This window comes from Pseudomonas zeae, assembly GCF_014268485.2.
GTDB classification, from domain to species: Bacteria; Pseudomonadota; Gammaproteobacteria; order Pseudomonadales; family Pseudomonadaceae; genus Aquipseudomonas; species Aquipseudomonas neuropathica.
Map to the genome: position 1 here is coordinate 4,397,729 of NZ_CP077090.1, position 115,343 is coordinate 4,513,071.

Annotated in this window: 100 protein-coding genes, 10 tRNA genes and 3 pseudogenes (1 of these 113 cut by a window edge); 27 read left to right on the forward strand and 86 right to left on the reverse strand. The window is 59.1% G+C overall.

Annotated elements, in window-relative coordinates:
* On the reverse strand, positions 1-672 hold the 5' portion of the coding sequence (locus tag HU754_RS19265; protein WP_186624919.1) for a nucleotidyltransferase domain-containing protein. The gene continues 117 nt to the left of window position 1, outside the view; 672 of the gene's 789 nt are visible here — the first part of the coding sequence; it begins with the start codon at positions 670-672; its stop codon lies beyond the left edge, outside the window.
* A 14-nt stretch (positions 673-686) separates the two neighbouring features.
* On the reverse strand, positions 687-1,913 hold the full coding sequence (locus HU754_RS19270) for an RtcB family protein (protein WP_186624920.1): 1,227 nt from the start codon (positions 1,911-1,913) through the stop codon (positions 687-689).
* Positions 1,914-2,159: 246 nt separating this feature from the next.
* Here HU754_RS19270 and rtcR point away from each other — a divergent pair, with 246 nt between their 5' ends.
* The 3 genes from rtcR to HU754_RS19285 all read left to right on the forward strand — a co-directional run bounded on the left by rtcR (position 2,160) and on the right by HU754_RS19285 (position 4,593).
* Entirely contained in the window at positions 2,160-3,758 is a 1,599-nt protein-coding gene (gene rtcR / locus HU754_RS19275) for an RNA repair transcriptional activator RtcR (RefSeq protein ID WP_186624921.1), read from the forward strand.
* Between the two features lie 121 nt (positions 3,759-3,879).
* Positions 3,880-4,149 carry a hypothetical protein gene (locus HU754_RS19280; RefSeq protein WP_186624922.1) on the forward strand — a complete coding sequence of 90 codons (270 nt, stop codon included), beginning with the start codon at positions 3,880-3,882 and terminating at the stop codon, positions 4,147-4,149.
* A gap of 84 nt (positions 4,150-4,233) precedes the next feature.
* On the forward strand, positions 4,234-4,593 hold the full coding sequence (locus tag HU754_RS19285) for a hypothetical protein (RefSeq protein ID WP_186624935.1): 360 nt from the start codon (positions 4,234-4,236) through the stop codon (positions 4,591-4,593).
* 86 nt (positions 4,594-4,679) lie between these two features.
* On the opposite strand, the gene HU754_RS19290 is transcribed toward HU754_RS19285, so the two are convergent.
* From HU754_RS19290 to thrS, 9 genes are all read right to left on the reverse strand, one after another.
* Positions 4,680-4,756, reverse strand: a tRNA-Pro gene (locus HU754_RS19290).
* Between the two features lie 88 nt (positions 4,757-4,844).
* On the reverse strand, positions 4,845-5,201 hold the full coding sequence (locus HU754_RS19295; protein WP_003179985.1) for a MerR family transcriptional regulator: 357 nt from the start codon (positions 5,199-5,201) through the stop codon (positions 4,845-4,847).
* Positions 5,182-5,484, reverse strand: coding sequence for an integration host factor subunit alpha (ihfA, locus tag HU754_RS19300; RefSeq protein ID WP_002553164.1), 303 nt, complete (start codon positions 5,482-5,484; stop codon positions 5,182-5,184). The genes HU754_RS19295 and ihfA overlap by 20 nt, the downstream gene beginning before the upstream one ends.
* A 3-nt stretch (positions 5,485-5,487) precedes the next feature.
* Positions 5,488-7,866, reverse strand: a complete 2,379-nt coding sequence (gene pheT, locus HU754_RS19305) for a phenylalanine--tRNA ligase subunit beta (protein ID WP_186624923.1) — start codon at positions 7,864-7,866, stop codon at positions 5,488-5,490.
* 26 nt (positions 7,867-7,892) lie between these two features.
* The gene (pheS, locus tag HU754_RS19310; protein ID WP_003226365.1) at positions 7,893-8,909 is read right to left on the reverse strand and encodes a phenylalanine--tRNA ligase subunit alpha; all 1,017 of its coding nucleotides are present in this window, start codon (positions 8,907-8,909) and stop codon (positions 7,893-7,895) included.
* Positions 8,910-9,018: 109 nt separating this feature from the next.
* On the reverse strand, positions 9,019-9,375 hold the full coding sequence (gene rplT / locus HU754_RS19315) for a 50S ribosomal protein L20 (RefSeq protein WP_007913489.1): 357 nt from the start codon (positions 9,373-9,375) through the stop codon (positions 9,019-9,021).
* 27 nt (positions 9,376-9,402) lie between these two features.
* Positions 9,403-9,597 (reverse strand): 50S ribosomal protein L35, encoded by a 195-nt coding sequence (gene rpmI, locus HU754_RS19320; protein ID WP_002553160.1) that lies wholly within the window; start codon positions 9,595-9,597, stop codon positions 9,403-9,405.
* Between the two features lie 60 nt (positions 9,598-9,657).
* Positions 9,658-10,209 (reverse strand): translation initiation factor IF-3, encoded by a 552-nt coding sequence (gene infC / locus HU754_RS19325; RefSeq protein ID WP_171057393.1) that lies wholly within the window; start codon positions 10,207-10,209, stop codon positions 9,658-9,660.
* Positions 10,209-12,131: a threonine--tRNA ligase gene (thrS, locus tag HU754_RS19330; RefSeq protein WP_007913488.1), complete on the reverse strand. Its 1,923-nt coding sequence runs from the start codon at positions 12,129-12,131 to the stop codon at positions 10,209-10,211. The genes infC and thrS overlap by 1 nt, the downstream gene beginning before the upstream one ends.
* 372 nt (positions 12,132-12,503) lie before the next feature.
* Here thrS and HU754_RS19335 point away from each other — a divergent pair, with 372 nt between their 5' ends.
* Both HU754_RS19335 and HU754_RS19340 read left to right on the forward strand, forming a co-directional pair.
* Positions 12,504-12,806 carry a hypothetical protein gene (locus HU754_RS19335; protein WP_186624924.1) on the forward strand — a complete coding sequence of 101 codons (303 nt, stop codon included), beginning with the start codon at positions 12,504-12,506 and terminating at the stop codon, positions 12,804-12,806.
* Positions 12,807-13,094: 288 nt separating this feature from the next.
* On the forward strand, positions 13,095-13,307 hold the full coding sequence (locus HU754_RS19340) for a cold-shock protein (RefSeq protein WP_003179963.1): 213 nt from the start codon (positions 13,095-13,097) through the stop codon (positions 13,305-13,307).
* Positions 13,308-13,379: 72 nt separating this feature from the next.
* Here HU754_RS19340 and HU754_RS19345 read toward each other — a convergent pair whose 3' ends face one another.
* Positions 13,380-13,697 carry an I78 family peptidase inhibitor gene (locus tag HU754_RS19345; protein ID WP_186624925.1) on the reverse strand — a complete coding sequence of 106 codons (318 nt, stop codon included), beginning with the start codon at positions 13,695-13,697 and terminating at the stop codon, positions 13,380-13,382.
* Positions 13,698-13,872: 175 nt separating this feature from the next.
* The gene (locus HU754_RS19350) at positions 13,873-14,178 is read right to left on the reverse strand and encodes a hypothetical protein (RefSeq protein WP_186624926.1); all 306 of its coding nucleotides are present in this window, start codon (positions 14,176-14,178) and stop codon (positions 13,873-13,875) included.
* A gap of 130 nt (positions 14,179-14,308) precedes the next feature.
* Between HU754_RS19350 and HU754_RS19355 the strand changes: the two genes are divergently transcribed.
* Complete coding sequence (locus HU754_RS19355; RefSeq protein WP_093432151.1) at positions 14,309-14,521, forward strand: hypothetical protein; 213 nt, start codon at positions 14,309-14,311, stop codon at positions 14,519-14,521.
* Between the two features lie 31 nt (positions 14,522-14,552).
* On the opposite strand, the gene HU754_RS19360 is transcribed toward HU754_RS19355, so the two are convergent.
* The 8 genes from HU754_RS19360 to HU754_RS19395 form a co-directional block, all read right to left on the reverse strand.
* Positions 14,553-15,581: a nucleoside hydrolase gene (locus HU754_RS19360; protein WP_093432149.1), complete on the reverse strand. Its 1,029-nt coding sequence runs from the start codon at positions 15,579-15,581 to the stop codon at positions 14,553-14,555.
* A gap of 31 nt (positions 15,582-15,612) precedes the next feature.
* Positions 15,613-16,017, reverse strand: a complete 405-nt coding sequence (gene rbsD, locus HU754_RS19365; protein WP_093432146.1) for a D-ribose pyranase — start codon at positions 16,015-16,017, stop codon at positions 15,613-15,615.
* Complete coding sequence (gene rbsK, locus HU754_RS19370) at positions 16,014-16,931, reverse strand: ribokinase (RefSeq protein WP_186624927.1); 918 nt, start codon at positions 16,929-16,931, stop codon at positions 16,014-16,016. Before rbsK ends, rbsD begins: the two co-directional genes overlap by 4 nt.
* A gap of 24 nt (positions 16,932-16,955) precedes the next feature.
* A complete protein-coding gene (locus HU754_RS19375) occupies positions 16,956-17,975 on the reverse strand; it encodes a LacI family DNA-binding transcriptional regulator (RefSeq protein WP_186624928.1) in 1,020 nt (339 codons plus the stop codon).
* 3 nt (positions 17,976-17,978) lie between these two features.
* Positions 17,979-18,956, reverse strand: coding sequence for an ABC transporter permease (locus tag HU754_RS19380; protein WP_093432140.1), 978 nt, complete (start codon positions 18,954-18,956; stop codon positions 17,979-17,981).
* A complete protein-coding gene (locus tag HU754_RS19385) occupies positions 18,953-20,506 on the reverse strand; it encodes a sugar ABC transporter ATP-binding protein (protein ID WP_186624929.1) in 1,554 nt (517 codons plus the stop codon). The genes HU754_RS19380 and HU754_RS19385 overlap by 4 nt, the downstream gene beginning before the upstream one ends.
* 56 nt (positions 20,507-20,562) lie before the next feature.
* A complete protein-coding gene (locus HU754_RS19390) occupies positions 20,563-21,519 on the reverse strand; it encodes a sugar ABC transporter substrate-binding protein (RefSeq protein ID WP_016984936.1) in 957 nt (318 codons plus the stop codon).
* A 200-nt stretch (positions 21,520-21,719) separates the two neighbouring features.
* Positions 21,720-22,175, reverse strand: a complete 456-nt coding sequence (locus HU754_RS19395; protein ID WP_093432134.1) for a hypothetical protein — start codon at positions 22,173-22,175, stop codon at positions 21,720-21,722.
* A gap of 349 nt (positions 22,176-22,524) precedes the next feature.
* Here HU754_RS19395 and HU754_RS19400 point away from each other — a divergent pair, with 349 nt between their 5' ends.
* The 3 genes from HU754_RS19400 to HU754_RS19410 all read left to right on the forward strand — a co-directional run bounded on the left by HU754_RS19400 (position 22,525) and on the right by HU754_RS19410 (position 24,773).
* Positions 22,525-23,613 carry an asparaginase gene (locus HU754_RS19400; protein ID WP_034152752.1) on the forward strand — a complete coding sequence of 363 codons (1,089 nt, stop codon included), beginning with the start codon at positions 22,525-22,527 and terminating at the stop codon, positions 23,611-23,613.
* A 196-nt stretch (positions 23,614-23,809) separates the two neighbouring features.
* The gene (locus HU754_RS19405; protein WP_371748305.1) at positions 23,810-24,079 is read left to right on the forward strand and encodes a DUF1654 domain-containing protein; all 270 of its coding nucleotides are present in this window, start codon (positions 23,810-23,812) and stop codon (positions 24,077-24,079) included.
* 4 nt (positions 24,080-24,083) lie between these two features.
* Positions 24,084-24,773 (forward strand): endonuclease, encoded by a 690-nt coding sequence (locus tag HU754_RS19410; protein ID WP_093432123.1) that lies wholly within the window; start codon positions 24,084-24,086, stop codon positions 24,771-24,773.
* 61 nt (positions 24,774-24,834) lie between these two features.
* Here HU754_RS19410 and HU754_RS19415 read toward each other — a convergent pair whose 3' ends face one another.
* Together HU754_RS19415 and HU754_RS19420 are read right to left on the reverse strand one after the other, a co-directional pair.
* Positions 24,835-25,071: a hypothetical protein gene (locus HU754_RS19415; protein WP_367617434.1), complete on the reverse strand. Its 237-nt coding sequence runs from the start codon at positions 25,069-25,071 to the stop codon at positions 24,835-24,837.
* A gap of 11 nt (positions 25,072-25,082) precedes the next feature.
* Positions 25,083-25,451 carry an SPOR domain-containing protein gene (locus HU754_RS19420; protein ID WP_186624930.1) on the reverse strand — a complete coding sequence of 123 codons (369 nt, stop codon included), beginning with the start codon at positions 25,449-25,451 and terminating at the stop codon, positions 25,083-25,085.
* Between the two features lie 249 nt (positions 25,452-25,700).
* On the opposite strand from HU754_RS19420, the gene csrA reads away from it, so the two are divergent.
* Positions 25,701-25,895 carry a carbon storage regulator CsrA gene (gene csrA, locus HU754_RS19425; protein ID WP_003179932.1) on the forward strand — a complete coding sequence of 65 codons (195 nt, stop codon included), beginning with the start codon at positions 25,701-25,703 and terminating at the stop codon, positions 25,893-25,895.
* Positions 25,896-26,120: 225 nt separating this feature from the next.
* On the opposite strand, the gene HU754_RS19430 is transcribed toward csrA, so the two are convergent.
* Both HU754_RS19430 and HU754_RS19435 read right to left on the reverse strand, forming a co-directional pair.
* Complete coding sequence (locus HU754_RS19430) at positions 26,121-26,576, reverse strand: DUF2214 family protein (RefSeq protein WP_186624931.1); 456 nt, start codon at positions 26,574-26,576, stop codon at positions 26,121-26,123.
* 605 nt (positions 26,577-27,181) lie between these two features.
* A tRNA-Val gene (locus HU754_RS19435) sits at positions 27,182-27,258 on the reverse strand.
* Between the two features lie 183 nt (positions 27,259-27,441).
* Between HU754_RS19435 and HU754_RS19440 the strand changes: the two genes are divergently transcribed.
* The gene (locus HU754_RS19440) at positions 27,442-28,725 is read left to right on the forward strand and encodes an NAD(P)/FAD-dependent oxidoreductase (protein WP_093432114.1); all 1,284 of its coding nucleotides are present in this window, start codon (positions 27,442-27,444) and stop codon (positions 28,723-28,725) included.
* Positions 28,726-28,772: 47 nt separating this feature from the next.
* Here the strand turns inward: HU754_RS19440 and HU754_RS19445 are convergent, their stop codons facing one another.
* The 23 genes from HU754_RS19445 to leuC form a co-directional block, all read right to left on the reverse strand.
* Complete coding sequence (locus HU754_RS19445) at positions 28,773-29,744, reverse strand: XdhC family protein (protein WP_186624932.1); 972 nt, start codon at positions 29,742-29,744, stop codon at positions 28,773-28,775.
* A 1-nt stretch (position 29,745) separates the two neighbouring features.
* Positions 29,746-30,981: a c-type cytochrome gene (locus tag HU754_RS19450; protein WP_186624933.1), complete on the reverse strand. Its 1,236-nt coding sequence runs from the start codon at positions 30,979-30,981 to the stop codon at positions 29,746-29,748.
* Positions 30,982-30,983: 2 nt separating this feature from the next.
* Positions 30,984-31,523, reverse strand: coding sequence for a (2Fe-2S)-binding protein (locus HU754_RS19455; protein ID WP_038369461.1), 540 nt, complete (start codon positions 31,521-31,523; stop codon positions 30,984-30,986).
* Complete coding sequence (locus HU754_RS19460) at positions 31,516-34,347, reverse strand: xanthine dehydrogenase family protein molybdopterin-binding subunit (RefSeq protein WP_186624934.1); 2,832 nt, start codon at positions 34,345-34,347, stop codon at positions 31,516-31,518. The genes HU754_RS19455 and HU754_RS19460 overlap by 8 nt, the downstream gene beginning before the upstream one ends.
* Positions 34,348-34,844: 497 nt before the next feature.
* Positions 34,845-34,921: transfer RNA gene (locus tag HU754_RS19465), tRNA-Asp, on the reverse strand.
* A gap of 93 nt (positions 34,922-35,014) precedes the next feature.
* Positions 35,015-35,091: transfer RNA gene (locus HU754_RS19470), tRNA-Asp, on the reverse strand.
* A 56-nt stretch (positions 35,092-35,147) separates the two neighbouring features.
* A tRNA-Val gene (locus HU754_RS19475) sits at positions 35,148-35,223 on the reverse strand.
* Between the two features lie 216 nt (positions 35,224-35,439).
* Positions 35,440-36,216, reverse strand: a complete 777-nt coding sequence (locus HU754_RS19480) for an SDR family oxidoreductase (protein ID WP_093432102.1) — start codon at positions 36,214-36,216, stop codon at positions 35,440-35,442.
* Positions 36,213-37,424, reverse strand: coding sequence for an O-succinylhomoserine sulfhydrylase (locus HU754_RS19485; RefSeq protein ID WP_093432099.1), 1,212 nt, complete (start codon positions 37,422-37,424; stop codon positions 36,213-36,215). Before HU754_RS19485 ends, HU754_RS19480 begins: the two co-directional genes overlap by 4 nt.
* Before the next feature lie 73 nt (positions 37,425-37,497).
* Positions 37,498-39,003 carry an amidophosphoribosyltransferase gene (gene purF / locus HU754_RS19490; protein WP_016984539.1) on the reverse strand — a complete coding sequence of 502 codons (1,506 nt, stop codon included), beginning with the start codon at positions 39,001-39,003 and terminating at the stop codon, positions 37,498-37,500.
* 41 nt (positions 39,004-39,044) lie between these two features.
* Complete coding sequence (locus tag HU754_RS19495) at positions 39,045-39,605, reverse strand: CvpA family protein (protein WP_007913461.1); 561 nt, start codon at positions 39,603-39,605, stop codon at positions 39,045-39,047.
* Between the two features lie 98 nt (positions 39,606-39,703).
* Positions 39,704-40,354 (reverse strand): SPOR domain-containing protein, encoded by a 651-nt coding sequence (locus tag HU754_RS19500; protein WP_093432096.1) that lies wholly within the window; start codon positions 40,352-40,354, stop codon positions 39,704-39,706.
* A complete protein-coding gene (gene folC, locus HU754_RS19505; RefSeq protein ID WP_186624652.1) occupies positions 40,338-41,645 on the reverse strand; it encodes a bifunctional tetrahydrofolate synthase/dihydrofolate synthase in 1,308 nt (435 codons plus the stop codon). The genes HU754_RS19500 and folC overlap by 17 nt, the downstream gene beginning before the upstream one ends.
* On the reverse strand, positions 41,642-42,562 hold the full coding sequence (gene accD, locus HU754_RS19510) for an acetyl-CoA carboxylase, carboxyltransferase subunit beta (RefSeq protein WP_007913458.1): 921 nt from the start codon (positions 42,560-42,562) through the stop codon (positions 41,642-41,644). Before accD ends, folC begins: the two co-directional genes overlap by 4 nt.
* A 203-nt stretch (positions 42,563-42,765) precedes the next feature.
* Positions 42,766-43,392: a phosphoribosylanthranilate isomerase gene (locus HU754_RS19515; RefSeq protein WP_186624653.1), complete on the reverse strand. Its 627-nt coding sequence runs from the start codon at positions 43,390-43,392 to the stop codon at positions 42,766-42,768.
* A 65-nt stretch (positions 43,393-43,457) separates the two neighbouring features.
* Positions 43,458-44,282 (reverse strand): tRNA pseudouridine(38-40) synthase TruA, encoded by an 825-nt coding sequence (truA, locus tag HU754_RS19520; protein WP_034152768.1) that lies wholly within the window; start codon positions 44,280-44,282, stop codon positions 43,458-43,460.
* A gap of 269 nt (positions 44,283-44,551) precedes the next feature.
* Positions 44,552-47,191, reverse strand: coding sequence for a motility hub landmark protein FimV (locus HU754_RS19525; RefSeq protein WP_186624654.1), 2,640 nt, complete (start codon positions 47,189-47,191; stop codon positions 44,552-44,554).
* Between the two features lie 208 nt (positions 47,192-47,399).
* On the reverse strand, positions 47,400-48,410 hold the full coding sequence (locus HU754_RS19530) for an aspartate-semialdehyde dehydrogenase (protein ID WP_186624655.1): 1,011 nt from the start codon (positions 48,408-48,410) through the stop codon (positions 47,400-47,402).
* 249 nt (positions 48,411-48,659) lie between these two features.
* Positions 48,660-49,772, reverse strand: a complete 1,113-nt coding sequence (gene asd / locus HU754_RS19535; protein WP_007913448.1) for an aspartate-semialdehyde dehydrogenase — start codon at positions 49,770-49,772, stop codon at positions 48,660-48,662.
* A gap of 66 nt (positions 49,773-49,838) precedes the next feature.
* Positions 49,839-50,921: a 3-isopropylmalate dehydrogenase gene (leuB, locus tag HU754_RS19540; protein ID WP_038363640.1), complete on the reverse strand. Its 1,083-nt coding sequence runs from the start codon at positions 50,919-50,921 to the stop codon at positions 49,839-49,841.
* Between the two features lie 54 nt (positions 50,922-50,975).
* The gene (locus HU754_RS19545) at positions 50,976-51,743 is read right to left on the reverse strand and encodes a class I SAM-dependent methyltransferase (RefSeq protein ID WP_180698909.1); all 768 of its coding nucleotides are present in this window, start codon (positions 51,741-51,743) and stop codon (positions 50,976-50,978) included.
* 147 nt (positions 51,744-51,890) lie between these two features.
* On the reverse strand, positions 51,891-52,535 hold the full coding sequence (gene leuD / locus HU754_RS19550; protein ID WP_007913445.1) for a 3-isopropylmalate dehydratase small subunit: 645 nt from the start codon (positions 52,533-52,535) through the stop codon (positions 51,891-51,893).
* Positions 52,536-52,546: 11 nt separating this feature from the next.
* The gene (gene leuC / locus HU754_RS19555) at positions 52,547-53,965 is read right to left on the reverse strand and encodes a 3-isopropylmalate dehydratase large subunit (RefSeq protein ID WP_186624656.1); all 1,419 of its coding nucleotides are present in this window, start codon (positions 53,963-53,965) and stop codon (positions 52,547-52,549) included.
* A 140-nt stretch (positions 53,966-54,105) separates the two neighbouring features.
* Between leuC and HU754_RS19560 the strand changes: the two genes are divergently transcribed.
* The 3 genes from HU754_RS19560 (at position 54,106) to HU754_RS19570 (ending at position 60,121) form a co-directional block, all read left to right on the forward strand.
* Positions 54,106-54,990: a LysR family transcriptional regulator gene (locus HU754_RS19560; RefSeq protein ID WP_093432075.1), complete on the forward strand. Its 885-nt coding sequence runs from the start codon at positions 54,106-54,108 to the stop codon at positions 54,988-54,990.
* 74 nt (positions 54,991-55,064) lie between these two features.
* Positions 55,065-58,343 carry a sensor domain-containing protein gene (locus HU754_RS19565; RefSeq protein WP_186624657.1) on the forward strand — a complete coding sequence of 1,093 codons (3,279 nt, stop codon included), beginning with the start codon at positions 55,065-55,067 and terminating at the stop codon, positions 58,341-58,343.
* Between the two features lie 86 nt (positions 58,344-58,429).
* Positions 58,430-60,121 (forward strand): molecular chaperone HscC, encoded by a 1,692-nt coding sequence (locus HU754_RS19570; protein ID WP_186624658.1) that lies wholly within the window; start codon positions 58,430-58,432, stop codon positions 60,119-60,121.
* Here HU754_RS19570 and HU754_RS19575 read toward each other — a convergent pair.
* The 12 genes from HU754_RS19575 to gltX form a co-directional block, all read right to left on the reverse strand.
* Positions 60,118-62,820, reverse strand: a complete 2,703-nt coding sequence (locus HU754_RS19575; protein ID WP_186624659.1) for a J domain-containing protein — start codon at positions 62,818-62,820, stop codon at positions 60,118-60,120. The genes HU754_RS19570 and HU754_RS19575 overlap by 4 nt on opposite strands.
* A complete protein-coding gene (locus tag HU754_RS19580; protein WP_186624660.1) occupies positions 62,817-63,512 on the reverse strand; it encodes a DUF1266 domain-containing protein in 696 nt (231 codons plus the stop codon). Before HU754_RS19580 ends, HU754_RS19575 begins: the two co-directional genes overlap by 4 nt.
* Before the next feature lie 188 nt (positions 63,513-63,700).
* Complete coding sequence (locus tag HU754_RS19585; RefSeq protein ID WP_093432063.1) at positions 63,701-64,147, reverse strand: Hsp20 family protein; 447 nt, start codon at positions 64,145-64,147, stop codon at positions 63,701-63,703.
* A 121-nt stretch (positions 64,148-64,268) separates the two neighbouring features.
* The gene (locus tag HU754_RS19590; protein ID WP_186624661.1) at positions 64,269-65,228 is read right to left on the reverse strand and encodes a tRNA dihydrouridine synthase; all 960 of its coding nucleotides are present in this window, start codon (positions 65,226-65,228) and stop codon (positions 64,269-64,271) included.
* A gap of 158 nt (positions 65,229-65,386) precedes the next feature.
* Positions 65,387-65,836, reverse strand: coding sequence for an acyl-CoA thioesterase (locus HU754_RS19595; RefSeq protein WP_099758527.1), 450 nt, complete (start codon positions 65,834-65,836; stop codon positions 65,387-65,389).
* Between the two features lie 46 nt (positions 65,837-65,882).
* On the reverse strand, positions 65,883-66,716 hold the full coding sequence (locus HU754_RS19600; protein ID WP_095124827.1) for an alpha/beta fold hydrolase: 834 nt from the start codon (positions 66,714-66,716) through the stop codon (positions 65,883-65,885).
* Positions 66,717-66,746: 30 nt separating this feature from the next.
* Positions 66,747-67,286, reverse strand: coding sequence for a TetR/AcrR family transcriptional regulator (locus tag HU754_RS19605; RefSeq protein ID WP_007913421.1), 540 nt, complete (start codon positions 67,284-67,286; stop codon positions 66,747-66,749).
* A gap of 182 nt (positions 67,287-67,468) precedes the next feature.
* A tRNA-Glu gene (locus HU754_RS19610) sits at positions 67,469-67,544 on the reverse strand.
* Between the two features lie 78 nt (positions 67,545-67,622).
* Positions 67,623-67,698, reverse strand: a tRNA-Ala gene (locus HU754_RS19615).
* A gap of 53 nt (positions 67,699-67,751) precedes the next feature.
* A tRNA-Glu gene (locus HU754_RS19620) sits at positions 67,752-67,827 on the reverse strand.
* A gap of 79 nt (positions 67,828-67,906) precedes the next feature.
* Positions 67,907-67,982, reverse strand: a tRNA-Ala gene (locus HU754_RS19625).
* 202 nt (positions 67,983-68,184) lie between these two features.
* A complete protein-coding gene (gene gltX, locus HU754_RS19630; protein ID WP_099758525.1) occupies positions 68,185-69,666 on the reverse strand; it encodes a glutamate--tRNA ligase in 1,482 nt (493 codons plus the stop codon).
* A gap of 228 nt (positions 69,667-69,894) precedes the next feature.
* Between gltX and HU754_RS19635 the strand changes: the two genes are divergently transcribed.
* Together HU754_RS19635 and HU754_RS19640 are read left to right on the forward strand one after the other, a co-directional pair.
* Positions 69,895-70,944, forward strand: a complete 1,050-nt coding sequence (locus HU754_RS19635) for an HlyD family secretion protein (protein ID WP_186624662.1) — start codon at positions 69,895-69,897, stop codon at positions 70,942-70,944.
* Positions 70,934-72,484, forward strand: a complete 1,551-nt coding sequence (locus tag HU754_RS19640; RefSeq protein WP_099758524.1) for an MDR family MFS transporter — start codon at positions 70,934-70,936, stop codon at positions 72,482-72,484. Before HU754_RS19635 ends, HU754_RS19640 begins: the two co-directional genes overlap by 11 nt.
* Positions 72,485-72,598: 114 nt before the next feature.
* Here the strand turns inward: HU754_RS19640 and uvrB are convergent, their stop codons facing one another.
* Entirely contained in the window at positions 72,599-74,614 is a 2,016-nt protein-coding gene (gene uvrB, locus HU754_RS19645; RefSeq protein ID WP_007913411.1) for an excinuclease ABC subunit UvrB, read from the reverse strand.
* 337 nt (positions 74,615-74,951) lie between these two features.
* Between uvrB and HU754_RS19650 the strand changes: the two genes are divergently transcribed.
* Positions 74,952-76,148: an amino acid aminotransferase gene (locus HU754_RS19650; protein WP_186624663.1), complete on the forward strand. Its 1,197-nt coding sequence runs from the start codon at positions 74,952-74,954 to the stop codon at positions 76,146-76,148.
* Positions 76,149-76,373: 225 nt separating this feature from the next.
* Positions 76,374-76,574 carry a hypothetical protein gene (locus HU754_RS19655; protein WP_095047664.1) on the forward strand — a complete coding sequence of 67 codons (201 nt, stop codon included), beginning with the start codon at positions 76,374-76,376 and terminating at the stop codon, positions 76,572-76,574.
* Here the strand turns inward: HU754_RS19655 and HU754_RS19660 are convergent.
* Entirely contained in the window at positions 76,571-76,801 is a 231-nt protein-coding gene (locus tag HU754_RS19660) for a hypothetical protein (RefSeq protein ID WP_186624664.1), read from the reverse strand. The two genes, HU754_RS19655 and HU754_RS19660, sit on opposite strands and share 4 nt — an antisense overlap.
* Before the next feature lie 220 nt (positions 76,802-77,021).
* On the opposite strand from HU754_RS19660, the gene HU754_RS19665 reads away from it, so the two are divergent.
* A tRNA-Asn gene (locus tag HU754_RS19665) sits at positions 77,022-77,097 on the forward strand.
* A gap of 131 nt (positions 77,098-77,228) precedes the next feature.
* Here the strand turns inward: HU754_RS19665 and HU754_RS19670 are convergent.
* Positions 77,229-78,752: a nucleobase:cation symporter-2 family protein gene (locus HU754_RS19670; protein ID WP_034152785.1), complete on the reverse strand. Its 1,524-nt coding sequence runs from the start codon at positions 78,750-78,752 to the stop codon at positions 77,229-77,231.
* Positions 78,753-79,006: 254 nt separating this feature from the next.
* Between HU754_RS19670 and HU754_RS19675 the strand changes: the two genes are divergently transcribed.
* Both HU754_RS19675 and HU754_RS19680 read left to right on the forward strand, forming a co-directional pair.
* Positions 79,007-79,291: a BrnT family toxin gene (locus HU754_RS19675; protein ID WP_093432038.1), complete on the forward strand. Its 285-nt coding sequence runs from the start codon at positions 79,007-79,009 to the stop codon at positions 79,289-79,291.
* A gap of 3 nt (positions 79,292-79,294) precedes the next feature.
* Positions 79,295-79,621, forward strand: coding sequence for a BrnA antitoxin family protein (locus HU754_RS19680; RefSeq protein ID WP_186624665.1), 327 nt, complete (start codon positions 79,295-79,297; stop codon positions 79,619-79,621).
* Here HU754_RS19680 and HU754_RS19685 read toward each other — a convergent pair.
* Both HU754_RS19685 and xth read right to left on the reverse strand, forming a co-directional pair.
* On the reverse strand, positions 79,618-80,451 hold the full coding sequence (locus HU754_RS19685; protein ID WP_099758518.1) for an arylamine N-acetyltransferase family protein: 834 nt from the start codon (positions 80,449-80,451) through the stop codon (positions 79,618-79,620). The genes HU754_RS19680 and HU754_RS19685 overlap by 4 nt on opposite strands.
* 101 nt (positions 80,452-80,552) lie before the next feature.
* A complete protein-coding gene (xth, locus tag HU754_RS19690; RefSeq protein ID WP_186624666.1) occupies positions 80,553-81,347 on the reverse strand; it encodes an exodeoxyribonuclease III in 795 nt (264 codons plus the stop codon).
* Positions 81,348-81,476: 129 nt separating this feature from the next.
* Here xth and HU754_RS19695 point away from each other — a divergent pair, with 129 nt between their 5' ends.
* Positions 81,477-82,052 carry a GNAT family N-acetyltransferase gene (locus tag HU754_RS19695; RefSeq protein ID WP_186624667.1) on the forward strand — a complete coding sequence of 192 codons (576 nt, stop codon included), beginning with the start codon at positions 81,477-81,479 and terminating at the stop codon, positions 82,050-82,052.
* A gap of 4 nt (positions 82,053-82,056) precedes the next feature.
* On the opposite strand, the gene HU754_RS19700 is transcribed toward HU754_RS19695, so the two are convergent.
* The 3 genes and pseudogenes from HU754_RS19700 to HU754_RS19710 all read right to left on the reverse strand — a co-directional run bounded on the left by HU754_RS19700 (position 82,057) and on the right by HU754_RS19710 (position 85,058).
* On the reverse strand, positions 82,057-83,499 hold the full coding sequence (locus tag HU754_RS19700; protein WP_093432023.1) for a mechanosensitive ion channel family protein: 1,443 nt from the start codon (positions 83,497-83,499) through the stop codon (positions 82,057-82,059).
* 217 nt (positions 83,500-83,716) lie between these two features.
* A pseudogene (locus HU754_RS19705) lies at positions 83,717-84,097 on the reverse strand (isochorismatase family protein); the annotation flags it as partial.
* 94 nt (positions 84,098-84,191) lie between these two features.
* Entirely contained in the window at positions 84,192-85,058 is an 867-nt protein-coding gene (locus HU754_RS19710) for a pirin family protein (RefSeq protein ID WP_186624668.1), read from the reverse strand.
* Between the two features lie 105 nt (positions 85,059-85,163).
* Between HU754_RS19710 and HU754_RS19715 the strand changes: the two are divergent.
* Together HU754_RS19715 and dkgB are read left to right on the forward strand one after the other, a co-directional pair.
* A pseudogene (locus tag HU754_RS19715) lies at positions 85,164-86,071 on the forward strand (LysR substrate-binding domain-containing protein).
* A gap of 227 nt (positions 86,072-86,298) precedes the next feature.
* The gene (dkgB, locus tag HU754_RS19720) at positions 86,299-87,102 is read left to right on the forward strand and encodes a 2,5-didehydrogluconate reductase DkgB (protein WP_186624670.1); all 804 of its coding nucleotides are present in this window, start codon (positions 86,299-86,301) and stop codon (positions 87,100-87,102) included.
* Positions 87,103-87,113: 11 nt separating this feature from the next.
* Here dkgB and HU754_RS19725 read toward each other — a convergent pair whose 3' ends face one another.
* From HU754_RS19725 to mgtA, 17 genes are all read right to left on the reverse strand, one after another.
* A complete protein-coding gene (locus HU754_RS19725) occupies positions 87,114-90,332 on the reverse strand; it encodes a transporter substrate-binding domain-containing protein (protein ID WP_186624671.1) in 3,219 nt (1,072 codons plus the stop codon).
* A 10-nt stretch (positions 90,333-90,342) separates the two neighbouring features.
* Positions 90,343-90,969 carry a response regulator transcription factor gene (locus HU754_RS19730; protein ID WP_186624672.1) on the reverse strand — a complete coding sequence of 209 codons (627 nt, stop codon included), beginning with the start codon at positions 90,967-90,969 and terminating at the stop codon, positions 90,343-90,345.
* A 135-nt stretch (positions 90,970-91,104) separates the two neighbouring features.
* Positions 91,105-91,548 carry a chemotaxis protein CheY gene (locus tag HU754_RS19735; RefSeq protein WP_093432006.1) on the reverse strand — a complete coding sequence of 148 codons (444 nt, stop codon included), beginning with the start codon at positions 91,546-91,548 and terminating at the stop codon, positions 91,105-91,107.
* An 89-nt stretch (positions 91,549-91,637) separates the two neighbouring features.
* The gene (locus HU754_RS19740) at positions 91,638-92,948 is read right to left on the reverse strand and encodes an EAL domain-containing response regulator (RefSeq protein ID WP_189661578.1); all 1,311 of its coding nucleotides are present in this window, start codon (positions 92,946-92,948) and stop codon (positions 91,638-91,640) included.
* The gene (locus HU754_RS19745) at positions 92,920-93,330 is read right to left on the reverse strand and encodes a hypothetical protein (protein WP_093432000.1); all 411 of its coding nucleotides are present in this window, start codon (positions 93,328-93,330) and stop codon (positions 92,920-92,922) included. Before HU754_RS19745 ends, HU754_RS19740 begins: the two co-directional genes overlap by 29 nt.
* Before the next feature lie 166 nt (positions 93,331-93,496).
* Positions 93,497-95,671: an autotransporter outer membrane beta-barrel domain-containing protein gene (locus HU754_RS19750; protein ID WP_186624673.1), complete on the reverse strand. Its 2,175-nt coding sequence runs from the start codon at positions 95,669-95,671 to the stop codon at positions 93,497-93,499.
* Positions 95,672-95,901: 230 nt separating this feature from the next.
* On the reverse strand, positions 95,902-96,675 hold the full coding sequence (locus tag HU754_RS19755) for an OmpA family protein (RefSeq protein WP_186624674.1): 774 nt from the start codon (positions 96,673-96,675) through the stop codon (positions 95,902-95,904).
* A gap of 10 nt (positions 96,676-96,685) precedes the next feature.
* The gene (locus HU754_RS19760; protein WP_225919925.1) at positions 96,686-97,099 is read right to left on the reverse strand and encodes a DUF4398 domain-containing protein; all 414 of its coding nucleotides are present in this window, start codon (positions 97,097-97,099) and stop codon (positions 96,686-96,688) included.
* Between the two features lie 130 nt (positions 97,100-97,229).
* Positions 97,230-100,865: a transporter substrate-binding domain-containing protein gene (locus tag HU754_RS19765; RefSeq protein WP_225919926.1), complete on the reverse strand. Its 3,636-nt coding sequence runs from the start codon at positions 100,863-100,865 to the stop codon at positions 97,230-97,232.
* On the reverse strand, positions 100,866-101,492 hold the full coding sequence (locus tag HU754_RS19770) for a response regulator transcription factor (RefSeq protein ID WP_093431991.1): 627 nt from the start codon (positions 101,490-101,492) through the stop codon (positions 100,866-100,868). It lies immediately after the preceding gene.
* 150 nt (positions 101,493-101,642) lie between these two features.
* On the reverse strand, positions 101,643-102,830 hold the full coding sequence (locus tag HU754_RS19775; RefSeq protein WP_093431988.1) for an EAL domain-containing response regulator: 1,188 nt from the start codon (positions 102,828-102,830) through the stop codon (positions 101,643-101,645).
* 115 nt (positions 102,831-102,945) lie between these two features.
* Entirely contained in the window at positions 102,946-103,968 is a 1,023-nt protein-coding gene (locus HU754_RS19780) for a fimbrial protein (RefSeq protein ID WP_225919927.1), read from the reverse strand.
* On the reverse strand, positions 103,965-104,699 hold the full coding sequence (locus tag HU754_RS19785) for a fimbrial biogenesis chaperone (RefSeq protein ID WP_093431982.1): 735 nt from the start codon (positions 104,697-104,699) through the stop codon (positions 103,965-103,967). Before HU754_RS19785 ends, HU754_RS19780 begins: the two co-directional genes overlap by 4 nt.
* A 29-nt stretch (positions 104,700-104,728) precedes the next feature.
* Positions 104,729-107,110 carry a fimbria/pilus outer membrane usher protein gene (locus tag HU754_RS19790; protein ID WP_225919928.1) on the reverse strand — a complete coding sequence of 794 codons (2,382 nt, stop codon included), beginning with the start codon at positions 107,108-107,110 and terminating at the stop codon, positions 104,729-104,731.
* A gap of 147 nt (positions 107,111-107,257) precedes the next feature.
* Complete coding sequence (locus tag HU754_RS19795; protein WP_186624675.1) at positions 107,258-107,791, reverse strand: fimbrial protein; 534 nt, start codon at positions 107,789-107,791, stop codon at positions 107,258-107,260.
* Positions 107,792-108,103: 312 nt separating this feature from the next.
* Positions 108,104-108,820 carry an MgtC/SapB family protein gene (locus tag HU754_RS19800; RefSeq protein ID WP_007913384.1) on the reverse strand — a complete coding sequence of 239 codons (717 nt, stop codon included), beginning with the start codon at positions 108,818-108,820 and terminating at the stop codon, positions 108,104-108,106.
* Between the two features lie 142 nt (positions 108,821-108,962).
* Positions 108,963-111,662, reverse strand: a complete 2,700-nt coding sequence (gene mgtA / locus HU754_RS19805; protein WP_186624676.1) for a magnesium-translocating P-type ATPase — start codon at positions 111,660-111,662, stop codon at positions 108,963-108,965.
* A 703-nt stretch (positions 111,663-112,365) separates the two neighbouring features.
* Between mgtA and HU754_RS19810 the strand changes: the two are divergent.
* Positions 112,366-113,306 (forward strand): annotated as a pseudogene (locus HU754_RS19810) (IS110 family transposase).
* 128 nt (positions 113,307-113,434) lie between these two features.
* Here the strand turns inward: HU754_RS19810 and HU754_RS19815 are convergent.
* Positions 113,435-114,253: a shikimate 5-dehydrogenase gene (locus HU754_RS19815; RefSeq protein WP_186624145.1), complete on the reverse strand. Its 819-nt coding sequence runs from the start codon at positions 114,251-114,253 to the stop codon at positions 113,435-113,437.
* 256 nt (positions 114,254-114,509) lie between these two features.
* Between HU754_RS19815 and HU754_RS19820 the strand changes: the two genes are divergently transcribed.
* Positions 114,510-114,860, forward strand: coding sequence for a hypothetical protein (locus tag HU754_RS19820; protein ID WP_093434008.1), 351 nt, complete (start codon positions 114,510-114,512; stop codon positions 114,858-114,860).
* A 230-nt stretch (positions 114,861-115,090) separates the two neighbouring features.
* Positions 115,091-115,285 carry a hypothetical protein gene (locus HU754_RS19825; protein ID WP_016984641.1) on the forward strand — a complete coding sequence of 65 codons (195 nt, stop codon included), beginning with the start codon at positions 115,091-115,093 and terminating at the stop codon, positions 115,283-115,285.
* Positions 115,286-115,343: the final 58 nt, after the last annotated feature.

The following is a 115,343-nucleotide window of genomic DNA, read 5'->3' on the forward strand; positions in this document are numbered from 1 at the left end:
CGCCGGTCGACGCGGCCCATAGGCGCTCTCATCGGCATTGCGTTTAAGGGCGAGCAATTCGTCGACTTCATCGAGCAACGCGCGGTCGTCGACGGTGGTCAGGAGGTCGGCAAACGTCATCGGTGGCCGGCCTCGTCCCTGATCGATCCAGCGCACGGCCAATAATGGTCGCAGCACGTAGAAGTACTTTTTGAAACGCACGGTTTCACCTTGCAGGTAACCGCGAAAGTTCTTCTTTGCCATCGACAGATAGTGATTGCGCGCTGCTGGCGGGCTGTAGAACGCTTCGGCGAGTTCGCGCAGCTGTGCCACCTGCGCGGTTTCACTGCGATAAACCAGCGGCGAGTCGAGCCACTCCAGCAAGGTCGGATTGGATTTGCGCAATAACCCGAGGGTCTTGCGCAGCTCCCAACCACTGACGTCGAGTTCATCGTCCAGCGGACGCTCGATCACATCACGCGGCGCATCGACCTGAACGAACCACTCGGGCTTCTCCACGTAGACAAACCGCACGTCGTAATCGCTGTCGGTCGAGGCAAAACCCCAGGCCCGACTGCCGGATTCACAGGCGTACAGCACCGTGACATTGCGCTCGCGTTCTATCCGCGCCAGCTCTTCCAGAACCCGCGCGCGCATGGTGGTGCACAGCGGGTGACGTTCTTCCAGTTCCATGACTTGCTTTCCTTTTATCCTTTGACGCACACCACCTGACGCAAGGTGTGCAGCACTTCCACCAGCTCACGCTGGGCGTGCATGACCTTGTCGATGTCCTTGTAGGCCATCGGAATCTCGTCGATCACCGCCTCGTCCTTGCGGCACTCCACATGGGCCGTGGCGCGAATCTGATCCTCGACAGTGAACGTATTCTTGGCCTTGGTCCGACTCATGGTGCGGCCGGCGCCGTGGCTGCAGGAACTGAAGGATTCTTCGTTACCCAGGCCGCGGACAATGAAACTCTTGGCGCCCATCGAGCCTGGAATAATCCCCAGTTCGCCCTTCTTCGCCGACACCGCACCTTTGCGCGTGACCAGTACCTCTTCACCGAAATGCCGCTCTTTCTGCACGTAGTTGTGGTGGCAGTTGACCGCTTCCAGCACCACTTCGAACGGCTTGCGGATAATCTGCCGTGTCGCTTGAATCACCGCGCGCATCATCAGCTCGCGGTTCTGTTTGGCGAAGTCCTGCGCCCAACCCACCGCTTCCACGTAATCATCAAAGTGCTGACTGCCCTCTTCGAAGTAGGCCAGATCACGATCCGGCAGGTTGGCGATGTGCTGACGCATATCAGCCTGAGCCATCTGGATGAACAGGTTGCCGATGGCATTGCCGACGCCACGCGAGCCGCTGTGCAACATGAACCAGACCCGGTTGGCTTCATCCAGGCAGACTTCGATGAAGTGGTTGCCGCTGCCGAGCGTACCGAGGTGCCCGCGGTTGTTGGTGTTGGCCAGTTTCGGGTACTTGTCAGTGATCAATTTGAACCGTGGCTGCAGCCCCGCCCAGGCCTGATCGGCTTGCTGCGGGATTTCATCCCAGGCGCCCTTGTCACGTCGCGAACGGGTCGAACTGCGGCCATGCGGAACCGCTTGCTCGATAGCGCTGCGCAGCCCGTGCAGGTTGTCCGGCAGATCGGCAGCAGTCAGTGACGTGCGCGCGGCGATCATGCCGCAGCCGATGTCTACGCCAACCGCTGCCGGAATGATCGCGCCGACTGTCGGGATCACGCTGCCGATGGTCGAGCCCTTGCCCAAGTGCACATCCGGCATGACCGCCAGATGTTTGAAGATGAACGGCATTTTTGCGGTGTTCATCAACTGCTCGCGGGCCTCGTTTTCCACCGGAACGCCTTCGGTCCAGAGTTTGATCGGTTTGCCGTTGGCGACTTCGAGCAATTGGTAAGTGTGATCTTTCATGTCTTTATTCGACTGCGTATTAAAGAAATTTGAGTTGGCCATCATGGCGTCTCGCTGGGTTTTGCTGTTCGTTGCGATAGACATAGCAGCGGCCGTGCCAGGTTTTCAATCCCCCTGAAAAAACTTCATAACTCTCTGTTTTAAATGACCTTTATTATCTATCGACTTTTTGAGTGTTTGAATTGACGACAAACCCTGCGTAGAAAAATTATCATTAGATATCGTTTTTTATCTTTTGAGATAAGCATGCAAAATAGACGTACCGTCGCCATCGGTTTTATCGGAGCCACCCTTGATCGCGTCGGTAAAGGCGCCAATCGCTGGAGCCATTGGCGCCCGAGCGTGGGCCTCTGCCAGCAGGCGGATGTGCTGATCAATCGGCTTGAGCTGATTCACGGCATCGACGCCCGCGACGTCAGTCTCGCCGAGCGGGTGCGCGCCGACATTCAGCAGGTGTCACCGGAAACCGAAGTGCGCCTGCACTCGATGGCGTTGCGCAATCCGTGGGATTTTGAAGAGGTCTACGGCGCGCTGCACGATTTCACCACTGCCTACGCGTTCGACACCGAACACGAGGACTACCTCGTCCACATCACCACCGGCACCCACGTCGCGCAGATCTGCTGGTTTCTGTTGACCGAGGCGCGCTACTTGCCCGCTCGCCTGATCCAGACCTCCCCCGCCAAGCGCAAGAGCGAAGACGAACACGCCTGCGGCACCCACGCCCTGATCGACCTCGACCTGTCGCGATACGATCGCATCGCCTCACGCTTCGCCAATAAACGCCTGGAAGGTCTGGCATTTCTGAAGTCCGGCATCGCCACACGCAATGCCGCGTTCAATCGCTCCATCGAGCAGATCGAACGCGTTGCGGTACGCTCGAAAGCCCCCATGTTGCTGATCGGCCCGACCGGTGCCGGCAAATCCTTTCTGGCTCGACGCATCTACGAACTCAAACGCAACCGCCATCAGATGCAGGGGCGCTTTGTTGAAGTCAACTGCGCCACCCTGCGTGGCGACGGTGCGATGTCGACCTTGTTCGGCCACAGCAAAGGCGCCTTCACCGGCGCACAGAACGCCCGCGACGGTCTGCTGCGTGCGGCCGATGGCGGCATGCTGTTCCTCGATGAAATCGGCGAACTGGGCGCCGACGAGCAGGCGATGCTACTCAAAGCGATTGAAGAAAAACGCTTCTTTCCACTGGGTTCTGACAAGGAGGTGGAGAGCGACTTCCTGATCATCGCCGGCACCCATCGCGACCTGCGCAGCCGGGTCGCTGAAGGCCTGTTTCGCGAAGACTTGTACGCACGCATCAACCTCTGGACGTTCGACCTTCCCGGCCTCGCCGGCCGCCGCGAGGATATCGAGCCGAATATTGATTTCGAGTTGCAGCGACATGCCCGTGAGCATGGGCAATTGGTGCGCTTCAACCTTGAAGCACGCCGCCGCTATCTGGCCTTCGCCAGCTCTAGCGAAGCGGCGTGGCTGGGCAATTTCCGCGAACTGTCTGCGTCGATCACGCGCATGGCGACATTGGCGGATAGCGGGAGAATTGATGAGGCGCAGGTGCAGGAAGAGATTGAGCGGTTGCGTTATGCCTGGGGCCTGACCCAAGCGGGAAGCAACTCAGAAGATTTGCCAGGGAATGAAGAGAGCATGGATCTGTTTGACCGCTTGCAGTTGCGGGCAGTGCTCGAGGTCTGCCGGCAAGCAGACAGCCTGTCAGATGCCGGTCGCCGCTTGTTTGGCATCTCGCGCCTGGCCAAGGCGCAGCCTAATGATGCGGACCGCTTGCGCAAGTACCTGGCCCGGTTCGGGATTGAATGGAGCCAGTTGTCGCCGTAGATCTCTGAGACGTATAACGCCTGGCCACCTTACTTGACCGGATGCCGCTGGTCTGATGTACCGCACCTTCGCCCTGTGAGTTCTTCCAATGCAGTACATCCCCGACCTGGAAGACAACCTCATGAACAAGCGAATGATTGCTATCGGATTGGCAAGCCTGCTTTCACTGTGCCCACTGTTTTCCCTTGCGGCTGAAAAAACAGGCGGCTCCTCAGTTCCAGCCACTGCGATTCCCGGCGTAAACCAAGGCGGAACCGAGTCAAAAGAAGACAAAGCTGACAAGAAAGGTGAGGAAGCATCCGGATCAAATTCCGGTGCCGAGGCACACGAAACACAGAAGGATGCCAACACCTCGAGCGATTCCTCAGATATCAAAAAACCCAGCCAGTGAACCGCTGCTCTTGGCCGATGAACAGATGGTAGCGCCGAGCCATGAATGCTAACGTTCCCGGCCAACATTCAGGGATGGCGTGCCATGTTCAATCGGTTTCTGGCGACAACGGCAATACTGCTCACTTTCAGCTTTGCAGCACACAGCGCACCCTTGCCCAGCGAATATCTGGAAGAGTGCCAGCGAGTCGAAAATTCGGCCAAAGCCATCATGAAAGCCAGGCAAGGAGGCGTGCCCCTCTCCTCCGTCCTGGAACTGGCCGACAACGCAGGAAAGGAGAGCGAGTATGTGGGCAGTTTGTACAAAGCGCTGATCGGGCAGGCCTACGACATGCCTAGGGAGTCGGACGCGAGGAAGCAGGAGAAGGTGGTGGCTGACTTTCAGAAAACCTTTTATTCGCTTTGCATCGATTCGGCGCAGAAAACGGCGAGTGAAAGAGGCTGACGGGGAATGCTCTTCTATAGAGAGCAAAAATCACTGCGCATGAAAAAGCCCAATCTTTCCAGATTGGGCTAAGTCATTGAATTATATGGTCGGGACGGAGTGATTCGAACACTCGACCCCTAGCACCCCATGCTAGTGCGCTACCGGACTGCGCTACGCCCCGACTGGTTTTGCAACTGTTCTTCACCTCGAAGAACGCTCAAGAATATAGCGCAAGCGTTTGAAAACTGGAAGTATTCAAACGCTGCTTTTTATTTCTTGAGAACCACCAGCACATCTTCCAATTCGGCAATCATCTGCCGAATCATCTGCTTGTATTGGGTCGTGTCGTCTTTGGCTTCATCGCCGGACAGGCGCAAGCGTGCGCCGCCGATGGTGAAACCCTGATCGTAAAGGAGCGCGCGGATCTGCCGGATCATCAGCACGTCCTGGCGCTGATAATACCGGCGGTTTCCGCGGCGTTTGACGGGGTTGAGTTGAGGAAACTCCTGCTCCCAGTAGCGCAGCACGTGTGGCTTTACGGCACACAGCTCGCTGACTTCACCAATGGTGAAGTAGCGTTTGCCCGGGATGACAGGTAGTTCGTCGTTATGACTTGGTTCCAGCATAAGCCTCAACTCGGGCCTTCAACTTCTGCCCTGGACGAAAGGTGACCACACGGCGAGCCGTGATCGGGATTTCTTCCCCCGTTTTCGGGTTGCGGCCAGGCCGCTGGCGTTTGTCCCGAAGGTCGAAATTGCCGAAACCGGACAATTTGACCTGCTCGTTGTCTTCAAGAGCGTGCCTGATTTCCTCGAAAAACAGTTCGACCAATTCCTTGGCTTCCCGCTTGTTCAGGCCCAGCTCTTCATACAGACGTTCCGCCATCTCAGCTTTCGTCAAAGCCCCCATACGTCACTTCCTTAACGTGGCGTTCAACCTTTGTTCGAGCGAGGTGAGGATATTTTGCGTCGTCGAATTCACCTCATCGTCATTAAGAGTGCGCGATGGATGCTGCCAGGTCAAGCCAACTGCAAGGCTTTTTCTATCAGGATCAATGCCTTTACCCTGATACACGTCAAACAGCCTGAGATCCGTGAGCCATTCGCCTGCATTTTCACGGATTACGTCCAGTACGGCCGCGGACGCGACGTCTTTGTGCGCAATCAGTGCAAGGTCACGACGCACTTCAGGAAAGCGCGACAACTCGTGGAATTTCGGCATTTTACCGAGTGCCACTTCAGCCAGAACCAGCTCGAAAACGAAGACCGGACGGTCCAGACCCAAAGCTTTCGACAATTCCGGGTGAATGGCGCCGATGAAACCGACTTCACGCCCTTCGCGCTCGATGCGCGCGGTTTGACCCGGGTGCAACGCAGGGTGTTTGCCCGGAGCGAAGGTGAACGAATCCAGTGCACCGGCGAAGCCCAGCACCGCTTCCACGTCAGCCTTGACGTCGAAGAAATCAACCGTGTCGCGACCTTGCGCCCAACCTTCCGGCAGGCGGCTACCGCAAACCACGCCGGACAGCATCGGCTCTTGCTTCAGGCCTTCGAGCTGACCGACGAAGCGCAGACCGCTTTCGAACAGACGCACGCGATCTTGCTGACGGTTGAGGTTGTGCTGCAGCGCCTTGACCAGACCCGGCCACAGCGACGAGCGCATGGCAGCCATGTCATTAGAGATCGGATTGGCCAGCAACAGCGGCTCAACGCCCGGGTTGAACAGTTCGAACTGACGCGGATCGATGAAGCTGTAAGTGATCGCTTCCTGATAACCACGCGCTACCAGCAGGCGGCGCAGTTCCGGCAGATCGCTACGCGCCTCGGCTTTGGCTTGCGGCGCCAGACGCGCTTGCGGGTAACGAACCGGCAGACGGTTGTAGCCGTACAGACGCGCCAGTTCTTCGATCAGATCGACTTCCAGACTGATGTCGAAGCGATGGCTTGGCACTTCTACGCGCCACTGGCCTTCGCCATCGGCAGTAATACCTAGTCCCAGGCCGCCGAGCAAACGCTCGACCTGGGCGGAATCCATTTCCATACCCAGCATCTGGGTGATGCGCTGGGAGCGCAGAGTGATCGGTGCGATCGACGGCAGATGTTGCTCGCTGACGGTCTCGATGATCGGGCCGGCTTCGCCGCCAGTGATGTCCAGCAGCAAGCCAGTGGCGCGCTCCATGGCTTCCCGGGCCAGTTGCCAGTCGACGCCACGCTCGTAACGGTGCGAAGCATCGGTGTGCAGGCCGTAGGAGCGAGCCTTGCCAGCGACCGCGATCTGGTCGAAGAATGCACTTTCGAGGAATACGTCGCGAGTGGTAGCAGACACACCGCTGTGCTCGCCGCCCATGACACCGGCAATCGCCAGTGCACGAGTGTGGTCGGCAATGACCAGCGTATCGCTACGCAGGCTGACTTCCTGACCGTCGAGCAGTACGAGCTTCTCGCCCTCTTCCGCCATGCGCACACGAATGCCGCCGTTGATTTCAGCGAGATCGAAGGCGTGCAGCGGCTGACCCAGCTCGAGCATCACGTAGTTGGTGATGTCGACAGCAGCGTCGATGCTGCGCACGTCGGCGCGACGCAGACGTTCCACCATCCACAGCGGCGTTGGCTTGGACAGGTCAACGTTACGGATAACGCGGCCCAGGTAACGCGGGCACGCGGCTGGGGCCAGCACTTCTACCGAACGCACTTCGTCGTGCGCGGCAGGAATGGCCATGACCACCGGACGGGTGACCGGCGCGGCATACAGTGCGCCGACTTCACGGGCCAGACCGGCCAGGGACAGGCAGTCGCCACGGTTCGGGGTCAGGTCGACCTCGATGCTGGCGTCTTCCAGATCCAGGTACACACGGAAGTCTTCGCCCACCGGTGCATCGACCGGCAGTTCCATCAGACCGTCGTTGCCTTCACCGATCTGCAGCTCGGCTTGTGAGCACAGCATGCCGTTCGACTCGACGCCGCGCAGCTTGGCCTTCTTGATCTTGAAGTCGCCCGGCAGCTCAGCGCCGATCATGGCGAACGGAATCTTCAGGCCCGGACGCACGTTTGGCGCACCGCACACGACCTGGAAAGTTTCCGCGCCGTTGCTGACCTGGCACACACGCAGCTTGTCGGCATCAGGGTGTTGCTCGGTGCTCAGCACCTCACCCACCACCACACCACTGAAAACACCGGCGGCCGGGGTCACGCTATCGACCTCAAGGCCCGCCATCGACAGACGAGCAACCAGCTCGTCGCGATTTACCTGCGGGCTAACCCAGCCACGCAGCCATTGTTCACTGAATTTCATCCTGCTCTCCTAAGAATTCGTTACGACTAGCGAAATTGCGCGAGGAACCGCAAGTCGTTGTCGAAGAACAGACGCAAGTCGTTCACGCCGTAACGGAGCATGGCCAGACGCTCGACACCCATGCCGAAAGCAAAACCGGAGAACTCTTCCGGATCAATGCCGGACATGCGCAACACGTTCGGGTGAACCATGCCGCAGCCCATCACTTCCAGCCAGCCAGTTTGCTTGCAGACACGGCAGCCTTTACCGCTGCACATCACGCATTCCATATCGACTTCAGCGGACGGCTCGGTGAACGGGAAGTACGAAGGACGGAAACGTACGGCCAGCTCTTTTTCGAAGAACACCCGCAGGAATTCTTCGATGGTGCCTTTGAGATCGGCAAAATTGATGTCGCGATCAACCAGCAGGCCTTCGACCTGGTGGAACATCGGCGAGTGGGTGATATCGGAGTCGCTGCGATACACGCGGCCTGGGCAGACGATGCGAATCGGCGGCTGTTTCGATTCCATGGTGCGGACCTGTACCGGCGAGGTATGGGTGCGCAGCAGCATGTTGGCGTTGAAATAGAAGGTGTCATGCATCGACCGGGCCGGGTGATGGCCTGGGATGTTGAGCGCTTCAAAGTTGTGATAGTCGTCTTCGACCTCAGGGCCTTCGGCGATGCCGTAGCCGATGCGGGTGAAGAACTGTTCAACACGTTCCAGAGTCCGGGTCACCGGATGCAGACCACCAGAGGTCTGGCCACGGCCCGGCAACGTCACGTCAATGGATTCGGCGGACAGTTTGGCAGCCAGTTCGGCTTCTTCAAACAGAGCCATGCGCGCATTGAGTACGCCTGTGACACGTTCCTTGGCAACGTTGATCAGGGCGCCGACTTGCGGACGCTCTTCTGCCGGCAAATTCCCCAGGGTCTTCATCACCTGAGTCAATTCGCCCTTTTTGCCAAGGTATTGAACCCGGATTTGCTCCAGGGCATTGATATCTTCAGCGCTTTGCACAGCCTCTAGTGCTTGAGAGACCAGCGCATCCAGGTTTTCCATGTACAGACTCCAGATACAAAATAGGGGAAGAGCTTGAAGGCTCTTCCCCTATTTAAGACGTTTACCACCTGGCCCCACGGAAGTGAGGCCGGGTGATTGTCGGGGGTACTTAAGCCAAGGTGGCTTTAGCTTTCTCGACAATCGCAGCAAACACCGCTTTTTCGTTCACTGCCAGATCAGCCAGAACCTTACGGTCGATCTCGATGGACGCTTTTTTCAGGCCAGCGATGAAACGGCTGTAGGACAGACCGTTAACACGAGCACCAGCGTTGATACGAGCGATCCACAGAGCGCGGAACTGACGTTTTTTCTGACGACGGTCACGGTAGGCGTATTGGCCTGCCTTGATTACCGCTTGCTTGGCAACACGGAATACGCGGGAGCGTGCGCCGTAGTAGCCTTTAGCAAGTTTCAGAATTTTTTTGTGACGCTTACGGGCAATGACGCCACGCTTTACACGAGCCATGAGTTACTTCCTCTATTCTTGACTAAATTAACGAAGGCGCAGCATGCGCTCGACTTTTGCCACGTCAGACGGATGCAGCAAGCTGCTACCGCGCAGTTGACGCTTACGCTTGGTCGACATTTTAGTCAGGATGTGGCTCTTGAAAGCGTGCTTGTGCTTGATACCGTTAGCAGTTTTCAGAAACCGCTTAGCAGCACCACTTTTGGTTTTCATTTTTGGCATGTTCGGATACTCCGCATTCAGTTGATAAACATAATCAGAAGGCCTGCCGTGCCCTGTTGATTACTTCTTCTTTTTCGGGGCGATGACCATGATCAGCTGGCGTCCTTCCATCTTAGGATGCTGTTCGACCGAACCGTACTCGAGCAGGTCAGCTTCAACCCGCTTGAGGAGTTCCATCCCCAGCTCCTGGTGGGCCATCTCACGGCCGCGGAATCGCAAGGATACCTTGGCCCTGTCCCCATCACTCAGGAAACGTACCAGGTTGCGCAGTTTTACCTGGTAATCCCCTTCCTCCGTCCCTGGACGAAACTTGATTTCTTTTACCTGAATTTGCTTCTGGTTCTTCTTCGCCGCGGCAACCTGCTTCTTCTTTTCGAAGATCGATTTGCCGTAATCCATCACACGGCAAACCGGTGGGATTGCGTCTGCGGAGATTTCCACCAGATCAAGCTTTGCTTCTTCAGCAATACGAAGCGCTTCATCAATCGAGACGATGCCAATCTGCTCGCCATCAGCGCCAATTAACCGAACCTCGCGTGCCGAGATATTCTCGTTGATCGGGGCTTTCGGTGCAGCTCGTTTATCTTGTCTCATTTCACGCTTAATAATAATTACTCCGAATCTGGGCGACCACGCCGGGAAACCGCTTGCGCGAGAAACTCAGCGAACTGGGCGACGGGCATCGAGCCCAGGTCAGCACCTTCACGAGTACGCACAGCGACAGTCTGCATCTCGACTTCCTTATCTCCGATAACCAAAAGATAGGGAACCTTGAGCAAAGTATGCTCGCGGATTTTAAAGCCGATCTTTTCATTTCTCAAGTCGGACTTGGCACGAAATCCGCTTTCGTTGAGAGTTTTTTCAACTTCTGCAACAAAATCTGCCTGTTTATCAGTGATATTCATGATCACCGCCTGGGTTGGCGCGAGCCACGCAGGGAACGCACCTTCGTAGTGCTCGATCAGAATCCCGACGAAACGCTCGAAGGAACCGAGGATCGCACGGTGCAACATCACAGGGTGTTTGCGGCTGTTGTCTTCAGAGACGTATTCAGCGCCCAAACGGACAGGCAGGTTAAAATCGAGCTGCAGAGTACCACATTGCCAGACCCGACCAAGGCAGTCTTTCAGCGAGAACTCGATCTTCGGACCGTAGAACGCACCCTCACCCGGCTGCAGATCGTACGGCAGGCCCGCAGAATCAAGGGCTGCAGCCAAAGCAGCTTCAGCGCGGTCCCACAGTTCGTCGGAACCGACACGTTTTTCCGGACGAGTGGACAGTTTCATCTCGACATCGGTAAAGCCGAAGTCACGATAAACGTCCATGGTCAGCTTGATGAACGCGGCGGACTCAGCCTGCATCTGCTCTTCGGTGCAGAAGATGTGGGCGTCGTCCTGAGTGAACGCACGTACGCGCATGATGCCGTGCAATGCACCCGACGGCTCGTTACGGTGGCAGGCACCGAACTCGGCCAGACGCATCGGCAGCTCGCGGTAGCTCTTCAGGCCCTGATTGAACACCTGCACGTGGCACGGGCAGTTCATCGGCTTGATCGCGTAGTCGCGGTTTTCCGACTGCGTGGTGAACATGTTGTCGGCGTAGTTGGCCCAGTGCCCGGATTTCTCCCACAGGCTGCGGTCAACGACTTGAGGGGTCTTGATCTCAAGGTAGCCGTTGTCGCGCTGGATCTTGCGCATGTACTGCTCGAGCACCTGGTACAGAGTCCAGCCGTTCGGGTGCCAGAACACCATGCCCGGGGATTCTTCCTGGGTGTGGAACAGGCCCAGACGCTTGCCGATCTTGCGGTGATCGCGCTTCTCAGCTTCTTCGATGCGCTGGATATAAGCCGCCAGCTGCTTTTTGTCTGCCCAGGCGGTGCCGTAAACGCGCTGCAATTGCTCGTTCTTGGCGTCGCCACGCCAGTAGGCGCCCGACAGCTTGGTCAGCTTGAAGGATTTCAGGAAACGCGTGTTCGGCACGTGCGGACCGCGGCACATGTCGACGTATTCTTCGTGATAGTACAGACCCATGGCCTGTTCGTTCGGCATGTCCTCGACCAGGCGCAACTTGTAGTCTTCGCCACGAGCCTTGAACACTTCGATCACTTCGGCGCGCGGAGTGACTTTCTTGATGACGTCGTAATCTTTTTCGATCAGCTGTTGCATGCGCTGTTCGATAGCGGCCATGTCGTCCGGAGTAAAAGGACGTTCGAAGGCGATGTCGTAATAGAAGCCTTCGTCGATGACCGGCCCGATGACCATTTTCGCAGTCGGGTACAGCTGCTTGACCGCGTGGCCAACCAGGTGCGCGCAAGAGTGGCGAATGATCTCCAGCCCCTCTTCATCCTTAGGCGTGATGATTTGCAGGGTCGCGTCGCTGCTGATGATGTCGCTGGCGTCGACCAGTTGGCCATTGACCTTGCCGGCCAGTGTGGCTTTGGCCAGACCTGCACCAATGGATGCGGCGACCTCGGCTACGGAAACCGGGTGATCGAATGAACGTTGACTGCCGTCGGGAAGAGTAATAGTTGGCATGGCGCCTCCTCTCCTAGTGGTGACCCCTACCAAAGGTCACGTGGGTTGGGATGAGCCAGTACAAGATCCGATCCAGGCCATTCAATGACGAACGCCTGCCTTACAGCGGCAGGAGCCTTGCGGCCAACCGGAAAACCGAACCAGAGTGACTGGGATTCAAATCGAAAATATTCGCACGTTGACCGCTGCCGGGACTGAAGGTCATCCGGCGCCAGAGAACGCTTGAGCCCGGCATGCTAGCACAGATGAGCGGTCACTTATGCTTCTGTTTGATCAGAAGGCAAATCGTCTGTTTTTATGCCAGAGTGCTGAACTTGATAGGCCTTTCAGCCCTCAGATAACAAGACATTGACCCACAAGGAGCATCCTCGCATGCGTCTGAATACCCTGTTCGCCGTAGTCGCCCCTATCGTTATGCTGCTGCCACTGAGCGCCCACGCCGACTGGCCGAAGGGCGAGCGTGACAAGTACATGGCGCAATGCACCCAGGCGGCGACCCCACAGATCGGCGCTGCGGCAGCCAAATCTCATTGTGCCTGTGGCGCTGACGCCATCAAGTCCTATCCTGCCGCCGACATTCAGGCGCTGATGGACAACAAGGCCACCCCTGAACTGCAGCAGAAAGCGCTGGGCCAAATCGCCAAATGCAAGGCGAATACTCCGGCGAAAAAGTGAGAAAAAAAGCGTCCTGACTCGGCCCAGCGCCCTTGAAAAGGGCTGAATTTGCGTCTTTTCAGACGTTTTATGCAGGTTTTACAGGTTTTTTTATCGTCTTTACCTTCCGCTAAAAGCCTTGTAAACCGGGGCTTTCAGCCGATAAAGGCAGTAAAGAAAACACGACTGATTGGCAAACAGCACGTCCGGGGGGCTACCAAAGCGAACATTTCGACTATGATACCCGGGTGTGCCCAGTTGGCCTGAGCAGCACAGTACTGAAAAATATATGTTTCTTGGAGATACACCATGTCTAATCGCCAAACCGGCACCGTTAAGTGGTTCAACGATGAAAAAGGCTTCGGCTTCATCACTCCTCAAGGTGGCGGTGACGACCTGTTCGTACACTTCAAAGCTATCGAATCCGACGGTTTCAAAAGCCTGAAAGAAGGCCAGACCGTCTCCTTCGTGGCTGAGAAAGGCCAAAAGGGTATGCAAGCTGCACAGGTTCGCCCAGAGTAATTTCTGCGCGCACTAAAAAAACCCCGTCCATGTGACGGGGTTTTTTATGCCTGCAACAAAAGTGGCGCGTGATCAGCCGCAGTTGACGCGAGTGATCACCAGATTGTTGTCGGTGTTCAGGTTCAAGCGATCGGAGCGGTACTCGAGCGTGATCATGTCGTTCGGCTTGAGGAAGCGGGCATTTTGCGCCCCGGCTTTGTTGCGCGCCTGCTCCAGCAACTCTGGCGAAGCTTTCTTGCCAATGGCGAATTCCGCCGCCGATGCTTCACAGCGGCTGTGACCAGCTTCGGTCGCCGCAGATTCCTTTGCCGACTCGCTGGAGGTCGTGCTGCAACCGGCCAGCATGGCAGCGGCCATAAGTGCACCCAGTGTCGCGAACTTCAAAGGCATGAAGCCTCCTTGTTTTCAAAATGGTTAAGCTGAGATCGTGCGACCGCCATTCAAGCGATTGGTTTCACAGCCAAGGCCATCACCATCACCCTGCCCCACGATCGGAAAAACGCCGAGTGTGCCTGAGGGGCATGCGTCACTTCATCAATCAATCGTGACTGAATATTAACGGCGCTCAATAGACGTCGATGTAGTCATACGGCGGATTCGGCCAGTTGTCCTTCAACGCATTGAAAATCTGCATCACCCACACCTCGTCACTGGCCGCGACATTGCCCACGTAGCCCGAGCCCTTGGCCCAGGTTTCCAGGCGAAACAGCAAGCCGTCGATATCCTGCCCTCCGGTGATGCTCGAAGAAATATAAGCGATACCGCCCTTGGTCACGCGCACCTGCGTGTGCTCATCATCACTGGCCGAAGCGAGCAATTGACGCACGGCTTCGAGTGTGAGGCCGTCAGGGGTGTTCAAATCGATCTGCACAGCACAATCCTTGGAAACCTCAAAAGACGAAGTGTCGCATAGCGCTCCGCTCATGCCTAAGTCGCAGTGCCAAATGCCCGACAAAATGGTTAACTCAAACCCAAGATCTTCCGACTATTCGAGCGCTCTCATGACCACCATCAGCATCGACGCCGCCATTAATGCCAAATGGGCAGACGGACACAGCTCTTACAGCCCGGGAACCACCGAGGAGCTTGCGCTGATTGGTATCGATTTATTAGTCAAAGAGTTGGGCACAGAAGCGGCCAAGCAATTCATCAAGCAGATTTTCGAGCGCTACCCGACCGAACAGGTCGAACACGAACACGCAGAGAAAGGGTAAACCCGCAGGCTGGCACCTGCGGGCGAGTGGCTTACTTCAGACGCTTCAGGCGTTCGGTCAGCAAGTCAAAGAAGCCTTGCGCGTCGCCATTTTCCACCCAGAAGGCGTTTTTCGGCGCCTTCAGGCCGTCGTACCAATCGACGATGGTCTGACCAAAAGTCGGCCCTTCACGACTATCCACCACAACATTCACCGAACGACCGGTGAACAGTTCCGGCTTGAGCAGATAAGCCACAACGGTCGCGTCATGCACCGGGCCACCCGGAATACCGTAGTGCTCCATATCGCCTTTGATGTACTCGTTGAGAATGTCGCCGACAATCTTGCTCGCGTTGTTGTTCAGCGCAGCGATCTGTTTCAGGCGCGCATCACTGGTGAGAATCTTGTGGGTCACGTCCAGCGGCAGGTAGGTCAGTTTCACGCCGCTTTTCAGAACCACTTCAGCAGCTTGCGGGTCAGCGAACAGGTTGAATTCGGCCACAGGAGTGATATTGCCACCGTTGAAGTGCGCCCCACCCATGATCACCACTTCCTTGATGCCCTGAACAATTTCAGGTTCCTGGATCAGCGCCAGTGCCAGGTTGGTCTGTGGACCGAGCATGGCGATCGTGATGCTGTGCGGCTTGGCTTTTTTCAGGGTGTCGATCAGATAGTTGACCGCATTGCCCTCAGCCAGCCCCTTTTTCGGTTCGTGCACGGTGACACCCGACAGGCCTTCCTTGCCATGGATGTTCTCGGCGTAGATCGGTGTGCGCATCAGCGGCTTCGGCGCGCCAGCATAAACCGGTACGTCCTCGCGCCCTGCCCACTCGCGCGCCAGTCGTGCGTTACGCGAAGTCTTGTCGAGGCGCACGTTGCCGGCCACGGTGGTCAGCGCGCGAATGTTAAGTTCGTCCGGCGAGGCCAGGGCGAACAGCAAGGCGACCACATCGTCGGCACCCGGGTCGGTGTCGATGATCAGGTCGATTTTTTCCGCCGCCTGGGCGCCGGTGGCAGTTATTACGGACAAAAGCAGCAGGCTCCGGATGAATTGATGCAGTTTCTGAGCATAGCGTTGCATGGCGCATTCCTTGTGCTTGTGAAATCAAAAGTTAAAAGGTAACTCCAGCGACCAGCACGATGTTGCAGTACGGCTGGCATTCCCCTGTACGAACAATCGCCCGAGCCTGTCGGCTGAGAACCTTGAATTGCTCGTGACTGAGCAGATCACGACGGCCCAGAGCGCCCTCTTCACTCAACTGCTCCAGGGTATTCAGCGCGGTAGGCTGCTTGTCGAAGATTTCTTTGGCCAGTGCATGGCTTTCCACCTGCATCTCGCTGAGCACGACCTTCAGGGTGCTGACGAAATCCGGGATACCGTGAGTCAGCGCCAGATCAATCAGCTCGACACCCGGCGGCACTGGCAGCCCGGCATCACCAATGACCACCATGTCGCCATGGCCCAGGGACGCGATCAGCCGCGACAATGCGACGTTGAGCAGAGGAGTCTTTTTCATGCGGGCTTAAAGGCCTGTACGTCGGATAGGGTTGGAATGGACGGCTGTGCGCCGGCGCGGGTTACCGATAACGCGGCGGCGATCTGCCCGAAACGAATCGCCTCGGCCTCGGACTTGCCATTGGCCAGCGCAGCTGCGAAACCACCCACGAACGTGTCGCCTGCGGCCGTGGTGTCGACAGCCTTCACTTTGGGCGCCGGGAAATGCTCAAAGCTTTGGCCATTGGCGAACAGCGAGCCTTGCGCACCAAGGGTAATAATGACTTTGCCCGCACCCATGGCGATCAACTGACTGGCTGCACTTTCTGCCGTTTCCTGCGAGTCCACCGGCAACCCGCTCAACACGGTCGCTTCGCTCTCATTGGGGATCAGGTAGTCGATCGCCGCAAACCAGTCCGCCGGCAGTGGACGACTGGCCGGCGCCGGATTGAGGATGACAATTTTACCCAGCGCGCGCGCGCGCTTGAGCGCATGCCCCACCGCGGCATCCGGAATTTCGAGCTGGCAGATGATCACGTCTGCGGCTTGCAGCACCGCATCAAACCGGTCGATCACTGCGGGCGTCATGGCGCCATTGGCGCCGGCGACGATGACAATGGCGTTCTGACTGTTGTCATCGACCACGATCAACGCCACGCCACTGGAGTCATCGACGGTGCTCACTGCCTGGCAATCGATCTGTTCGGCCAACAAGGCGTTGCGTAGTTGCACGCCATAATCGTCGCTGCCAACACAGCCAACCATCGCCACCTGCGCGCCCAAACGCGCTGCGGCCACCGCCTGATTGGCGCCCTTGCCGCCGGAAACCGTGGCAAACGAATGACCGATCAACGTTTCGCCGCCGACCGGCAGCCGTGGCGCCCGGGTCACCAGATCCATGTTCAGGCTGCCTATTACCACTACATTTGCTGGCATACATCATTACTCGTCAATTCGGTTTCAGCGGTATTCGGTGAACACGCCGGACAACGGTGCAGTGGATTCGCGCAAGACAATACTCGGAGTCACGATCCGTTGATCAGTGCCCAGGCTCGGCGTGGCAATCCTGCGCAGCAGCACTTCGGCCGCCATCTCGCCCAGTTGCAGGATTGATTGCCCCACCGTGGTGAGTGCCGGATAGACGTAACGACTCATCTGGATATCGTCGAAACCAATCACCGACAGCTCGCTCGGCACGCGCACATTGCGCTCCGCCGCCGCTCGCAGCACACCAATGCCGATCATGTCGTTACCGGCAAAGATTGCGCTCGGCGGATTGCGCTCGAGCAGAATCGCCGCTGCGTTGTACCCGCCAGTACTGGTGAAATCGCTTTCCAGCATGCGCTCCTGACGGACGTCAACGCCCGCCTCTTTCAGCGCTCGGCAATAGCCGGCCAGACGCATCTGCGCAACGCTGGTGCTGGCCGGGCCGCCGATGGTGGCGATGTCGCGGTGCCCCAACTCAAGCAAGTGCCGGGTCGCGAGGTAAGCGCCGTATTCGTGGTCGATACGCACCAGATCGGCATCGACGCCATCCAGACCTCGGTCGACGATGACCATCGGCGTTTTCACCCCGGCCAACCCCTGCGCCAGACCGCTGTCACCGCCAGCGGAAGCAACGATCAAACCGTCGATGCGTTTCTCCAGCAACACGCGCAAATAGCTGCGCTGCTTGTCGGGATTGTCGTCGGAGTTGCAGAGGATCACGCAATAGCCGTTACGCTCGCAATAATCCTCGATGCCCCGCGCCAACTCGGCGAAATACGGGTTGAGACTGTTGGGCACCAGCAGGCCGATGGTTGCAGTGGTCTTGGCTTTGAGCGAGCGCGCCACCGCACTCGGCACATAGTCGAGGCTCTTGATCGCCGCCTCGACTTTCAACCGCACCTCCCGACTCACCGGCCGGGTGTTGTTCACCACATGCGACACCGTCGTGTAGGAAATCCCCGCGAGGGCTGCCACATCCTTGATCGTTGCCATCTCTTAGCCCCGGCGACTGGCGCGCTGACTGCGATAAGTGTCGAGCACCACCGCGATCACGATGACGGCGCCGGTGATGATTCGTTTGGTCGGCTCAGTCGCACCGATCTGCGCCAGACCTGCCGCCAGGACCGAAATGATCAACACGCCAAAGAATGTGCTGATCACCGAACCACGCCCGCCCATCAGGCTGGTACCACCGATAACCACAGCTGCGATTACCTGCAACTCCAGACCGGAACCGGCATTCGGGTCAGCGGCTTCCAGACGGGAAATCTGAAACAGCGCAGCGATACCGGCCAGCAGCCCCATCAGGCTGAAGACCAGAATCTTGTAGGGTTTCGGATTGATCCCCGCGAGGCGCACCGCCTCTTCGTTGGTGCCAATGCCGATCAGGTAGCGACCGAATACGGTACGGGTCAACACGGCCTGAGCGATGATAATCACCAGCAAAGCAATGATAAACGATGGCGAGATGCCGAACGCGATCGGGTTCGACAGCCAGGCAAACGAATCACCGATGTACGCGGTGCGCGATCCCGTCATCTGATAAGCCAGACCCCGAGCCATTTCCAGCACGCCCAGGGAGACGATGAACGATGGAATCCGCCACGCCACCGTGATTGAACCGGTCACGGTGCCAGCCAGCGCCGCCACTGCCATGCCGAGCAACGCCGACGGCAATACGCTCCAGCCCCAACCGAGAATGGCGACGCTGACCGTTGAAGCGGCAAGCGCCAGCACCGACCCCACCGAGAGGTCGATGCCGCCGATGATCAACACGAAGGTCATGCCGACCGCCAGCACCATCAGATCAGGGATCTGGTTGGCCAGCGTACTGAAGGTGTTATAGGACAGAAAGTGGCTGCTCAAGACCGAGAACAGCGCAATCATCGCCAGCAAGGCGCCGGCCAGGCCCAGATAAGTGCCCAGACCGTAGAAGTTGCCACTACGTTTGCCGGCAGGAGATGCAGTTTTCATGGGAGATCCCTAGGCGCCGCTTCATTGAGCAACGCATCACGTTTTTGGTAGCCGGCGAACGCGGCGGCAAGCAAGTCATCCTGGGTCCAGCTGTCGCGCTCGAAGGTGTCGATCAACCGGCCGGCCGACAACACGCCGATGCGGTCACAGATCAGCATCAACTCACGCAGATCACTGGACACCACCACCAGCGCTTTGCCCTGGCGCGTCAATTCGCCGAGCAAGGCATAAATGTCGAACTTGGCGCCGACGTCGATTCCACGGGTCGGCTCGTCGAACAGCAGCACCGAACAGTCGCGCTCCAGCCAGCGGCCGATCACAACCTTCTGCTGGTTGCCACCGGACAACTCTGAAACCAGTTGTGTCGGACTCGAACTACGAATGCGCATGGCGTCGATCTGACGCTGCGCCAAAGCGATCTCGTCGCCATTGTTGACGACACCGCCACTGGAGATTTCCGGCATGTTGCCCAGTGCGATGTTGGCGCTGATCGATTGACTCAGCAGCAGGCCTTCACCTTTGCGGTCTTCGGTAATCAATGCGATACCGTTGCGCACCGCATCGACCGGCGAGCGCACACTGACCACTTTGGCCGGGGAGCCGAGCGCGATGGTGCCGCTGTCGGCAACGTCCGCACCAAAAATCAGTCGCAGCAGTTCTGTGCGCCCTGCCCCGATCAATCCGGAAATCCCGAAGATCTCGCCGGCACGGACTTCGAATGAAACATCGCGCACTTTGTCAGAGCGATTCAAACCCGTGACAGTCAGCGCCGGGGCGCCGATATTGCGCGGGCCCATGTCGATGTGTTCGCCCAGTTCACGACCGACCATCAGCGTAACCAGTTGCTCGCTGTTGTAATTGGCCATCGGCTCGACACAGACCAGATTGCCGTCGCGCAGCACGGCAATGCGCTGTGCGACACGGGCCAGCTCTTCGAGACGGTGGGAAATGTAAATGATCGAAACGCCGCGCGCCTGCAACCGGGTGATCTGCTCGAACAGCATTTCGACTTCACGTGCGGTCAGCATCGCGGTCGGCTCATCGAGAATCAGCACATGGCAATCGCCAATCAGGTTACGGGCGATTTCAACCATCTGCTGATGGCCGATCCCCAGCTCGCCGACCAGCGTATCCGGATCAATCGCGTCGAGACCGACTTGCGCCATGGCTTCGATCGCTGCTTTGCGCAGTTGTTTTCGGCTGATCCAGCCGCCGTTGCTTGGCAGGTTGTCGAGAAACAGGTTTTCCGCGACCGACAATGTCGGCAACAGATTGAGCTCTTGCATAACCATACGCACGCCGAGTTCTTCAGCCTGTGTACGACTGCCCGGACGGTAGTCCTTGCCGTGGAATTGCATCTGGCCGGTGGTCGGCGTGACCAGTCCGCCAATGATTTTCGACAGGGTACTTTTGCCGGCACCATTCTCGCCGGTCAGCGCCAGCACTTCACCGCGCATCAGCGTCAGATCGATGCCGGTGAGCACCGGTTGCGCATAGGTCTTACCGATACCGCTGACCGAGAGGACAGCGTTCGGGGCGGAAACTGACATAAAAACTCTCCATGCGCTCGCCCGGACGGACGAGCGCCGTTGTGTCGTCAGAAGACTTACTTGGTGACCAGCTCGACCGGTGTTTCGATCACGCCGTTGGCACCACTGTCGACTTTTTCGCCCTTGATGATTTTCAGCGCGGTTTCGATGCCGAACACTGCCTGCTTCGCAGCGAACTGGTCAGCCGTGGCCAACACGCGACCATCCTTCAACATTGGCTTGATGGCGTTGATGTTGTCGTAACCGACCACCTGAACCTGACCGGCCTTGCCAGCGGCACGTACTGCCGAAACGGCGCCGACGGCCATGCTGTCGTTACCGGCCAGCAGTGCTTTGACGTCCGGGTATTCGCTGAGGATCGAAGCGGCAACCTTGTTGCCCTTGTCGATCTCCCAGTCACCGGATTGCAGGGAAACGATCTTGATCTGCGCAGCGTCCATCGCATCCTTGAAGCCAGCGGTACGTTGCTGAGCGTTGGTCGTGGTGGACACACCTTCAATGATGCCGACTTCGTCACCGGCCTTGAGCTGCTTGGCCAAGTACTCACCGACCAGACGCGCGCCTTTGCGATTGTCCGGGCCTACGAAGGGCACGCTGATGTTTTTGCTTTTGACGATGGCCGGATCGAGTTGATTGTCGATGTTGATCACGGTAATGCCGGCATCGACGGCTTTCTTGATCACCGGCACCATGGCCTTGGAATCGGAAGGCGCGATCACCAGTGCATTGACCTTGGCCAGGATCATTTGCTCGACGATGCGGGTCTGGCCAGCAGTATCGGTTTCATCCTTGATGCCATTGGAGATCAGGTCGAAATCGGCGGAGTGTTCTTTCTGATAGGCCTTGGCGCCATCTTCCATGGTCAGGAAGAATTCGTTGGCCAGAGACTTCATGACCAGCGCGACTTTGGGTTTTTCGGCGGATTCGGCGAATGCCGAGGAGACAGGTAGTGCGGCGGCTGTGGCAGCCAGCATAGCGACAGCAAGAAGACGTCCAGCGAATGGCAGCTTCATGGGTTCACTCCGATCTTATGATTATTGTGAGCAACGCTTGCGCTGGCGTAAGCTACTTGGCTATCTGCAGGGCCATAGTGCCCCGAGAGCGCCGCGCAAACGTTTGCGTAGACCGAACTATGCGAATCCCGCCGACATTTGTCAACAATCAGAAATCGGTATTGATTAAAGGACGAATCCGTTGCTTCGTCCCTTGATGCTCAGGCCGTGGTATTGACCACGTTGCCGCTGGTGGAGCCTTGGGACATTTCCTTGAGCAACGCCGCCGCGACCTCCATGAGTGCGCCGCTGGTCTGCGCGATCTGACCCTGAATGGACATCACCGCCTGCGACTTGGCCTCAGGTGTCGGATAGCTCGCAGCCTGAGCCGCCGCCAGTTGCTGTTGCTGCTCCTGCAGTTGCTTCTGCAACTCTTTCATCCGCTTGAGCAGCATTTTCACGGTGACATTCAGACTGTCGCCGCTGTCCGCGCTATCGGCCTGACTGGCTTCTTGCGCAGGGCCGCCGGTCCTGACCTGGTTGCTCGGCTCTTTTTCAACGCCCAGCGCCTCGTCAGAAGCGTCCGCTTCTGCCTGGTTCATCGCATTGATCGTCGCTGCGGTTTTACCGCCGATGGTGACTGTACCCGGGTTTGAAAAACCGATCGTCAGTGACATGTGAACTCCCTAAAAAAGCGTTTCCCAGAACAACCATCGGCCTCAAGGCCGGTTTCTTTAGTAAAGAATCCGGAGCCGGCAACCGGTTTCATTCGACAAAAGCCGCAATCCCTTTCGGTGAACCGAACGCGAAAGCCACCAATGTTCGGAAACCCGGATAAACGCTTTGCCCCACCATTTGCAAATTCATAAAATCTTGATGTAAATCATCAAGTTAAACATTTCTCTAAAGCAAAGTAGGGCTGGTACAGATCCTGCTCCCTAGCCTGCACCCCGAGCATTCAGATCGGCTCGGGGCGCATCTAGATGAACCTGCATCAGCACCGTCTCACTACTAGAGAGAAAAATAATGAAATCTGCTTTCAACACTTTGGTCCCGGGTGCTTTGGCCCTTCTCCTGCTCCTGCCCACCGCCCTTCAGGCGAAAGAAGTCGAAACCCAGACCAAGCTCGCCAATGTCGTGGTACTTGCCACCGGCGGCACCATTGCCGGCGCCGGCGCGAGCGCCGCTAACAGCGCCACCTATCAAGCGGCGAAGGTTGGCGTCGAACAATTGATCGCCGGCATTCCCGAGCTGAGCAAACTGGCGAACGTGCGTGGCGAACAAGTCATGCAGATTGCCTCGGAAAGCATCACCAACGAAAACCTGCTGCAACTGGGTCGTCGCGTGGCCGAACTGGCCGATAGCAAAGACGTCGATGGCATTGTCATCACCCACGGCACCGATACCCTGGAAGAAACCGCTTACTTCCTCAACCTGGTAGAAAAAACCGACAAGCCAATCATCGTCGTCGGCTCAATGCGTCCGGGCACCGCGATGTCCGCCGATGGCATGCTCAACCTGTACAACGCCGTGGCCGTGGCCAGCAGCAAAGAAGCGCACGGCAAAGGCGTACTGGTGACCATGAACGATGAAATCCAGTCCGGTCGTGACGTCAGCAAGATGATCAACATCAAGACCGAAGCGTTCAAAAGCGCCTGGGGCCCACTGGGCATGGTGGTTGAAGGCAAATCCTACTGGTTCCGCTTGCCAGCCAAGCGTCACACCATGGATTCGGAATTCGATATCAAAAATATCAAGAGCCTGCCTGACGTAGAAATCGCTTATTCCTACGGCAACGTCAGCGATACTGCCTACAAGGCTCTCGCACAATCCGGTGCCAAGGCGATCATCCATGCCGGCACCGGTAACGGCTCGGTCTCCTCCCGCGTTGTTCCAGCCCTGCAAGCGCTGCGCAAGGATGGCGTGCAAATCATTCGCTCGTCCCACGTCAACGCTGGCGGCTTCGTTCTGCGTAACGCCGAACAACCAGACGACAAATACGACTGGGTTGTCGCTCACGACCTGAACCCGCAGAAAGCCCGCATCCTGGCAATGGTCGCCCTGACCAAAACCAATGACAGCAAAGAGCTGCAACGGATGTTCTGGGAATACTGATGGACTTTCGCCCGGTCAATTCTTGATTGGGCACCCTGCACCACTCGCCTGACGGGCGGGTGGTGCAACGCTCACAAAGCTCTCGCACTTTTCCTACAAAAAACTCGGCACGACCTACACCAAAATCCGAAAACCGCTGTCAGAGGATTTTCTTGAATTTTAAGCAGTTGCGAAAATGCTTACAGTTAAATACTGTATGCACGTACAGCTTAATAAGGATAACCTCGTGGCCACCTCCCCTGATGCTCCTGACGCTTACGAACGCATAGGCATGCGCGTTCAGAAAATCATCAATTCCCCCACCGCACAAAAAGCCAAAGCCGCACTGATCTTTCGTCTTCCGGACGAGCCGATGGACGAGTGGGAGCGCCTGCTTGAGGAAATCGACGAGAACGACAACGTCACCCTCGCCTATCGCGACGACGGTGGCGTGCAGATTTTTTGGGTTGTGCCGAAGGAAGATTGATTCAATGAGTGTCCGCTGTTTTGCTTTGCTGTTGTTGTTTTTCGCCATGGGTGCCCAGGCTGGCGCACCCCGCACATTCACCGAAGCCAAGAAGGTCGCCTGGAAACTGTATGCGCCGCAGTCCACAGAGTTTTATTGCGGGTGCAAGTACACTGGCAACAAAGTTGATCTGAAGGCTTGCGGTTACGTACCGCGCAAGAATGCCAAGCGCGCATCACGCATCGAGTGGGAACACATTGTGCCGGCCTGGCAGTTCGGCCATCAGCGCCAATGCTGGCAGGAAGGCGGACGCAAGAACTGCACCCGTTACGACCCGACCTATCAAAAGGCCGAAGCCGATTTGCATAACCTGGTGCCAAGCATTGGCGAGGTCAATGGCGATCGCAGCAACTTCAGCTACGGCTGGTTGCCCGTGCAGTCCGGGCAATACGGTTCGTGCCTGACCCAGGTCGACTTCAAGGCGAAGAAGGTCATGCCCCGCCCGTCGATTCGCGGCATGATCGCCCGCACGTACTTCTACATGAGCAAGCAATACGGCTTGCGCCTGTCGAAGCAGGATCGCCAATTGTATGAAGCGTGGGACAAGACTTACCCGGTGCAGGACTGGGAGCGTCAGCGTAATCAGAGCGTGGCATGCGTGATGGGACGCGGTAATGAGTTTGTCGGCCCAGTGAACATGAAAGCCTGCGGCTGATTGCAGCTCAGACAAAAAAGGCCTCGAACGTGATGTTCGAGGCCTTTTCATTTGCACCTGATTAGCGGCTTTGTTGTGTCGCCAGCAGCCCATCAAACTCAGTGACTCGCGAGGTATGCCACGCTCTTTGATCAGGCATCTGCGCAATCTTCATGACGGCTGCCGACTCTCCGGCAATCCAGCCGTAACAGCCGTCAGTGGCGGTGCCGGCGATTTCCCGGAGAATGTTCTTTTCCATGTCGACGTCAGCCAACTCAATCGCTTGCCCCGCTGCTGCCATATCAACTGGCAGAGTCACCGCCCGCTCGTTTACGGCGTGAGCGGATGCTCGACCAGCACCGACTCAACGTTCTGTTTCTTGGCCTTCACCAACGCTGCATCCACTTGCACCTTACGTGCTTCAGCTTCAGCCTGAGAGTTGAACGGACCAATCAGAATTCGCGTTTTGCCGCTGCTGTCCTTGATCACCGTAGGCACGAAGGCGTGCTCGATCAGCCAGCCACTCAGGTCGCTGACAGCCTGTGGCGTTTCACCGCGCACTTCGAGATCCCATTGTGGTGCAGCGGCCGCCGCCGGCGCGGTTACTGCAGCCGATTGTGGTTTTGGCGCCTCTACATTCTTGCCTTCACCACACCCTGCCAATACCAGTGCCGCGACTACCCAAACCAATTTGCGCACAACGCTTTCCTCGAAATTCTCAAAGCCGCGATCTTATCATTCATAAATACTTCGCGAGCCCCGCAAAATGGGCACAAAACAACGAGATTGATGCTTGCAGCCTCTGTATAGTTACGCCCTGGGAATTAATGCCGCTTCTGCGCGTCAGAAAGAGGCACCCAAACCGTGAGACTTCGCACTAATCTATACGTACACCGACCTCTGCACTGTCTGAATCAGGTGCCCTACAAAGCAATCAAGGAGAAGACCATGCTGATACTCACCCGCAAAGTCGGTGAAAGCATAAACATTGGTGATGACATTACGATCACCATTCTGGGCGTAAGCGGCCAACAGGTCCGCATTGGTATCAACGCTCCGAAAAACGTTGCCGTGCACCGTGAAGAGATTTACCAGCGCATTCAGGCTGGCCTGACCGCCCCGGACAAGCCACAAACTCCCTGAGCCAGATCGCAGTCAGTAGCCAGTCTGTTTACCTTGTGGAATGACTGGCTAGAGATTCACGCGCCGTATTGCCATCCGCTCCCCACTCTGTTGGGCACGGCGCCTGACACGCAAAACCCGACTCCCCTTCCTACCTCTCCCCGCATGCTCTTGCTGCCCGATACTACCTGCCATCCCCGAGGCTGGCTGTCGGACATTTCCGATAGAGCGCAGAGAATTCGCCCTCTAACCGAATGTCACACCACGCGCCATGCCTGTGGCCGCAATCACCATCAGCACCAGCAACAACGCCTCGACATGACTGATTCGCGCGTACAGCTTCGCGCGCCCGGTATCGATTGCTGCGCCGCGTGCGGAAGCGATCCGCCACTTGACCAACGTGATCATCGGGGCGAGCTCTACAATCAGGATCAGCACAAACAGCGTCATCTTCAGATGAAACAGTGGCTGATGAAGATAATAGTCAGTGCCCTTTTCAAAGCCTCCAAAAGCCCGCATCCCGCCTGTCACCAGCAGAATCAATGCAGAGATGCCCCATAGGTTATCGGCCTGTAAAACGCGCCGGGGCTCGCCTGAACCGACAGCAAGGCGATTAAACGCCGTGCCACGCGTCAGTACCGCCCAGAATCCCAAGGCAAATGCCAGAAGATGAACAGTCGCAAGAAACCAATGAACCAGCATCGATACCCCCTCATCGCAGAGTTGAAAATCGGCCAGTCAGTAGTAGTTGAAAAAACCAGGATGTGCCTGCGGAGTGTCGCCAGGCTTTCAGGAGAGATCGAAAGGAGAAATTTCAGCCAGTTGAGGCAAATCGCAGGCAAAAAAAATCCCAAGCAGCTGATGGAAGCTTGGGATTTAAAAATGCATAAACCGTGGTGGTGAACGCGGGACGAATGTTACTTAATCCCACGAACAGTAACAACATTTTTTTGATAACTGGCTGGTTAGTAACACTCGTAACCTGTTCAATATCCACACTTTTTCAAAGGGCGCTGGCGACGAACGGTGAATCGTCAACCAACCGCCTGACCCGACGACGCAGAAATTCGATCAGAGGTGGGAGGCACGACGAAGACTTGCGCACGCCATTCAGCAAGGACCGCTAAACGGTGAAGCACGACTCGCAGTGGATCAACAGGCCTCGCATGGAATTTCGAATGCCCTGAGATCGACTAAACGCGAAGTCCAGCTGGCGCCCTGAGGAGGGTTTTGCAAATCGCAGACAACAAAAAAGGGCCCACCTTTCGGTGAGCCCTTCTAGACCGCCCAGCAGAGCGGATTTTGTTTGGTAGGCGCGATTGGACTCGAACCAACGACCCCCACCATGTCAAGGTGGTGCTCTAACCAACTGAGCTACGTGCCTGCTGTGAGGCGGCATTCTACGGAATTCCGGAGGGGTGTCAACACCTTTTTTTCACCTAACCCTATGAATATGCAAAATATTTAATTTCGGCTCGCCGACGCAGATTTTCCGGTGGCTGGCGGAGGTTTTTCAACTCGGGTAGGATCGACGCACTCGTAAAATATATTAAACAGAGGCTGCAGGATGGCGAACACCCCTTACCCAGAGTCTTATTACGCTGCGTCGGCCAATGCCGTACCGCCCCGCCCTGCCTTGCAGGATGATGTGGAGACGGACGTCTGTGTGATCGGCGCCGGGTATACCGGATTGTCCTCAGCGCTGTTTCTGTTGGAGAACGGTTTTCGCGTCACCGTGCTGGAGGCGGCCAAGGTCGGGTTCGGCGCCTCCGGGCGTAATGGCGGGCAGATCGTTAACAGTTATAGCCGTGACATTGATGTGATCGAACGCAGCGTCGGACCGAAGCAGGCGCAACTGCTCGGGCAGATGGCATTCGAAGGCGGCCGGATCATTCGCGAGCGCGTGGCCAAGTACAACATCCAGTGCGACCTGAAGGACGGCGGCGTGTTCGCGGCGCTGACGGCCAAGCAGATGGGCCACCTGGAATCGCAGAAGCGCCTCTGGGAGCGCTTCGGTCATACGCAACTGGAACTGCTCGATCAGCGCCGCATTCGCGAAGTGGTTGCGTGCGATCAGTACGTCGGCGGCATGCTCGACATGAGCGGTGGGCACATCCACCCGCTGAACCTTGCGCTGGGCGAAGCGGCGGCGGTCGAGTCTCTCGGTGGCACGATCCATGAACAGTCACCCGCCGTGCGCATCGAGCGCGGCGCCAACCCGGTGGTGCACACGCCGCAGGGCAAGGTCAGGGCCAAGTTTATCATCGTCGCGGGCAATGCCTACCTCGGTAATCTGGTGCCGGAGCTTGCGGCCAAATCGATGCCGTGCGGCACGCAAGTCATCACCACCGAGCCACTGGGTGACGAACTGGCGAAAGCGCTGCTGCCGCAGGACTACTGCGTTGAAGACTGCAATTACCTGCTCGACTACTACCGCCTCACGGGCGACAAGCGCCTGATCTTCGGCGGCGGTGTGGTGTATGGCGCGCGCGACCCGGCGAACATCGAAGCGATCATCCGCCCGAAAATGCTCAAGGCCTTCCCGCAGCTCAAGGATGTGAAGATTGACTACGCCTGGACCGGAAATTTCCTGCTGACCCTGTCGCGCTTGCCACAGGTCGGGCGCCTGGGCGACAACATCTATTATTCGCAGGGTTGCAGCGGCCATGGCGTGACCTACACGCATCTTGCAGGCAAAGTGCTGGCCGAAGCGCTACGCGGTCAGGCCGAGCGCTTTGATGCGTTTGCCGATTTGCCACACTACCCGTTCCCCGGCGGGCAGTTGCTGCGTACACCATTTGCGGCGTTGGGCGCTTGGTATTACGGCTTGCGCGACAAATTCGGGATGTAAAAAAGGGCCGCTGAACAGCGGCCCTTCTTATTCAACATAGAACGGTTTCAGAGTTGGTCTCGGGCAATCCCGCTACGGATTCGCAGGATATCCGCCAGCACCGCCAAGGCAATTTCCGCTGGCGTCTTGCTGCCGAGGTTAAGACCGATCGGCGCATGAATCCGCGCCAACTCCGCCTCGCCCACGCCGCCAATTCGACGCAAACGCTCGAAGCGCTTCTGTGACGTCTGCAGCGAGCCCATCACGCCAATGTAGAACGCTTCGGTGCGCACCGCTTCCATCATCGCCAGGTCATCGATACGCGGATCGTGAGTGAGCGCTACGACTGCGGTATCACGATGACAGCCACCGTCAGCAATAAACACCGACGGCAACTGCCGACGAATCTCCACGCCATCCAGCACCACGCCTTCAAGCACCTCGTCGCGCGGATCGCAGAGAATCACCTCAAAACCCAATCCAACGGCAAACTCGGCACACGCCTGCGCCACACTGGAATACCCGGCGAGCAACAAACGCTGCGCCGCGCCGACACGAACGCGCACCCGATCAATCTCACGCTCGATCCGCGCGCCCTGCTCGCGATCAGCGAACAGACTGCGTGCACCGCTGGCCAGATCGACCTCGCGAATCAAGCGGCGCTGACCGAGCAGCGCCGACTCCAATTCACGCAGATGCGCCTGTACCTCGCAGTCGGCGTCAAATTTCTCTACCAGCACATCGAGAATTCCGCCACAAGGCAGGCTGACCCGCGAGCGCGGATCATCACCCTCGCCATAACGCACGACGTTGACCGCATCGAGAAACGCCCCTTCGGCGACGCGCTCAAGGAAATCTTCCTCGACGCAACCGCCGGACAGCGAGCCGATCCACTGTCCGCCATCGTTCACCGCCAGCAGCGAACCCGGCGCACGTGGTGCCGAACCATAAGTCGTCAGCACGGTGCAGAGCCAGATGCGCTGCCCCACCACCGACCACTCCAGCGCCCGGCGCACCACTTGTAGATCAAGATGCTGCATGTCAGTGCGCCTTATGCTCGATGGACGGTGCGTCGGCTTGCAGCTTCTGCACTTCACTCACCGCCAACTCCGTGGACTGACCACCCCAACCTTGACGCAGGTAGTTGAGCAGGTCGGTCAGTTGCGCAGGACTGAGCTTGCCAGCGAAGCCCGGCATCGGCTGCATGTGCTCGAAACCGGAGAACTTCTGCTCACCGATACCGTCCTCGATCACGCGCAACAGGTTGCGTGGGTCTTCCAGGCGCAACGTGGTATTACCGCGCATGGCCACCGCGATATGCGGCTTGCCTTCGCCACCGACCGCATGGCAACCGGCGCAGACGTTCAGGTATTCCTGCTGGCCGCGCTGGGCGCTGGCGCTGAGTTTCTCGACTGGCACTTCAACGAGGGCTTTGGCTGCCGGCGGTTTGTCGCCGAGCAGGAACGTCGCCATCGCCGCCAGATCGGCATCGCTCAGGCCTTGAGTGCTGTTGTGGAACACCGGGAACATCTCGTTGAACATCGTCCCTTGCGCGCTCATGCCGTGCTTGAGGAACGTGCCCAGATCCTGCTCGTTCCAGCCGCGCGCGGCCAGATCAGTGGCCAGCAGGCTCGGCGCCAGATAACCATTGAGGATGCCGCCAGTCAGACGCTTGTCCAGCTGCATTGCGCCCGGGAGGCCACGCGGCGTGTGGCATTCGCCGCAGTGACCGAGCACTTCGACCATGTACTGGCCGCGCTTCCAGGCTTCGCTTTTGCCTTCGGCCGGCTCCAGTTTCAGGGCTTTGCCGTACATCATGTTCCAGCCGATCAGGCCCGGACGCACGTTAAACGGGAAGCTCAGACTGGTGACCGGGGCTGCGCGCTCGATCGGCTCGATGGTTTTCAGATACGCATGGATCGCATCCGAGTCTTCGCGCGGCATCAGGTGATACGAGGTATACGGCATCGCCGGATACAAATTCGCGCCATCGCGACGCTTGCCTTCAGTCAGCGCCGCGAAGAACTCGTCATCGTTGTACAAACCGATGCCGTGCTCTTTGCTCGGGGTAATGTTGGTGCCGTAGATCGTGCCGAACGGCGACACAATCGGCAGGCCACCAGCGAACGGCGCACCACCGGGTGCAGTGTGGCAAGCCATGCAGTCAGCGGCGCGGGCGAGGTATTCGCCGCGCTTGACCTGATCATCGGCGTGGGCAAACAACACCGGCGCAGCGAGGCCGACCGCCAGGGTCAGGCGAGTCAGAAAAAGCTTCATGCTTAACCCTCCTTGACCAGGCCGAGATCGGTCAGCACGTTGCGGGTAGCGTTGTAGTAACGCACGTACCCGGTGCAACGGCAGACGTGATGGCCGAGGCTGTCCTCGATGACTTGTTCGAGCTTGCTTTGCACGGTCGGCTGGCGCTGCAGCTTCTCGACCAGCACGGTCGCGGCGTTGACGAAACCTGGTGCGCAGTAGCTGCACTGGAAGGCGAACTCGTCGACGAAGCGTTGCTGGATCGGATTCAGCTCGGTGACCTGGCCGCTCTCGTCACGCTTGGCGTGAGACTCGATGGTGCGGACTTTCTTGCCTTCGAAATAGTGCGCGCCGGTGATGCAAGTGCGCACTTCTTCGCTGGTACCGTCCGGGTTATCGACGATCACCACGCAGGCGTGGCAGATGCCCTGGCCGCAGCCCAGGCGCGAACCGGTGAGGTTCTTGTATTCGTGCAGGTAGTCGATCATCGGCAGGTCATCAGGGATGTCCACCGGGCCGACGGATTGACCATTGAGGGTCAGTTGAAGCGGACGGTTAGCCATTGAGGGCCTCCTTGATGCGCGCAGCAGTGATTGGCAGGTCGCGAACACGTTTACCGATGGCGTGCGCCACGGCGTTACCGATGGCACCGACGATCGGGATCATCACCACTTCGGCGATGCCTTTGGACGGATCACTTGGCGACAGAGCCGGCAGAATCTCCGACGTCTGTTTCCATACGGCAACGTGACGCGCCATCGGCAAACGGTAACGGTTGAAGTTCCAGTCACCCTCCCCCGGCCCGCCTTCGTACAGCGGCATTTCTTCCATCAAGGCGTGGCCGATGCCCATGGCGATACCACCTTCGAGCTGGCCCTTGACCAGTTCTTCGACCAGCACCCGACCGCACTCGACCCACGAATGGTGGTTGAGCACTTCGACTTCCGCCGAGCCTTTGTTGACCTTCAGTTCGACCAGTGTCGCGACCGGGCTGTAGTAAGTCACGGCAGCGTTGTTCAACTGGACAACCGGGTAATTGATGTTCTGGCGATCCAACAGGTGGAAACCAGCGGTGCTCATCAGCGCCTTCTTCGCCTTCGGCGCGCCATCGCCATATTTCACCGCCAGACCGTCGAGCGGCAGCCGCTCGCGCACGCCGTCGATGCTGTATTCGGCCTCGGCCCAGCTCCAGCGGTTGAATGCGTGAACGGTAGCGCCGGTCACCAGGCCACGCTCGTGAGCGTGTTTGGCCAGTTCTTCGAAGCTCAACGGCTGCATGCCGTTGGCCGTGAGTTTGCCGTCGACCCAATGCGCATCTTCGCGACGCACCACGTAAGGGTTGGCTTGACCGCCATAAGGGCCCTGACGCCAGATTTCCATGGCCGCCGGCCACAGACCGTTGTTGAACAGCACGCGTGCCGCTTCACGGGTGGCGTGACTGAAGTAGTACGCCGAGTTGGTCGCCGACGAGGCCGAAGCCAGTTTGCCCACCCAGCGCGGGTTGCGCAGCAGGCTGTCCTGCTCGGCCTGACTCATGATGTAAGGGTTGCCGCTGGTGATCAGCTGCATTTCCTTCCACTCGGTTTCGCCGGTCTTCACTTCGTGCGCCGGGCTACCGAGGAAATCGGCCACCACCAGCGCCTGCGAGGTAGACATGCCGGTGCCGATCTCAATGCCGATATGGCGCAGAGTGATGCGACCGTCAGCCGTGAATTCGATGCTGGCCATTGGCGCTTCAGAACCGGTGCCGAAGTCTTTCTGGCAAATGGCGAAACCGACGCCGTACCAGTTGTCCGGATCGGCGGCTTCGCGCTGCTTCTTGATCGCGTCGCGGTTTTTCCAGACTTCGTGCACCGAGGCTTTGTCGAGAATTTCATGCAGGCGCAGAGCACCGGCCGGAATCGCGCCCTGGGTGTTTTTCATGCCGGAACGCAGGGCGTTCTTGCGACGCAGATCGATCGCATCGACACCAAGGCGATTGGCGATTTCGTCGACCATCATCTCGGTCGCCGCCATGCTTTGCAGGGTGCCGTAACCGCGCATCGAACCCGCCTCAACACCACGCGAGTGATAGGCGGTGACTTGCAGGTCGTTCTGCGGCATGTAGTAGATCGATTGCGCCGCCGTGGCACCCACTGCGGCTACGGATGGGCTGTAATTGATCCGGCCGCCACCGTCGACACTCATTTCGGCACGGAAAATCTTGAAGGTGTAGTCATTCTTGTCCACGGCCAACTGGTAGCGGATGTCGAACGGGTGGCGCTTGATGCCACTCTGGAACTGCTCGTAGCGGTCGTTGGCCAGACGCACCGGCACACCCGCGCCATACAGCGCCGCGAGGGCTGCGTAGTAGACGAAGATGTTGTGGTCTTTGGAACCGTAACCGACGGTGTAACCCGGGTGCATGTTCAGGTTGTCGAGGCCGAAACGCGACGGCGCGATCATCTTCGCGGTTTCGGTCGCTGCCTCCAGCGGGCACTGGGTGGCCACGACGAAATGCAGGGTCTTGGTTTTCGGGTCGTACCAGCCGTTGCCGTTGTCCGGCTCCATGGCGGCCGGCTCGATCGACGGGGTCTTGTAGCGCTCGTCGAACACCAGCCAGTTGTCCGACGGCGTGTCGATCTCTTGCTTCATGCGGTCGGCGTAGAACAGGCCGCGCTCGGTCAGATTGCCGTGCAGGTTCGGCTGGGAATTCCACACCGGACGACGGTTCTTCAGCATCGGGAACAGGATCGAGTCTTTGAGGCTGGCGAATTCGTCTTCGTCGGCCGAGGTCGCGCCGCCGACGCGCACGTAGCGGAAGCTGCCGTAGGGGTCGCCTTCGTAGAACGGCACTTTGGCACCGTAACGAATCGCTTTGTCATTGAATTTGAGTTTGTTCTTCGCCTGGCGGTAACGCTCGAAGTCGTTCCAGATCAGGATTGCCACCGGGTGACCGATGAACATCGGCACTTTGCCTTCTGGCAGCAGTGGATCCGGCGCGTGCTCTTCGGGGAAGACGATGCCGTCTTTGTCCAGATCAGCGGCGGTGACAATGCGGTCAGGCTGCAAGTCAGCGCCAAGCCACGACAGGTCGTAGCCGTCGTAGATGCGGTCAGCCTTGATGGTTTTCAGCAGCATGGCGTGGCCTTGCTGTTCAGGCCAGCCCGGCATGTCCTTGGAACGGATGTCGCGGGCAAAGACTTTGCTGCCGCAGACCTTGGACAGTGCATCGTTGCGCTGACGCGCCTTGCCGTTGTTGCCGAGCCATTTCTCGGACGGCACGGTGACGGTGTTTTCCATCAAGGCTGCCAGCGCCTGACTGCTGAGCGGCGTGAGCGTGACGCTCACACCCGCCACCAGCCCGCCCTGGAGGAACGAGCGCCGGGATATTTCACGGTTGGACATGGATCATCCTCTGGGCGGTTATGTGTCCGCCCTTCTGGTTATCTACTGGGGAATCTCGAGTCTTGCAGAAGCCTTTCTTGGCTAAACGAAAGGCGTGATGACAGTGCAAAGCTGACCGAAAGGTTAACTTTAAAGGTTTCTGCGCTCGCAGCAAACAACCAGTTACAAAAATTTGACTAAAGGATCAGAAAATCAATGCGACGTGGCACCGCAGGAGCTCGTTGAACATACCAACGACCCATGTGGGAGCGAGCTTGCTCGCGAAGGCGTAGTGTCAGTCAGCGCATTTTTTGCTGAGACACCGCATTCGCGAGCAGGCTCGTTCCCACATGGGGATTTGTGTCGAATTCAGAATCAGGGGGAAGGAGCAGAGGGAAAAGCCAAATTTCAGACACAAAAAACCCCGGTCTTTCGACCAGGGTCTTTGCTATCGATTCCGAATCAGCCAACGGCTGTTTTCGGTGCCTCAAGGCGTTCAGTGGTCCTTGGAGCAGATATGGCGCAGCGGACGGGACTCGAACCCGCGACCCCCGGCGTGACAGGCCGGTATTCTAACCGACTGAACTACCGCTGCGTATCGCTTTGAGCTTGCGCTCAAGTAACTCGTTTTGACTGCAAGCTTCGGTGCTTTGCAATCGCGAACCAGACAAGTCTGATTCGTAAAATATGGCGCAGCGGACGGGACTCGAACCCGCGACCCCCGGCGTGACAGGCCGGTATTCTAACCGACTGAACTACCGCTGCGCGTCGGTGCAGGCACTTTCAGCCTACGCTCTTGCTTACGCAAGTTTCTCGGGGAGTGGTGGGTGATGACGGGATCGAACCGCCGACATTCTGCTTGTAAGGCAGACGCTCTCCCAGCTGAGCTAATCACCCGTTTGCATCTCCGAGGCCGCGAAATTTACGCAGGTAGCAGACCTAAGTCAATAGCAGGATTGAAGTTTTTCTGAAAAAGACGAAATTGCTTCAATCCTGCAAAACTGCTTTCGCGGGTAACCCCGCTCCCACAGGGGTATGCATTCCAAATGTGGGAGCGAGCCTGCTCGCGAAGGCGTCAGTTGATTCAACACAAATTCAGGAGAACAAGACGACCTACTCGCTGTAGATCATCTTTTTCGTCATGCCACCGTCGACGACAAATTCCTGCCCGGTAACAAACCCGGCATTCCTTGACAGCAACCAGGCAACCATCGCCGCCACATCCTCGACCGTCCCTACCCTGCCCGCCGGATGCTGAGCATGATCGGCATCCGCCAAAGGCTCCGCTCGACGTGCAGAAGGATCGCGCGCGTCGATCCAGCCCGGACTGACCGCGTTGACGCGAATCTCCGGCCCCAGACTGATCGCCAACGCATGCGTAAGCGCCAGCAGGCCGCCCTTGCTCGCCGCATAAGCCTCGGAGTCCGCTTCCGACTGCCGCGCACGAGTAGAGGCCAGATTGACGATCGAACCGTTGTGCGCACGCAGATACGGCGCACAGTGCTTGGCCAACAGCATCGGCCCACTGAGATTCACCGCCAGCACCCGATTCCAGTAAGCCAGATCGAGGCTTTCCAGTGTGATGTTGTGCGGATCAGCGACCGCCGCGTTGCACACCAGCGCATCGAGACGACCAAACTGACCCAGCACCTCAGCCACGCCGAGCGCCACCTGACTTTCCTCGGCAACGTCCATGGCAATGAACCAGGCATTTTCGCCCAACACCTTCGCCACTTTCGAACCGCGCGCCCGATCCAGATCGGTCAACACGACTTGCCAGCCCTCGCTGATCAGCCAGGCAGCGATGCCCAGACCGATACCGCGCGCAGCACCCGTGACCAGCGCGACGCGGCCATGGGTACCTGCTGTCGGCGTAGACAACTCGATCACAACGCGGCCAGACCGCGCGCCAGGTCGGCTTGCAGGTCAGCGACGTCTTCCAGACCGACCGCGATGCGAATCAGGCTGTCACGGATGCCCGCCGCTTCACGCTCTTGCGGCGCTAGACGGCCGTGAGAGGTGGTGCTTGGGTGCGTGATCGTGGTCTTGCTGTCGCCGAGGTTGGCGGTAATCGAAATCAGTCGGGTCGCATCGATGAAGCGCCAAGCGCCCTCTTTGCCGCCCTTGACCTCAAAGCTTACAACCGCACCGAAACCCTTCTGCTGACGCTGGGCCAGTTCGTGCTGCGGATGGCTCTTGAGACCGGCGTAATGCACCTTCTCAATGCCGTCCTGCTGCTCCAGCCATTCGGCTAGCGCCTGAGCATTCGCGCAGTGCGCCTTCATCCGCAGGTTCAGGGTTTCCAGACCTTTGAGAAAGATCCACGCGTTGAACGGGCTCAGGGTCGGCCCGGCAGTGCGCAGGAAGCCGACGACTTCTTTCATCTGCTCACTGCGACCGGCCACCACACCGCCCATGCAACGGCCCTGGCCATCGATGAACTTGGTCGCCGAGTGCACGACGATGTCTGCGCCCATTTTCAGCGGCTGCTGCAACGCTGGCGTGCAGAAGCAGTTATCGACGACCAGCATCGCGCCTTTGGCGTGAGCAATTTCAGCCAGTGCGGTGATATCGACCAGCTCGGCCAACGGATTGGAGGGCGACTCGACAAAGAGCAGTTTGGTGTTGGATTTGATTGCCGCATCCCAACCCGACAGGTCGGCCAAAGGCACGTAATCGACTTCCACACCGAAACGCTTGAAGTACTTCTCGAACAGGCTGATGGTCGAACCGAATACGCTGCGCGAAACCAACACATGGTCGCCGGCGCTGCACAAGCTCATCACCACCGCCATGATGGCGGCCATGCCGGTTGCGGTCGCAACGGCTTGCTCGGCGCCCTCCAGCGCAGCGATGCGCTCTTCAAACGCGCGCACGGTCGGGTTGGTATAACGCGAGTAAACGTTACCCGGCACTTCCCCGGCGAACCGTGCGGCCGCGTCGGCAGCGGTGCGAAACACATAGCTGGAGGTGAAGAACATCGGATCACCGTGCTCACCTTCCGGCGTACGGTGCTGACCGGCACGTACGGCCAGGGTATCGAACGCTACGCCTTCGAGGTCGCTGTCCAGCCGACCGGCATCCCATTCCTGACTCATGCTGTCACTCCTTGCCGTATTCTCGAAAATTGAAGGTCAGATACAAAACCGGCCCCTCAGGGCCGGTGATAACTCAGTTGTTGTACAGATCGATGATCGCACTGACCGCCTGGGTCTTGACCTTCGAGGCATCGTTGCGTGCCTGCTCGATCTTGTCCAGGTAAGCCTCGTCGACGTCACCGGTAACATACTTGCCGTCGAACACCGCGCAATCGAAATTCTCGATCTTGATCTTGCCGCCGCCAACCGCTTCGATCAAGTCAGGCAGGTCCTGATAGATCAGCCAGTCAGCGCCGATCAGATCCGCCACGTCCTGAGTCGAACGGTTGTGTGCGATCAGTTCGTGCGCGCTTGGCATGTCGATGCCATAAACGTTCGGGAAGCGTACCGCTGGCGCTGCCGAGCAGAAGTAGACGTTTTTCGCGCCGGCTTCGCGGGCCATCTGGATGATCTGCTTGCACGTGGTGCCGCGCACGATCGAGTCGTCGACCAGCATCACGTTCTTGCCGCGGAATTCCAGCTCGATGGCGTTGAGCTTCTGGCGAACCGACTTCTTGCGAGCCGCCTGGCCCGGCATGATGAAGGTACGACCGATGTAACGGTTCTTGACGAAACCTTCGCGGAATTTCACGCCCAGGTGGTTGGCCAGCTCCAGCGCCGCGGTACGGCTGGTGTCCGGAATCGGGATAACCACATCGATGTCATGCTCTGGACGCTCGCGCAGGATCTTCTCGGCGAGTTTCTCACCCATGCGCAGGCGAGCCTTGTAGACCGACACGCCGTCGATGATCGAGTCCGGACGCGCCAGGTAGACGTGTTCGAAAATGCACGGGGTCAGGGACGGATTGGTCGCGCACTGACGGGTGTGCAGCTTGCCGTCCTCAGTGATGTAGACCGCTTCGCCCGGCGCCAGGTCGCGAATCAGGGTGAAACCGAGCACGTCCAGCGAAACGCTTTCGGAGGCGATCATGTATTCAACGCCTTCGTCAGTGTGACGCTGACCGAACACGATCGGACGAATGCCGTGCGGGTCACGGAAACCGACGATGCCATAACCGGTGACCATCGCCACAACGGCGTAACCGCCAACACAACGGTTGTGCACGTCGGTCACGGCGGCAAACACGTCTTCTTCGGTCGGTTGCAGCTTGCCGCGCTGGGCCAGCTCGTGAGCGAACACGTTGAGCAGCACTTCCGAGTCGGAACTGGTGTTGACGTGACGCAGATCGGATTCGTAGATCTCTTTGGCCAACTGCTCAACGTTGGTCAGGTTACCGTTGTGCGCCAGAGTGATGCCGTAAGGCGAGTTGACGTAAAACGGTTGGGCTTCGGCCGAAGTCGAGCTACCCGCGGTCGGGTAACGGACGTGGCCGATCCCCATGTGGCCGACCAGACGCTGCATGTGACGCTGTTGAAACACGTCACGCACCAGGCCATTGTCCTTGCGCAGGAACAACCGGCCATCATGGCTGGTCACGATACCGGCAGCGTCCTGGCCGCGGTGCTGGAGCACGGTTAGCGCGTCATACAGCGCCTGATTGACGTTCGACTTACCGACGATACCGACGATGCCACACATGCGACGCAACCCCTACTTAATGGATCTGAACTGAACAACACTCACTGAGGCGTTTTCGCCGACGGCAAGAGTTGCTCCTTGAACGGAATATCAGCGGGTACGCTGATTCCGCTGGCAAGCCACTGACTGCTCCACCCGAGAATCAGGTTTTTGGACCAATCAGCGACCAATAGAAATTTTGGTACGAGCTGTGATTCTTTCCACCACCCGTCCTGCTGTACCGGCCCCAGGCTCAACAGCCCGACCGCCACGACCACCAGCAACACGCCACGCGCTGCGCCGAAGGCCATGCCGAGGAATCGATCGGTCCCGGACAACCCGGTGACGCGAACCAACTCGCCGATAAGATAATTGATCATTGCGCCCACGATCAGTGTGGCGACAAACATGATGGCACAGCCCGCGATCACGCGAGCCGATGGGGTTTCGATGTATCCGGCGAGGTACTCGGACAATGAGCCACCGAACATCCAGGCGACGACTCCTGCGATGATCCAGGTCACCAGCGATAATGCTTCCTTGACGAAGCCGCGGCTCAAACTGATCAAAGCGGAGATGGCGATGATTGCAACGATCGCCCAGTCAACCCAGGTAAATGGCACAGTGCAGCCTACAGACGGATAAGGCGGCGCATTTTAGCAGAGCGCATGCCTCTCGGTAAGCTGCGATTGTCAGTGCATTTCAATCGAGGCGATAGTTTTTAACCACGCTCGGGCTGGAAGCGCACGACAAAGCCCTTGAGGTTCTGCTGACGACCCAACAGATCACGCAGACGATCGGCTTCGGCACGCTCGATCAGCGGACCGACAAACACCCGATTCTTGCCATCGGCCGAACGGATATAGGCGTTGTAGCCTTGGCTGCGCAGGGTTTTCTGCAAACTCTCTGCACTGGCGCGACTCGACAGACTGGCCAACTGCACCGACCAGCTCACCGACAGGCCATTGGCATCGACGCGGCTTTGCGTGGTGTCCGGCTTGGTCGAGGACGCAGTGATCGGCTGAGCAGGCGCCGGAATCGGCTTGGCCACCGCCGGCGGCGCAACAGGCTTGGTGATCATGATGGGAGCCGTCGGCGTCGCGGCGACGGGCGCAGCAGGCGCTGTGTCTTCGGCGACTTCTTCATCAGTCGGCACCGGCTCTTGCGGCAAGGCTTGCGGCTCGGGAACAGCCACCGTCTCCATCTGCACTTGCGGCACGACAGGCGCTTGCGGCGCGGCGGGTGCTTCGACGGTCACCTGACGTTGCTCGTCCTGACGGGAAAACAGCATCGGCAGGAAAATCACTGCCAGCGCGACCAGCACCAAAGCGCCAACCATGCGCTGCTTGTACGCTTTATCCAGCAAAGCCATTTGCCGCTTCCTCCGTGGAGCGCCGGGCCAGCCATTCAAGGGCCTCGGCGACACAATAAAATGATCCGAACAACAGAATCTCGTCGTCACTGGTGGCTACTGCGCACTGCCCTTCCAGCGCAGCGGCGACACTGTCGTAAGACGTGACCGACGCACCAAGGTTCTGCAATGCAGCGTTTAATTCAGCCACCGGACGGGCACGCGGAGAATCCAGCGGCGCCACCGCCCAATGCTCGACACTAGCATTCAATTCGCTGACAACACCATCCAGATCCTTGTCGGCCAACAGACCAAACACCGCCAGGCGCTTGCCGACCGGTGGTCGCGAGGCCAGACGACGAGCCAGATACTCGGCGGCATGCGGGTTATGCCCGACATCCAGCAACAGGTTCAGACGCTTGCCGTTCCAATCGAACGAGCGGCGATCCAGTCGACCGACCACACGAGTCGCCTGCAAGGCCGCGACAATCTGCTGCGCATTCCACGGCAAACCGAGCAGCAAGTACGCCTGCAACGCCAACGCGGCGTTCTCCATCGGCAGATCAAGCAGCGGCAAGTCACGCAATTCGACAACCTGACCCCGCGCGTCGGTGCCGCGCCACTGCCAGTGCTGATCGGTGATACCGAGGTCAAAATCACGCCCACGCAGGAAGAACGGACAGGCCAGCTCACGCACTTTATCGAGCAACGGCTGCGGAGGATTCAGATCGCCGCACAGGGCTGGCTTGCCCTGGCGGAAGATCCCGGCCTTCTCGAAAGCCACGGATTCGCGGGTGTCGCCCAGATAATCGGCGTGATCGACGCCAATACTGGTAACCAGCGCGATATCGGCATCGACCACGTTGACCGTGTCCAGCCGCCCGCCCAGCCCGACTTCCAGCACCACCGCATCCAGCCCGGCCTGCTGAAACAGCCAGAACGCCGCGAGGGTGCCCATTTCGAAGTAAGTCAGGGAAGTGTCGCCGCGGCCGGCCTCGACTGCTGCGAAGGCTTCGCACAGCTGCGCGTCAGTGGCTTCGACGCCATTGAGCTGCACCCGCTCGTTGTAACGCAGCAGGTGCGGAGAATTGTAGACACCAACGCTCAGACCCTGCGCCCGCAGCAATGAAGCCACGAATGCGCAGGTCGAACCCTTGCCGTTGGTGCCGGTGACCGTGATCACCCGAGGCGCCGGCTGGCCCAGCCCCATGCGGGACGCTACCTGTTGTGAACGCTCCAGGCCCATGTCGATGGCCGAAGGATGCAACTGCTCAAGGTAGGCGAGCCATTCACCAAGGGGGCGCTCGGTCATAGGCCAGCAGGGACCGGTGGAACCACGATCGGCTCGATTGGCGCGGCGACGAATTTCGGCGTCGGCTTGCCAGTCATTTGTGCCAGCAGGTTACCCAGACGCGGGCGCAGTTCCTGACGGTGGATGATCATGTCGATCGCGCCGTGTTCCAGCAGGAACTCGCTGCGCTGGAAGCCTTCCGGCAGTTTCTCACGCACGGTTTGTTCGATAACGCGCGGACCAGCGAAGCCGATCAGGGCTTTCGGCTCACCGACGATCACGTCGCCAAGCATCGCCAGACTCGCCGAAACACCGCCGTAGACCGGGTCGGTCAGCACGGAGATGAACGGAATGCCTTCTTCACGCAGACGCGCCAGCACTGCCGAGGTCTTGGCCATCTGCATCAGCGAGATCAGCGCTTCCTGCATGCGCGCACCACCGGAGGCGGCAAAGCAGATCATCGGGCAGCGGTTTTCCAGCGCGTAGTTGGCGGCGCGAACGAAGCGCTCACCGACGATGGCGCCCATGGAACCGCCCATGAAGGCGAATTCAAAGGCCGAAACCACCACTGGCATGCCCAGCAAGGTGCCGCTGACGGAGATCAGCGCGTCTTTTTCGCCAGTCTGCTTCTGGGCAGCGGTCAGGCGATCCTTGTACTTCTTGCCGTCGCGGAATTTCAGACGGTCAACCGGCTCCAGATCGGCGCCCAGTTCGTTGCGACCTTCAGCATCGAGGAAGATGTCGATGCGTGCACGCGCGCCGATGCGCATGTGATGGTTGCATTTAGGGCAAACGTCCAGGGTCTTTTCCAGCTCCGGACGATACAGCACCGCCTCGCAAGACGGGCATTTGTGCCACAGACCTTCAGGGACCGAGCTCTTCTTGACCTCGGAACGCATGATCGAAGGGATCAGTTTGTCTACTAACCAGTTGCTCATGCTTTCTTTCTCCAGTACCGGCGGCCCGAACGCTCTGGTTCGCAGCCCCGCGTATGCCCTTCAGCTAAATTCATGTGTGTGGCGATGGTGGTGGAAAGCCACGGTCAGCGCGAAACATGACCTGCGTGCGATCCAGAAACCCTCAGCCGCGCCTGCTTTGTGCAAGTGCATTGATGGACGGCGGCAGACTGCCAGCCGTCACATCAATATGGCGCTTTGCGTACCGCGTTGATGAACGCGCGAATCTTTGCGTGATCCTTGATGCCTTTGCTCACCTCTACCCCACCGCTGACATCTACCGCGTACGGCTTTACCCGAGCCACGGCGTCTGTGACGTTCTCTGGGGTCAAACCACCCGCGAGAATCAACGGTTTGCTCAAACCTTGCGGAATCAATGACCAGTCGAAGGCCTCGCCGGTTCCGCCCGGTACGCCTTCGACATAAGCGTCGAGCAGTACACCGCTGGCGCTCGGATAGGCATCCACCGCTGCGGCAATATCATCACCCGCCTTGACCCGCAACGCCTTGATGTACGGGCGATGCCAGCCTTCGCAATCTTCCGCGACTTCATCACCATGGAACTGCAACAGATCCAGCGGCACGGCATCGAGGATTTCCCCCAACTCGCAGCGGCTGGCGTTGACGAACAGGCCCACGGTGGTCACGAACGGCGGCAATGCCTGAATAATCGCTCGCGCCTGCTGCACCGTGACCGCACGCGGACTCTTGGCATAGAACACGAACCCGATCGCATCCGCCCCGGCCTCAACGGCGGCCAGCGCATCTTCTATGCGGGTAATCCCGCAGATCTTGCTGCGAACGGCTGGCATATCGAGAAAAACTCCGAGGTAAAATCCGGGAAAGTCCCGGATGGTAACAAAAGCGTTCGAGGGCGTCAGCCGTCAAGTTCGGAGAAACCCGTAAGGAAATGTGGCCCGATAAAACGCTCGGGCAACGGGAATTCGTCGTGGTACTCGACCTGCACCAGATACAAGCCGTACGGATGCGCCGTAACGCCACCGGAACGGCGCTCGCGACTTTCCAGTACTTCCTTCATCCACTCGACCGGGCGCTCGCCGGCACCAATGGTCATCAACACGCCAGCGATATTGCGCACCATATGATGCAGGAACGCATTGGCGCGAATATCGAGCACGATCATCTTGCCGTGACGGGTCACGCGCAGGTGATGCATCTTCTTGATCGGCGACTTGGCCTGGCACTGGCCAGCGCGGAACGCACTGAAATCGTGAGTACCGATCAGGTACTGCGCAGCTTCAGCCATGCGCTCGACGTCCAGCGGGCGGTGGTTCCAGGTGATTTCTTCGTTGAGATGCGCCGGCCGAATCTGATCGTTGTAGATCACGTAGCGATAACGCCGGGCGATGGCTTTGAAGCGCGCATGAAAATGCGCCGGCATCACCCGCGCCCAACTGACACTGATGTCGTGAGGCAGATTGATATTGGCGCCCATGACCCAGGCTTTCAGCGAACGATCGACGGTCGTATCAAAGTGCACCACTTGCCCGCAGGCATGCACGCCGGCGTCGGTACGTCCGGCGCACTGCAGCGAAACCGGTGAATTGGCGACTTTCGACAGCGCTTTTTCGAGTTCTTCCTGCACCGTCGCCACACCCGTCAACTGACGCTGCCAGCCGCTGTAGCGCGAGCCTTTGTACTCAACGCCCAGCGCGACGCGGTAAAAGCCGTCGGGGGCCATTTCGGCGACCGGGTTATCTATGTTTGCCAAGGTGGGACAGCCTGCTGTTTGTGCAAAGGCGGGCATTATAAGGCTGTCGTTCAGGGATACCAGAGTTCTCTATTGGCAGTTCCGGCCCTATCGCGAGCAGGCTCACTCCTACAGGGGAACGCATTCCAAATGTAGGAGTGAGCCTGCTCGCGATAGCAATCATTCAGACACCACTGAATCCGGCACAAACAAAAACGGCAGCCTCAATGGGCTGCCGCTTTCGTTTACCGCTGGCCTTACTACAAGCTCGAGAGCATGTCCTTGGCCTCGCCACGTTGCTTCTCGTCACCCTCGGTCAACACTTCGTTGAGGATGTCGCGCGCACCATCGCTGTCGCCCATGTCGATGTAGGCCTGAGCCAGATCGAGCTTGGTCGCCGCTTCGTCGGTGCCGGCGAGGAAGTCGAAATCATCTTCGCCCAGATCATCACCCTTCATTGCATCGGCTTCGGTGAAGGTCGGTTCGGCGATGCTTTGTGACAGGCGATCCAGCTCGGCGTTGACGTCATCCAGCTCAGCCGCGAACGCATCCGGTTCCGCCGCTGGATTGCTGTCCATTTCGTCGGCCAGCGACAGATCGAAATCGGCCGGCAGTTCCAGATCATCTTGTGGCACGTCAGCCACCACTGGCGCCTCGACCGGCGGCAGATCCTTCACGCCTTCGTCCAGGTCCAGCAGGAAGTCATCGTCCGCCAGATCAACCGCTGGAGCTGCCGGCTCGGCACCGAGGTCCAGATCGAGGTCGAAGTCCGACAGATCATCCAGATTCTCTTTGATGTCGGTCTGCTGTTGCAGCACCGATTCGAAGCTCAGGTCGTCGTCCGCCGGGAATTCATCCAGCTCGACCGGCGCTTCAGGCTCAACCACCGGCGCAGGCTCTACCGGCGTGATGTTGTCGAGATCGTCCAGGCTCAGATCAAACGCGCTGTCGAGGTCGTCTTCCACTGGCGCTGGCGCCGGTGCTTCAGGCTCATCGAGCAGCAGATCCTTGACGTATTGCGCGTCCAGCTCGGCAGCCACGGCGGCAGCGGCCAGACCACTGGCAGCGACGACGGCCATGGCCGGGAAGCGGCTTTTCAGTTCTTCGACCTTGGCGAAGTTGTCGCCGTTGGCCACCAGCTGACGCTCCTGACCGACGAACGCGTCGCGGTCGCCCTGCTGACCGTAGACTTCCATCAGCTTCAGACGCAGATCACTGCGCTGCGGCTCCAGGCTGACGCCCTCTTCGAGCAGCGCGGCAGCCTGATTCAGGCGACCGGCGTTGATATGCGACTGCGCCTTGTCGAGCACGTCATCGGATCGCTCGGCGGCGGGAGCTACCAGCGGCGCGGCAATCGGCTCAGCCATCACGATCGGGGCGACTACCGGAGCCACTACGGGTGCAGGTGCCGGAGTGTTGAGCTTGACGCTCGCCGCCGGGGTTTCCAGACCTTCGAAGCTGCTTTCCGGCAGATCCTGTTCGGCGGAGAACTCTTGCTCTTCCGACAGCGCGCGGGCCATGCGCATGTGTTTTTCGGCCTCTTGCTGTGCTTTGCGGCGGCGCGCCAGCAGCAACAACAGGAGCAGCAGAACCACAGCACCGCCGCCCACCAGCCCCAGCAGAATCGGGTTGGTCAGCAGTTCGTTAAAGGTTTTCTCGTCTTCGACCACCGGTTTCGGCGTAACCACTGGCTCGACGACTGGCGTTTCAGCCGGTGGTGCAATGGCGGACTCTGGCGTCGGCGCTGCGTCTGCCGGAGTAGCTGGCGGGGTGGCGGCGAGCTCAGCCGTGATTGCAGGCACCGCCGGTGCGGCAGGATTGGTGGCCGGCGCAGTGCCCGCACCTTCAGCTTGCAGTTTTGCCAACTGATTGTTCTTCAGCTCGATCAGCTTTTGCAGCTTGTCCAGCTGACTCTGCAGATCGGACATGCGGCTTTTCAGTTCCTCGTTGTCACGACGGGTCGTGTCGAGGCTTTCCTGAGTGACCGCGAGCTTGTTGCTCAGTGCCTTGGCATCACCTGCCGGGCCTTTGCCGCGCGCCTTGGCGCTCTCAGCGGAGACCAGGCTCAGATTGTCCTGGGCGTTCTGTGCTGCACCGGTGTTACCGCGACCACGGTTGGTGGCATCGAGCTGCTGCTGACCAGTGCCCGGTTTGGCCACATAACGACGACCCTGACGCCAGGCTTCGTTCTGCGCAGCGACTTCGGCAATCGCTTTCGACTGCGGCAATGCCGTGCTTTGCACCGCATCCGGCAGACGCAACACCTGGCCGGTTTTCAGGCGGTTGATGTTGCCACCGATGAATGCATCCGGGTTCAGCGCTTGAATAGCGAGCATGGTCTGCTGCACCGAGCCGCCGGTACGCGCCTTCGCGGCGATTTCCCACAGGGTATCGCGCGGCGTGGTGGTGTATTGCGTCGGGTGCGTGGCGCCAGTGGTCGGCGCGGCGATGGTCTGCGACGGCGCTGGCTGTGCGGCGGCGTCAGCGGTCTGTGGCGAGAACTTCGACGGATCCAGCAGCACGCTGTAATCGCGCAGCAGACGGCCGTTCGGCCACATCACCTGCACGAGGAATTTGACCATCGGCTCCGACAGCGGCTTGCTCGACGTTACGCGCAGCACGCTTTTGCCGCTGGCGTTGAGCACCGGGGTAAAGGTCAGATCGTTGAGGAAGGCCTGGCGGTCGACGCCGGCCTTGGCAAAATCTTCAGGTGAAGCCAGGCTCGGCACCACTTCGGCAGCAGTGAGATCCTTGACGTCGAGCAGCTCGATCTCAGCCACCAGCGGCTGGTTCAGGGTCGACTTCAGGGTCAGCTCCCCGAGCCCGAGGGCATGCGCCATACCGGAGGACAGCGCCGAGGCGGCCGCTATTGCTAACACCAGTTTGCGAACTTGAACCATAGCCTCATCCTTTGTTTGAACGTTCCTCGGCCAGCGAGAAGATGTTGAATACCGCTGCCGTAAGGCATTGCGCGCGACGACGACAGATGTCGCGCGCGATCATTTCTTTGATGCCCCGGAAAGTCCCGGAGGGTGACACGTTATCAAGCGATCTGGGCAAGCATAGCGCTCACCTAGAATCAGTCGACAAATTGTTGCCAAGTATCTTTTACAGCAGGTCTTTTATCAACAATTCAGCCACCTGCACAGCGTTAAGGGCCGCGCCTTTGCGTACGTTATCTGACGTCAGCCACAGATTTAGTTCCGCCGGATCGTCGACACCGCTGCGCACGCGACCGACATAGACAACGTCCTGCCCTACCGCATCACCGACTGCAGTCGGGTAATCACCGGCCTCGACCAGCTCGATACCCGGCGCATCTTCGAGTGCAGCGTTGACTTTTGCCAGGTCGACAGCCGACGTTGACTGCAAGGTCACGCTAAGGCTATCGCCAAAAAACACCGGGGCTTGAACGCAAGTTGCGGAAATCTTTAATAAAGGCTTGGCCAGCACCTGACGCAACTCGCGCACCAGACGTTTTTCCAGCAGCGTATGGCCCTGCGCGTCGGGCGTGCCGACCTGAGCCAACAGGTTGAAGGCCATCTGCCGATCAAAGAACGTCGGCTCCAATGGACGCATGTTCAGCAGCTCGGCGGTCTGCCGCGCCAGCTCGGTCACGGCCTCGCGCCCCTGGGCGGAAACGGCCAGATTGGCGGTGACGTTGACATATTGCAGGTCAAGCAGATCAAGCACTGGCGCCAATACCACGGCGAGCGAAGTGGCCGACGGGCTTGGGCTGCTGATCTGAAACGGCGCTTTCAAACCAGCGAGCACTTCGGCGTTGGCTTCGGGTACTACTTGCGGCGCCTGATCGGCCGGCAGCGCGCCGGACAAGTCGATCAGCGAGCAACCGGCGGCGTGGGCACGGGCGGCGTAGCTCAGGGTAATCGCCGGGCCTGCGGCGAAAAACACCAGTTTGACCTTGCTGAAATCGAACTCGTCGACTTCGCGAACGCGCACGTTCTTGTTGCGGTACAGCACCGAGCTGCCGGCGGATTCGCTGCTCGCCAGCAGGTGCAGGGTGCCGACCGGGAAGTCGCGCTCTTCGAGAATCTGTACGAGGGTTTCGCCGACAGTACCGGTGGCGCCGATCACGGCAATATCTAGGGTCTGGGTCATGGTGCGAGCCTCTGGCGAAACGGGGGGAGCGGCACTTTACCGGGTGACTGGCGCACAGGCAATTTCTGCGGGATTTGCGGTGTCTGGACCGGCCTCTTCGCGAGCAGGCTCGCTCCCACCTTTGAAATGCATTCCCCCTGTGGGAGCGAGCCTGCTCGCGAAGGGGCCAGACTAGGCAACCGAGAAATCCAAGGCATAAAAAAACCCGCACCTCTTTCAAGGCACGAGTTCTTTCATTACTTCAAGCAATCAACGCTCAAGCAAAATCCGCAGCATGCGACGCAGCGGTTCGGCCGCGCCCCACAGCAATTGGTCGCCGACGGTGAAGGCACCGACGAACTGCGAACCCATGTTCAGCTTGCGCAGACGACCCACCGGCACATTCAGGGTGCCGGTAACCTTGGTCGGGCTCAGCTCCTGCATGCTGATCTCGCGCTGGTTTGGCACCAGTTTGACCCAAGGGTTGTGCTGGCTGATCAGCCCTTCGATGTCGGCGATCGGCACGTCTTTGTTCAGCTTGATGGTCAGCGCCTGGCTGTGGCAACGCATGGCACCGATGCGCACGCAGATGCCATCGACCGGGATCGGGCTCTTGAAGCGGCCGAGGATCTTGTTGGTCTCGGCCTGGGCCTTCCACTCTTCGCGGCTCTGGCCGTTCGGCAGTTCCTTGTCGATCCACGGGATCAGGCTACCGGCCAGCGGTACGCCGAAGTTTTCGGTCGGGTACGCTTCGCTGCGCATGGCATCGGCCACGCGACGGTCGATGTCGAGGATCGCGCTGGCCGGATCAGCCAGTTGATCGGCGACAGCGGCGTGGGTCGCGCCCATTTGCTTGATCAGTTCACGCATGTTCTGCGCGCCGGCACCCGAGGCCGCCTGATAGGTCATGGCGCTCATCCACTCAACCAGACCGGCTTCGAACAGACCGCCCAGGCCCATCAGCATCAGGCTGACGGTGCAGTTGCCGCCGATGTAGTTCTTGGTGCCCGCGTCGAGCTGCTGGTCGATGACCTTGCGGTTGACCGGATCGAGAATGATCACCGCGTCATCGTTCATGCGCAGGCTCGAGGCCGCGTCGATCCAGTAACCCTGCCAGCCGGCTTCGCGCAGCTTGGGGAACACTTCGCTGGTGTAGTCGCCGCCCTGGCAGGTCAGGATCACGTCGAGGGTCTTCAGCTCGTCAATGCTGTAAGCATCCTTGAGCGGAGCAATGTCCTTGCCCACGGACGGGCCTTGGCCACCGACGTTGGACGTGGTGAAAAACACCGGCTCGATTAGATCGAAATCCTGCTCTTCCAGCATCCGCTGCATGAGCACGGAACCGACCATCCCGCGCCAACCGATCAGACCTACACGTTTCATCGCAACTACACCTTCTTGAAAAGTGGGCCGCTGCTTTGTATTGAATTTCGCAGCGGGCCCGAGAGATTACAGATTCCGCAGCGCGGCGACTACTGCGTCGCCCATTTCCTGCGTACCGACTTTGCTGCAACCGGCCGAATAGATGTCGCCAGTACGCAACCCTTGATCAAGGACAACGCTGACAGCTTTTTCGATAGCATCGGCCGCGTCGTGCAGATTGAAGCTGTAACGCAGCATCATTGACACCGACAGAATGGTCGCCAACGGGTTGGCGATGCCTTTGCCAGCGATGTCCGGGGCTGAACCGTGGCAAGGCTCGTACATGCCCTTGTTGTTGGAATCCAGCGAGGCCGACGGCAGCATGCCGATGGAGCCGGTGAGCATCGACGCTTCGTCGGAGAGGATGTCGCCGAACATGTTGTCGGTGACGATCACGTCGAACTGCTTCGGCGCGCGCACCAGTTGCATGGCGGCGTTGTCGACGTACATGTGGCTCAGTTCGACTTCCGGGTAATCCTTGGCCACTTGCTCGACCACTTCACGCCACAGTTGGCTGGACGCCAGCACGTTGGCCTTGTCCACCGAGCAGAGCTTTTTGCCACGGACCATGGCCATGTCGAAGCCGACACGGGCGATGCGGCGGATTTCGCTTTCGCTGTATGGCAGCGTGTCGTAGGACTGACGCTCGCCGTTTTCCAGGGTACGGGTGCCGCGTGGCGCACCGAAGTAGATGCCGCCGGTCAGTTCACGGACGATGAGGATGTCCAGGCCAGCAACGATTTCCGGCTTCAGGCTCGAAGCATCGGCCAGTTGCGGGTACAGAATCGCCGGACGCAGGTTGCCGAACAGGCCCAGTTGCGCACGGATTTTCAGCAGGCCACGCTCAGGGCGGATGTCACGCTCGATGGTGTCCCATTTCGGGCCGCCAACGGCGCCCAGCAACACGGCGTCAGCAGCGCGGGCACGGTCGAGGGTTTCATCGGCCAGCGGCACGCCGTGCTTGTCGATGGCGGCGCCACCGATCACGTCATGGCTCAGCTCGAAGCCCAGGCTGTATTTGTCGTTGGCCAACTCCAGCACCTTGACCGCTTCGGCCATGATTTCCGGACCAATACCGTCACCTGGGAGAATCAGAATCTGCTTGCTCATGCTTTCCTCGTGTCTTCAGTCGGTGCGCCAACTTAGGCGCGCCCGGAAAAATTCTTATCGCTCAGCCATCAATACGATTACATCTGTACTGAACGAGCCGTCGGCATCAATCTCAAAATATTCACGCACTTCTTGGCCCATCGACTGCTGCAACTGGCGGATCGCGGCGCGCATCACTTCAGGCGTGCGCATGCGTTCAACCCAACTGGTGTACTCCAGACGCAGGCGCTGACGCGTGGTACTGCTTACATGCAAACCGGCCTCGCTGACCTGACGCAGCCATTCGGCGGCGGAATAATCGCGCACATGACTGGTGTCACGCAGCACCTCGACGCTTTGCAGGTAAGTGTCGAACAACGGACTGCCCGGTGACAACACATCAACGAACGCCGCCACACCGTCCGGCTTCAACACCCGACGCACTTCGCGCAGGGCCACGCCGAGATCGCTCCAGTGATGCGCCGAATAACGGCTGAACACGAAGTCGAACTCGCCATCGGCAAACGGCAGACGCTCGGCGGCGCCGTTGACCGTGGCAATGTTGCTTATGCCGCGATCAACGGCAGCGGCGGCGACCACGTCGAGCATTTGCTGCGACAGGTCGTAGGCGACCACTTCCCTGACCAGCGGTGCCACGTGAAAACTGACGTGACCGGCGCCGCAGCCCAGATCCAGCACCCGGGCGCTGCCCTGCCCTTTCAGCTCAGCCTGTAGCAGGGCGAACTCGGTGCCTTGAGCGTGAACGGCGCTGCTCAGGTAGGCGGCGGCCTGTTCACCGAATTGCTTTTGTACGACCTGAGTGTGCTGGGCGGTGCTGGTCATGGTCACATCCTTCTGGGTTTTAGCCTTTTATTGCCTGGACTAACGCCTTCGCGAGCAAGCTCGCTCCCACACTTGAAATGCATTCCCCTGTGGGAGCGAGCTTGCTCGCGAAGAGGCCAGCCTGAACTGCATCAATTCAAAAGTTGCTTATGCGTCGCGGAACAACCACGGCTGGCTAACCCGATGCTTGGCCTCAAACGTCGCAATCGCATCACCGTCCTGCAAGGTCAAACCAATATCGTCCAGACCATTCAACAGGCAGTGCTTGCGGAACGCATCGATCTCGAAGCTGTACACCTTGCCATCCGGACGGGTCACGGTCTGCGCTTGCAGATCGACCTGCAATTGATAGCCCGGCTCAGCCTCGACCTGCTTGAACAACTCATCGACTTCAGCGTCGCTCAAGATGATCGGCAGCAAGCCGTTCTTGAAGCTGTTGTTGAAGAAAATGTCGGCGTAGCTCGGCGCGATGATGCTGCGGAAACCGTATTCTTCCAGCGCCCATGGCGCGTGTTCACGGCTGGAGCCGCAACCGAAGTTCTCACGGGCCAGCAACACGCTGGCGCCTTGATAACGCTCGGCGTTGAGCACGAAGTCCTTGTTCAACGGGCGCTTGGAGTTGTCCTGATACGGTTGCCCGACATCGAGGTAACGCCACTCGTCAAACAGGTTCGGGCCGAAACCGGTGCGCTTGATCGACTTCAAGAACTGCTTCGGAATGATCTGGTCGGTGTCGACGTTGGCACGATCCAGAGGCGCGACAAGACCAGTGTGCTGGGTAAAAGCTTTCATGCTGCGCTCCTTTAGATCAATTCACGAACGTCGATGAAACGACCGTTCACCGCTGCCGCAGCCGCCATGGCCGGGCTGACGAGGTGGGTACGGCCACCGGCACCCTGACGGCCCTCGAAGTTACGGTTGGAGGTCGAGGCGCAATGCTCGCCGGACTCCAAACGGTCCGGGTTCATCGCCAGGCACATCGAGCAGCCCGGCTCACGCCATTCGAAACCGGCTTCGAGGAAAATCTTGTCCAGACCTTCGGCCTCAGCCTGCGCCTTGACCAGACCCGAGCCCGGCACCACGATCGCTTGCTTGATGGTCGAAGCGACTTTGCGGCCCTTGGCGATCACCGCCGCAGCGCGCAAATCTTCGATCCGCGAGTTGGTGCAGGAACCGATAAACACGCGATCCAGCTGAATGTCGGTGATCGCCTGATTGGCGGTCAAACCCATGTACTTCAAGGCACGGACGATCGAGTCGCGTTTGACCAGATCCATCTCTTGGGCCGGGTCCGGCACGTTCTGATCAACGGCCAAAACCATTTCCGGGGACGTGCCCCAGCTGACTTGCGGCTTGATCTGTGCGGCGTCGAGCTCAACCACGGTGTCGAACTTGGCGTCGTCATCGGAAACCAGGTCTTTCCAGGCTTCGACGGCCATGTCCCATTCGGCGCCTTTCGGTGCGAATGGACGGCCCTTCACGTAATCGACAGTCTTCTGGTCCGCTGCCACCAGGCCAACGCGGGCGCCGGCTTCGATGGACATGTTGCAGATGGTCATGCGGCCTTCGACGGACAAGTCGCGGATCGCGCTGCCAGCGAATTCGATGGCGTGGCCGTTACCGCCGGCGGTGCCGATCTTGCCGATCACCGCGAGGACGATGTCCTTGGCGGTCACGCCGAACGGCAATTGCCCTTCAACGCGCACCAGCATGTTTTTCATTTTCTTCGCGACCAGGCACTGGGTGGCGAGCACGTGCTCGACCTCGGAAGTGCCGATACCGTGCGCCAGAGCACCGAACGCGCCGTGAGTCGAGGTGTGCGAGTCGCCGCAGACCACGGTCATGCCCGGCAAGGTTGCCCCCTGCTCCGGGCTGATCACGTGGACGATGCCCTGGCGAACGTCGTTCATCTTGAACTCGACGATGCCGTATTCATCACAGTTGTCATCGAGGGTCTGAACCTGCAAACGCGAGACCTGATCGGCAATGGCTTCGATGCCGCCCTTGCGCTCCGGGGTCGTCGGTACGTTATGGTCCGGGGTCGCGATGTTGGCATCGATGCGCCAAGGCTTGCGCCCGGCCAGACGCAGGCCTTCGAAGGCTTGCGGCGAGGTCACTTCGTGGATGATGTGACGATCGATGTAGATCAGCGCCGAGCCATCGTCGCGCTGCTTGACCAAATGCGAATCCCAGAGCTTGTCGTAGAGCGTTTTGCCGGCCATCAGACGGTTCCTCATCAGCTTGTTTCTATGCCCTGGGCTTATCAATAACCCTTTGGCTTGTGAGGCCGATCCTATGGGGTTAGATTAAATAACTCAAATTCATATTTTTTATGCTTTGGATAACCAACTGGAATACGAACATGGATCTGGCCAACCTCAACGCTTTTATCGCGATTGCCGAGACCGGCAGCTTCTCCGGCGCCGGCGAACGCCTGCACCTGACACAACCGGCGATCAGCAAACGCATCGCCGGGCTGGAGCAGCAATTGAAGGTGCGCCTGTTCGATCGACTGGGCCGTGAAGTCGGCCTGACCGAGGCTGGCCGCGCCCTGCTGCCACGGGCGTATCAGATTCTCAACGTGCTGGATGACACCCGCCGCGCCCTGACCAACCTCACCGGCGAAGTCAGCGGTCGCCTGACGCTGGCCACCAGTCACCACATTGGCCTGCACCGTTTGCCGCCTCTATTAAGGGAATTCACCCGCCGTTACCCAGAGGTGGCGCTGGATATTCAGTTCCTTGATTCGGAAGTGGCCTACGAAGAAATTCTCCACGGCCGCGCCGAACTGGCGGTCATCACCCTGGCGCCGGAGCCTCACGCACTGGTCAAAGCCACGCCGGTCTGGGACGACCCGCTGGATTTCGTGGTCGCCCCGGAGCATTCACTGATCAGCAATGGCCCCGTCACTCTGGCGGACATTGCCGGTCATCCGGCGGTTTTCCCCGGTGGCAACACCTTCACGCACCACATTGTCCAACGGTTATTCGAGGCCCAGAGCCTGACGCCGAACATCGCCATGAGTACCAACTACCTGGAAACCATCAAGATGATGGTCTCGATCGGCCTGGCCTGGAGCGTTTTGCCGCGCACCATGCTCGACGAGCAGGTGGCAAGCATCGTATTGCCGGGCATACAGCTCAGTCGCCAGCTAGGCTATATCCTGCACACTGAACGGACGCTCTCGAATGCGGCGCGGGCCTTTATGGCCTTACTGGATGCACAAATCGATCTGCCAGGGACTTGAGGCCATCTTGTGCTACTCCTAAAGAGCCGCTGCCCCTGTGCCTAACGTCACCCTCAGCTCAAGGCTTGTCCACGATGCCGAAATCTGTTGACCGAATTCCGCCGATGCCGCGTATTCAGGCGATTGACCCGCGACATTCCGAGCAGAGCTGGGAGAGCGCGCCGCAATTGCTGGCGGCGCTCAACGGCGCGCGGCTCGGCGCCTGGTACTGGGACATCGAGCGCGGGCAGATCAGTTGGTCGCGTGGCACCCAGGCCTTGTTCGGTTTCGACCCGCGCCAGCCGCTGCCGGCAGACCTTGAATACCTTGATCTGCTGCCCCCGGAAGACCGCGCGAAAACCGTTCGCGCCTTCCACGCGGTGATTGCCGGGGCGCCGCTGGAACAAGCGATGCACCACCGCATCCGCTGGCCTGACGGCAGCCTGCACTGGCTGGAAATCAGCGGCAGCCTGCTGCCGGATAAAAACGGCCGCCCCCGAATGATCGGGGTGATTCGCGAAATCACCCACCAGCGCCAGCGCGAGCAGGCGCTGAGCAGTTCGGAAAAACGTTTCGCGACACTTTTTCACCTGTGCCCGAACATGGTCCTGCTGACCCGTCAGGAAGACGGTTTGATCAGCGAGGCCAATCAGTATTTTGAAAGCCTGTTTGGCTGGCCAGTGCAGAGCGCCATCGGCCGCACCACGCTGGAGCTGGGTTTGTGGGTGCACCCGGAGCAACGCGCAGAACTGGTGAAAAAAACCAAAGCCAAAGGCGAGCTGATCGCCATGGAAGTGCAGTTTCGCGCCAGCAACGGGCAAATCCACGACGGCATTCTCAGTGCGCAGAAAGTCGAACTCGAAGGCCAGCCGTATCTGCTCAGTACGTTTCTCGACACCACCGAACGCAAAGCCGCCGAACACGCCTTGAAGGACAGCCAGGAACGTCTCGATCTGGCACTGGACTCGGCACAACTCGGCACCTGGGACTGGCACATTCCCAGCGGCATGCTCTACGGCTCGGCGCGCGCCGCGCAGTTGCACGGGCTGGAGCCGAAACCGTTTCATGAGTCGTTCGAAGAGTTTTTCGAAGGCGTCCCCGGTGAGGAACGCGACAGCATGCGCGACGCCTACCGCAGCCTGCGCGAAGGCCCGGCAGGCAACTATCAACTGACCTATCGCGTGCAATTGCCGGACGGCAGTTCGCGCTATCTGGAAAGCCGCGCCCGCCTCTACCGCGACGACAACGGCGCACCGCTGCGCATGGCCGGCACACTGCTGGACATCACCGATCAGGTCGAGCGTGAACAGCGGCTGGTGGCCTCGGAAGAGAAATTCGCCACGCTGTTCCAGGTCAGCCCGGACCCGATCTGCGTCACCCGCCAGGACAGCGGCGAGTTCATCGAGATCAATAACAGCTTTACCCAGACGTTCGGCTGGAGCGCCGCCGACGTCATCGGCCATACCGCCGAAGAAATTGGCCTGTGGGACGCCTCGGCGAAAAGCCTGCAACGGATTGAACGGGTCATCCGCGAACAGGGCTTGAGCAATGTCGCAATCATCGTCCAGCACAAGGACGGCCAGTCGCTGACCTGTGTGATTTCCAGCCGGCAGATCAGCGTCGGCGATCAGGCTTGTATCGTCACCACTCTGCGCGACATCACCCAGCAGCAGCGCTCGGAAGCAGCGCTGAAAGCCAGTGAGGAGAAATTCGCCAAGGCGTTCCACTCCAGCCCCGACGCAATCACCATTACCGAGCGCGACACCGGGCGTTATCTGGAGGTCAACGACGGTTTTTGCCGTCTCACTGGCTATCGTGCCGAAGAGGTCGTGGGCAAAACGGTTTATCAGGTGGGTATTTGGGCTGAAGAGAAACAGCGTTCGGCGTTACTCGCCGAGTTGCAGATCAAGGGCCGCGTGCACCATCAGGAAATGCTCGGGCGCAACAAACGCGGGGAAATGCTGACGGTGGAGGTCTCGGTCGAGCCGATCACCCTCAATGAAACCGCGTGCCTGCTGCTAACCGCGCGGGACGTCAGCCTGCTGAAAAACGCCGAAGCACAGATCCGGCATCTGGCCTATCACGACCCGCTGACCAACCTGCCCAACCGCGCCCTGCTGATGGATCGCCTGAGCCAGCAGATCGCCCTGCTCAAGCGCCACAACCTGCGCGGTGCCTTGCTGTTTCTCGACCTCGATCACTTCAAGCACATCAACGACTCTCTCGGCCACCCGGTCGGCGACACCGTGCTGAAAATCATCACGGCGCGGCTCGAAGCCAGTGTGCGCATGGAAGATACCGTCGCGCGCCTTGGTGGCGACGAGTTTGTCGTGCTGCTCAGCGGCCTCGAAGGCTCGCGCAATGAGGTCAGCGCGCAAGTGCGCAATCTGGCCGACACCCTGCGCGAATTGCTCTCGGAACCGATGTTCCTCGACGGCCAGCGCCTGCAAGTCACGCCAAGCATCGGCGTGGCGCTGATTCCCGATCATGGCTCGACGCCGACCGACCTGCTCAAACGCGCCGACATCGCGCTGTACCGGGCCAAGGATTCCGGGCGCAACACCACGCAGATGTATCACAACACCATGCAGAAGGCCGCCAGCGAACGGCTGCGCATGGAAACCGACTTGCGCCTGGCGCTGTCGCGCGGTGAATTCAACGTGCACTTTCAGCCGCAGGTCGACGCCCGCGACAACCGCATCATCGGCGCCGAAGCCTTGGTGCGCTGGAATCACCCGGAGCTGGGCGCGCAGTCACCCACCGAGTTCATCAAAGTACTGGAAGACAGCGGCCTGATTCTCGAAGTCGGCACCTGGATCCTCGACGAAGCCTGCAATGCGTTTAAACAACTGATAGCCCTGAAACTGGTCGACCCGCTGAACTTCAGCCTGTGTGTAAACATCAGTCCGCGACAGTTCCGCCAGAACGATTTCGTCGAGCGCATCGAACACAGCATGAGCAGCCATGGCCTGCCCTGCTCGCTACTGAAACTGGAGATCACCGAAGGCATCGTCATCCAGAATCTGGAAGACACCATCAGCAAAATGCGCCGGCTGAAAAAACTCGGCGTGAGCTTTGCGATGGATGATTTCGGCACTGGCTATTCGTCGCTGACTTACCTCAAGCGCCTGCCGGTGGACACGCTGAAAATCGATCAGTCGTTTATCCGCGATGCCACGACCGACCCGAACGATGCCGAGATCATCCGCGCGATTGTCGCCATGGCGCGCAGCCTGGAGCTGGAGGTGATTGCCGAGGGCGTCGAAACCCCGGAACAACTGGCGTTCCTGCAGGGTTTGGGCTGCCATTTGTATCAAGGCTATCTGCACAGTCGACCGGTTGCGCTCGAGGATCTGAAAAAGCTCTTGCCGTAACCGGTGCACGTTGCAACAGACGCGCAATTGCCACGATTTGCAGCAACCTGTAGGGTCGCGGTTTTTGCGCCGTTTCGAGATCTGACATGCAGGATGCAACCCTCCCCCGCCCGGCCCTGCTGGGCATCGACCTTGGCACCACCAACAGTCTGATCGCCGTCTGGCAGGACGGTCAGGCCAGGCTGATTCCCAACGCCCTGGGTGATGTGCTGACGCCCTCGGTGGTCAGCCTCGATGAAGACGACACGATTCTGGTCGGCAAAGCCGCCCGCGCGCGCCTGACCACGCACCCGGATCGCACCGCCGCAGCATTCAAGCGCTTCATGGGCAGCGATAAGCAAGTCCAGCTCGGTACACGCCAGTTCAGTCCGGAAGAGTTGTCGGCGCTGGTACTCGGCGCACTCAAGCAGGACGCCGAAGCCTTTCTCGGCCACGCGGTATCGGAAGCGGTGATTTCCGTCCCGGCGTATTTCAGTGACGAACAACGCAAACGCACGCTGTTTGCCGCCGAACTGGCCGGGCTCTCGGTGACACGCCTGATCAACGAGCCAACCGCCGCCGCGATGGCTTACGGGCTGCATGAACAGAAATTCGAACGCACGCTGATCTTCGATCTGGGCGGCGGCACCTTTGATGTCACGGTGCTGGAATACGCTTTGCCCCTGATCGAAGTGCACGCCTCCACTGGCGACAACTTTCTCGGCGGCGAAGACTTCACCGCTGCGCTGTTGCAGGCCTGCCTGAAACACTGGCAACTGACCCCGGCCATGGTTGATGCGCAAAGCATGGCCAGCCTCGGTGATGCCCTGGAGCAACTGAAATGTAAACTCGCTGAAGGTGTTCAGCCGCTGAGCTGGCGCCATGGCGACAAAACGTTCGAGTGGTCGCTGGACGAAGCCGCTGCGGTGAAAATCTGGGAGCCGCTACTCGCCCGTTTGCGTGCACCGATCGAACAGGCGCTGCGCGATGCTCGCCTCAAGCCGCGCGACCTCGACAGCCTGGTGCTGGTCGGCGGCGCCACGCGCATGCCGGCGGTGCAGCAGATGGTTGCGACGTTGTTCGGGCGCCTGCCTTACCGGCATCTTGATCCGGATACCATTGTTGCGCTCGGGGCGGCGACGCAAGCGGCGTGCAAGGCGCGTGACGGGGCGGTTGAAGAGTTGATTCTGACGGATGTCTGCCCGTATACGCTGGGGATTGCGACCATGCGTGGAGAAGACATCAAAGGTGCCTTCTCGCCCATCATCGAACGTAACACCATCATTCCGACGTCAAGGGTGGAGCGCTATTACACCACCCAACCTAAGCAAACAGTGCTGCGCATCGCGGTCTATCAGGGTGAACGGCCGTGGGTGTGCGACAACATTCTGATTGATGCTTTCGAAGTCACGTTGACGCCTACTCAACACATCCAGGAACTGGACGTGCGCTTCAGCTATGACATCAACGGTTTGCTCGAAGTCGACGTCACCCTGCTCGAAACCGGCGAGCGTCACAGTCACAGCATCGACCGCAGTCCCACCGGTCTGGACGAGCAAGCGCGCCGAGACAGCCATAACCGGCTGTCGACGCTGAAAGTCCATCCACGTGACGCACTGCCCAACCGCACATTGCTGGCCCGTCTGGAGCGGGCATGGATGCAGAGCCTCGGTGCGCAACGCGAGCACATAGCCGAGTGGCTGCACAGCTTCACCACAGTGCTCGGCGGCCAGCAATCAGCGGAGATCACCAGCCATCGCACAGAGCTGAACAAGGCACTGGATCAACTGCGCCTCTAGCCGTTGAGGCGCCGCAAGGCAGCCTGCAGGCCGCCGGACAGCATCTCGCTATCGCCGCTGTCCGGCGGCACACCATAGCGGTTGGGCAACTTGTCACCGGGAAAGCCGAACAGCAGCAGCGGCAGGAATGGCAACATCGGTGTCAGCGCCATGAAGATCAACAAGGTCGGGATGCCCCGGCCCATGTCGTGCAAGCGACGCAAAATCGCGCCAAATACCAGCAGAACTCCGAGTATCAGGATAAGAATGCCAGCGCCCGTGGTGCCACTGATCAGCCCTGCCACCGGTGCAATCACCACGCAGGCCAAGACCTGAGCGATAAAAGCCTTACGCCCCAACCGCGATCCCAGACGCCAGATCGCTGTCGCCGGTACCGGCTGAGCATCGCTTTTCGCCAGCAGTAATCGTTCCGACCAGGACAATATCGCGCACAGAGCCAGGCGCAGCCCGATGCTGTTCTGCACATCGTCCTTGCCCTGTTGCAGTTGGCGCAGGACGCGCGTTTTCGGCACGCCAGCAGCGCCATAGCGAATCAGGCCCTTGAGCGCATCCAGCGCTTCATACGCCAACAGTTTGTCGACGCCAAAATCGGTCAGCACTTTGCGCGGCGGCCACACCGGCTCGCCTTTGATCAAACCGTCGCGGAAGCCTTCGAACCAATCGTCCTCACAACTGATCGCCGCAATCGACTGCAACAATGCGCGATGCTGCTCAGCACTCAGGCTCGGATCGTGATAGAGCACGCCCCAGAACATCATCAACCCCAGCAAATCATCGCCGCAGGCAGCACGATCGCTTTCGAGGCAGGTGTAAAGCAGGCTATTGGCCGGCAACCGGGCACTGTCGAGTGCCTGCTGTACGCTGAACAATTGCTGCACCAACAAGCCGTGCACCGGGTCATTGCCTTGCAACCATCCGAGCAAACCGGCGCAATGGCCTTGCTCACGCTGCAAGCGCCGTAACAACGGTTGCAGGCGACTCAACGGATGGGCCGGATTGAAAGGCAGGCGCTCCACGCACTGCGCGTCAATCATTTGCAGCCAGCGTTCGGGTTGTTCCAGCAATGCCAGCAAAAACAGGGTCTGCGCGTGCCACTCCCAAGTGGCCTCACCCAGCCCGACCGGCGGCAACTGAATCCCGCGACGTCTCAACTGGAGCATCAAGTCGAGTTCGGACAAGTCACAGTCGTCTTTGACCGCACCCAGCTTGAACGCCTCGGTCATGCGTTCCAGCGCAGTGTCGTTATAGGGCCGCAAGCGACGCAACCACAGACGACAAACTTTGTGCGACTCACCTTTTGTCAGCACCTGCGGCAATGGCTGAGGACTTGGATGCGCATCGCAGAAAGCGCTCATGGCCAGCGCAATCGGTGCCTCGCCCAACCAGCGCAGGTGTTGCGCAGCCTGATATTTGAATCCGCTCATCACCAGGCTTTCGAGGGCATCGATCGGCAGCGGAGCATCCACAATCTGCTGCAACAACGCCGCATCACCCCGATGCAGCGCCCAGGCGTACCGGTATAGATGCAGCAATCGGCTGTCGGCATTTTCGCCCAGCAATTGCGCGAGCAATGGCAGTTCATCACCCGTCACGCGCCAATCGACGAAACTTTGCGCAAGGCTCTCAAGCTTTAACCGCCCGACACCCAGCCAACGGTTCAGCGTCTCGGGATGTTGTGACGGAGAGCCATACACCTGGGCGTCATCGGCAAGATCCTCTGGCCAGGCAGAAATGCCCTGCAGACGATCGAATGCCTGAATCAGCAAGGGCAGAAAAGTCGGCTGGCGCTTGGCACACAGCTCCAGCAGACGACTTTCCGCCATCGGATGGCGATGCTCGTTCCACAGCCGGATCCAGCACGGCAATGCCTGATCGTCGCGCCCCAGCAGACTGCTCTGACACGCCAACAGGTAAAGCCAGTCGACATCGTCCGGTGCAGCAAGCTGCTCCTCGATACAGCACTGCAAAAACGTCGGACCGCCAATACCTGCCTGAGTGAACTGCACCAACAGACGCTTGAGGAACGCGGCATCATTCGGCAACGGCAGGCAGGTGTGCTGACTGGCGAAGTCGGCGAACTCAGGCAGTGGACGCTGGTTGAAGATGAAGTCGAGGCTACGGGCGTACCACAGCGATTCAGTCTGGGCGGCCTCTGACCATGTGCACATCAGATCCGTATCGAACGGGTCCGGCGTTTCGATTCGCTGGAGAAAGAAGCCCACCTGATGCGCGTCGTCGAAGCCCAGATCCAGCAACTGTTGATCCCAGGCCATACGCTTGGCCAAAAGATTCGCGCAGCGGTACGACAACGGACCGGCGTCGGCCATCCGGTGGTACAGCGGCCAGCTGAGTTCATCGAGCACGTCCAGCGACAGCTCATCCAGCCCTCGAATAAAGGCCTGCCACGCGGCGAAATTGAACCGGCGCGCGGGATCATCCAGCAACGCGCAAAAATCCCCGAACACTGGAGGGACCTCAACGACAGTCTGTTCTGAGGCTTGGGACTCGTACTCGTGCTCGGGCTCCTCTTCCTCATCTTCACGAGCCAGACGGAGGGCGTTTTCGTAGGCCATGCGCAACGCCTGAAATCCCTGTGGATCGGTCTCCGGGTGATGCGCCGGCAAACGTGCGCGATAGGCGTTGCGAATCAGGGTTTCGTCGTTAGTAGGCTCGATGCCCAGGCGGATCCAGCAACTCATGACCAGTCGAACTCCTTGAGCGATGCCGGACGTGGCGGCAAATCGATTTCCATGTGCCACGGCAAATCAGCAAGGAACTGAGGAATGTTCTCGGCAAGGCCGCGGGCAATCCGCACGTTAAGGGCGTTGGCGCCTTGTCGATCGAGTTCGCGCGCAAGCTCATCGTCGCTGGCGCTCAGGCAGGACCAAAACGTCCGACCCACGACAAAGCCATCGAAGTAAGCCATCCAGCTACCGTAGTGAAATTGCGCTCTGAGGGCTAAACGACTGTGCAGCCAGTTGCTTTCGTCCAGGTCGACCCACTGATTGCGCACCGCACAGCGCAAGAGAAAGCCCATGCGCCCATAGTCCCAGGACAGAATCCCCCCCGGCCCACAACTGCCGAAGGTGCGGCTGGCGAATTCATGCAGGATGCGTTCGCGGGGACTCAGGTCGTCGAGCAAGGCCTGCCATTCACTCGGCAGACAACGCTGCCACGCCAGATAGGCCGCGCTGAGGTGTTTGGCATGGCCGTCGTCGGTCATCCGTTCGAGCATGTCGAACAATTGCCCGCGATCATCGATACCCCAGCTGTCTTTCAGGTCGATGTAGTGATCGTCGCAAAACGCGGGGTCGTCGTAGCTGGCGCCGGTATTGATTGCCGCCATTGGCGCAGACAAAGCGCACAGCCAGCGCTGTTGAATCTCGTCCATGAAAAAAGGCTCCAGGCCGACCGGTGAGGAATGGGGGTCGGCAAAACTGCCGCGGATTGTAGAGAAACCACCGCCAGCGGCAAAGTCGAACAACGGTTTTCTTGCGCGCACAAAAAAGGCCCCGACGTATCGGGGCCTTCATTCAACGGCTCATCGTCCGTTCAGACGATTGTGTTGCGGCACATGACTCAGTGCTGCAACGCCGGCTTCTCCACCCCGTTGATCGGGATGCGTTTGGCTTTCGCCTCTTCCGGGATCACCCGCAACAAGTCGATGCTCAGCAGACCGTTTTTCAGATCCGCCGCCTTGATCTCGATGTGATCGGCCAGGCGGAAGGACAGCTTGAAAGCACGCTGGGCAATGCCCTGATGCAGGAAGGTCACGCCTTCGTTGGCATCACGCTTGCCGCCACTGATGGTCAGCACACCTTTTTCGACTTGCAGTTCCAGGTCCTCTTCCTGGAAACCGGCGGCCGCGACGACGATGCGGTATTGGTCATCACCGTGCTTTTCGACGTTGTAAGGTGGGTAGCTGCTGCCTGGCTCGTTGCGCAGGGCGGTTTCGAACAGGTCGTTAAAACGGTCGAAACCTACCGAGGAACGGAACAGTGGGGCGAGGGAAAATGCAGTACTCATGGTTCAAATCTCCTGAAAACAATCAGCAAGGTTTTTTGACTCCGCGACCCGAATTCGGCATCGCGTAACCCTTAGATAGGGACCGCTGAAATGATTTCAAGAGATTATTTGCAGATTTTTTTCAGGCCGCTGCAGCCACTGGCAGACCGAGCAGACTCGAGACATGATCCGGTTCGGTCTCACGGCGCAGCACCGTAAACAGCTCGGTGGCCTCGGGATAATTGCGCGTCAGCATGGCCAACCATTGCTTCAAACGGCCCGGCGATTGGCGTGCGGTCATCTGCGCTTTGGCTTGCAGCCAGAAGTCCTGAATCAGCGGCATCAGCTCGGCCCAGGTCATCTCGACCACTTCTTCGCCAGCGCGCGCGGCAGCAATCTGCCTGGCCAGATCCGGGCGCGAGACCAGACCGCGACCGAGCATGATGTCTTCGACGCCGCTGATTTCGCGGCAACGACGCCAGTCTTCAACGCTCCAGATATCGCCATTGGCGAACACCGGGACTTTGACCACCTCCTGCACGCGCGGAATCCACTCCCAATGTGCCGGCGGCTTGTAGCCGTCCATTTTGGTTCGGGCATGAACCACAATGTGCTCGGCGCCGCCTTCAGCCAACGCAGTGGCGCAGACCAGCGAACCGTCGGGACTGTCGAAGCCCAGGCGCATTTTTGCGGTGACGGGAATGTGCGCGGGTACAGCGCGGCGCACGTGTTCGACGATCTGGTTGAGCAGTTCCGGTTCTTTGAGCAGCACCGCGCCGCCACGGGACTTGTTCACGGTCTTGGCCGGGCAGCCGAAGTTGAGGTCAATCACTTCAGAGCCGAGTTCGCAGGCCAGTGCAGCGTTTTCCGCCAGACACACCGGGTCGGAACCGAGCAATTGCACGCGCAATGGCACACCGGAGGCGGTGCGGGCACCGTTGAGCAACTCCGGGCCGAACTTGTGGAAATAGGCCGGCGTGAGCAACTGATCGTTGACCCGGATGAATTCGGTCACGCACCAGTCGATGCCGCCAACACGGGTCAGCACGTCGCGGAGGATGTCGTCGACCAACCCCTCCATGGGCGCCAGAGCAATCTGCATGGGAAAACACTACTTGAAGAAAAACGTGCGGCAGTTTACTGGATATCGCACAAATCCGCAGATCCCTTGTAGGAGTGAGCCTGCTCGCGATAGCGGTGTGTCAGTGAGGCATATGTTGGCTGACACACCGCTATCGCGAGCAGGCTCACTCCTACAGTTTAGATATTTGCCGACTCGGGGATCTGGATCGCCGGGCCATAACCTTCGATGAACTCAGCCGGCATGCGCTTCGGCTTACCCGTGGACAGTTCAATACAGACAAACGTGGTTTGCGCGCGCAACAGCGTGGCATTGTCGCTCGGGCGCTTGAGCTGGAAATGCCGGGTCATTTTCAGGCGCTGATCCCAATCAACGATCCAGGTCGCCAATTGCAGTTCGTCGCCTTCATAGGCCGCTGCCAGATAATCGATCTCGTGACGGACCACGGCCATCGCCCGATCCAGTCGCCGATACTCGACCAGATCCAGACCCAGACGTTGCGAGTGGCGCCAGGCGCAGCGCTCGAGCCAGGTCACGTACACGGCGTTATTCGCGTGGCCCAACCCGTCGATATCCTCAGCGCCTACTTGCAGATCAATGGTAAACGGCGTTGCCCGATCCCAACCCATGCCCCACTCCCGGTCAAAGTATTCAACCGGAGCAGTGTAACGGAGCTCAGGCCGATTGGCGCGCCTGAAGGCTACGGCCGGCCAGCAGTGATAACACGCCATCAATCACCCGAGGGTCGGCTAGCACACGCTGGTGCCCGCCGCCTTCAAGGCGCAACAGGCGACTGTCGAACCAGGATTCGTGGATCAACTGCGATTCCTTGACCGAAACGAAATTGTCGTCTTCGGCATGCACGATCAGGCCGGGCATATCCAGTTGATAGTGAGCGACATCAAGGGTGGCGGCGCGCATACCAACGTCTTGCTCGACTTGGCGAATGAAGGCGGAGCGCGCTCGCGGCGGCATACCGACGTAGCGGGCGAAACCGCGCAGTACGCCAAGAATGCGCGCAGGCGCGGCAATACTGACAAGGGTTTCGGTGCGCAAGCCCAGTTGCACGGCGAGCATGGCGCTGGCGCCGCCCATGGAGTGACCGATCACCGCTTGCAATGGCGGCAGCTCGGCAGCCGCTTCGAGCATCGCCCGGGCGAACAACACCACATTGGCTTCACGCCCCGGCGAGCGACCGTGAGCCGGACCATCCAACGCGACGACGGTATACCCGGCATCGACCAGCGCAGTGATCAGCGCGGCAAACTGGGTTGGCCGCCCTTCCCAGCCGTGCATCAGCAGCACGGTCGGGCCCTGACCCCAGCGCAGCGCCGAGAGGCCAAAGCGCAAAGTGATGCGTTCGGAACTGGCCAGCAGCGGCAACTCCCAATCACGAAGAGGCAGCGAACGTGGCGTCATGAATGCCAGACGCATTTTGCTCGCCACGCGTTTCGGTGCAATCCAGCCCAAGGTGCCATTAACGCCACGAACCCACTTCAACGTGTTCATCGCTCTCTCCTCAGGCGTGTTGCCTTCAGGTCAACGCACCGCCGACTTGGCAGCGCGCAGCAATCGATCGGATAAATCTCCCGGGCCGAGCGCTCTTGCGAGTGCCAGACCACCCACCATCAAGGCCACGTCGGCCAGGGCTTTGTCGGTGTCCTCAGGGCTGGACGCCAACTGCGCAATCATCAATTCCAGGTGCTCGTTCAGCGCGATGCGGAACGATTCCGGCAAGCGGCCCAGCTCGCCGATCGACGCTGGAATCGGGCATGCCGCGTCGCTGGAATCACGATGCTTGCGCGACAGGTAAAACGCGGCGACCAAGGCACGACGCTCTTCACCGGTCAGCTCGGCATCCATGTCGGCAATCAGGTCGCGGCGGCGGCCGAGAAGCTGCTTGAACGCTTCCAGCATCATCGCGTCCTTGCTTTCGAAGTGCGCATAGAAACCGCCGACGGTCAGGCCGGCTGCGCCCATCACTTCGCCCACGCTAGGGTCGGCCGGGCCACGCTGAATCAGTGCGGCGCTGGCAGCCTTGAGGATGCGTTCGCGGGTTTGAGCTTTTTTATCGTTCATCGTTGCCTCCGAATATTACGACTAGAATATTATTCGCATAATAATATTCCGCAAGTCAAGGATATGACCGCTGGTCTGATGCAAAGTGTAAGGAAAAAGGAGAATTGGCCAAACGCCAGACAAACAAAAGGGCCATTCAATAATTGAATGACCCTTATAAAATCCCGCAGAGCGGGTAATCGTGGCGTCCCCTAGGGGACTCGAACCCCTGTTACCGCCGTGAAAGGGCGGTGTCCTAGGCCACTAGACGAAGGGGACACAAACCTTCTATACAACTGATCAGCGCTGAGAACTGATCGATTCAAGGCCGGTGTGGCCAGACCTTGAACTGTAAATTGGTGGAGCTAAGCGGGATCGAACCGCTGACCTCCTGCATGCCATGCAGGCGCTCTCCCAGCTGAGCTATAGCCCCGGATTTTTCGCCTCGCGGCGGAGTGACATCTTGCAACATCACTTCTGTAAAACTGGCGTCCCCTAGGGGACTCGAACCCCTGTTACCGCCGTGAAAGGGCGGTGTCCTAGGCCACTAGACGAAGGGGACGCAAACCCTTCTATACAACTGATCAACGCTGAGTGTTGATCGCTTCGGAGCCGGTGTGGCCAGGCTTCGAAGTGTAAATTGGTGGAGCTAGACGGGATCGAACCGTCGACCTCTTGCATGCCATGCAAGCGCTCTCCCAGCTGAGCTATAGCCCCTCATCGTTGATGTCATCGCTGAGGACGGGGCGAATCTTAAGGGCGTATCGAAAGTCTGTCAAACTTATTTTTGAAAAATTTCAAAGTTTTTCGTCGGCATAACAATCACTTACCGCCCTCCCCCCGTAAATTCGGGAGAAGCGCCGAAGGCACGATCAAAAGATCGCAGCCTTCGGCAGCTCCTGCACAAAGCCGCAAGCGCTTAGGCGATAGCGCCGAGCAGCTTTTCCCACTCTTTGTTTTCTTTCTTCGACACGCCGCCCAGCAGGTCAATCGCCTGCCGCAGACGATAACGGGTCAGATCCGGGCCAAGGATTTCCATGGCATCGAGCACCGAGACCGAACTCGCCTGACCGGTGATCGCAGCAAACATCAGCGGCATCGCATCGCGCAGTTTCAACTCCAGCGATTCGACCACAGCCTGAATCGTCGCGGTGATGTTGTCCTTCTCCCACTGACGCAGGCTTTCCAGCTTCCACAGGATCAACTGCATCAATTGGCGAACCTGATCGCCCGAGAGTTTCTTCGACTCGAACAGCTTGGCATCCGGATTGACGCCACCGGCGAAGAAGAACCCGCCCAACGGTGCAACCTGGCTGAAAGTTTCAACTCGGCCCTGCACCAGCGGCGCGATCTTCATCATGTATTCCGGGTTCAATGCCCAGGTCTGCAGACGGCTGGCGAACTCTTCCACCGGCAGATCACGCAGCCACTGGCCGTTGAGCCACGACAGCTTCTCGATGTCGAAGATCGGCCCGCCAAGGGACACACGCTTGAGGTCGAAGTTGTCGACCATTTCCTGCAGCGAGAACTTCTCGCGCTCGTCCGGCATCGACCAGCCCATGCGGCCGAGGTAGTTGAGCATCGCTTCCGGCATGAAGCCCATGCGCTCGTAGAACGTCACCGAGGTAGGGTTCTTGCGCTTGGACAGCTTGCTCTTGTCCGGGTTACGCAGCAGCGGCATGTAGCACAGCTCTGGCTGTTCCCAGCCGAAGTACTCGTAAAGCAGAATCAGTTTCGGTGCCGATGGCAGCCACTCTTCGCCGCGCAGCACGTGGGTGATGCCCATCAGGTGGTCGTCGACGACATTGGCGAGGAAGTACGTCGGCAGGCCGTCGGTCTTCATCAGCACTTGCATGTCCATGCGATCCCACGGGATCTCGACGTCGCCACGGAGCATGTCCGGCACCACGCAAACGCCTTCGCTCGGCACTTTCATGCGGATCACGTGGGGTTCGCCAGCGGCCAGACGGGCGGCGACTTCTTCTTTCGACAGCAGCAGCGCGCGGCCGTCATAACGTGGTGTTTCGCCGCGAGCCATTTGCTCGGCGCGCATCTGATCCAGCTCTTCAGCGGTGCAGAAGCACGGGAACGCGTGCCCCATGTCGACCAGTTGCTGGCAGTACTTCTGATAGATGTCGCCGCGCTCACTCTGGCGATACGGGCCGTGCGGGCCGCCAACGTCCGGGCCTTCGCTCCAGTCGATCCCCAGCCAGCGCAGGGCGTCGAAGATCTGCTGTTCGGACTCGCGGGTCGAACGCAACTGATCAGTGTCTTCGATGCGCAGGATGAACTCACCGCCATGCTGCTTGGCAAAGCAGTAGTTGAACAATGCGATGTAAGCGGTACCTACGTGGGGGTCCCCGGTAGGCGATGGCGCGATGCGAGTGCGGACAGTGGTCATGGCATGTCTCGAAAAGAATGAAAAGCAAAACAATCAAGCGGCGAATGGTAACAGGCGACACCCGCCCCGCTCCAGCGGGCAGGGCATTTAAGCCAAGTTTGCGTCTGGAACGCCCGTAAGCCTTGGTGAATGGGCAAATATCAGCGGATGGCATTTACCGTTTATCGGCTGTATGCCAGATTCGCCTGCTGATAACTTTCCTTACAATTCATCGACTACAGTTTGCCCATGCCTGCCCAACTCAAGCGTCGCCTGTTGATTTTCCTGCTGCTCGTCCTGCTGATTGCCGGGGGCTTTTTCGCCCATTGGTTTTTCAAGGGGCGCTTTTATGAAAGCACCGACAACGCTTATGTCCAGGGCGAAATCACCCGCGTCTCGAGCCAATTGAGCGCGCGCATCGATGAAGTGCTGGTGCAGGACAATCAACACGTGGAAAAAGGCCAGTTGCTGGTGCGCCTCGAACCGAATGATTTCCGTCTGGCCATCGATCGCGCCAATGCAGCCCTTGCCACCCGCGAAGCCGAGCGCCTGCAAGCGCAAAGCAAATTGACTCAGCAAGCCAGTCTGATTGCTTCCAGTGACGCGCAAGTGGCGACTACACAAGCAACGCTGAGCCGCTCGCAAATGGATTTGTCGCGTGCCGAAACCCTGCGCAAGCCCGGTTACGTTTCCGAAGAACGCGTGACCACCCTATCCGCTGACGCTCATATCGCCCGTTCGCAAGTGGCCAAGGCGCAGGCTGATGCGCAAGGCCAGCGTCAGCAGGTCAACGCCCTGAACGCAGAAATCAAACGCCTCGACGCGCAGATCGCCAATGCCCGCGCCGATCTCGCGCAAGCCGAACTCAACCTGACCCGCAGTGAAATCCACGCACCGATCAGTGGTCTGGTCGGCCAGCGCGCCGCGCGTAACGGCCAAGTGGTGCAAGCCGGCGCTTACCTGCTGTCGATCGTCCCGGACGAAGACATCTGGGTGCAGGCCAACTTCAAGGAAACCCAGATCGGCCGCATGCAGCCCGGGCAAAAAGCCGAGCTGACCTTCGATGCCTACAGCGACACGCCGATCGAAGCACGGGTCGACAGCCTGTTCGCCGCGTCTGGCGCGCAATTCAGCCTGTTGCCGCCGGACAACGCCACCGGCAACTTCACCAAAGTCGTGCAACGGATTCCGGTGAAACTGACCTTCAAGGCCGACAACCCGTTGCACGGCAAGATCCGTCCGGGCATGTCCGTCACCGTCAAAGTGAACATCAAAGACGCCCCGGACAATGGCCGGTGATGCGCTGATCCGCCCGGTCGGCGAACCGACCCGGCGCGATTGGATTGCGGTGATGAGCGTGATGCTCGGCGCCTTTATGGCCGTGCTCGACATTCAGATCACCAACTCTTCTCTGAAGGATATTCAGGGCGCCTTATCGGCGACGCTGGAAGAAGGCTCGTGGATTTCCACCTCGTATCTGGTCGCGGAAATCATCATGATTCCGCTGACCGCGTGGCTGGTGCAGTTGCTCTCGGCGCGACGTCTGGCGGTGTGGGTGTCGCTGGGCTTTCTGGTTTCATCGCTGCTGTGCTCGATGGCCTGGAGCCTGGAGAGCATGATCGTCTTCCGCGCCATGCAGGGTTTTACCGGCGGCGCGCTGATCCCGCTGGCGTTCACCCTGACCCTGATCAAACTCCCCGAACACCACCGCGCCAAAGGCATGGCGATGTTTGCCATGACCGCGACCTTCGCCCCATCCATCGGCCCGACGCTGGGCGGCTGGCTCACGGAAAACTGGGGTTGGGAATACATCTTCTACATCAACATCCCGCCGGGCCTGATCATGATTGCCGGCCTGATGTACGGGCTGGAGAAGAAAGAAGCGCACTGGGAACTGCTGAAAAGCACCGACTACACCGGCATTCTCACGCTGGGGATTGGCCTCGGTTGTCTGCAGGTATTCCTTGAAGAAGGCCATCGCAAGGATTGGCTGGAGTCGAGTCTGATCGTGACCCTGGGCAGCATTGCCCTGCTCAGCCTGATTACCTTTGTGATCGTGCAGATCTCCAAACCGAATCCGCTGATCAATCTGGGCATCCTGCGTAATCGCAATTTCGGTCTGTCGAGTATTTCCAGTCTGGGCATGGGTGTCGGGTTGTACGGTTCGATCTATCTGTTGCCGCTGTATCTGGCGCAGATCCAGAACTACAACGCCCTGCAGATCGGCGAAGTGATCATGTGGATGGGCGTGCCGCAGCTGTTTCTGATTCCGCTGGTACCGAAGCTGATGAAGTTTGTCTCGCCGAAATGGCTGTGCACGATCGGTTTTGGATTGTTCGGGCTAGCGAGTTTTTCTTCGGGGGTGCTCAACCCGGATTTCGCCGGGCCGCAGTTCAACCAGATCCAGATTATTCGTGCGCTGGGCCAGCCGTTGATCATGGTGACCATTTCGCTGATCGCCACGGCGTACATCCTGCCGCAGGACGCGGGGTCGGCGTCGAGTCTGTTCAATATTCTGCGTAACCTCGGCGGTGCGATCGGGATTGCTTTGTTGGCGACGCTTCTGGATGCGCGCACCAAGACCTACTTCGATTATTTGCGCGAGGCGGTGGTGCCGACCAATCCGCAGGTGGCCGAGCGTTTGGCGTCTATGACTGATCGGTTTGGCAGTGATACGGCGGCGTTGGGCAAGCTGAGTGAAATTGTCCATCAGCAGGCGGCGATCATGGCTTACAACGATGCGTTTCACTTTGTCGGGATTGCACTGGGGATCAGCATGTTGGCGATTTTGCTGACCAAGAAATTGCCCGAGGGGCTGAAGGCTGGGGAGTCTCATTAGGACCGAGCGGCCGCCATTCGCGAGCAGGCTCGCTCCCACTTTGGATCTGTGTCGTGCACAAATCCCCTGTGGGAGCGAGCCTGCTCGCGAAGATGCCCGCTCAGGCGATGAAGATCAAACAGCCAAAAGCCGCTCGCGCAGTTTGGCAATCTCATCCCGCATCTGCGCCGCCGCTTCAAATTCCAGATCCCGCGCCAGCTGATACATCTTCTCTTCCAGCGCACGAATGCGCTTGGTGATCTCGCTCGGCGAACGCAGTTCGGCTTCGTACTTGGCGTTCTCTTCGGCAGCCTTGGCCATGCCTTTGCGCTTCTTGCTGCGCGAACCCGGCACGGTGGCGCCTTCCATGATGTCGGCGACGTCCTTGATCACCCCGCGCGGGGTGATGCCGTTTTCCAGGTTGAACGCTATCTGCTTGTCGCGACGACGTTCGGTTTCGCCAATCGCCCGCTCCATAGAACCAGTCATCCGATCGGCGTAAAGAATCGCCCGACCATTGAGGTTACGTGCGGCGCGACCAATGGTCTGAATCAGCGAACGCTCGGAACGCAGGAAGCCTTCCTTGTCGGCGTCGAGGATCGCCACCAGCGACACTTCCGGCATGTCCAGACCTTCACGCAGCAAGTTGATCCCGACCAGCACATCAAAGGTCCCGAGGCGCAGGTCGCGGATGATTTCCACGCGCTCAACAGTGTCGATGTCCGAGTGCAGATAACGCACGCGCACACCGTGATCGGCGAGGTAATCGGTAAGGTCTTCGGCCATGCGTTTGGTAAGCGTCGTGACCAGCACCCGCTCCTCGACCGCCACGCGTTTGCTGATTTCCGAGAGCAGATCGTCGACCTGAGTCAGCGCCGGACGCACTTCAACCTGCGGGTCGACCAGGCCAGTCGGCCGCACCACTTGCTCAACCACACGCCCGGCGTGCTCGGCTTCGTAGTTGCCCGGCGTCGCCGAGACGAAAATGGTCTGCGGGCTGACCCCTTCCCACTCGTCGAAACGCATCGGTCGGTTATCCAGCGCCGACGGCAAACGGAAGCCGTATTCAACGAGGGTTTCCTTACGCGAACGGTCGCCCTTATACATCGCGCCGACCTGCGGCACGCTGACGTGGGATTCGTCGATCACCAGCAAGGCATCGGCCGGCAGGTAATCGTAGAGCGTTGGCGGCGCGGCACCGGCCGGGCGACCGGACAGGTAGCGCGAGTAGTTCTCGATGCCGTTGCAATAACCCAACTCGAGGATCATCTCCAGGTCGAAACGGGTGCGCTGCTCAAGGCGCTGGGCTTCGACCAGTTTGTTGTTGCTGCGCAGGTATTCGAGGCGTTCCTGCAATTCGACCTTGATGTGTTCGATGGCGTCGAGCAGGGTTTCCCGTGGCGTTACATAGTGGCTCTTCGGGTAGAAGGTGAAGCGCGGCATCTTGCGGATGACTTCGCCGGTCAGCGGGTCGAACGCGGAAATGCTTTCGACCTCGTCATCGAACAGCTCAATGCGGATCGCTTCCAGGTCGGATTCCGCCGGGTAGATGTCGATCACGTCGCCGCGCACACGGAAAGTCGCACGGGCGAAATCCATGTCGTTGCGCGTGTATTGCAAGTCGGCCAGCCGCCGCAGCAGCGCACGCTGATCGAGCTTGTCGCCGCGATCGACGTGCAAGACCATCTTCAAATAGGTTTCCGGGCTACCCAGACCGTAGATGCACGACACCGTGGTGACGATGATCGCGTCTTTACGCTCCAGCAACGCTTTGGTTGCGGACAGGCGCATCTGCTCGATGTGGTCGTTGATCGACGCATCCTTCTCGATGAAGGTGTCGGACGACGGCACATAGGCTTCGGGCTGGTAGTAGTCGTAGTAGGAAACGAAATACTCGACGGCGTTGTTCGGGAAGAACGCCTTGAACTCACCGTACAGCTGCGCAGCAAGGGTCTTGTTCGGCGCCAGCACCAGGGTCGGGCGCTGAATCTGCGAGATGACATTGGCGATGCTGAAGGTCTTGCCCGAGCCGGTCACACCGAGCAGCGTCTGGTGTGCCAGCCCGGCTTCGATGCCCTCGACCAGTTGGCGAATGGCTTCCGGCTGATCGCCGGCAGGCTCAAAGCGGGTGACGAGCTGGAATTCGGACATATACACCTCTGGGATCGCGGCATTCCGAGCAAAGCGGAACACCACGGGGACGACCGCAAACGACCGGTGTCGCGCAAGAAAAAACCTGGATTGTGCTCAATGTGGTGGCGATTGCCTCACCTTTCAAGGCAAACGTCCTACATCCGGTAAAGACTCTGACACGTGCAGTCGACTAACGGTCAAGAAATAATCGGAAAAACTTACCCTAAAAGCCGAATCGCCTGTCGCCATTGGTCAGTAATGGCCTCTATACTAGCTCCCCGTTTGTGCACCGCTCTAGTGCATCCGGCTGGAGCGCGACACGTCCCTCCATTCTCCATTCAGAGCCGCCGCAATAATGAGCCTGTTCTCCGCTGTCGAAATGGCACCCCGCGATCCAATCCTGGGCCTCAACGAAGCATTCAACGCCGATACCCGGACCACCAAGGTCAACCTGGGCGTGGGTGTTTACTGCAACGAAGAGGGGCGAATTCCACTTCTGCGCGCCGTGATCGAAGCCGAAACCGTTCGCGCCGCTCAACACGCTTCGCGCGGCTACCTGCCGATCGATGGCATCGCCGCCTACGACCAGGCCGTGCAAAAGCTGCTGTTCGGCAACGACTCGCCGCTGATCAGCGCCGGTCGCGTCATCACCACTCAGGCCGTCGGCGGGACCGGCGCACTGAAGATCGGTGCCGACTTCCTCAAGCAACTGCTGCCGAACGCCGTTGTGGCGATCAGTGACCCAAGCTGGGAGAACCACCGTGCCCTTTTCGAAACCGCCGGTTTCCCGGTGCAGAACTACCGTTACTACGACGCAGCCAGCCACGATGTGAATCGTGCCGGCATGCTCGAAGACCTCAACGCCCTGCCGAACGGCTCGGTCGTTGTCCTGCACGCCTGCTGCCACAACCCGACCGGCGTCGACCTGACCCCGGCGGACTGGAACAACGTGCTGGAAGTGGTTAAAGCCAAAGGTCACGTGCCGTTCCTCGACATGGCCTATCAAGGTTTTGGCGACGGCATCGATGAAGACGCCGCGGCCGTGCGCCTGTTCGCTGAGTCCGGTCTGACTTTCTTCGTTTCGAGCTCGTTCTCCAAATCGTTCTCGCTGTACGGCGAGCGCGTTGGTGCGCTGTCGATCATCAGCGAATCGAAAGAAGAAAGCGCGCGCGTGCTGTCGCAGGTCAAGCGTGTGATCCGCACCAACTACTCCAACCCGCCGACCCACGGCGCAAGCATCGTTGCAGCTGTATTGAACAGCCCGGAACTGCGTGCACAATGGGAAGCCGAGCTGGCGGAAATGCGTCTGCGCATTCGCGGCATGCGCGAGCAGATGGTTGCCCTGCTGGCAGAGAAAGCCCCGGGCCGCGACTTCAGCTTCGTCGGCCGTCAGCGCGGCATGTTCTCCTACTCGGGCCTGACCACTGAACAAGTGCATCGCCTGCGTAACGAGTTCGGCATCTACGCCCTGGACACCGGCCGCATCTGCGTGGCTGCGCTGAACCAGAACAACATCAAGGCGGTAACGGATGCGATTGTTCAGGTCATCTGATTTCGCACTGTGATGAAAAACGGGAAGCCTTGGGGCTTCCCGTTTTTATTTGCCTGATGAACAGCGCCCATAACCTCTAGACTGCACACAAATCCAAAATGTAGGAGTGAGCCTGCTCGCGATAGCGTCGGATCAGTTGACGCTTCATTGCCTGACACACCGATATCGCGAGCAGGCTCACTCCTACAGGGTTTCTGTACATCCGAGAATTTTGTGAGATCAGATATGAAAAACGACAACCTGCGCGCCGACCGTGACGATCTGGATGATTTCATCCCCCGCGCATCGGCAAAACGCGAAAAGAGCCTGGTGCTGCAAGTCGCCGCCGGGGTGTTCCTGGGTGGCTTGGTCCTGTGGCTGGTGCAACTGGCCGCCACCGCGGCTTACGCCAAACTGATGATGGGCACCATCACCTTCGGCAGTTAAGCCAGTTCGATCGCACGCTGAGTCGCGGCGTCGTCATAAACGACGTACAGCGATTCGGCGATCTGACTCTTGATCGCCTTGGTGCTTTCAAGACCCAGGACGAAGCCTTCGGCCTTGCCACCGGCGCGGTTCAATTCCTCAGCGGTACTGGCCTGGGTGATTGCATCGAAGAGTTTTTCGGCGTGAGGGCCAACGCCCTTGGGCAGGCTGATTTGCGCGATGCTCATGCGAACACCTCGCTGTTGCGGGATAAATGGTTCATGACGCAGACCTTTTTCGGCGAATGGCCGGCAGCGCGTGTGACCACTTCCGGGCGCCCATGGTAGACCTCTGCTGCAGTTCTGGTAACCGCCAATCGCTGACAAGTCACCGTTCGTCCCGAGGATTCAGCTAATTTTACAACCGGCGCTTGACTTCTCTTTTTGAATCAGTAACATACGCACCAATTCCGCAATAGCTCAGTTGGTAGAGCAAATGACTGTTAATCATTGGGTCCCTGGTTCGAGTCCAGGTTGTGGAGCCAAATAGCAAAGCCCCTGAATCGAAAGATTCAGGGGCTTTTTTGTGGGCGCTCGAAAAGGTCAAAAGATCTTGAAATGAAAAAGGGCCGATCTGTGCTTACCAGATCGGCCCTTTTTTATTCAGTTACAGCGGTCAGACATGCTCGCTGCTTTTCACCTGCACCTTCGGTGCACCCTGCCCATGATCGTGATCATCAGGCTCAATGACCGGCACTTCCTTGCCATCGCAGTCATGCAGCTTGCCGTCGCTGAAGTAATCGCCTTCACGCAGCGCCGCCAGGTCTCGATAGCGCAGGGTCCGCTCTTCCGCCGCCGCAAATACCGATTGCTGATCCGAGTTACCGGCGGTGAAGTGATTGAAGGCCAGGTTGAGCAGGATCGCCATAATCGCCGACGAGCTGATGCCCGAATGGAAAATGGTCGCGAACCAGCTTGGGAAGTGATCGTAGAAGTTCGGTGCGGCAATCGGGATCATGCCGAAACCGATCGAAGTGGCGACGATGATCAGGTTGACGTTGTTGCGGTAATCAACCTTCGACAGCGTACGGATACCGCTCGCCGCCACCGTGCCGAACAGCACGATACCGGCGCCGCCGAGTACCGACGTCGGCACTGCTGCGATAACCCGGCCCATGAACGGCAGCAGACCAAGGATCACCAGGAAGATACCGCCAGTAGCGACCACGTAACGGCTCTTGATCCCGGTAACCGCCACCAGCCCGACGTTCTGGGCGAAGGCGCTCTGGGTGAACGAACCGAAAATCGGCGCAAACATGCTCGACAGCATGTCTGCCCGCAGGCCATTGCCCAAGCGTTTGGAATCGACCTTGGTGCCGATGATTTCACCGACCGCCAGAATGTCCGCCGAAGTTTCCACCAGGGTCACCATGACCACGATGCACATCGACAGAATTGCGGCGAAGTGGAAGGTCGGCATGCCGAAATGGAACGGCGTCGGGAAGCCAAACATCGGCCCCGTGGTGACACTGGAGAAATCCGCCATGCCAAGGAACACCGCCAGCACCGTGCCGATCACCATGGCCAACAGGATCGACAGACGCGAGATGGTCGAGCTGCCGACCTTGCTCAGCAGCAACACCAGCACCAGCGTCACCGCCGCGAGACCGATGTTCTGCATGCTGCCGAAGTCCGGCGCGTGGCTGTTGCCGCCCATCGCCCAGCGCGCGGCCACCGGCATCAGCGTCAGGCCGATGGTGGTGATCACGATGCCGGTGACCAGCGGCGGGAAGAACTTGGTGATGCGCGAGAACACCGGTGTGATCAACAAGCCTATCAAGGAGGCCGCAATCACTGCGCCAAGCACCGACTGGAAGCCGCCCTCCCCGCCACTGCTGACGATCGCGACCATGGTCGCCACACCGGAGAACGACACGCCCTGCACCAGCGGCAACTGACAACCAAAAAACGGTAGACCCAGGGTTTGCAGCAGCGTCGCCAGCCCCCCCGCAAACAATGAAGCAGCAATCAGCAAACCAATGTCCGCCGGCGACAGGCCGGCCGCCTGGCCGATGATCAGTGGCACCGCAACGATACCGCCGTACATGGTCAGAACATGTTGCAGGCCGTAAGCCATATTCGCGCCGACCCCGAGATTTTCGTCCTCGGGCCGTTGGTGTGAAACATGGGGCGTTTTCATGGTGGGGGTTCCCTGGTTTTTGTTATGCGCAACACTGTATTCAATACTCGTGACAAATGTCCATAGAGTTGTATACAACTTATCAGTCACATAATGGATAGGTAGCCACCCAAGCTTCTAGCCCGCTGCTCCCATCCCCCACAAATCCGGCAACACTTCCTCTCCAGTGCCCTCGCCTGCCGCCACTACGCTGAAGTGTTCACGGCGACCGACGGTGCGGTCGCGCTCTTTTTTATACATATAAAGTATGCATAATGAAGTCAATTGAAATTCAGTACGACAAAAGCAAGAACGCAGCCAACAAACTCAAGCACAAGGGCGTCAGCCTCGCCGAGACCGAACCGGTCTTTCACGACGAACGAGCACTGACGATCGAGGACAACGACCATGACGAACAGCGCTGGATCACTATTGGCGCCAACGGCAAAGGGCGCTTGTTGGTCGTTGCTTACAGTTACCGGGATGCAAATGTCGTTCGAATCATTTCTGCGCGTGTCGCCACACCCAGCGAACGTAGCGCTTATTTTCTGGAGGCTTGATCGATGCAAGACGAATATGACTTTTCTCAGGGCAAACGCGGTGCGTTGGCTTCAAACAAGGGCAAAACCCGCATCACCATCATGCTGGATGACGCCGTCATCGAAGCGGCGCGAACGGTCGCGGAAAACGAAGGGTTCGGTTATCAGACGGTGATCAATAACACCCTGCGTCATGCCCTGCTCGATGCCGTTGCCAAACCGGAGCCAGTCGAATCGAGCGGGCAATTCAAGAAGGGCATCACCGCCGCCGATCTCAAGAGCCTGGAGAAAAAGCTGTCGGCAGCGGTTGGGGAAATCCGTCGAGTGCTGGAGCCCGACGTCAAACCCTAGGCGGAGACCGGCGTGATTATCCGCGCCAAAGACTGCCGCACGTGAGGTACATCAGCCAGGTGCAGATCAAACTCGCGCGCCAGCAATTCAATCAACTCACCGACGTCCGCCACCTCGCGCCGCTCACTGCTGACGCCCATGCGATGCATCGCGAAACTGCCATTGTTCAGGGTCTTGCGCCAGCCATCCCCGGTGCGCGCCACCATCAGGCGCTGTGCAAACGGTGACTCAGGGTGAGTCGAGACATACCAGTTGCCAATGGTGTAATCGATGTCTTCCTGGCGTTGCAGATCGAACAGGTACATCGGCCGCCATTCACCCGCCACATTGGCACGTAGCATGTAGCCGTCGGCCTGTTTTTCAATGCGATAAGGTTCGTGAGGGGTCGCTTGCTCGGTCTCGGTATCGAGCAGCAGCGGCGCGGTCGGCACCATGCCGCCGAAGCCGACATCTGTGATGTAGCGCACGTCGTCGATGGTCACCAGACTCAAACGGTGTGTGCGCGCTGTCCAGCTGCCTTCGGGCTGATTCATTACCACGCGCCCGCTGATGGCCCGAGCGTCGAAGCCCAGTTCCAGCAACAGGGCAAAGAACAGGTTATTGAGCTCGTAGCAGTAACCACCGCGTCCACCGAGCAGGACTTTCTCTTCAATGGATGGCAGATCGATCAATACCGCCGCGCCGGTAATCGTCGCCAGATTCTCGAAAGGGAACACGCCGGTATGGCGCAGTTGCAGCAGGCGCAGGGTCGCCACTGTCGGTTCCGGTGGCGTTTCAAAACCCAGACGTTGCAGGTACAGCTTCAGATTCGTCAGGCGTGGCTCACTCATTGCTCGATCCTTATGCATGGTGCCGCAGGTCACTGCGTTGATGGTCGCCATGTATACGGGATCAGGCACTGTTTTCGACAATTGATTTCGCCAATCGCCCGCTAGCGTTTCTTGCGGGAACCGATGCGAATCCACGTCGGCGCATGGTCACTGGCGTGCGGTTCGTTGCGCACCCAGGCATCTACACCGGCGTCATGCAAATACGGACTCAGCGCCGGGTTGAGCAATAGATGATCGATGCGCAGACCGGAGTTGGTTTGCCAATGCTGCCGAAAGTAATCCCAAAACGTATAGAGCCGATCCTCGGGATACAGATGCCGCAGCGAATCGGTCCAGCCCTGATCGAGCAAGCGCTGATAACACTCGCGGCTTTCGGGTTGCAGCAGCGCATCCTTGAGCCACGAGCGGGTGTTGTAGATGTCCATGTCGGTTGGCACGACGTTGTAGTCGCCGGCCAGCACCACCGGGTGATCGCTGCTTTGCAGGTCTTTTGCATAGCTGATCAGCCGTTCGAACCACGCTAGTTTGTAATCGAATTTCGGCCCCGGTTGCGGGTTGCCGTTGGGCAGGTACAGGCAGCCGACCAGCACTCCATGCACTGCCGCTTCCAGATAACGACTGTGCTTATCTTCGGGATCACCCGGCAGACCGCGTCGGCTCTCCAGCGGCTGCGCATCGCGGGCGAGAATCGCTACACCGTTCCAGGAGGCCTGGCCCTGCCAGATCGCGCCGTAACCGGCGGCTTCCAGTTCGGCGGCGGGAAACGCCGTGTCGACGGATTTGAGTTCTTGCAGGCAGGCGATATCCGGCTGCTCGCGCTTGAGCCAATCCAGCAGGTTCGGCAAACGCGCGCGTAAACCGTTGACGTTGTAAGTGGCGATTCGCAGGTTTTTCATCGGCTGAGGCTCCTGCCCAAGGGCTGTAAAAATTGTGACCCCGTGATCATCGCGCCGGTTGCATCGGATCAGTCTCGTGCGGCGTAATGGGCGCTCGCCATTCGCCCGCACTGCCGAGACCGGAATCCCATGCAAACCACGCTGCAAGGTCAGCGCATCCTCTTGCGCCCGCTCCAGTATTCAGATGCCGACGCCCTGCTCCACGCTGCCGCTGACGGCGAATTGTGGAACCTCACCGTCACCGTGGTGCCTTCGCCCAGCACTGTCGACAGTTATCTGAAAAAAGCCCTCGATGGCCGTGATGCCGGCACGGTGATGCCGTTTGTCATTGTGCTCAAAGACACTGGCGAAGTGCTCGGCTCAACGCGCTTCTGGAAGATCGACCTGCTCAATCGCAAGCTGGAAATCGGCAGCAGCTGGATCGCCGCGAGCTGGCAGAAATCCTTCGTCAACACCGAAGCCAAATACCTGATGCTGCGCCACGCCTTCGACGCGCTCAACTGCGTGCGCGTGCAGTTCACCACCGACGAGAACAACCAGAAATCACGTAATGCGATCTTGCGCCTTGGCGCGCAGCAAGAAGGCATCGTCCGCCACGAGCGGATCATGCCAGATGGACGCAAGCGCAACTCGGTGCGCTTCAGCATCATCGATGACGAATGGCCACAGGTGCGTCTGCACCTGGAGCAGAAACTCGCTACTTGACCCTTCAGGCGCGATTACGCAGCCACTGCAAAAAGCCTCTTTTGGGTACAACCGCCGGCGCTTCCTCGGTCAGGGATTGCGCCTTGTGCAGGCGGAAATCGAGCAGCGTCTGCATCGCGTCGTGGATATCATGACGCGCATCGAGGCACGGTTTGAGGTACGACTTCTCGATGCGATACAACGCGCAAAAGGTCTTCGCCGAAAAGTCTGCCGGCAATGCGGAATCGGACAAGATCCCTGCCTCGCCAATCACCTCGCCCGGCCCCATGCGCCCGGACTCGAACGGTGTGCCGTGGCGCTTCAACGTCACCGACACCACACCGGACTCGATAATGAACAAATGATCGCTGACCTCCCCACCCGCCAGAATGACTTCGCCGGCACGGAAGGTTTGCAGGCTCATGTTCTGGCTGAAGGTGTCCTTCTCTTCCTGGCGCAGGGTGGAGAAAATCGGCGAGCTGTCGAGCAACGCCCGGGGCCGCGACAGGTTGGTCGGCGCAGCACTTTCATCGCTCGACAGCAGATTGACCCCGGAGGCCTGCAAGTGCCGATAGGCCAGATCGAACAACTGATTGCGCACCACGCGCTTCTCGCCCATCGAGGCGACGAAACCGCTGATCTCGTATTCCGCGCCACTGCTGCCGGAGCTTTTCAGTGCGACGCTCGGCGCAGGTGTGTCGAGCAACTGGCGACAGCCCTGCATCGCCCGCTCCAGCGCATCGATCACCGAACTGGGCCGCGCATGCGGGCTGACTTGCACGCTGACCGCGACGCCGAACATATTGCTCGGCCGACTGAAATTGATGATCTTGGCCTTGGCCGCCAGCGAATTGGGGATCACCGCCATGCTGCCCTGACTGGTTTGCAGGCGCGTGGCGCGCCAGTCGATATCGGTAACCCGGCCTTCAGTGCCGTCGATGGAAATCCAGTCATCGAGTTGATAAGGCTTGGTGGTGTTGAGGACGATTCCGGAAAACACATCGCTGAGCGTGCTCTGCAAGGCCAGACCGACGATGATCGCCAACGCCCCGGAGGTCGCCAGTACGCCTTTGACCGGCAGATCCAGCACATAGGCCAGCGCCGCAATGATCGCGATGAGGAAAATCACCGCGCCGAGCAAGTCCTGCAACAACCGCCCGGTGTGGCCGACCCGCTGCATCATCACCGCGCCGATCAACACCGTCAGGGTGCGCGCACCGAACAGCCACCAGCCAATCTGCAGGCCAGTCGCCGCCAGGTGCAGCGGCACGTTGTCGGCCCACGGCGCCGGCTCCATCGGATTGAGGCCTTCGTTGAACAGCAGCACGCTGAACAGGCTGAAAATCAGCACCCGCACCAGCAGTTTCCACTCGCTGCCATGGGAACTGATCAGACGCCATAAACCCAGATCGAGGAGGATCAGGATCAACGCGCAGAACAACGGATGTTCGGTGAGCAGAGACAGCATCAAACAACTCCGACGGGGCCAATCGCGAGAAGATCGCACAGATTGAGCAAGTGTAGGAGCAATTGATTTCAGAGGATGAACGCCCGCGCAAAAACACCACAAAACCCTTGTAGGAGTGAGCCTGCTCGCGATGGCGGGGTATCAGTCGAAATCTCGTTGACTGACCCACCGCTATCGCGAGCAGGCTCACTCCTACAGGTATTGCATATGCCCGGAGTTATTTACCGTTAGTCAGGGTGCTGTAGCTGGTCATCAGGTTGCGGTAATCCGGGATGTGATTGGAGAACAGCGTGCCCAGCCCTTCGATGTCGTTGCGCCAGTCGCGGTGCAGCTCGCAGGCCAGACCGAACCAGGTCATCAATTGCGCACCAGCGCTGGACATACGGTTCCACGCCGATTCACGGGTCAGTTCGTTGAACGTGCCGGAGGCGTCCGTCACCAAAAACACATCGAAGCCCTCTTCCAGCGCCGACAGCGCCGGGAACGCCACGCAAACCTCAGTCACCACACCGGCAATGATCAATTGCTTCTTGCCAGTGGCCTTGATCGCCTTGACGAAATCTTCGTTGTCCCAGGCGTTGATCTGGCCCGGACGGGCGTGTTCATGGGCGTTTCCTCTTTTCTATAGGCAACAGCCATCCCTGGCCTGCGAACCGGCCTACGCGTCCTGTGTCGAGCGCAGTGGTTGTGCGTTAAGCGTGCATCTGGCCGAAGCGGCCGGACTGGAAGTCGGCGAAGGCCTGGTGGATTTCCTGCTCGGTGTTCATCACGAACGGGCCGTGGCCGACGATCGGTTCGTCGATCGGCTCACCGCTGAGCAGCAACACCACCGCGTCCTGGCTGGCTTCGAGTGTCAGCTGATGGCCATCACGTTCGAACAGCGCCAACTGCCCTTCACGCACCGATTCCACACCGTTGACCTGCACCGAACCTTTCAGCACCACCAGCGCGGTGTTGCGGCCTTCGTGCGAATCCAGCGTCAGCAACTTGCCGGCGTTCAGGCGCAGATCCCACACATCAATCGGTGTGAAAGTCCGCGACGGGCCGGTGTGGCCATCGAATTCGCCGGCGATCAGCCGCAGGCGACCGGCGTTGTCCTTGAGCGCAATGCTCGGGATGTCGCTGTCGAGAATGGTCTGGTAGCCCGGCGCGGCCATTTTGTCCTTGGCCGGCAGGTTGACCCACAACTGAACCATTTCCAGTTTGCCGCCGGTTTTGGCGAAGTTTTCCGAATGAAATTCCTCGTGGAGGATTCCGGAAGCCGCAGTCATCCATTGCACATCGCCCGGGCCGATCACACCGCCACTACCGGTCGAGTCGCGGTGCTGCACTTCGCCTTCATAAACGATAGTCACGGTTTCGAAACCACGGTGCGGATGCTGACCAACGCCACGCCGTTCGATGGTCGGGGTGAAATCGGCCGGACCGGCGTGATCGAGCAGCAGGAACGGGCTGATGTGTTTGCCCAGGTTGTCGTAGGAAAACAGCGTGCGAACCGGGAAACCATCGCCGACCCAATGGCCGCGCGGGCTGGTGTAGATACCGATGATGTTTTTCATGGTTGTCTCCAATTTGGGTGAGTGATGCCATGGATTAAGCTTAAATCCGTATCCATTAATGCACTAGACTGCAAAAATCAGCCTTAGCGTTCTATATGGAGAACGATGGTGGAAGACCTCAACACCTCTACTACTTCACCCAAGTGGTCGAACATCATGGTTTCGCCGCCGCCGGGCGCGTACTGGACATGCCCAAATCGAAACTCAGCCGGCGTATTTCCGAACTGGAAGAACGCCTCGGCGTGCGCCTGCTGCACCGCACCAGCCGCCATTGTTCGTTGACCGAAATCGGTCAGGCCTATTACCAGCGCTGCCTGGCCATGCGCGTCGAAGCCGAAAGCGCGGCCGAGCTGATCGAACGCAACCGCTCCGAACCGCAGGGGCTGGTGCGCCTGAGTTGCCCGACAGCGCTGCTCAACTCGTGGGTCGGGCCGATGCTCACCCGTTACATGCTCAAATACCCGCTGGTGGAGTTGTTCATCGAGAGCACCAATCGCCGCGTCGATCTGCTGCACGAAGGCTTCGACATCGCCCTGCGCGTGCGTTTTCCGCCATTGGAGAACACCGACATGGTCATGAAGGTGCTGGGCAACAGCACGCAGTCAGTGGTCGGCAGCCCGCAGTTTGTCGAACGCCTGTCTTCACCGCCCTCACCTGCCGACCTCAATGGCTTGCCGAGCCTGCACTGGGGCGCGGCGCAGCGCGAATATCAATGGGAGCTGCTCGGGCCGAATGACAACACGGCACTGATTCGCCATACGCCACGCATGGTCACCGATGATTTGATCGCCTTGCGTCAGGCGGTGATTGCCGGCGTTGGCGTGGCGCATTTGCCGAGTGTAGTGGTGCGTGAGGACATTGCGGCCGGCCGTGTGGTGGAGTTGATTCCCGGTTGGGCGCCGAAGTGCGGGTTGGTGCATGCGATTTTCCCTTCGCGGCGCGGGTTATTGCCGTCGGTGCGCACGTTGATTGATTTTCTCGGCGAGGAATTTGCCCACAGTGACATTGCCTGAATCGGTGGTGCGCCCTCGCGAGCAGGCTCGCTCCCACAAGGATTTTGTGAACACCACAGATCTCCGGTGGGAGCGAGCCTGCTCGCGAAGAGGACAGCCCGGACAACACAAATCCTGAAAATGATTCATGACTTCCGGTCAACAGTGCTTTGTCCCACCAACGGTTTTTCTCAACGATGCAGACGCCGATACTGCTGACCATTCCCACTGCAACCCTGGAGTTTTTCATGTCTGTTCCCGCTTTCGGTCTGGGTACATTTCGCCTGCAAGGCCAGGTCGTCATTGATTCGGTGAGCACCGCTCTCGAACTCGGCTACCGGGCCATCGACACCGCGCAAATCTACGAAAACGAAGCCGACGTCGGCCATGCCATTGCGGCCAGCGGTGTCACCCGCGAAGAGCTGTTCATCACCAGCAAGATCTGGGTCGCCAACTTCGCCCAGGATCGCTTGATCGACAGCCTCAAGGAAAGCCTGCAAAAACTGCAGACCGACTACCTCGACCTGACGCTGATTCACTGGCCGTCGCCGGAAAACCAGGTACCGGTCGAAGAGTTCATGGGCGCCCTGCTCGAAGCCAAGCGTCTGGGCCTGACTCGACAGATCGGTGTTTCCAACTTCACCATCGACTTGATGAAGCAGGCGATAGCGGCGGTCGGTGCTGACAACATCGCTACTAATCAGATTGAACTGCACCCCTACCTGCAAAACCGCAAAGTGGTCGAGTTCGCCCAGAGCCAAGGCATTCACATCACCTCGTACATGACCCTCGCCTACGGCGAAGTGCTGCAAGATCCGCTGATCCGGCAGATCGCCCAGCGCCTGCAAGCCACCCCGGCGCAAGTCACCCTGGCCTGGGCCATGCAGTCTGGCTACGCGGTGATTCCGTCGTCGACCAAACGCGCCAACCTGCAAAGCAACCTTGCCGCTACGGCGCTGACACTGAGCGACGCCGATATGGCGCTGATTGCCACGCTTGATCGCAGCCATCGCCTGACCAGCCCGAAAGGCATCGCGCCGCACTGGGACTGAGCCGGCGCCCGTCAGATTTGCAAGCGTTGCGCGAGTCCGGCCATGGCCTCGCGTAACGTCTCGCTCGCCACGTCCAACGGCGCCGCGTGCGTCTCGCGACACGCCTGCTCAAGCGCTACACATGCCGCCACCACCCGCGCCGCGCCGACCATCTGCGCCCCACCCTTGATGTGATGCGCCAGCTCGCGCAGCCCTGCGCGATCCTGCTCCTGCTGCAAAATCTCCAGACGTTGCAGATCGAGGCGCACGCTGTTCAACACTTCCTTGCGCAACTGTTCGATCAAGGCACGATCATCCCCGGCCATTTGCTCCAGCGTGCTCAGGTCGATTTCCGTCAGCGCGGGCACCTCGCCGGGGTCCACCGTCTTCTCGCAATGACTGGCAGCCGTCAACGCCTGCGCCAGGTCGTGCAAGCGGATCGGTTTGAACAGGCATTCGTCCATGCCGGCATTCAGGCAGCGCGTCCTTTCCTCGGCTTGCGCATTGGCGGTAAAGCCGAGGATCAGACAAGGCTTGCGGCCGGCATCCGACTCGGCATCGCGGATGGCCCGCGCCAGTTGGTAACCGTTGCGCCGCGGCATGTTGCAATCGGTGATCACCACATCGAACGCCTGCGCCCGCCACTGCTTCAGGCCTTCATCACCGTTCTCGGTGTCGACGGTGCGATGGCCGAGTTCACTCAACTGCCAGCACAACAGCAATCGGTTCACCGGATGATCGTCCACCACCAGAACACTCAGTGACGACGTTACCGCAAGCGCTGCTTGCGGAGCACTTGGCGCGCGAGCCAGAGCAGCCAACAACGGCAGTTCAAGACTGACTTCGACGCGTGTGCCTTCACCCGGTGCACTGTCAAGCCGCAGCGTACCGCCCATCATTTCACAGAGGTTGCGACTGATGACCAACCCCAGCCCGGAACCACTGCGGGCTGATTGCGAGTCATGGCTCGCCTGCACGAAAGGGTTGAACAGCCGTCGTCGGTCGTCGGCGTTGATCCCCACCCCGCTGTCTTCAATAAGCACTTTCACGGTCAGGCGTTCCGCCGTCACGGTGGTCACCGTCAGCCGTAGACTGACCTCGCCCTCCTCGGTGAACTTGATCGCGTTGCTCAACAGGTTCGACAGCACTTGTTTGAAGCGCGTCGGATCAATCAACACGTCAATGTTGCTGCGGGCATCAAGTTCGATGTGCCACAACAAACGCTTCTGCCGCGCCAGCCCTTCAAACACCCGACACACCGACACCACCTGCTCACGCAGGTTGGCACGCTCAGGCACGAGGGACAAATGCCCGGTCTCGATCCGCGCGATGTCGAGGATGTCGCCGATCAACGCCAGCAACTGTTGCCCGGCGTTGGATGCCACCTGAATCGCCAAGCGATCGGTCACGCCTTCCTCGGCGCGCTTCAAGGCCAGTTCGAGCATGCCGATCAAGGCGTTCATTGGCGTGCGGATTTCATGGCTCATGGTCGCCAGAAACGTGGTCTTGGCGCGATTGGCATCGTCTGCCGCGTCCTTGGCTTCCTGCAATTGCTGCAACCATTGCTGGCGCCGGCGAATCTGTTGGCGCTGAAAAATGATCCAGGCCAGCGCAAGCGCCAGCAACACCGCCGCACCGGCAAAACCGAGGAGAATCTCGCGACGATGGCGTAACCAATAACTGTCTTCCACCACCACATCGTGGCTCCAGCGCTCCACCAGTTCGTCCATCTGTGGCGGGGCGATGCTCAACAGCGCCTTGTTCAGGATCGAATGCAATGCCGGCATCTGCGGTGCCGTCGCCAACGCAATGCGCGCCGGTTGATCGCCGATGGTGCCGGTAATGCGCAGACGCTCACGGTAGTGACGTGCGATCAGAAAGCGCGCCACCAGCAATGAACTCACCGTGGCATCGACCTGACCCTTGGCAATCAACGCCATGCCTTCAGCGGGGCTTTTGACTTCGACCAGACGGATGCGCGGCACGCGGCTCAACAGGTAAGCACGTAACGGATGGCCGCGATAAATCGCCAGCCGTTTATCGGCCAGATCATCGAGGTTGAGCGGTCCCTGCGCGGTGATTGCGCTGACCAGCACAAACGGATTATTCAGGTAGGCGCGGGTAAATTGCAGTTCGGCTTCGCGCTCGCTGCTCGGTGTCACCACCGGCAATACATCCAGTTCACCGGCCTTGAGCTGTTCGATCTGCCGATCCAGCGACGCCCCGCGTACGATCTCGAAGTTCAACCCGCTGCGCTGGCTGATCAGACTCAGCAGTTGCGCCGACAGTCCGCTGAAACGGCCATCGGCATCAAAAAATGTCAGCGGCGCGAAATCTTCGATGGCTCCGACCCGCACAACTAGATGCTGGTCCAGCCACTCCTGCTCATTCGCACTGAGCTGCACCCGCGACTGTTCAGCCATATCGGCGAGGCCGACGCTCCAGCGTAGCTCGATGCGCTGGCGCCGCTCCATGGGGATGGCCGTCAATGCCTTGTCGACGATGCGTTTGAGGCGCCCATCGCTGCGCAACAGCGCGAAGCCGAACGAATTGGCGTCCAGCCCGGCCGGACCGGCCAATTGCAGGTCATTACGATAATTGGTGTTGATCAGGTAGTTGGCACTGATGAAGTCGCCCAGATAAACATCGTCCGCGCCGAAGGCCACCGCACCGAGCGCATCCATCGCCGACGGGTAACGCTGCACACTTGCCCGGGGATAAAACGCCTGCACGCTGGCCAGAGCCAGATAGTCCTCGACCATGGCCAGGCGCTTGCCGGCCAGATCGGTGGGCAATTGTTCATCGAGTCGAGTCACCAGCATCGGCTGATCTTCGGCGTAGGCACGGGACAGGATGAAGGCCGGGTCGGCGGCTTCAAAACTGTTGGAGGTGCCCAGCAGATCGAGATCGCCGCGTTTGAGTGCCGCCATCACGGCATCGCGGTTGGCGAAACGGCGGACTTCGATGCGCACGCCGAGCAACTGCCCCAGCAGGTCGGCGTAATCGGCGGTCAGCCCTTCGAGTTCCTGTTGATTACGGGTGATCTCGAACGGCGGGTAATCCGGCCCGGAAATGCCCATGCGCAACACCGGGTGCTGACGCAGCCATTGCCGGTCCTGTTCATCCAGGCGCAGCTGGACATTTTCCAGTCCGGTACGGGTCAGCACTTGCAGCACCTGCGGCGTGTCGCTTGCCCAACAGGTGGCCATCAGCGTCAGCCACAGCCAGACAATCCGGCGCCCCTGCCTCATGTCTGTCCGCTCAGATCACATGATTGCGCTTGGCGAAATCGCGCAAGTGTACCGCTGAGTTCACCCCGAGTTTTTTCATCAGACGGGTCTTATAGGTGCTGACGGTTTTGTGACTCAGGTGCATGTCCTCAGCAATCGCTTTGTTGGACTTGCCCCGCCCCAGTTGCGCGAAAATGCTCAACTCACGGTCGGAGAGCTGCTCGATCATCTGTTTTTCCGTGATCTGTACGGCATTCAGCGTACTGAAAGGGTCCGGGAGCGCAGAGAAAAAGGTATGCCCCGACACCACCGCCCGGATGGCATTGCGCAACTGCTCCAGCTGATTGGTTTTGGTCACGTAGGCCATGGCCCCAGCGCGCACACAGCGTTCCTGATAGAACATCGGCTCGTGTGTACTGAACACCAGCACTCGGCAATGAAGATCATTGGCCTTGATCCGGGCCAGCACCTCCAGCCCGCCGAGCACTGGCAAATTCAGGTCGAGGATCACCAATTGAGGCTTGTGTTCACGAATAAGCGAGATCACCTCGTTGCCTTCGGACGCCTCGTATATCTGCTTGAATCCTTCGGATTGCAACACGATCCGGATGGCGGCACGCACCACCGGATGATCGTCGACGATCAGCGCTAACTTCATGGCCACTCCCGGTGCAAAGGCTGACGGGCAGGCCACCGATGGGGGCTGATCCAGACTCAGTGGCTGCACAGGGACTGTTGCATGGAACGGGGAGCAAAGCACCTGTCAGGTCTGACAGTTGCGGCCGGGGACTTTTTATGCATGCGCAACGTACTGCATCAGCGGGTGTGGCTTGTGAGCGACCGGTTTACCTGGCTTTGCGGGCACATCGACCAGCGCCATCAACTGACTGATCGACTGCTTTGAAGGCAACATCAAATGACTGATCTGCACATTCTCCTGAGCGAACCCCGAGGTCTGTTGCAACGGCGCCGTGCCTTCGTTGTAGATCAACGCCTGACGAATCTGCGGGTTATCAAGGAAAAACCCCAGCAGATCCAGCGAGCGCGCCGCCAGCTCGGCGTTGATGACCACCACATCGAACGGCTCACAACCGTAGTCCACCAGCGTCAACAGTTCAGTGAGGCTTTGCACCGGGGCCACGCGGTAGTAATCGAGGCTGTTGAACAGACGCTCGATTTTCATCCGGTGGAAATGCTGCGAGTCTGCAATCAGGATGCGCAGGGCTTTATTGATCATGTTCAATCTCCCGGTGTCACGGTTTCTGGGTGCGGCAAGACTACGCAAGCCACACGACAGGTTCTGTAGGACTTTTCCTAAAAGAAGGTTCACTCATCCGAGTCACGCCGATCACCGTGCTGCTGCAACCAAAGCAACAAATCAGCCCCCGACATCGGCCGCGCATACCAGTAGCCCTGCCCTTGGGAACACCCCAATGCCAACAGTTCACGACGCTGTGCATCGGTCTCGATTCCTTCGATCACCACGCTCATACCGAGGGTTTCTCCCAACGCCAGCGTGCTGCTGATCGCCGCCCGGCATCGCGGTTCGTGCTCAAGATTGCGGATGAATTCGGCGTCGAGCTTGATCTCGTTGAACGGCAACTGACACAAGCGCTGCAAAGATGAGAAGCCGGCGCCGAAGTCATCGATCGATAGACGACAGCCCATCATTCGCAGGCGGACGAGGCTTTCCAGGCTGGTGGCCGGCGCTTCTAGCAGACCGCTTTCGGTCAGTTCGAAAGTCAGGCCTGCACCGCAAGCACCGTGGTGCGCCAGAAGGTTTTTCAACGTGGTCGTGAGCTGCGCATTGGCCAACTGCACAGCGTGCAGATTGAACGCAACATTCAGGAAAACTCCCTGCGCACGGGCACTTCGTTGCACACCCAGCGCCTGATCGATCTGCGCAAACAATAGCTCGTCGAGTAATCCGCAACGCTCCAGCACTGGCATGAACAAAGCGGGCGAAAGGATGCCGTGGGTTGGATGGAGCCAGCGGCATAGCACCTCTACACCACAGACCTCACCGGTCTGCAGGTTGAATTTGGGCTGATACCAGGCCTGCAATTGCTGCTGCGCCAACGCCTGACGAACCGATGCCTCACTGGCCAGCGTCACGGCAGCGGCCGTGGGTTGCGCCAGAGCCGGCCTGTCGAGGGATTTGCTCAGCAGATTCGCCAGCACTTGCACATGCAAAGGCTTGCCTACATCGCCCAGCAGTTCCAGGCCAAGCAACGCCACCATCTGATGCACCGCACGACGCAGGTCTGCCGACAGCGAACTACTGATGATCACCGACTTGACCTGCCCCGAGGCCCCCACCCGCTGCAGAAACTCGAGCCCGTCCATCCCCTCCATCTGCAAATCGCACAGGGCGACATCGACCGTACCGACTTCCTGCAAGAGCGCCAGCGCCTGAGCTCCGTCACTGGCCTCGAAGATTTCGCGACAACCCAGCGTACGCAGCATGTTGACCGCCACCGAGCGCTGGAACGCATGGTCTTCCAACACCAACACACGCAGCGGCAGAGCAGGCACGGCGATTGAGTCGTCGATGCCGGGAGCACGGTGTGTCGTGGCCAATGGCGTATTCGACTCGCCAGCAGAGGTCTCAACGGTTGTGGGATTGTTCCTGAACATCGAGGTGCTCCAGCAAAGGGCCAAGGGTTTGCCGGTCCGGGGTACGGATCAGCATCAACTGTCGTCGGTGGTTGGCATAAATCGTCTGAGCCTGCGGCTGGCCGCGAACAGTGTCATGAATCACGCCGTGGCGAATCTGTGCATTGCTTGCAAAGAACCGCACCCAATCCACGCCAGTGGCGGCGATCAACCCCGCGTTGATGATCATCAGGTCAAAGTGCTGGAAGGGCTCGCTGGAGTAATGGGTCACGCCCAACAACTCACGAAACGAGTGCACCCGCGTCAGTTCGCGACAGCCCAGTTCTTTAAAGGTCTTGCCGATTCGGGCGTGCAACGCAGGCTCCTCGTCGGCAATCAGAATTCGCCAGCTTTTGTAGGACATTGGTTTCGACAGAGGTAGAAAAGGTCGCCGCTCGCGGCGTAAGAGGCGACACACTAGGCAAAACAGTCGTCAAAGCATGTAGGACGAGTCTGAAAAAATACCAAGAAATCTCCGACGCCCTTTGAAGAACAACGCCACGTCGGAAGGATCCGACGTGGCAACCGCCTCACCAAAGGTAGCGATATCCCAGGCTCACTCCGAATGGCTGTTCGATGCCATTGCCCTTGGCGTACTCGGCATCCAGCGAGATCTTGCTTTTCTCACTGACCTGCAATACGCCGCCGAAGCCGAGTTCGACGCGGTTGCCCGGCAGCTCGGCATCGAGTTTGTTGCCATTGACGCTGACCTTGCTGCTGCCGGCATGCTCGGTGATGTACGACGCTTTGACATACGGTTGGGCCTTCATGCCATTGCTTAGCTCCAGGCTGCGACCGAACAGCGAACCGACACGGCTTTGCAGTGAATCCAGATCATCGGACTTGACGCGCAGACCGTTGCTGGCGGTGTAACTGGCCCCTTGGGTGCGGGTCGCAGTGATTTCCAGTTGCGGCTCGACGAACCAGCCATCCTTCAGATTGATGCGTTTGCCAACCTCGATATCAGCACCGACACCATTAGTGCTGTAGGAACCTTTTACCGCTTGCCCCAGATTGTTCGGCGTTTTGATGTCCGTATCGAAACGGCTGTACTTCAAGACGCTGTCAACGTAGACGCCATTGTCATTGAGGTAAGTGGCGTAAATGCCGAACATGCGGCTGTCGATATCGCCCGACGCCCCTTCACCGAAATCCAGATCGGAACGCGCAGTACCGACCATGCCACCGACATAAATCTTGCCGCTGTCCACTGCGAAAGCCTTGTCGGCACCGATTTCCAGACCGCTGACGTCCTGGGAATAGGCGCGGCTGGAATGCTCGCTCACATCGAAACGCTTGCCGATGGCGCGGGTCCAGAGCCCCCCGTCATCCTCGCCCATGCGCAACTCGCCGAGGCGCTTGACCAGAGCGTTCATCTGCGCGTTCCACAGGCTGGCGCCGGCGGTGTGCGCGGCGATGGCGGCGTTGGCCCCTTTGGACAGGTTTTCCGGCGCCGGGTCGATCGGGCGCGGCGGTGGCGTCACAGGGCCCACCGGATCCACTGGATTGACCGGATCAACTGGCGTCACTGGCTCCACCGGATTGCCGGGGTCTACTGGCGTCTCTGGATCCACCGGCGTTACCGGATCAACCGGAATCGCTCCCCCGCTCGCCAGTACCCAGTCATCACCCTGTTGGCGCAAGGTATAGCGGAATGCACCCGCATCGACGTGGCCGCCATACAGGGCGAATTTCGCGCTGCCGCCGTTCGTATCGACCAACAGCAAGCGGCCATCGGAGGTCGTCGGTTCATTACCGCTATCGCCGACGATCAGCGTGTGATCACCACTGGCCATGCCGGCGCCTTGCACGATCAGCAAATCATCACGCTGATTGGCGATATCGGTATTCATCAAAATGCTGCCGCTACCGGAAAGAGCATTGACCGTAAGCGTCTTGAACGTACCGTCGCTGCCCGGCGCGAATGCCAGACGCCCGCCATTGAGGGTCAGCGAGTCCACCGTGTTCACGCCGTTCTCCATGACATTCACCGTGCCACCTGCGTCTGCCACAAGGCCATTGGCTTGGGCACCCGTGTAGAGATTGACCTGACCACCGTTGCTGACCGTACTGTTATTGGCCGTGCCAGTGGCGTACACGCTTTGGGTACCACCCTGCACGCGCGTGTCATTGGCCACCGCCCCGCCGACCAAGCCACGGCGCAGGGTTTGCTCACCGCCTGCGTTAATCACGCTGCCGTTAGCCACCGCCATGTTGATCAGGTTTTGCGTACCGCCAGCACCGACCTGACTATCGTTGGCAATCGCCATGATATCCAGCGTCTGTACGCTGCCCGCATTGATCAGCGTGCGGTTGGCCGTGGAACGAGTGACGGTCTGCTGACTGGCATTGAGCACGGTGTCATTGGCAATACCGCTGGTGCCCACCATCTGTGAGCCGCCGTTATTGACCACCGTGCCATGGCTGACGCCACTGAGAACGTTTTGTGTCGCACCATCTACTACGGTGTCGTAGGTCACACCGTTCTGAAATACGCTCTGCGTCCCACTACCGCTGACCGTGGTGCGATGGGCCGTGCCGTTGGTTCCGATCGATTGCACGCCGGTGGTAACGCTTTCGTCATAAATCACTGCCCCGCCATTGACTGAAGAGGTGTAGGCACTGGCGTGCAGTGGCAGCAAAAACGCAATGGCGACGGCCACGGCGACAGGGTTGCGCTGGAACAACGGGGAACGGGTTTTCATCAACAGAACCTCACGTGCGCCCTCTTGGGCAACGGCGTAAATAGAGTTGAGTCAGAACCTTTGAGGGAACCGGTTCGCACTCGGGGAACCGGCAATTTAGAGAATCGAAGGGACTTTCTGAGTAGGATTTTTCCTTGTCTTTGTAGGAAATTTCCCAAGAGCATTGATCGGTCTTGACCCATGCTCAGATGCAAGAAAGCGAGCCCGTTGCAGGCTCGCTTGATCGCTCATCAGCCGCGTGCACCGACCACGCTTGAACCGTAAGAGATGATGACCTCCACCCGACGGTTGAGCTGACGGGAGCGGGCATTGCCGTTATCGGCAATCGGAAATTGCTTGCCGTAGCCTTTGGTGATCAGCCGATCAGCGCCTATGCCCATTTGCTTGAGCGCGAAAGCCACGGCGTCCGCACGCTGCTCCGACAGACGCTGATTGAAATCGTCACCGCCGACATCGTCGGTAAACCCTTCGATACGCACCTTGCGTTCAGGGTTGGCCGCTAGATACTGCGCCAGTTGTTCGAAGTTGCGCTGGCTGCCGTACTTGAGATCGGCCTTGCCGGTGTCGAACAGCACATCGCCGAAGGTCACGACTTCTCCGCGCTGGGTTTTCTGCGCTTTCATCGCTTGCAGCGCCTTGAGCTGCTGAGTGCGTACGTCGAGTTGCACCTGAGTCCGCTCGGCGTCGATTTTCTTCAGACCCGCCTCGGCCTGGCGGCCGGCAATGGTCTGCTCGGCCAGGGCGATTTTCTGGCTGGCCAGATAGGCCAATTGATCGACTTGCGGTGCCTGGCGGTTCTTCTGCGACGCCTGGTCGGCCGCGTTCAACGCCGTAAAGGCAGACTTGGTTTCAATGGCTGCGAGGGTGTTGGCTTCCGGCTTGTTTTGCAGCGCCGCGAACTGTTCGCGGGCTTGCAGCAGTTGCGGGTTTTCAGGCGGCGTGGCGCAACCGGCCAGTGTCAGAGCGATCAGCGAAGCGATGGGCAACAGTTTGAAATTCGACATGAACAAGTCCTTATTGAGCGCTGGCTGGCGGATTGAAACCGGTGACCGGGTCTTGCAGCATTTCCTGCTTGAGCACCTGAATGCCATTGCGCGCGTCAGCCAGTTGTTTCTGCCATTTCACAGCGCGCGATTTACGTTCGGCGAGGTTGGCATCGGCTTCGATCTGTTCGGCCAACAACTTGGCTTGCGGGTAGTTTTTCTCACCGAGGGCGCGTTCCATCTGGAACATCTTGTCTTGCGCTGCCTTCATTTCCAAAGGTGCGTATTGGGTTGCTTCGGCCGACACCGCACGGTTGACCGCGTCCTTGGACAAGCTGATCTGTTGCTCTGGCAGCGGCGCGCTGGCGCAGGCACTCAACGCCGCAGCAACGGCCAGTCCACAGACGGCCAATCGTGCACGGGAAGACATACGTGGAAGGGTCATCAACAGCTCCAAATGTTAACCAGTGAAGTGAGCTCGGCTGTATGCCGAGACCACCGCACGTTAGCGACAGAGAGCCAGTGACGAATGTAGGAAAATTCGCAAGAAACGCAGGGAAACTGGAAATAGTTTGTTACGCCAGGCGCTCGTCCAGTTGCTCCGCCAAACGCTCCATCGATTGCTGCAAGGCATCCACCGCTTCGGTCAGAACCTGCGTGTCGAGACCTTCGCTGGCAACCTCCAGCGCTTCACAAGCCTGGATCAGTGAGTGCGCCTTGATAATGCGTGCGCCACCCTTGACCCGGTGGGCCAGATTGGCGAGCCCGGGCATGTCGTGCTGGGTAAACAGGCGCATCAGTTTGGCCATGTCCTGCGCATTGCTCGTGGCCAGATCGCTCAACAGACTGTTGATCGACGCGCGGTCGCCACGGGTCAATTGTTCGAGGCTGCCCAGATCGATGTCACCGGTGCCGACATCGCCGGGCTCGTCTTCAGTCGGTGAACGAGGCCGTGGAACGACTGCGGCCAGACGCAGATTCAGATCCCTGAGGCTGATCGGTTTGAACAGGCAATCGTCCATGCCGGCCTCGGCGCAACGATCCTTCTCCTCGGCCAGCGCATTGGCGGTAAACCCCAACACCAGGCTGCGCGCCAATCCTCGCGTCGCCTCTTCATCGCGGATCGCCCGGGCCAGTTCGTAACCATTCATGATCGGCATGTTGCAGTCGGTGATGACCACGTCGAACGTCTGATTGCGCCAGGCACGCAGACCATGGGCGCCGTCCTCGGCATCCGTCACCCGGTGGCCCAGATAACTCAACTGCTGCGACAGCAGCAGACGGTTGGCCGGGTAATCGTCAATCACCAGAATATTCAGACAGTGACTGGCCTGCAGTGCCACGTTTTCCTCGACCGGCGCGGCGTCCAGAGGATCGAGTGTCGGTAGATTCAACCGCACCTCGATCTGCGTGCCCTGCCCCAATTCGCTGGTCAGCGCGAGGCTGCCGCCCATCATTTCGCACAAGGTGCGACTGATCATCAGCCCCAGCCCGGAGCCGCCCTGGGCCGACTGACCATGGTTGGCAGCCTGGGAAAACGGCGTGAACAATTGCGCCTGATCCACAAGCGAGATGCCGCGGCCACTGTCGGTTACGCGCAAGCAAAGGCGCAGTCGATCATCACTGCCGGTCTCGACCTGCGCGCTCAATACCACCTTGCCCACATCGGTGAACTTGATCGCATTGCTCAACAGGTTCGACAACACTTGCTTGAAACGCAGCGGATCGATCAACACGTCGACGTTGCTCAGGGCATCCAGGTCCAGTTGCAGACGCAACTGTTTCTGGCGCGCCAGGCCTTCAAAAATGCGCGCAACCGATTCAATCAGTTCACGCAGATTGGCGCGCTCCGGCGCCAGCGACAGGCGCCCGGACTCGATCCGTGCAATATCGAGAATGTCGCCAATCAGGTCCAGCAAGCCCCGCGCTGCGCCCGAGGCCACTTCAACGGCAAAGCGATCCAGCACACCTTGATCGGCCTTTTTCAGCGCCAGTTCGAGCATGCCGATGATGGCGTTCATCGGCGTCCGAATTTCATGGCTCATGGTTGCCAGGAACGTGGTTTTGGCGCGGTTGGCGTCATCGGCAACATCTTTGGCGATTTGCAGTTCCTGCAACAGATGCTGACGCTCGCTGACATCGATCCAGCCAGCGATCATGCCGTTGACTGCACCGTCGCTGCCACGATACGGCAGCATCCAGTGGTAGATGGTCAGCGCGCGGCCGTCCGCCAGATTCAGGCTACGGTCCTGGATGCTCGGCAAGCCGTCCTCCATCACCCGTAGATAATCATCCTGAAACGTCTGTGCCTGCTGCATATCGCTGAGCACGCCGTCCGTGACCAACTTGCCGATGACCGCTTCGCGCTCGGTACCAAACACTTGCAGATAACCACTGTTGCAGATCACCAGGCGACCTTCGCGATCGCGCACGTAGATCGGATGCGGCGTGCCGTCGATCAGCACGCGCATGAACTCCATCTGATCGTTCAGCGCGATTTCCGCCTGACGGCGCTTGCGCATCAACAGACGCAGATAGGCGATCCAGCCCAGCGCCACCAACAGCAACACGCCGGCGATCACGAAGCCCTGGATGATCATCGCGCGATTGCGCAGCCAGTAACTGTCGTCCACCACCACTTCGCTGCGCCAGCGGTTGGTCAACTCGTCCATTTCTTCCGGACTGATGCTCAACAGTGCCTTGTCGAGGATCGAGTACAACTCCAGCGCACCGCGATTGGTGGCCAGTGCGATGCGTGCAGGCTGGGTGCCGACCGTGCTGGTGACCTGCAATGTGTCGCGGTACTGGCGCGAGATCAAATAGCGCGCGCTGACCAGCGAATTGATCGCGCCGTCGGCCTTGCCCAACGCGACCATCTCCATGGCCTCGGCGGCGTTGCCTGCCGTCACCAGTTGCACCTTGGGGAATTGCTCGATGAGGTACTCGCGCAGAATGTTGCCGCTGATCAGCGCCAAGCGCTTGCCGGCCATCTGATCCAGCGTCATCGGTTCGCCGCCACGGCGAGTGACCAGCACGAACGGGTTGATCAGGTACGGCCGGGTAAAGCGCAATTGACCTTCGCGCTCGGTGCTCGGCGTGAACGCCGCCAGCATGTCGGCCTTGCCGCTGGTCACCTCACCGATCAGGTCGCCCACCGACTCAACACGCTGTATATCGAATTGCAGGCCCGTGCGCAGGCTGATCTTGGCCAGCACATCAGCACTGATGCCGCGAAACTTTCCGGCTTCATCAACAAAGGTCAACGGCAGAAAGTTTTCGTTGATCGCGACTTTGATACGCGGATGGTGATCCAGCCAACGCTGTTCGTTCACGCTGAAATGCAGCCGATGCTGGCCGGGAATGGCCACCCCGCCGACACTCCAGCGGCGCCGGATGCTCATACGCTCTTCCGCAGGAATGACCTTCAACGCCGCATCGAGAATGTGCAACAACCGGGTGTTGTCCCGGGTCACGGCAAAACTGAAGGGCTGGGTTTCCATACGCGAAAAATCGCTGAGCTGAACGTTGTTGAGGTAGTTCTTCTTGACCAGGTAATTGGAGCTGAGCAGGTCGCCCAGATAGACGTCAGCCTGACCGAACGCCACGGCACCGATCGCCGTCAGTGTCGAGGGATACAGTTGCACGTCGGCTTTTGGGTAAAACGCCTTGACCGTTTCCGGTGGCAGGTAGTGATAGAGCATCGCCACTCGTTTGCCCGCCAGGTCTTCCGGCAGGTTGTGACTCTCATCGATGCGCGTCACCAGGGTCGGGTTATCGTCAGCGTAAGGCGAAGAAATTGCCAGTTCGGGATCCGCCGCCTCAAAACCGTTAGCGGTGCCGATCATATCGATCTGGCCGTGCTTCAGCGCCGTCAGCAGATCGCCGCGCGAGGCGTAGCGCCGGACCTCGACCGTGACGTGCAGCAATTGTTCGATCAGTTGTGCGTAATCGGCCGTCAGGCCTTCGTAATCATTGCCGTTGCCGGTGATCGCAAAAGGCGCGTAATCAGGGCTGCTGTCGCCGAGCAACAGACGCCCCTTGCGGCGCAACCAGCTCCAGTCCGGCTCATCGAGTGGCACGGCATACTCGTCGACATCCGAGCGACCGAGCAATTGCAATGTATCGGGCTGCGTCGCGGCCATGGCCTGCAGCAACGACATTGAGCCGAACAGTGCCAGACCGGCCAGGCAATTTCTGACGAAAATAATCATCTAGAGCAGGTTGTTACGCTTGGCAAAATCGGCGAGGTACACCACCGACTTGACGTTGAGTTTCTCGATCAGCCGCGTCTTGTAAGTGCTGACGGTTTTGTTGCTTAACAGCATGGCTTCGCCGATTTCCTTGTTGCTCAAACCCTTGGCCAGTTGCTGCAGGATCGTCAACTCGCGATCAGACAGACTCTGAATCAGTTCCAGATCGGTGGCCTGGGCATCGCTGCGGCGCACCGAGCTACTGGCCAGATTGGGGAAGAAGGTATAGCCGTCCATCACCACCTTGATGGCTTTGACCAACTCGTCGAGGTCGTTGGTTTTCGACATGTATCCGGCTGCGCCAGCCTTCATGCAGCGCATGGAATAAAACTGTGCCGACTGCGACGTCAGCACGAGGACCTTGCAAGACAGGTTCAGCGCGCGGATACGCGAGATCACCTCCAGGCCGTCGAGCTTGGGCATGGCGATGTCCAGAATGATCAGGTCGGGGGTATGTTCGCGGGCCAGCTGCACAGCATCGGCGCCATTGTCCGCTTCCGCGACGACTTCGAAATGTTCCTGTTTCAACAGCATCTTGACCGCAGAGCGAATGAACGGGTGATCGTCCACGATGATCGCTTTCAACATAAAAACCCCTGTAAGACGTTGATCAACTACTTGGCAACGCCACAAATAACAATGGGACAGCAGTCCAGATGCTCCACGTGCAGAACATACACGAGCACCACAGAATTGTAGGAAAATTCTTGGAAAACACCGCACAGCACCGCACAACGATCAGCGCTCGCCCTCTGGCTTCTCCAGCCATTGCAGCAAGTCATGTCCGTTCATGGGACGGGCCAGGTAATAACCCTGACCCATTTCGCACTCCAGCTCGCGCACATGCTCAAGCACCTTTGGGCTGCTGATGCCTTCGATCACCAGATCCATTCCTAACGAACGAGCCAGCACCCTCGTACTGGCGACCATCGCCCGGTTGCGTTGACGGTCGAGGTGCTGGACAAAACGGCCATCGAGTTTTATCTGGGTGAACGGCAACTGGCACATCAGCTTCAACGAGGAAAACCCGACACCGAAGTCGTCGACCGCTAATCCGCAGCCGAGCAGGCGCAAACGCAACAAGTTCTCCTGCGTGCCGGGCGGGCAATCGAGCAAACCGTTCTCCGCCAGTTCGAGCATCAGAACCGATCCGTTGAACCCGTGCCGCTCCAGCGCCCGTTTGATGTGTTCCACCAGAGCACTATGGGTCAGTTGCGAGGCATGCAGATTGAACGCCAACTGCAAGGCCACACCACGATGACGCAAAATGCCCAGCAAGTTCAGGCCCTGTTCGAGCAACTGTTTGAACATCTGGTCGGTCAAGTCATACGCCAGCACGGCGGAGAGAAAGTCGCAAGGCAACAGCGTCCCGCGCGCAGGATGCTGCCAACGCACCAGCGCTTCCACGCCGATCACCGCACCGCTGTGTAATTGAAACTGCGGCTGAAACCACGCCCGAAACTCACCCAGCGCCAGCCCGCGGCGCACTTCATCTTCGTGGGGCAACTCTTTGCTCGGTGGCGCCAGCACCGGCGGGATCCGCCCGTGTTTATAGCGATACAGCAGGCGGTTCAAGGCACGCAGCTGCACCGGCCGGCTCAGCACTCCGAGCAATTGCAGACCGCCCAGCGAGGCCATTTGCCCCAAGGTGCGCGCCAGTTCCGGGGGGAGCTCACTGCACAGCAACACCGCGCGCACCATACCGCTGTGGCTGGCAACACGGAGGAATTCCAGGCAATCGAGGCCCCGGTCAGTGAGGTCGCAGATCACGATATCGACCCCGCCCTGCAGGTGCATCTGCACCATGGCCTGCTCGGCATCCGGTGCTTGCAAAACGTCACGCACGCTCAGGCGTTGCAACATCCTGACCAGCACGTTGCGGGCAAACTCATGATTTTCCAGCACCAGAATACGTGGGGAGGTCATCTTCCTTTAATCACTCAATTGACCCGGGAGACCGGATAGTGGCCTGCGCCAGCAGGGTTGAACGCAGGACTTATCCTGCGTCAATGTAGGAAATTTCCCAGAGGCTAAGGCGTCATCAGTAGTAAACGATCTGCACAACCATGATCGCTTCGAACGGTCCGACTTCGGGATCGCCCAGCGACACCACCGACGCGCTGAACGGCACATCGATATGGCTGACGTCCGCCGGAAAATTCGCCAGAGGGAAAGGCTCGTTGATCTGCACCAGATTGTTGTGGGCATCGCGCACCTGAATGCCGAACTGGCTGCCCGCCGTCGGCAGAATGTTGTAAAGCCCCTGCTGGTTGGCGGTGACAAACGTCGCACCGATGTTGATCGCACTGCTGCACTTCTTTTCCAGCGCGAGGCTGAAGGGCCGGGTCGGATTGGGCGGCGAGAACCCAGTGGTGGTTTTCTGAATCACGCCAAAGTCGACAATGCCCGGCTCCGGCGTCACCGTGACATCGACCGTGCACGCGGTGCCGACAATGTTCTGCAACCCGGAGAGTTGAAAACGGAAGTTGCCCGCCGGGTTGCTCGGCCCGCCATTCAAGCCATAGAGACCGTCGAACTGGAACACGTCGTAGGTGTCTTGCGAGGGACGCTGCAAGGGCAACAAACCGCGTTTGCGGATCACCACCTGAAACGCAATGCTGGGCGTCACCCGTGAACACGCGAGCATGTCAGCGCCGCTGGTCGCGTCCGGGCAACCACGGGATACGAATCCGCTGTTCACGCCCTGGGTCGGGTTGGAACTCCAGTCGCCGTCCCAGGCTGTCACGCCGCGATACACCAGACCGAATTCGATGCCCCACGGGGTGGCATTGAGTCCTGCCGGGTTGCCATAGAAGTAGATCGGATCGTCTTCCCTGAAGTGCAGATCGAAGAGTTTCCAGCAGTCGGCCGGCACCACATGGGTTTTCGAGCGCCAGATGATCGTGCCATCCGGCACGGTGTCCGGCACCGACACCGGGCCAATGTATTCGCTCAGGTAGCTGCCGCCGTCCAGCGACTTGCAGACCATCGCCGAAGCCAACTGCGACGCGCCCAGCAGCACTGCGGCCGCGACCAGCCGGGTCAGCGTGGAAAACAGGCTCACGGTCTCACGCCTTTGCAGACGTTCGCCACGCAGTTGAACAACGTATCGGACTGGCCACCGAAGTCATTCATGTTCGACACCCGCAAGGTGCTGAACGCGGTGTTGCTCAGGGCAAAGCGCGCATTGCCGCGTGGCGCGATCATCACCGTATCGATCGGCATTCTGGTTTTTTCCGGGCCGGCCAGCAGCCCGACCACAGTGATGTGAAACGGTGTCGGGTTATCGACAATCAGCTGTTTCGCTGCCGGGTCGATTTTCAGGTTCAGGCCCAGCGCGAGGTCTTCGCCACGCTCACGCTTCACCGCTGCCGGGCGATAGAACAATTTGATCTTCGACTGCAAGGCGATCTGCATCGAGTTGACGGCCTGGCTCTTCGGCGGAATCTCGCGAATGTTCAAATAGAACACCGACTCGCGGTCCGCCGGCAGGGCCAGTTCGGGCAATTTCACGATACGCAGCACACTGCTTTCGTTCGGCTCGATGCGCTGCAGCGGTGGCAGGACCATGAACGGTGAGGTGACTTTCTGGCCACTCTCGTTTTCGATCCACGACTGCACAATAAATGGCAGCTGCGGGTTTTTGTTGCTGACTGTGACGCTGACCGATGGTGCACTTTCCTCGAACACCAGCCGGGTGCGATCCGGCACCACAGCGGCGCTTGCCAACAGCGGCAGAGCAAGGCCAGCGGCCAGAAACAGACGGTGAGCAGTAAACAAGGCAAAACGAGACATGATGACTCCGGGTTTATTGGAAGACGCGGTTACAGACACTGGGCAGGCTTGGCGATATTGCTCACCACGTCCTCCTCAGGGAGTTTGGCCAGACTGCATTGGCCGGCGTCATCCCAACGCGCTACCAGTTCAGCCCCAACCTTGATGCCCAACAGATAAGTGACGCCCGCCTCGCCGACGATGCCCACCTCCCGGTTGGTGTTCTTGTCCTGCACCGATGCGCCGAAAGGCACCGGTTTACCGTCGTTGCGGGTCAACACGACAAATGCGTTGCGGCCCTGCCCCGTGGCGAAATTGACGTAGCCGATGGCTCCCTCGGTCAGCGCCAGACGCTGGATCGGGTTGGACACTTCGGTGTTGAGCGGCAGTTTTTCGACGTTGACCCGCGCTTCGTAAGCCTGAAACGAGGGCAAGCCATCCATCACCGCATAGCCGTCCCGGTTGGTGCGGGTCTGCCCGGTGAAGGCCACGTCCGGTACGCCATCGGTGGACACCAGCAGGCGCGTATCGCCATTGGTGCCATTGCCATGGGCCGAGACTCCATAACGGGTGGCGACCAGCGAGCTGTCGAGTTCGCCGGTCAGCGAGCGATAGGTGCTGCCATCGGTGGAGGCCGACGCGTTGGCGCGATAACTCGAAGCGCGTTTACCGACATAGGCGTTGACGTAGCGGTTGTCGCCAACGCCGCCATACACCTGATAGTTCACGCCTTCGCCGTCGTCATGGCTGTAGCCGACACTGGCTGACGAATCGCCGGAGCCCGAGCGCTGCAGGTTACTGGAGGCCATCGAATTGCCCCCCAGTGGCACCGTCACACCGAGGTAGATCTGCGAGTCATTCTGCCGACTGTTTTGCGTCTGGTAAGCCGACAGGTTTGCGGTGATGTTCTTGACGTTGCCAAGGGAAAAACTGCGCGCCACGGTCATGCCGAAACGATCGGCTGCCGGCGCGTCCCAATAAGTCGAATGGTCGTAGGAAAAACTCGTCGATAACCAGGAAAAATGCTTGGCCAAGGTCACCGAATAACGTTGCTTGCCCGAGTTCATCGCATAGGAATCGGCATCGCCGACAAACTGCGAAAAGTTGGTGAAGGTCTTGTCGGAAAAGCGATAACCCAAAAACCGCAGGTCGGTGGCAATGGCGTCAAAACGCTTGGAATAGTTGATTCTGTAAGAGTTGCCGGCCACGGTTTCGCCGTTCCAGCGCAGCTTCGCCCGAGACGTGGTGACATCACCAGACACTGCGCCGAATACGCCAAGGTCCTTGCCGATACCGATGGCATTCGACTGATAACCCGAGGCCGCCAGCACGCCACCGTAGATCGTCCAGTCCCTTGGCAGACCATAGGCCGCTTCCGAGGCGACAAACTCAGGCTCTGTGCCGCCGTTACCGGTCAGGCGCGGCTGGCCGGCGGAAACCTTGTAACGCAACTCGCCTTCACGGGACAGAAACGGAACTGCGGCGGTGGCTACGGTAAACGTTTGTTCGCTGCCATCCTCTTCGCGCACGGTCACATCCAGTGTGCCTTGCACGCTGCTGTTGAGATCCTGAAGGCTGAACGCGCCCGGCGTCACCGTGGTCGAGTACAACACACGGCCCTGCTGGGACACGGTGACGGTCGCGTTGGTACGCGCCACGCCACTGATCAGCGGCGCATAACCGCGCAGGTTCGGCGGCAACATGCGGTCATCGCTGCTCAGGGTCGCACCGCGCAGGGCAAAGGTGTCGAACACATCAGAGTTCAGATAGTCCTCACCGACCGACAGCTTCGAACGTATCGATGGCAACGCGCGATAGGCGTACAAGCGATTCAACTGGAACGCTTCGCCGTGGGGATCATTATTCTGGCTACCTGACTCTTGCCGCGCCTGATAATCGGCGCGGATGCGCCAGGCATCGAGGTTGACCCCGGCCGTGCCATAGCTTTGCAATGAACGCGAATCGCCGGACGGCGTATTGGTTTCGCGGCTATTGGCGATCACTCGGTAATCAAGCAACGCGCCGTTGAGCCCGTCGCTCCAGGCGGCAGGCGGAATGTAGTTGGGATCGTCATACTCGAACGAGGCCTGCGGCAGGCTGATCGACAGACGTCCAAGGTTTTTCATGTACTTGATCGAGGCATTTTCAATGCCACGCAAATCCACACATTGCCCCTCAGCCAGACGCGGCAGGCTTTTGAGCAACGCAGGTTTGAGACCAAAGGTCACCACCAGGTCTTCGGGCAGACAGGCGTAACTTTCCTGCGGGTTGGCGCCGCTCTTGAACTCGATCGAACGTGAGCCGAAATAACGCTGATTGACGGTGATATCCAGCAAGTAACGACCGGGCACAGTGTATTGGGCGTGGGCAAACTGTCCGAGACTGATATCGTCGTTTTTATCGATATTCAGGAACTCCGAATTAAACTCCACAGCGTTTGAATAACGCGCACAGGAGATCAACACGCAAGACACGAAAAGTTTTCGGCCGTACACGGGAAATAGCCTTTATCAGAACTTTGACGGAAAAGAAAAAAGGGGTTTTCACCCCTTTTTCTTACAACGTGCGATACCGCGGTATCAGTTGTAGGCCACGGTGAAGTTCGCAACGCTGTCTGCTTCACCGGTGGTGACGGTCGCAGCGGTGGCTTCATACATGGCGGCGAAGGTCACGGTGTTGTTGCCGTTTTGCAGCACAACCGGAGCGACCTGCTCGGTGCCGTTATCGAGCATTTCGCCAGCGCTGGCCTGCAGACGGATGCCGACGTTCTGCGCCAGGCCGGTGGTGGCGAACAGGCCCGGAACCGCTGGATCCTGCACACCGCTGAAGGTGAAGCGGGCGTTCTTCTGGGTGGTGGTGTCGCAGTCGGTCAGGATGATGTCGAACTTGGTCGGCGTCGAACGATCACCGATCGCCTTGAACTGGTTCGATGGCACCTGACCCAGGGAAACGGTCTGGTCCAGAGAGCTGGCGTCGATACCGCAGGCGCCGGATACGATTTCACCATTGAAACGTACGGTGCCAGGGTTGCCGGAAGCCGGCGTCGCAGCATTGGCGAAAGAAGCGAGACCCATGACAACGGTAGCGGCGGTAACAGCGACGATCTTTTTCATTTTTTACATCTCTTGGGATAGTTGTTTATTCGGCCCAGCGGCCTGGCTCTCCCAATTACTCATCAGCGACAACAGGCTTGCTCGCTGTAGCGAACAACCTTCATCACGGAATCTGCAACGAATGGTTCCCCCCTCTTTCCGGCCATTCCCTGCCGAACTTTCCAGGTATTCATTGCACTTCCGTAATAACGCATCGAGTCATCAGGACGCCGGGCATCTCTGCTCCGGAACAAATAGTGATCGAGACCCAAGGGTGAAAATGTAGGTTCTTTCTTGCCGCCTTGTAGGACAATTCTCAGCAACCGAAAACGATCATTCCGTGGTACTCGGACTCCAGAACGCCTGCACCACCAGCGCCGATGTGGAAATCCGCGCCACCAGCGCATCCAGTTCATCGCCATCGACCGACGTTGTCGCCAGCGTCGCTTCGATTTCGATTTCATCGGCGCCGAAGGCATGCACATCAACATCGCTGGCCGGGTAGTTGCTGCGTTCAAGCTCGGCCTCAAGCAAGGCGAACACGGCGGTTTGCTGGGAGCGTCGGGCGATGACGTAGACGATGTTGGTGACTTCCGCCGAGACCACGTCCAGTGGCTGGCGGTTGATGTTGTTGACGATCGGCCGCAGCAAGGTGTTGGCGGCCAGAATGAATAGCGTGCCGAGTACGGCTTCGGCGAGCAGATCGGCCCCGGCACAGGCACCAACCGCTGCGGAGGTCCACAGGGTCGCGGCGGTATTGAGACCGCGCACGTTGCCCTCTTCGCGCATGATCACCCCAGCGCCGAGAAAGCCGATGCCGGAGACCACGTAGGCGACCACACGCACCGCGCCTTCGGCACCGGCGAGACGGTTGGCCATGTCGACGAATATCGCCGCGCCGACGGCGACCAGCACATTGGTGCGCAGGCCGGCGGTGCGTTGCCGGTACTGACGTTCGAAACCGATCAGGCCACCGAGGATAAACGCGGCACTGAGGCTGACGAGGGTATCGAGCAGCGAATCGAGGTTGAGGTTGTTGATGGCTTGCATAGTGTTGTCCTTGAAAACACCCAAATCCCCTGTAGGAGTGAGCCTGCTCGCGATAGCGGTGTGTCAGTCGCTGAAATTTTGACTGACAGATTGCTATCGCGAGCAGGCTCGCTCCCACAGGGGAACGGTGTTGGCCGTGCGGTTATTGCCAGCCGAACCGGCGGATGTAGAACCCTTTCACTGCCTGGGTCAGCGCCATGTACGCCAGCAGAATCACCGGCAGGAACACGAAGTACAGCGATGGCAACGCCTGCAGTTTGAAGTAATGCGCCAGCGGCCCCATCGGCAGGAAGATGCCGACCGCCATGATGATCCCGGTCATGACCAGCAGCGGCATGGCGGCGCGGCTTTGCAGGAACGGAATCTTCGGCGTGCGGATCATGTGCACGATCAGCGTCTGGGTCAGCAACCCGACCACGAACCAGCCGGACTGGAACAGGGTCTGGTGATCCGGGGTGTTGGCATCGAATACGTACCACATCAAGGCGAACGTGGTGATGTCGAAGATCGAGCTGATCGGGCCGAAGAACAGCATGAAGCGCCCGACGTCACCCGGCTGCCAGCGTTGTGGTTTCTTCAGCATTTCCTCATCGACGTTATCGAACGGAATGGCGATCTGCGAAATGTCGTAGAGCAGGTTCTGCACCAGCAGGTGCATCGGCAGCATCGGCAGGAACGGAATGAACGCACTGGCGACCAGCACCGAGAACACGTTGCCGAAGTTGGAGCTGGCGGTCATCTTGATGTACTTGAGCATGTTGGCGAAGGTGCGCCGCCCTTCGAGCACGCCCTCCTCCAGCACCATCAGGCTCTTTTCCAGGAGGATGATGTCGGCCGCTTCCTTGGCGATGTCCACCGCGCTGTCCACGGAAATACCGATGTCGGCGGTGCGCAGCGCGGGCGCATCGTTGATGCCGTCACCCATGAAGCCGACCACATGACCATTGCCTTTGAGGACGCGCACGATGCGCTCCTTGTGCGACGGCGTCAGTTTGGCGAAGACGTTGGTGGTCTCTACGGCAACCGCCAGTTCGGCATCGCTCATGCGTTCAACGTCGTTACCCAGTAGCAAACCCTGCTGAGCCAGACCGACTTCGCGGCAGATTTTCGCGGTCACCAGTTCGTTGTCGCCGGTCAGCACTTTCACCGCCACGCCATGTTCGGCCAAGGCTTTGAGCGCCGGCGCGGTGCTTTCCTTCGGGGGATCGAGGAACGCCACATAGCCGATCAGCGTCAGTTCCTGTTCATCGGCCAGGCTGTAAATTTCCCGACCTTCGGGCATCGAGCGTGCGGCCACCGCCACCACGCGCAAGCCTTCAGCGTTGAATGCTGCGGTGACCTGACGAATCCGGGTCAGCAATTCATCGCTCAAGGCTTCATCGACCTCACCGTGACGCACGCGGCTGCACACCGCCAGGACTTCTTCCACGGCACCTTTGCAAATCAACTGATGTGGCTGGCCACGTCCTTCGACCACCACCGACATACGCCGACGATTGAAGTCGAACGGGATCTCATCGACCTTGCGAAACGTCGTGCCGACTTTCAGTTCACGGTGAATTTCCACGTGTTCCAGCACCGCGACATCGAGCAGGTTTTTCAGACCGGTCTGGTAGTAGCTGTTCAGGTAAGCCATTTCCAGCACGTCATCGGAGTCTTCGCCCCAGACATCGACATTGCGCGCGAGGAAGATCTTGTCCTGGGTCAGCGTGCCGGTCTTGTCGGTGCACAGCACGTCCATGGCGCCAAAGTTCTGGATCGCATCGAGACGTTTGACGATGACTTTTTTACGCGACAGGAACACCGCGCCTTTGGCCAGCGTCGAGGTGACGATCATCGGCAGCATTTCCGGGGTCAGGCCGACGGCAATCGACAGCGCGAACAGCAATGCTTCGGTCCAGTCACCTTTGGTGAAACCGTTGATGAACAGCACCAGCGGCGCCATGACGAACATGAAACGGATCAACAGCCAGCTGACTTTGTTGACGCCTTGCTGGAACGAAGTCACCGCGCGATCGGTTGCGCCGACACGCTGGGCCAGCGCACCGAAATAGGTGCTGTTGCCCGTGGTGAGAATCACCGCCACCGCCGTGCCGGAGACGACGTTGGTGCCCATGAACAGGATGTTGTCCAGCTCCAGCGGATTGCGCGTGTCGCGATCCTGCTGACGCGGAAATTTTTCCACCGGCATCGATTCGCCGGTCATCGCCGCCTGGCTGACGAACAGATCCTTGGCACTGAGCACCCGGCAATCAGCGGGAATCATGTCGCCGGCCGAGAGCACGATCAGATCGCCCGGCACCAGTTGCTTGATCGGCAATTCGCTGCGCGGCGCGTCACGGCGCATCACCGTAGCGGTGTTGCTGACCATGGCTTTCAGCGCGTCGGCAGCCTGGTTGGATTTGCTTTCCTGCCAGAAGCGCAGCAGCGTCGACAGCACCACCATGGAGAAAATCACCACGGCGGCCTTGAGGTCTTCGGTCAGCCACGAGATCACCGCCAACAACGTCAGCAGCAAGTTGAACGGGTTTTTGTAGCAGTGCCACAGGTGAATCCACCATGGCAGCGGCTGCTCGTGTTCGACTTCGTTGAGACCGTATTGCGCACGCAGCGCATCGACTTCGAAATCGGTGAGGCCATCGGAATGCGTGCCGAGTGTCGACAGCAACACACCGCTGTCGCAATGCGCGGCATCGACCAGGGTGTTGGCCAAAGTCGGCGGGACTTCACGGCTGACCGTGGTGTCGTTGATCGATTCCAGCAGCGCCAGGCGACGGAAGTGCCGGGCGATGTGGCGGGTCCGCAGAAAACCTGCGAAGAATTCCTTGAGCGTAAGTTTCATGGCTGTTGCCCCTATGGTCAGCCGGGAAACCGTCAAGCAGGTACGGCCGCGCCTCGTCCGCCGGAAAAACCGGCACGGCAAGGCCTGGCGCGCCGGTCAGAAACGACAGGCGTGTCGATAGGGCTGCGATGACGACAATAAAGTCGCAATCACGCTCTGTTCAGCGTCGATGAGAAGGAACGTCCAGACATGGCCCAGAACGGGTCATGCACGGGATGCCGCTGCTCGCTGTTACGGCGAGACAACGGCAGAGAAAGGCTGCGCGTTATCTTGCCGAGAATCTGCCGGTTACCGAGACCGGCCGACAACTGTCACTCGAACAAGTACCCACTGTGGGTCTCCGCTATTGATGAAAACGCGCGAAGCTTACGCCCCGATGATGGGAGAGTAAACCTGCAAAAGGGGGTGTGTCGGGGAATGTTGGGGATGTTCAGGAAGGGTTCAGGATTCGGATTTTGCGGTGTTCTTGAAGGCCCCTTCGCGAGCAGGCTCGCTTGTATGGTAGGACTTGAAGGGAGGAGGAGGGACAAGGCTCGATTCTGACTGTTGACGCAGTACAGACCGTGGGAGATTTCGCCCCTCCTCCTTTCACCCAAGCGCCGATAAAGAATGCATCTGGCTAGACCGACGATAGGAACAAGCCTGCGCCTCTGGGTGAGCCCTTCAAGTACTCAAACCTTATCCCGGAGGAAATCCTGTGGCAATGCCAGTCGCTCTATCAAATCCGATCGTTGGCGTGGATGTTGCCAAAAATGAACTGGTGATTTATCAGGCCGATAGCGATCTGCTTGAAGCGATTCCCAACACCAAAACATCCATCAAGCAGTGGCTGAAAGCCTTGCTCGGCCCCGTGTCTATTGCCATTGAGGCAACCAACATCTACCACCTGAATTCGCTGATTTGGCCTATGCGGCCGGTTGCACGATTTACATGGTGGGCGGCTATGAACTCAAACACTACCGCGAAGGCGTGAAGATCCGCGCCAAAACCGACGCCTTGGACGCCAAGCTGCTGGCCCGTTACCTGAAGAACGAAGCCGAGGAGTTGCACCCCTGGACCCCGCCATCACCGCTGTACCGCCAGCTCCTGAGCCTTTTCCGCCGCCGCGCGGCTTTGGTCCAGGCCAGGGTCGGCCTGGTGCAGAGCTGGTCGAATGAGCCGTTGTTGAAGGCAGCTTTTGCTGAACAAATAAAATCCATGCAGCGGCTTGAAACGATGATCGAAAAGACGATCAACGATCAGCTCAAACAAGCCGGTTTGCTCGGCGAATTGAAGCGTTGCCTGAAAGTTGAGGGCATTGGATTTCTGACCGGAGCGCGCCTGCTCACAGCGTTTCAGCGTGGGGAATTTAGCAACGCGGATGCGTTTATCGCCTTCCTGGGAATGGATTTACGGGTATCGAAATCAGGGCAAAAGGACGGTCGCCGTAGCTTGACCAAGCGCGGAGACCCCGAGGCCCGCCGACTTTTGCACAACGCAGCGATGTCGGCTAGCCGTACGATAGCCTGGAAAGGGTTTTACGAAGCCCAAAGAGCACGGGGTTTCAGCACCACACAGGCGTTGGTGATGCTGGCTCGCAAACTTGCTCGGGTGGTATTCGCCTTGCTGAAAGGGCAAAGCGAATATCAGGCAAAAGTCAGTTGAGGGCTTCCCCTCAACCATAGAATCTCCCACAGGGGATCTACAGCGAACACACAACTTGTGTATGACAAAAATTCAACTGTGTGCGAGCCTGCTCGCGAAGAGGCCCGCCCAGCCACCACAATACTCAATCAGCTCCGGGCAAACGCCACCGCCGCCGCAAACTGCTCTTCAGTCGGCCGCACGCCGGTGTACAGCACAAACTGCTCCAGTGCCTGAATCGCAATCACCTCAAGTCCGGTGATCACCCGCTTGCCCTCTGCTCGACCGCGCACAATCAGCGGCGTCTCCGACGGGATCGCGACCACATCAAACACCGTATCTGCAGCCTTGATCGCCTCCGGTTCAAACGCCAACTGCCCCGCTTCCGGCCCGCCGTCCATGCCCACTGGCGTCACATTGATCAGCATCTGCGGGCGTTCATCGCCCAGTTCAGCCTGCCAGCGATAACCCAGCGAATCCGCCAGCGCACGCCCGGCACGTTCGTTGCGGGCGACGATCAAGCCGTTTTTGTAACCACCGTCACGCAGGGCGCTGGCCACCGCTTTGGCCATGCCGCCGCTGCCACGCAGAGCGAAGGTCGAATCCTTGGGCACGGCGTGGGTTTTCAGCAACTGCTCGATGGCAATGTAATCGGTGTTGTAAGCCTTGAGATGGCCGTGGGTGTTGACGATGGTATTGATCGACTGGATCGCCGCTGCCGATGCATCCAGTTCATCGACCAGCGCAATGCACGCTTCCTTGAACGGCATCGACACGCCGCAACCACGGATGCCCAAGGCGCGAATGCCGCCGACTGCGCCGGTCAGGTCCTGGCTGCTGAAAGCCTTGTAATAGAAGTTCAGGCCCAACTGCTCATACAAATGGTTATGAAAACGCAGACCGAAGTTCCCCGGGCGCCCGGACAGGGACATGCACAGTTGGGTGTCTTTGTTCGGGTTCATCTGCATGAAACTTCTCCTTCAAACGCACTTTCGGATAAACGGGATTAGCCAGCCCATCGGCTTCTGAACGATCATAGAGGCCTGATTTAAACGCGTTCTGCGGCCATCACGCAGCCCGGTAAATAAACCGGTACAGACCTTACACAAAATTTACCCAGTGGCTGTGCTGATTTTCCAAAATTCGCTGTCTTAGAAGTATCCCCGTGACAACTGTGGGCCTGGTGCAGGCCCCGATGCCGGGTCGAAGAACCGAGGAATTATCATGATTCGTAAACTCCCTATCGTCGCCCTGCTGATCGGTGCTTTTGCTGTCACAGGGCAAGCAGAAGCCCACGGCGGTGGCTGGCAGGGTCCGGCGGTGTTTGGCGCAATCGTCGGCTCGGCCATCATCGGTTCGGCGCTTATCAACCAGGATCGTCCGGTTTATGTGCAACAGGCGCCGGTGTACGCCCCGCCACCGGTCTATGTGCAGCAGCCACCGCCACCGGTCTACTACCAGCCCGCGCCGGTGTATGTGCAACAACCGGTCTACGTGCAACCGGCCCCGGTGTATTACGGCCCGCCGCGCGGCTACTACGGTCGTCCGCACTACTACGGCGGCCCACGCTGGTAACCGAAACACAAAGCCCTGCTTGTATAGCGGGGCTTTTTTATGACCGTTGGTCGGCCAGCGTCTGAAAAAATCTCGCCAAGGTCGCTGTGAGGACAGTTTCACCGGCTAAAGTCGGCATGATTGATTGACCGTTATGTACTTTTCCATAAAACGGTCATTTATTTGTCATGACGGAACCGCAATCTGAATCCGTCCGTAAACAACAGGTTGATAACAACAAGGACGACTGTATGCCAACACAAAACCCGCACCGCATCGTCGGCCTGTGCACCTCCAGCAAGGTGTACAGCGCGCTGACCGAGCTCAAGCACCTGGAAGGCCATCGTTGCGCCAAGTTCCTTTCGCTGCTGGCGGAAAACCTCGTGCACAAAGGTTTGCTCAACGAGCGTGAAGTCATGCACATGCTTGATCAAGTGGTCGACTGAAGCCTCAACGGCGTCAATGACCACTATCGAAAGCGTTGATTGTCCGTAGAACCGGCGA

Bases quoted from the DNA above. Each gene is read 5' to 3' on its own strand.
- HU754_RS19270 (WP_186624920.1), bottom strand. From the start codon at position 1,913: ATGAAAGATCACACTTACCAATTGCTCGAAGTCGCCAACGGCAAACCG.
- rtcR (WP_186624921.1), top strand. From the start codon at position 2,160: ATGCAAAATAGACGTACCGTCGCCATCGGTTTTATCGGAGCCACCCTT.
- HU754_RS19280 (WP_186624922.1), top strand. From the start codon at position 3,880: ATGAACAAGCGAATGATTGCTATCGGATTGGCAAGCCTGCTTTCACTG.
- HU754_RS19285 (WP_186624935.1), top strand. From the start codon at position 4,234: ATGTTCAATCGGTTTCTGGCGACAACGGCAATACTGCTCACTTTCAGC.
- HU754_RS19295 (WP_003179985.1), bottom strand. From the start codon at position 5,201: ATGCTGGAACCAAGTCATAACGACGAACTACCTGTCATCCCGGGCAAA.
- ihfA (WP_002553164.1), bottom strand. From the start codon at position 5,484: ATGGGGGCTTTGACGAAAGCTGAGATGGCGGAACGTCTGTATGAAGAG.
- pheT (WP_186624923.1), bottom strand. From the start codon at position 7,866: ATGAAATTCAGTGAACAATGGCTGCGTGGCTGGGTTAGCCCGCAGGTA.
- pheS (WP_003226365.1), bottom strand. From the start codon at position 8,909: ATGGAAAACCTGGATGCGCTGGTCTCTCAAGCACTAGAGGCTGTGCAA.
- rplT (WP_007913489.1), bottom strand. From the start codon at position 9,375: ATGGCTCGTGTAAAGCGTGGCGTCATTGCCCGTAAGCGTCACAAAAAA.
- rpmI (WP_002553160.1), bottom strand. From the start codon at position 9,597: ATGCCAAAAATGAAAACCAAAAGTGGTGCTGCTAAGCGGTTTCTGAAA.
- thrS (WP_007913488.1), bottom strand. From the start codon at position 12,131: ATGCCAACTATTACTCTTCCCGACGGCAGTCAACGTTCATTCGATCAC.
- HU754_RS19335 (WP_186624924.1), top strand. From the start codon at position 12,504: ATGCGTCTGAATACCCTGTTCGCCGTAGTCGCCCCTATCGTTATGCTG.
- HU754_RS19340 (WP_003179963.1), top strand. From the start codon at position 13,095: ATGTCTAATCGCCAAACCGGCACCGTTAAGTGGTTCAACGATGAAAAA.
- HU754_RS19345 (WP_186624925.1), bottom strand. From the start codon at position 13,697: ATGCCTTTGAAGTTCGCGACACTGGGTGCACTTATGGCCGCTGCCATG.
- HU754_RS19355 (WP_093432151.1), top strand. From the start codon at position 14,309: ATGACCACCATCAGCATCGACGCCGCCATTAATGCCAAATGGGCAGAC.
- HU754_RS19360 (WP_093432149.1), bottom strand. From the start codon at position 15,581: ATGCAACGCTATGCTCAGAAACTGCATCAATTCATCCGGAGCCTGCTG.
- rbsD (WP_093432146.1), bottom strand. From the start codon at position 16,017: ATGAAAAAGACTCCTCTGCTCAACGTCGCATTGTCGCGGCTGATCGCG.
- rbsK (WP_186624927.1), bottom strand. From the start codon at position 16,931: ATGCCAGCAAATGTAGTGGTAATAGGCAGCCTGAACATGGATCTGGTG.
- HU754_RS19375 (WP_186624928.1), bottom strand. From the start codon at position 17,975: ATGGCAACGATCAAGGATGTGGCAGCCCTCGCGGGGATTTCCTACACG.
- HU754_RS19380 (WP_093432140.1), bottom strand. From the start codon at position 18,956: ATGAAAACTGCATCTCCTGCCGGCAAACGTAGTGGCAACTTCTACGGT.
- HU754_RS19385 (WP_186624929.1), bottom strand. From the start codon at position 20,506: ATGTCAGTTTCCGCCCCGAACGCTGTCCTCTCGGTCAGCGGTATCGGT.
- HU754_RS19390 (WP_016984936.1), bottom strand. From the start codon at position 21,519: ATGAAGCTGCCATTCGCTGGACGTCTTCTTGCTGTCGCTATGCTGGCT.
- HU754_RS19395 (WP_093432134.1), bottom strand. From the start codon at position 22,175: ATGTCACTGACGATCGGTTTTTCAAACCCGGGTACAGTCACCATCGGC.
- HU754_RS19400 (WP_034152752.1), top strand. From the start codon at position 22,525: ATGAAATCTGCTTTCAACACTTTGGTCCCGGGTGCTTTGGCCCTTCTC.
- HU754_RS19405 (WP_371748305.1), top strand. From the start codon at position 23,810: ATGCACGTACAGCTTAATAAGGATAACCTCGTGGCCACCTCCCCTGAT.
- HU754_RS19410 (WP_093432123.1), top strand. From the start codon at position 24,084: ATGAGTGTCCGCTGTTTTGCTTTGCTGTTGTTGTTTTTCGCCATGGGT.
- csrA (WP_003179932.1), top strand. From the start codon at position 25,701: ATGCTGATACTCACCCGCAAAGTCGGTGAAAGCATAAACATTGGTGAT.
- HU754_RS19430 (WP_186624931.1), bottom strand. From the start codon at position 26,576: ATGCTGGTTCATTGGTTTCTTGCGACTGTTCATCTTCTGGCATTTGCC.
- HU754_RS19440 (WP_093432114.1), top strand. From the start codon at position 27,442: ATGGCGAACACCCCTTACCCAGAGTCTTATTACGCTGCGTCGGCCAAT.
- HU754_RS19445 (WP_186624932.1), bottom strand. From the start codon at position 29,744: ATGCAGCATCTTGATCTACAAGTGGTGCGCCGGGCGCTGGAGTGGTCG.
- HU754_RS19450 (WP_186624933.1), bottom strand. From the start codon at position 30,981: ATGAAGCTTTTTCTGACTCGCCTGACCCTGGCGGTCGGCCTCGCTGCG.
- HU754_RS19455 (WP_038369461.1), bottom strand. From the start codon at position 31,523: ATGGCTAACCGTCCGCTTCAACTGACCCTCAATGGTCAATCCGTCGGC.
- HU754_RS19460 (WP_186624934.1), bottom strand. From the start codon at position 34,347: ATGTCCAACCGTGAAATATCCCGGCGCTCGTTCCTCCAGGGCGGGCTG.
- HU754_RS19485 (WP_093432099.1), bottom strand. From the start codon at position 37,424: ATGAGTCAGGAATGGGATGCCGGTCGGCTGGACAGCGACCTCGAAGGC.
- purF (WP_016984539.1), bottom strand. From the start codon at position 39,003: ATGTGTGGCATCGTCGGTATCGTCGGTAAGTCGAACGTCAATCAGGCG.
- HU754_RS19500 (WP_093432096.1), bottom strand. From the start codon at position 40,354: ATGGCTTTGCTGGATAAAGCGTACAAGCAGCGCATGGTTGGCGCTTTG.
- folC (WP_186624652.1), bottom strand. From the start codon at position 41,645: ATGACCGAGCGCCCCCTTGGTGAATGGCTCGCCTACCTTGAGCAGTTG.
- accD (WP_007913458.1), bottom strand. From the start codon at position 42,562: ATGAGCAACTGGTTAGTAGACAAACTGATCCCTTCGATCATGCGTTCC.
- HU754_RS19515 (WP_186624653.1), bottom strand. From the start codon at position 43,392: ATGCCAGCCGTTCGCAGCAAGATCTGCGGGATTACCCGCATAGAAGAT.
- truA (WP_034152768.1), bottom strand. From the start codon at position 44,282: ATGGCCCCCGACGGCTTTTACCGCGTCGCGCTGGGCGTTGAGTACAAA.
- HU754_RS19525 (WP_186624654.1), bottom strand. From the start codon at position 47,191: ATGGTTCAAGTTCGCAAACTGGTGTTAGCAATAGCGGCCGCCTCGGCG.
- HU754_RS19530 (WP_186624655.1), bottom strand. From the start codon at position 48,410: ATGACCCAGACCCTAGATATTGCCGTGATCGGCGCCACCGGTACTGTC.
- asd (WP_007913448.1), bottom strand. From the start codon at position 49,772: ATGAAACGTGTAGGTCTGATCGGTTGGCGCGGGATGGTCGGTTCCGTG.
- leuB (WP_038363640.1), bottom strand. From the start codon at position 50,921: ATGAGCAAGCAGATTCTGATTCTCCCAGGTGACGGTATTGGTCCGGAA.
- HU754_RS19545 (WP_180698909.1), bottom strand. From the start codon at position 51,743: ATGACCAGCACCGCCCAGCACACTCAGGTCGTACAAAAGCAATTCGGT.
- leuD (WP_007913445.1), bottom strand. From the start codon at position 52,535: ATGAAAGCTTTTACCCAGCACACTGGTCTTGTCGCGCCTCTGGATCGT.
- leuC (WP_186624656.1), bottom strand. From the start codon at position 53,965: ATGGCCGGCAAAACGCTCTACGACAAGCTCTGGGATTCGCATTTGGTC.
- HU754_RS19560 (WP_093432075.1), top strand. From the start codon at position 54,106: ATGGATCTGGCCAACCTCAACGCTTTTATCGCGATTGCCGAGACCGGC.
- HU754_RS19565 (WP_186624657.1), top strand. From the start codon at position 55,065: ATGCCGAAATCTGTTGACCGAATTCCGCCGATGCCGCGTATTCAGGCG.
- HU754_RS19570 (WP_186624658.1), top strand. From the start codon at position 58,430: ATGCAGGATGCAACCCTCCCCCGCCCGGCCCTGCTGGGCATCGACCTT.
- HU754_RS19575 (WP_186624659.1), bottom strand. From the start codon at position 62,820: ATGAGTTGCTGGATCCGCCTGGGCATCGAGCCTACTAACGACGAAACC.
- HU754_RS19580 (WP_186624660.1), bottom strand. From the start codon at position 63,512: ATGGACGAGATTCAACAGCGCTGGCTGTGCGCTTTGTCTGCGCCAATG.
- HU754_RS19585 (WP_093432063.1), bottom strand. From the start codon at position 64,147: ATGAGTACTGCATTTTCCCTCGCCCCACTGTTCCGTTCCTCGGTAGGT.
- HU754_RS19590 (WP_186624661.1), bottom strand. From the start codon at position 65,228: ATGCAGATTGCTCTGGCGCCCATGGAGGGGTTGGTCGACGACATCCTC.
- HU754_RS19595 (WP_099758527.1), bottom strand. From the start codon at position 65,836: ATGGGTTGGGATCGGGCAACGCCGTTTACCATTGATCTGCAAGTAGGC.
- HU754_RS19600 (WP_095124827.1), bottom strand. From the start codon at position 66,716: ATGAACACGTTGAAGTGGGTTCGTGGCGTTAATGGCACCTTGGGCTGG.
- HU754_RS19605 (WP_007913421.1), bottom strand. From the start codon at position 67,286: ATGAACGATAAAAAAGCTCAAACCCGCGAACGCATCCTCAAGGCTGCC.
- gltX (WP_099758525.1), bottom strand. From the start codon at position 69,666: ATGACCACTGTCCGCACTCGCATCGCGCCATCGCCTACCGGGGACCCC.
- HU754_RS19635 (WP_186624662.1), top strand. From the start codon at position 69,895: ATGCCTGCCCAACTCAAGCGTCGCCTGTTGATTTTCCTGCTGCTCGTC.
- HU754_RS19640 (WP_099758524.1), top strand. From the start codon at position 70,934: ATGGCCGGTGATGCGCTGATCCGCCCGGTCGGCGAACCGACCCGGCGC.
- uvrB (WP_007913411.1), bottom strand. From the start codon at position 74,614: ATGTCCGAATTCCAGCTCGTCACCCGCTTTGAGCCTGCCGGCGATCAG.
- HU754_RS19650 (WP_186624663.1), top strand. From the start codon at position 74,952: ATGAGCCTGTTCTCCGCTGTCGAAATGGCACCCCGCGATCCAATCCTG.
- HU754_RS19655 (WP_095047664.1), top strand. From the start codon at position 76,374: ATGAAAAACGACAACCTGCGCGCCGACCGTGACGATCTGGATGATTTC.
- HU754_RS19660 (WP_186624664.1), bottom strand. From the start codon at position 76,801: ATGAGCATCGCGCAAATCAGCCTGCCCAAGGGCGTTGGCCCTCACGCC.
- HU754_RS19670 (WP_034152785.1), bottom strand. From the start codon at position 78,752: ATGAAAACGCCCCATGTTTCACACCAACGGCCCGAGGACGAAAATCTC.
- HU754_RS19675 (WP_093432038.1), top strand. From the start codon at position 79,007: ATGAAGTCAATTGAAATTCAGTACGACAAAAGCAAGAACGCAGCCAAC.
- HU754_RS19680 (WP_186624665.1), top strand. From the start codon at position 79,295: ATGCAAGACGAATATGACTTTTCTCAGGGCAAACGCGGTGCGTTGGCT.
- HU754_RS19685 (WP_099758518.1), bottom strand. From the start codon at position 80,451: ATGAGTGAGCCACGCCTGACGAATCTGAAGCTGTACCTGCAACGTCTG.
- xth (WP_186624666.1), bottom strand. From the start codon at position 81,347: ATGAAAAACCTGCGAATCGCCACTTACAACGTCAACGGTTTACGCGCG.
- HU754_RS19695 (WP_186624667.1), top strand. From the start codon at position 81,477: ATGCAAACCACGCTGCAAGGTCAGCGCATCCTCTTGCGCCCGCTCCAG.
- HU754_RS19700 (WP_093432023.1), bottom strand. From the start codon at position 83,499: ATGCTGTCTCTGCTCACCGAACATCCGTTGTTCTGCGCGTTGATCCTG.
- HU754_RS19710 (WP_186624668.1), bottom strand. From the start codon at position 85,058: ATGAAAAACATCATCGGTATCTACACCAGCCCGCGCGGCCATTGGGTC.
- dkgB (WP_186624670.1), top strand. From the start codon at position 86,299: ATGTCTGTTCCCGCTTTCGGTCTGGGTACATTTCGCCTGCAAGGCCAG.
- HU754_RS19725 (WP_186624671.1), bottom strand. From the start codon at position 90,332: ATGAGGCAGGGGCGCCGGATTGTCTGGCTGTGGCTGACGCTGATGGCC.
- HU754_RS19730 (WP_186624672.1), bottom strand. From the start codon at position 90,969: ATGAAGTTAGCGCTGATCGTCGACGATCATCCGGTGGTGCGTGCCGCC.
- HU754_RS19735 (WP_093432006.1), bottom strand. From the start codon at position 91,548: ATGATCAATAAAGCCCTGCGCATCCTGATTGCAGACTCGCAGCATTTC.
- HU754_RS19740 (WP_189661578.1), bottom strand. From the start codon at position 92,948: ATGTTCAGGAACAATCCCACAACCGTTGAGACCTCTGCTGGCGAGTCG.
- HU754_RS19745 (WP_093432000.1), bottom strand. From the start codon at position 93,330: ATGTCCTACAAAAGCTGGCGAATTCTGATTGCCGACGAGGAGCCTGCG.
- HU754_RS19750 (WP_186624673.1), bottom strand. From the start codon at position 95,671: ATGAAAACCCGTTCCCCGTTGTTCCAGCGCAACCCTGTCGCCGTGGCC.
- HU754_RS19755 (WP_186624674.1), bottom strand. From the start codon at position 96,675: ATGTCGAATTTCAAACTGTTGCCCATCGCTTCGCTGATCGCTCTGACA.
- HU754_RS19760 (WP_225919925.1), bottom strand. From the start codon at position 97,099: ATGACCCTTCCACGTATGTCTTCCCGTGCACGATTGGCCGTCTGTGGA.
- HU754_RS19765 (WP_225919926.1), bottom strand. From the start codon at position 100,865: ATGATTATTTTCGTCAGAAATTGCCTGGCCGGTCTGGCACTGTTCGGC.
- HU754_RS19770 (WP_093431991.1), bottom strand. From the start codon at position 101,492: ATGTTGAAAGCGATCATCGTGGACGATCACCCGTTCATTCGCTCTGCG.
- HU754_RS19775 (WP_093431988.1), bottom strand. From the start codon at position 102,830: ATGACCTCCCCACGTATTCTGGTGCTGGAAAATCATGAGTTTGCCCGC.
- HU754_RS19785 (WP_093431982.1), bottom strand. From the start codon at position 104,699: ATGTCTCGTTTTGCCTTGTTTACTGCTCACCGTCTGTTTCTGGCCGCT.
- HU754_RS19795 (WP_186624675.1), bottom strand. From the start codon at position 107,791: ATGAAAAAGATCGTCGCTGTTACCGCCGCTACCGTTGTCATGGGTCTC.
- HU754_RS19800 (WP_007913384.1), bottom strand. From the start codon at position 108,820: ATGCAAGCCATCAACAACCTCAACCTCGATTCGCTGCTCGATACCCTC.
- mgtA (WP_186624676.1), bottom strand. From the start codon at position 111,662: ATGAAACTTACGCTCAAGGAATTCTTCGCAGGTTTTCTGCGGACCCGC.
- HU754_RS19815 (WP_186624145.1), bottom strand. From the start codon at position 114,253: ATGCAGATGAACCCGAACAAAGACACCCAACTGTGCATGTCCCTGTCC.
- HU754_RS19820 (WP_093434008.1), top strand. From the start codon at position 114,510: ATGATTCGTAAACTCCCTATCGTCGCCCTGCTGATCGGTGCTTTTGCT.
- HU754_RS19825 (WP_016984641.1), top strand. From the start codon at position 115,091: ATGCCAACACAAAACCCGCACCGCATCGTCGGCCTGTGCACCTCCAGC.